The organism is Pseudomonas sp. GW821-FHT01C01 (assembly GCF_059422645.1).
In genome coordinates, this window is record NZ_JBWKXF010000007.1 from 1 (window position 1) to 114,080 (window position 114,080).

Sequence of the window (114,080 nt, forward strand, 5' to 3'; positions counted from 1 at the left end):
TGTCCCCTTCGTCTAGTGGCCTAGGACACCGCCCTTTCACGGCGGTAACAGGGGTTCGAGTCCCCTAGGGGACGCCATTTGCGGGAATAGCTCAGTTGGTAGAGCACGACCTTGCCAAGGTCGGGGTCGCGAGTTCGAGTCTCGTTTCCCGCTCCATATTTAACAAAAACGCCGCTCATTGAGCGGCGTTTTTGTTTGCGCGTAAAAAACCAGATCAACCGCTGAGGCTTTGTACCAGGCTTTCGAGCGCTTCAGAGATTTCTTCATCCGGCAGCGGTTGCGTAGCGGCAGCCGCTTTGAGTTGGCGTGCCAGGCGGTATTCGCTGGGCGTGCAGTTGGCGAACTGCTTGAAGGCACGAGCGAAGTAGGACGGATCCTTGAAGCCTGCCTCATAACCGATGCTGGTAATCGGCATCTGACTGTTGTCGAGCAGGTCTTTGGCGAAGTTCATGCGCTTGTCCAGGATGTAATCCGTGAAGCCAAGCCCATTGGCTTCCTTGAACAGGCGGCTGAAGCGAAAGGTCGTCATGCCGCAGCGCTGCGCCAATTCCCTCTGATCGATGCTGTCTCGAAAGTGCTGTTCGATGTACAGCATGACATTGCTCAGCGCCTGGTGTTTTTGGTGTCCTGAGGTCCGCCGGATGCTGTCCGGCAAGGTCGGGGAGTGGTCGATCTGCGATGACTTGCCCCGGGCGTGGGCATTTCGGCGCAGCTCGCAGAGCTGCACCACCGCCGTCAGGTAACGCTTCCTCTCGGTGGTCGAGAGCGGGAGCACCATGTATTCCCAGACGCTGGAGCGCATGGCCCATACAGCCAGTTCCTCCGAGTGCTGCACGGTGAACATGGTGATCGGGATGCTGGGGGTGGTGTGTTTGATCTCCAGCAATAGCCTCAAACCAGGCGTATCGGGGCGATCAAAATGGATGCAGATCATGTCTGCCTGTTCCGCGATGGGCAACACGGAGTTTTTCGCCAGTTTGCAGTCGCAGGTACTCTCGAACTGCGCGACGAGTTCTTTCGTGGACCGATCATGAGTCAGATCGAACCATAGGAGCGATGGCCTTTTGGTCAAGTTGGACGTCATGTCTCTACTCTGGGGTTCTTGGTGACTCTCTTAGCTAAGGAGTATTGCCAAGGTGCCATCACTTTGCAGATTTAATCCTGATAGGAAAGACGATTCTTAGTTCTATTCGCTCTATGGGTAGCCTGGAAGGCAGCCTCGGGCGAGTGTTTGTTGGTGTGTTTTCGACGAACCCGGGTTGAACCGCTTGTCGCATGTGAATCAATGACAATTGCCTTTGCGTTTCAACGCCTTGTTTACCCCTCCCGTTACTTCTGCAAAGGCCAATGCCCCGTATTTGGCTGCCCCGCAAAAAAGTCCTAACGATGCGCAAAATCTTCCTAACGCTCATGCCTTGCCCCTGACTAGTGTTGCACTCAGGCAGCGCAGAACGTACTGCCTCAGAAAAAAACAACATTCGAGTGAGGTGGGCAAAATGATCATGCAAACAATCAAGGCTTCGGTAGTGAAGTTCGCCAAAGACGAAGACGGCCTGACCATTGTGGAATACGCGGTGGCTGGTGGTTTGATTACGGTGGCTGTCGCCGCAATCTTCGTGAAGCTTGGAACCGCAGTGACTACCCAAATCACAGCGCTGTGCAAGGCTGCCAATGGCAACGTTGCATGCCCATAACCAACTTTCGGTGTGGGGACATGCGACGTCCATGGAGCAACCGGTTGTTATTGATTTGCTGATAGAGCTGCCGGATAACTCAATGGATTTCGCGCTGTCCCCGCCAGGGTAGTTCTGAGACTTATGACCGCTGAAGTGAGGTGCGAAAATGACTCTGCAAAAAATTAAAGCTTTGGGATTGGTGTTCGTCAAAGACGAGGATGGCCTGACCATTGTGGAGTACGCAGTGGCGGGCGGTTTGATTACGGTGGCAGTCGCCGCAATTTTCTTGAAAGTTGGAGGCGCGGTGACTACCACAATCACATCACTGTGTCAGGCCGCCAATAGCAACGTTGCATGCTAACGACTAATCCCAGTAGGGAGACACGCCATGTCCACGGAACTGATGGTATCGACTGTTTTATTGGTAGGACTTTTGGGCGTGGCGGTGGTGAGCGATCTGCTTCGCCACCGTATTCCCAACATGCTGGTTTTGTTGGGACTTGCCCTGGGATTGGTCGGTCAAATTTACTCTGGTGGTGTCAGCGGATTAGGTGACAGCTTGCTGGGCATCCTGATCTGTTTTGCGCTGTTTCTGCCCATGTACGCCTTGGGGGGCATGGCTGCCGGCGACGTCAAGTTGATGGCCATGGTCGGCAGTTTTCTTCCGTTCCATTACGCATTGTGGGCTGCAATGTTCAGCCTGATCGCCGGTGGCGTGTGCGGTTTTTTGATCGTGCTGTTTCGTGGTCAATTGTCTCAGACCGTGGGGCGCTATTGGTTGATTCTGAGAGCGCAGGCCTATTTTGCGCCGACTTCAGATGAAGTAGCCGGCAAACCTTTCCCTTATACGATTGCAATATTGATCGGCACTTTGAGCAGCGTCTACTGGCAACTGGTTGCCGGTGGGGTGGGAGGTTAGTCATGCACGTCATCGTAGAGAGTGATGCCTACCCCAGCGATCGGAACGCGGTGCAACGCTTGGCTCCCCAGCCCTGCACAATCCGTGAAACCGGTCTGACCGACAGTTTTCTCGGCGAGTTGGTGTGCAAACATTTGCACGACGCTGGTGTGCTGGACATGTCACGGCTGGTGGAGCGTCTGGCGCTGACCGGCGCGGTACTTGAAGAGGTCCTGGCGTTTCTGCGCAAGGATGGCCGCGTCGAAGTGCTTGGTCAGGTGAGTCAAGCGGGCGGGCAGATGTTGCGTTATGGCCTGACCGAGCGTGGTCGCAGTGCCGCCCGTGATGCCCTGTCACGCAGCGGTTATATCGGAGCGGCACCTTTCCCGGTGAGTACCTATCGGTCCCTGATCAAACTACAGACCATTCACCATGGTCGCATCAACGCCAACGATATGCGCAATGCCCTGGCTGGCGTAGTGCTTACGGAGGGGATGCTCGATCAGTTGGGTGTGGCGATGAACTCCGGGCGCGCGATCATGATTTATGGCCCCGCGGGTACCGGCAAGACCTATGTCAGCACTCGGCTGATCCGTCTGTTCGCCGAGGCCATCTGGGTCCCTCATGCCATTGTCATCAACGAGTCGGTGATCGAGATCTATGACCCGCAGGTGCATCAGCGCCTCGATGAAGATACTCAACAGAACAATCTGATGCTCAACGAAGGGATCGACCGTCGACTGCTGCGCTGCAAGCGCCCGATCGTCATCACGGGTGGTGAGTTGAGCATGGAGCAGCTGGACGTTCGCTATGACCCCTTCACCCGTCAATACCAGGCCGCCTTGCAGCTCAAGGCCAGCAATGGCCTGTTCATCATCGACGACATGGGGCGCCAGCGCATGGCACCCGCCGAGCTGTTCAATCGCTGGATCGTCCCGATGGAGGAGAAACGCGATTTCCTCAACCTGGGCGGCGGTCGGCATTGCGAACTGCCGTTCGATCTGATTCTGGTGTTTTCCACCAACCTCAATCCCCTGGAGCTGGCCGATGAGGCCTTCCTTCGCCGGATTGGCTACAAGCTGCAGTTCGGTTACCTGAAGCCCGAGCAGTACGAAAAGATCTGGCGTATGGAAAGCGAGCGTCTGGGTATTTCTTATGACCCGCTGTTGGTGCGTTATGTGCTGCAAAGGCTTTATGCAAGTGAAGGCATGCCCCTGGTGCCCTGCCACCCCCGCGATCTCCTGAACATGGCGCTCGATCGCCAGCGTTATATCGGCGGTTCCGGACCACTGTCACCGAAAGAGTTGGAATGGGCCTGGCACAACTACTTCGTCCAGCTCGACTTTCTTTGATACGGAGATACTGACATGAGCTCTCGCACGCTTACCCTGATAGGCGCTTCCCTGGTCATGGGCCTTGGGGCTGCATGGATGGCCGACTCCTGGCTGAGCGCGCGGCTCAATGCCAGCCCGGATGACCACCTTCGAAACGTGGTGGTTGCCACGGTAGAGATTCCATTCGGGCAGATGGTCGAGGCCCAGCAGGTCACGACCGTACGCATGCCCATGGATACGATCCCGGACGATGCCTTCGATGCCAGCGAAAAAGCCGTGGGCAAGATCGCAACGTTCGACATTCTGCGGGGTGACATCGTGCGTGGTGCGCGCCTGAGCGAGCATCTGGGGGGCAGCACCCTGGCCTCTTTGATAGCACCTGACAAACGCGCCATATCGGTACGTGTGGACGATGTGGTCGGCGTCGGCGGATTCCTGTTGCCGGGTAACCGGGTCGATGTACTGGCGACCAAAACCACCAATGCCGGCAGTAACAGCGCCACGTCCAGGACCATTCTCGAGAACTTGCGGGTGTTGGCCGTGGATCAGACCGCGGGTACCGATAAGACCCAACCGGTCGTGGTGCGCGCAGTGACGCTGGAGATGACGACCGCCGAGGCTGAAACCCTGGTCACGGCGCAAACGGAAGGGAAATTGCAATTGACCTTGCGCAACCCGCTGAACGCCGAGAAAAAAATCGCGACCGTTGCGCCTGCCACACCGGTCATGGCGGTGGCTACCGCCACAGAGCCAAAACGCGTAGTGCCGCGTGGTAATGGAGAGGGTGGCAGAGCCCTCACCATTATCCGCGGGACCGAAGCCAAAGAAATCAGAATTCGCTGACAGGGCGCAACAGGTGCCTGGGCACCAGGGTATTGGCGGAGCCGATCCGGACCGGTATCGGCAATCGAGGGCTTGATGATGAATCTTCGTATTCAGCGGCCGTTCACTTCGACGCCAAGGCGCCAGGAAGGATCGGTGACTGTATTGATGGTGATCGCGTTGGCGGCGATGACCATGATGGCGGCGCTGGCTTTGGACGGCGGGCATATGCTGCTGAACAAAACGCGCCTGCAGAATGCGGTGGACGCCGCCGCCCTGAGTGGCGCCAAGACCCTGAGTCAGGTGGGGGGGGGCATCAACAGTGCCAGCACGACGCGTACCTCCGCCCTCAATACGCTGACACAGAATGCCAATGCCACAGGCAACAGCGAATTGGCTACGGCGGTCGGCGGCAACGCCGGTGCATTTGCAGTCGTGGAACTGGCAAGCAGCGTCTATGGCCCATTTTCCTATCCCGGGCCAGCGGATGCCAAGTACGTTCGGGTATCGGTACCGAGCTATAACCTGACGGGTTTTTTCTGGAACGTCGCCCGGGTACTCGGCTCTGGCGGTCTGGGAGCCAAAGCGGTGGCGGCGATCGCCACCGCTGGCCCCAGCCCTACCAGCCCCTGCGATCTCGCGCCTTTGATGGTCTGTGGTAACCCGGCTCAATACAACCCGGCTGCCGGCATGTTCTGGGGCTTCCAGTTTGGTGATTTGCAGGTATTGAAAACAGCTGCCGGCAATAACTCGCCTATTGGTCCAGGCAACTTTCAGTTGCTCGATTTTGGCTCGGGCGGCAGTACAGTCAGGGAGGATATGGCCGGAGGCGGCTCCGTCTGCCGCAATGTGGGGCAAAATGTCGATACCGCCCCTGGCAACAAGGTCGGCCCTACCTCTCAAGGCCTGAATACACGCTTCGGCATCTACAACGGCCCGGTCAGTGCCTCGGACTATCCGCCGGACCTGGTGACCACGTCCAGCAACCCCGCAATCACTTACGACGACTCAGTCAATCCTCCACAAAATAAGTACAAGGGGCAAACCGTCACCTCGAACAACGGCAATCTAACGGCGGGCACCAACGCGATATTTGACTACAACGACTGGCGTGCGAGCGTTGCCGCGTGTGTGGCAGGGGCCAGTGGCTGTGAGAGCAATGGGGTGTTCGAGCGCCGGATGCTGAAAATCGTGGTGGGCGACTGCTCCGGGAAAAATAATGGTTCAACCTCGATCCCCGTCCTCGGATTTGGCTGCTATTTCGTGGTGCAGCCAATGGATGGCGGTGGCGGGGACGCGCAGATTTTTGGTCAGTTCGTGAAGGAGTGCGAAGGCGACAACGTAGCCGGCCCCTCGCCGTCAACCGATTCCGGCCCGCAGATCATTCAGCTCTACAAAACCTATCTCACCGGCAGCGGCACTCCGAGCACTGACTCATAGGAGGCGTCATGAGACTTCACGGATTTAAACATCCGCAGCGCCAGCAAGGCCTGGCCATGGTGGAGTTCACTCTCGTCCTGCCGGTGCTGCTGTTGCTGTTACTGGCCTTTGGTGAGTTCGGTCGCATGCTCTATCAGTACAACGTGCTGCTGCAGGCCAGCCGCGACGCCGACCGGTTCGTCGCCAGCAATGCCTGGAACTCGACGCTGGGTGCGGTCTCTCTGAGCAATACGCTACTGACCCAGACGAAAAACGTTGCGGTGTATGGCGTGCCGGCCAACACCGGGACCGCTGTGGTGTCAGGGTTGACGACTGGTAACGTGGTCGTTGCCGCAGTGGGCACCGACCATGTGCGGGTCACCATCACTTACACGTTCTGCCCGGTGATTGGCGCTGGCAATTGCGCCGGATCGATTCCCGGTTTTTTTGGTAATCGGATTGCACTGAGCATTCCGTTGGTTGCCACTACCGTGATGAGGGCACTGTGATGAATAGAAAACACATGCGCGGCACCTATACGGTGGAGTTCGCCGTCATTGGTCTGCTGGTGTTCACGCTGTTGTTCGGCGTAGTGGAAATCGGTCGCCTGTACTTTACGGTCAATGCGCTGGATGAAGCCGTGCGCCGTGGTACGCGCCTGGCGGCGGTGTGCAATATCAGCGATCCGGTGGTTCTGCGGCGGGCTATCTTCAATGCCGCGACCGACGCCGGTACGAGCCGGTTGATCGGCAATTTGGCCACCAGCAACCTGACATTGACCTATCTGGACGTTAATGGCGCTCAGGTGGCCAACCCCGCTGACCTAGTCAGCGCAAACGGTTTTCGTGCCATCCGCTATGTCCGGTTGAGCCTGCAGAACTTTGTTTTCAATCTATTCATTCCCGGGTTCGGCGTGCCCATTACCTTGCCCGCATTCAGGGCAACGTTGCCACGCGAAAGCCTCGGGCGTCATTCCGATTCCGGGGAGATCACGCCATGCTGAATACCAGGGACACCCCTCTCTCCAGTTCGACCGGCAAAGCCGGGCTCAGGTTGCTGATCAGCAGCCGTGATGCCACGTCGTTGCGCGACCTGCAGAGTGTCTGCCAACGCATGCCCAGCCTGGAAGTGAGCACGCGCCTGGTGAGCAATGGGCATGTCGACCCGCTCTATGGCCTGGACCGGATGCCCGATCTGCTGCTGTTGCGCGTCAGCCACCTGTGGCGTGAGGAGCTGGCGGCACTGTTGCAGCGCCCGGCCCATGAGCGTCCGCCGATGTTGGTGTGCGGACTGTTGAGCGAACAGGAAGGCATGCGCCTGGCGATGCAGGCCGGCGCCCGTGATGTGCTGCCGGAGCCCGTCGCCGAGACAGAACTGGTCGCCGCCTTGAATCGGCTGGTCATGGAGGTTCGGACCGGCAGCGGGACAGAAGGGAAATTGCTCGCCGTGATCAGCGCCAAGGGCGGATCCGGCGGCACCATGCTGGCTTGCAACCTGGCTCAGCAGCTCAGCATGAAGGGGGGCAGTACCCTGTTGCTGGACATGGACCTGCAATTTGGCAGCGTGACGCATTACCTGGATGTGGCGCAAACACACAGCCATCTTGAGGTGTTGCATCAGATCGACGGCATGGACAGTGTTGCGCTACGCGGTTTTTGCAGCCACTTCAGCCCGACCTTGCATGTGCTGGGTGGCCGGGCCGGTGAGCTGTGTCTGCCGCAGGATGCCCAACCCGAGCAACTTGATACCTTGATGCAGTTGGCCCGCGCCAGCTATGACTGGGTAGTGATCGATCTGCCGCGGCAAATCGACCACCTCACCGGTTCCGTGCTGGAACAGGTGGATAGGGTGTACGTGGTGGTGCAGCAGAGCGTCAGCCATCTGCGCGATGCCAGCTCCCTGGTGCGGATTCTTCGCGAAGACCTGGGCGTGCGTGGGGATCAATTGCAGATAGTGGTCAACCGCTATGACAAGACGGCAGCGGTCAGCCTCAAGGATATCGGCGAGGCGCTGCGCTGCACGAACCTGTCGAAATTACCCAACGACTTCAACCTGGTCAGCCAGAGTCAGAACACTGGTGTGCCATTGGGTCTGCATGCGCCGAAGGCGGCGATCACCGTTGCCCTGCGTAATGTGGCCGATGACCTGCTCGGCAACCAGATGGCTGGAAAAAAAGGCGTGTTCAAACGCGCCTTCAACCGTTTTTTCGGGGGGTGACCCATGATCAGCGACTTTCGTAACCGCTTGCGCAAACAGGCCGGTAAACCCGCCCCATCGTCGGCAGGCCAGCCGGGTGACGACCTGCTGGATCCGGCAGAGGAAATAATGGCGTGGGAGCGCGCAACGCCGGACGTTCTTTACGAAACCAAAAGTCAGGTCACCCCGGTGGAAGCCGAGTGGCGAGAAAAGATCTACCAGCAGTTGCTCAAGGTCATGGACCTGTCCTTGCTGGATTCCCTTGAACAGGCTGAGGCCGCGCGGCAGATTCGCGATATTTGCCAGCGCCTGCTCGATGAGCATTCGGCACCGGTGAGTACTTCCAGCCGCCAGTTGATCATCAAGCAGATCACCGACGAGGTGCTCGGCCTTGGTCCTCTGGAACCGTTGCTGGCTGATCACAGCGTGTCCGACATTCTGGTCAACGGTCATGCCTCAGTCTATGTCGAGCGCTTCGGCAAACTGCAACGCACCGATGTGCGCTTTCGCGATGATCAGCATTTGCTGAACATCATCGACCGCATCGTCTCCAGCCTGGGTCGGCGTATCGACGAGTCCTCGCCGTTGGTGGATGCCCGGCTCAAGGACGGTTCGCGGGTCAACGCGATTATCCCGCCGCTGGCCATCGACGGCCCGAGCATGTCGATCCGACGCTTTGCGGTGGACCTGCTCAATACCGACAGTTTGATCCAGGTGGGGACGTTGACCCCGGCCATTGCCCTGCTGCTCAAGGCGATTGTCCGTGGGCGCTTGAATGTGCTGATTTCCGGCGGTACCGGCAGCGGCAAGACCACCATGCTCAATGTCCTGTCCAGTTTCATTCCGCACAACGAGCGGATCGTCACCATCGAGGACTCGGCCGAACTGCAATTGCAACAACCCCACGTGGTGCGTCTGGAAACCCGGCCTTCGAATATCGAGGGGCGTGGCGAGGTGAGCCAGCGGGAATTGGTGCGCAACAGCCTGCGGATGCGTCCGGACCGCATCGTGATCGGTGAAGTGCGCGGCGTCGAGGCGCTGGACATGCTGACAGCGATGAACACCGGCCACGACGGCTCGTTGACCACGATCCACGCCAACACCGCGCGCGATGCGTTGGGGCGGATCGAGAACATGGTGTCGATGACCGGGGCGACCTTCCCGATCAAGGCTATGCGTCAGCAGATCGCGTCGGCCATTGATGTGGTGATCCAGCTGGAACGCCAGGAGGACGGCAAGCGCCGCCTGGTCAGCGTGCAGGAAATCAACGGCATGGAGGGCGAGATCATCACCATGACTGAAATCTTCTCCTTCGCGCGCCATAGCATGGGCGAAAGCGGCGAGGTAATCGGGGATTATCGACCCAGCGGCATGATCCCGGCCTTCCGTGATGTACTGGCCAAGCGCGGCATCGAGTTGCCGCTGACGATGTTCAGGCCTGAGTGGATGGAGGCCCGGCAGTCATGAACAATATTCCTGGTTCGTTCATTCTGATGTTCCTCGGTATGGTGTTTATCGCCGTGTTCCTCCTGTCTCAGGGCGTGGTGGTGCCGGTGTTCGGCGAGGCCGGCAAGATGCGCAAGCGCATCCGTGGCCGTTTGCATGTACTGGAGAAGGCCAACAATCTGCCCAATATGCAGACGGTGTTGCGACAGAAATACCTGACGCGTTTGTCGCCACTGGAGGCCAAGCTTGAGCAGCTGCCTTTTATGGAAACATTGACGCAAATGATTGAGCAATCCGGCCATGAATATCGTGCTTATCGGGTGCTGTTGCTCGGGCTGTTCCTGGGCGCCTGTGCAGGCATCTCGATCTGGATGATCTCGTCAGTCTGGTGGATGGCGCTGCTGGCGGGTTTCGTGGCCTTCTGGTTACCAGTAATGAAAATCTCTCGCGACCGTGGCAAGCGTTTCGCTGCGTTCGAGGAAGGCCTGCCGGATGCGCTGGATGCCATGTGTCGCGCTCTGCGTGCCGGGCACCCATTCAACGAAACTCTGCGCCTTGTGGCCGAGGAGCATAAGGGGCCGGTCGCTCAGGAGTTCGGCTTGACCTTCGCCGATATCAACTATGGCAATGATGTGCGCCGGGCCATGCTCGGCCTGCTGGAGAGGATGCCCAGCATGACGGTGATGATGTTGGTGACCTCTATCCTCATCCATCGCGAGACCGGCGGCAATCTGACAGAAGTGCTGGAGCGTCTGAGTCGGCTGATTCGCGGGCGCTTCCGCTTTCAGCGCAAAGTCAAAACCCTGTCGGCGGAAGGGCGCATGTCGGCCTGGGTACTGGTGGCCATTCCCTTCGTGTTGGCGATCGGGATCGTACTCACCAGCCCCAGTTACATGCCTGTGCTGATCAATGATCCCACCGGCCACAAGCTGATCATCGGGGCGTTCTGCGCCATGTTGATCGGAATTTTCTGGATACGCAAAATCATCCGGATTCAGGTTTAAGCGATGTTCGCTACCGGGAGGTACAGGTCATGGACTTTTTACTCGGGTTGTTCAGTCGGGTCACGGCAAACGAGGAGGTGGCGCGCCTGTTGTTCCTCTGCGCGATTGGTTTGAGTACGGTGCTTGCGGTCGCCGCCGTGATCTTGCTGATGATGGGGCTTCAGGATCCAGTGCAGCGTCGCCTGGCGCTGATCAAGCGTGGTCATTTAGGCAACACCGCCGGGCAGGAAGCCCCGGGTAATCTGCAACTGTTGCTGGAGCGGGTCGGCCAGCGCTTTGGCTCGGCCGAATCGGCTCAGGCGTCCGTCACCCAGACCCTGTTAATGCATGCGGGGTACCGTTCCTCTTCGGCGGTCCAAATGTATTGGGCCGTGCGCTTGATTTTGCCGCTGTTATTTATCGGTATTGCCTTGCTGCTGTTGCCGATTATTCCCAAGGTTTCCCTGATATTGGGGTTGTTGTTGGTGGTCTTGGTGGCCGGTATCGGATGGTTGGTGCCAGCGCTGTATGTCGCCAAGCGCAAGCAGTTGCGACAAGGTCGGCTGCGTGCTGCGTTTCCGGATGCGCTGGATCTGATGGTGGTGTGCGTGGAGTCGGGCCTGGCCTTGCCCACGACGATCGAACGGGTGGCTGAGGAGATGTCGGTCAGTCAAGTCGAACTGGCCGAAGAGCTGGCCCTGGTCAATGCGCAAATCCGCGCGGGCATTTCCAGTACCGAGGCGCTCAAACAACTGGCCGTACGCACGGGTCTGGATGACGTACAAGGGCTGGTCAGCCTGTTGGCGCAGAGTATCCGCTTTGGTACCAGCGTGGCCGAAACCCTGCGCATCTACGCCGATGAATTCCGTGACCGGCGTACGCAGGCCGCCGAAGAGATGGGGGCTAAAATCGGTACCAAGCTGATATTTCCACTGATTTTCTGTCTATGGCCGAGCTTCTTTCTGGTCGCTATCGGCCCGGCCCTGATTGGGGTACTCAGAGTATTCGGTAAGTGAACAGGAGTGGCTTGCTGTCGAACAGGATGGCTGTACTGCATAAGAACGAGGTGGAGCAGGCGAACAGAGTGCATTCACTCCAATCGCTTGCTCCACCTTGTAGTACCTGAACTGTATTTTCCTGCACTCGTGATTGAGCCTGGCTTTTTAGCCAGGCCACTCTGGACTACGCCAGAGGCTAATCACCCATCGAGAGACCTCAGTTGCCGATGGTCATTTGTCCCGCTGAATCCTGGTCAAAATATTGCGGAATCGGGTAGCTGAAGCTATTCAGCCAGCGTTGCATGGCCAGGTCACGTTCGGTGGCCGAAGCGGTTTGCGGTTTAGGGGAGGCAACCACACCGCGAATCTGCAACTGCAACCACTGTTCGGTGCCTTGTTGATACGGCGAAGAAGGACCCGGCTCAATAGCCCAGGCAGTGGTGGACAGGCAAGCCATGCACACGATCAACAGCCTTTTGGTTTTCATCTCAACTCCTCGTACGTTCTACTTGTTCGCACTGGAAGAGGCATCGGCTACCTCAGTCTTGCGATTCCCCTCGGAAGCCACCACTTTATTGGCGGAGGTCTTGAGTTTTTCCGCGCGGGTTTGAGCCTCTGCGACTTGTTTGGGGCTCAAGTCGGCGCGGGTCACGAGTTCGGCAGCCGCCTTCCAGTTATCCTGGTAGATCAGCAGCGTCACCATATTGAGTGCCGCCAGTGTGTTTGCCTGCTTGAGCTCCATGGCGGTCATGAACTCAAAGCGTGCTTCAGGGATCCGTCGCTGATTGAGGTAGACGACCCCCAGGTCATTGCGCATCCTGTCATCGGTGGGGGCCATCTTCACCGCGCGCTCAAGGTGAGTGGCGGCGTTGGCGTTATCATTTTTGGCGGCGGCCAACTGACCCAGGCCATGTTCCCCTTCAGCCGTCAGACAGGTGCCGAGCAAGCTTTCGTACAACGGTTGCGCGTCGCCGCTACGCCCCATCATGCGCAGCACCCGAGCCTTGCGCAGGCGAACCTGGACCAGGTTATCGGGCAAACCTTCCAGATTCGCCAGGCTGGCATACAAACGGCCTTCGTCGGCCATGTTGTCGGCCAGGTTCAGGGACAGTTCTTGCTCCGAACCGGGCTTGGCACAGCTGGCCGGTCGCGAAGACATGCCATTGCTGGCACAACCTGCGAGCATTAATGTCGCCGCTATTGCAATGACTGCTTTCATCGAAGGTCCCCTGGCTAAAACAGATTGAACGCCTGGCCAATGGCAATAAGGTTGGCCCGGCAAGCGTTCAAAGTCGCCGTTACGAGTGAAGGCGAGACAAGTCAGGTTCAGATTCATTGCGAGAGCCCGCTACGACTGTCGAAGTCGCCATTTTCCAGGAAGAACATGCGGTAGAAGTTCGGGTCGTAATTGCGCAGTTGCTCACCAGGCAATGACGGTAGTTGTGCATTGGCCGCCAGCGGCTGGACCAGATGGGGGGTGACGATCATCAGCAGTTCGCGCTCTTCACGGTTGATGGTGTTGTCGCGGAAAAACGCGCCCAGAACCGGGATGTCGCCCAACCCCGGAAATTTGTTCACCTGGGAATCGTTGTGGGTGCTGATCAGGCCGCTGATAACGAAGCTTTCGCCGTCGGCCAGGGAGATGCTGGTATCGGTACGGCGCACGGTCAGGGCCGGGACCACCGTGCCGGCGATGCTCACGGCGTTGGTGAAATCCAGTTCACTGACTTCCGGTGCCACCTTCAGCGCGATACGGTTTTTCCCGACGATGGTCGGCGTCAGGGTCAGGCGGATACCGAACTCCTTGTACTCGATGGACACGTTATCGCTGCCTGAACTGGGCACCGGAATCGGTATTTCACCGCCGGCCAGGAAGCTCGCACTCTGCCCGCTGAGCGCTACCAGGCTTGGCCGCGCCAGGGTGTAGGCGAAACCACTGCCTTCCAGCGCGTTGAGCGCCACCAGGGTATTGCCGGTAGCAAACGTAAGGTTGAAGTTGTTGTTGTTCACCGGTATCACCGGCGTGACGATGCCGTTGATGGTGGGCAAGGTTCTCGGCGAGCCGAACAGGAAGTTGCCGCGGATGCCGAAAATCGAAGCGGAGGCTTCCTTGAGCTTGGTCCGGCTGACTTCAACGAAGCGGATATCGGTCTGCACCTGACTCGGCAGCAACAGGTCGTCGGAAGGCACCGACGGCACGCTGGTCAGCGCCGCTGTGGCCTTACCCTTGACGAACACCATGCTTTGGCGAGGCGTTTTAGAACAGGCGGTCCAGACCATCAGGCTGGTGGTCCCCGGTGCAATGCCCGTGAGTATGAAAGCGTTGCTGCCGCTGGGTTGCACGTCGGCAATCTTCGGGTCACCCACCGCCAGTTGTGTTACCGGAACGGGGCTGCGCAATTCATTCTGCAGCCCCTGACCGACCTCGTACGTTGTCGGCCAACTGTCCAGTTGCGGGCAATTGGCCGGCGCGGCCTGAGCCGCATCCACGCTGAGGCCCATCCAGAACAGGCCATGGATAATTCGCTTGATAGCGGGCTCGGTACGAAAGCTCATTAAGGACATCCTCGCTGGATAGGCCATCTTCAGGCTGACTGAGTCGTCTCGGATCACTTCACGGGGACCGGACTATCCCCCCCAATGCGCCAGACCACTCATCCATGGCCCAGGCGTTATTCCTTGTGTGCTACACACGAGCGGGCGCAATTCGCTGACCTGGATGGACAGCGAGCGACCTTTGCTGAAACGGTTTTTAGTGATCCGGTAACCTGGACTGCCCGCCAGAGCGATATTCGCGGACATGGAGGGCACTGCCCGCCGACCTGGCTCCCCCGGAAAGTCATCGGCAATGAAGGTACAGCGCCGGAAAGTGCCTGCCAGGATCATAGTGAGGTAACTCCTTTTGCCAGTCTGCTATCTGATCACTGAAGCTAACGTGGAAAATCGAGCCGTTATGACTTCTTATGGTTTGAAGGTAGTTCAATCAAACCAAAGTGCCATGAGTTAAACGAAAACTATTGGTGCAAAGACTGGAGACAGGTGGGTGGGCAGGGTCGCAGCGTAGTGCAGTTGCCTGATGTCGATGGGGGGGCTGAGGCAAAAAAAGTTCATCACGCAATCCCGGGAAACACCGATAAAGCAATACCTGTAGGAGCCAGCTTGCTGGCGATGGACTCAAGTGCGCCGCGTTTATCCAGTTCACACGGGTTATCGTTAACGACCATCGCTGGCAAGCCAGCTCCTACAAGAGCGCGCGTCCGAGTCGAAACCAGTGAAAGAACCATAAAAAAGGCCCGCATGCTCAAGCATGCGGGCCTTTGGCATGACGGATTGAAGAATCAGTGCTTGCTGTCCTGGTTCGACAACGCCAGCAGCTGCTTTTCCTGGTTCCAGTCGAAAGGTTCGTCGTTCTGCTCGGCTTCGAAGCGACGCTCTTCCAGTGCCTGGTACAGGTCGATTTCATCATCGGGCATGTAATGCAGGCAGTCACCGGCGAAATACCACAGCAGGTCGCGTGGAACCAGATGAGCGATTTGCGGATAGCGAGCGATGACCTGGCACAGGATGTCCTGGCCCAGGTACTGGCTTTCGATCGGGTCGACCGGCAGCAGCGCCAGCAGTTCGTCGAAGCGCTCAAGGAACAAGGCATGGCTTTCGTCGGGAACCTGCTCGGCCTCACCTACGGCGACCAGGATGCTGCGCAGGTGGTCGAGTAAAACGAGATGATCGGCAACGATGTTGGACACGAGATAAGTCCTCAAGAGCAAAACGGGCGCGGGAGTATAAAGCGCCTGCGCCCGTTTTTACATGTTTGAGGGGATCAGCGGACTTTTCCCTTGGCCAGTGCCAAAGCCTTTTTGTCAAAATCATCGACATCGATCACCTTGCGCCGGGCCGCTTCGGCTTCACGCAGGGTCTGGGCTTCCACCGGCTGCAATACGCCAGCCTCGAGTGCCGTATCGATCACCGACTCGCCAGCCACCGGTTTGACCTGACCACTCTTGAGCGCGACGTGCAGTTTTTTCTGCAAAGGCTGTGCGGCGCTCAACAGATTGCAGGCGTGTTGCAATGCACCGACCGGATCGTCGCTCGCCTGTGGGCGATAGCAACCCTGGAGCAATTCCTCCAGGGCCGGATCGCCCTTGGCGCGGCCAATCAATGCAGCGACTTCGGCACCCAGTTTGTCCGATGGTCCTTTGTGCCGGCGACCGAACGGGAACACGATCACCCGCAACAGGCAGCCCACGACTTTGTTCGGGAAGTTGCTCAGCAGTTCATCCATGGCGCGCTCGGCCTGACCCAGGCTTTCCTCCATGGCCCAGGCCAGCAGCGGCGTCATGTACTGCGGTGAATCGAGATCGTTGTAGCGCTTGAGTGCGGCCGAGGCCAGGTAGAGGTTGCTCAGCACGTCACCCAGCCGTGCGGACAGACGTTCCCGGCGCTTCAGCTCACCACCCAGCAGCATCATGCTGAGGTCGGCGAGCATGGCGAAAGCCGCGGCCTGACGATTGAGTGCGCGGAAATAACCCTGGCTGAGTTTGTCGCCCGGGCTGTGTTCCAGGTGCCCGAAACCGAGATTCAACACCAGCGTACTGGCGGCGTTGCTCACAGCAAAACCGATGTGCTTGAGCAGCAGGCCATCGAACTCTGTGAGCGCCTGATCCTTGTCTTCACGAGCGGCCAGGGCCATTTCCTTGAGGACGAAAGGATGGCAGCGAATCGCGCCCTGGCCGAAGATCATCAGGTTGCGCGAGAGAATGTTCGCGCCTTCCACGGTGATGAAGATCGGCGCGCCGTTCCATTTGCGACCGAGGTAATTGTTCGGCCCCATGATGATTGCCTTGCCTCCGTGCACGTCCATCGCATCGCTGATGCAGTCGCGGCCGCGTTCGGTGAGGTGGTACTTGAGGATCGCCGACAGCACCGACGGTTTCTCGCCCAGGTCGACCGCATTGGCGGTCAGCATGCGGGCGGCGTCCATCATCCAGGTGTTGCCGCCAATGCGGGCCATGGCTTCCTGAATGCCTTCGAACGCGGCGATCGGTACGTTGAACTGCTCGCGAACCTGAGCGTATTGGCCCGTCACCAGACTGGTGAACTTGGCCATGCCGGTGCCCACCGCCGGCAGGGAAATCGAACGCCCGACCGACAGGCAATTCATCAGCATCATCCAGCCTTTGCCGAGCATTTCCTGGCCGCCAATGAGGAACTCCAGCGGGACGAACACATCCTTGCCGGCGTTCGGGCCGTTCATGAACGCGGCGCCCAAGGGCAGGTGGCGGCGACCGATCTCGACGCCGGCGATGTCGGTCGGAATCAGCGCGAGGCTGATTCCCAGGTCTTCGTTGTCACCCAGCAGATGATCCGGGTCGTAGGCCTTGAAGGCCAGGCCGAGGAGGGTGGCCACCGGGCCGAGGGTGATGTAGCGCTTTTCCCAGTTCAGGCGCAGGCCGAGGACTTCCCGGCCCTCCCATTCACCTTTGCAGATCACCCCGGAGTCCGGCATGCCGCCAGCATCGGAGCCGGCCAAGGGGCCGGTGAGGGCAAAGCACGGAATGTCGTCGCCACGCGCCAGGCGTGGCAGGTAATGATTGCGTTGTTCATCGGTGCCGTAATGCAGCAACAGTTCGGCCGGGCCGAGGGAGTTGGGGACCATCACGGTGGAGGCGAGGTCGCCGCTGTGGCTCGCCAGTTTCATCGCCACTTGCGAGTGGGCATAGGCGGAGAAACCCTTGCCGCCAAACTCCTTGGGGATGATCAGGGCAAAAAAGCCGTTGTCCTTGATGAATGTCCAGGCTTCGGGCGGCAGGTCCATGGTTTGGCCGAGCTGCCATTCGCTGACCATGCTGCAGAGTGTTTCGGTCGGCCCGTCGATGAAGGCCTGTTCCTCTTCATTCAGTTGCGCTTTGGGATAGGACAGCAGTTTGCTCCAGTCCGGACGGCCACTGAACAGTTCGCCGTCCCACCAGACCGTGCCGGCGTCGATGGCATCGCGCTCGGTCTGCGACATCGGCGGCAGGGTTTTCTGGAACCAGTTGAACATTGGTGCGCTGAACAATTTGCGGCGCAGGTCGGGCAGCAGCAAGGGGGCGGCGACGGCGGCGATCAATACCCAGTAAACCAGCAACAACCAGCCCGGCGCGCGGCTGAAAGCGCCCATTGCCACGACGTAGACAGCCACGATACCCAGGGCGGGCAGCGGGGCGATGCGGCGGTGGGCTAAATAGGCAATCCCGACCAGCAGAACCAGTATCCACAACAGCAGCATATTCATTCCTCCGTGAAACCAGGGCGAACCAGCCCACAGAGCTTAGACGGCATCCGCAAAACAGGCTGGTCAGAGCGATGTGATTGGAATCGTGGGAAACCCCGGATGATTTTCGTGCGACAGATTGGCCGCACACGTGGGAAAAACGTTCATTGAGCGAGCGGCAAAGCGCCCATGTTTGGCCGAAACGTCGTTATCTCTGTGCTGAAGCTCTCGTTAGACTCGGGGCTTCCCCAGGAGATTTTTCTCATGCACGAGTATCTGAGTCCCGGTCGCTTCATCGATAGTGACCATCCGTCCGTGGTGGAGTTCGCCGAAAAACACCGTGGCGCCAGTCGCGATCCGCTCGAGCAAGCGATCAGTCTCTATTACGCCGTGCGCGAGGCGGTGCGCTACAACCCGTACACATTCAGTCGCGATCCACAGACCCTGCGTGGCAGTCATGCGCTGGCGACCGGGGAGAGTTACTGCGTGCCCAAGGCCACGCTGCTGGCAGGTGCAGCGCGGCATTGCGGGATTCCCGCGCGGATCGGCCTGGCGGATGTACGCAATCATTTGTCGACGCCACGGCTGCTTGAATTGCTCAAGAGCGACATGTTCGCCATGCACGGCTACACCGAGTTTTATTTGCAGGATCGCTGGGTCAAGGCGACGCCAGCGTTCAACCGCAAACTCTGCGACCTGTTCAATGTGGCGCCGCTGGAATTCGACGGGATCAACGACAGCGTTTTTCATCCTTTCAACCGCGATGGCGCGAAGCTGATGGAGTACCTCGTCGATCACGGCCAGTTCGCCGACGTACCTGAAGCGTTTTTTTTCGAACACCTGGAAAAATGCTATCCACACCTGTTCGGTGCACAGCAGCAACCGCTGTCGGGTGACATGCAGAGCGATTTGAGTCGCGCCTGATCCGGCGTATGCTGCCTGCCCACTTACCGAAAAAGAGGCGGTCATGCTGAAGATCTGGGGTCGGAAAAACTCGTCGAATGTCAGAAAACCATTGTGGGCCGCCGAAGAACTGGGACTGGCCTACGAGACTATCGATGCCGGTGGCGCCTTTGGTGTCGTCGATACGCCCGAATACCGCGCGATGAACCCCAACGGTCGCGTGCCGGTGATGGAAGACGATGGCTTCGTGCTGTGGGAATCCAACGCCATCGTGCGTTACCTGATGGCCCGTCACGCCGACGGTACGGCCTGGTATCCGGCGGATCTGCAAGCCCGTGCCAGTGCCGACAAATGGATGGACTGGACTACCTCAAGCTTTGCCGGTCCGTTCCGCACCGTGTTCTGGGGCGTGCTGCGTACCCCGGCAGACCAGCAGGACTGGCCCGCAATCAAGGCTGCGATCAAGGAATGCGACACGTTGCTGGCGATGGCCGATCAGGCGTTGGCGAACAAACCCTACCTGTCCGGAGACGAGATCGGCATGGGCGATATTCCCCTGGGCAGTTTTATTTATGCCTGGTTCGAGATGCCTATCGAACGCGCGCCCCAGCCTCATCTGGAGGCCTGGTACGCACGGTTGAAACAGCGTCCGGCGTACCGGAAAGCCGTCATGACCGCGTTGACTTAATACTCACTATCGACACACTTGACTGTACTTGTGTGGCGGCGACAAGCACCATTGCGTTCTTGCGACGTGGTTGCAATGCGCGCCGCCCGCCCTTACTTGATCCTTTCTTCCCTTCTTGGTGCGTAAATCAGATATGAGTTCCGCTCTGTCCATCCGGCAGCTAACCAAAACCTACGGCAACGGTTTCCAGGCCCTGAGTGGTATCGATCTGGATGTCGCCGAAGGTGACTTTTTCGCCTTGCTCGGCCCGAACGGCGCCGGCAAATCCACGACCATCGGCATTCTCTCGACCCTGGTGAACAAGACCAGCGGCACGGTGAATATCTTCGGTCACGACCTGGACAAGAATCCTGCGCAGCTCAAACGCTCCATCGGCGTGGTACCTCAGGAATTCAACTTCAACCAGTTCGAAAAGACTTTCGATATCGTCGTGACCCAGGCCGGTTACTACGGCATCCCGGCGAAAATCGCCAAGGAACGCGCCGAACAGTACCTGACCCAACTCGGCCTGTGGGACAAGAAGGATGTGCCATCGCGTTCGCTGTCCGGCGGCATGAAGCGCCGACTGATGATCGCCCGCGCACTGGTTCATGAACCGCGCCTGCTGATCCTCGACGAACCGACTGCCGGGGTCGACATCGAGCTGCGTCGCTCGATGTGGAGCTTCCTCACCGAACTGAACCAGAAAGGCATCACCATCATCCTCACCACCCATTACCTGGAAGAGGCTGAGCAGTTGTGCCGCAACATCGGCATCATCGACCATGGCACCATCGTCGAGAACACCAGCATGCGTCAGTTGCTCAGCCAACTGCATGTCGAAACCTTTTTGCTGGACCTCAAGGGCGACCTGCCCGCCGCGCCGCAGTTGCTCGGCTACCCGTCCCGGCTGATCGACAGCCACACCCTGGAAGTCCAGGTGGACAAGTCTATGGGGATCACGGCGCTGTTCACCCAGTTGGCGCAGCAGAGCATCGAAGTGCTGAGCCTGCGTAACAAAACCAATCGCCTCGAGGAGTTGTTCGTGTCCCTGGTGGAGAAAAATCTGTCGAAGGTGGCGGTATGAGTTCCGAGCTGCGCCCCAACCTCGTAGCCCTCAACACCATCGTTTACCGTGAAGTCCGGCGTTTCACCCGGATCTGGCCGCAGACCTTGCTGCCGCCGGCCATCACCATGGTCCTGTACTTCGTGATCTTCGGTAATCTGATCGGTCGGCAAATCGGCGACATGGGTGGCTTCACTTACATGGAGTACATCGTGCCGGGGCTGATCATGATGTCGGTGATCACCAACTCCTACGGCAACGTGGTGTCGAGTTTCTTCGGCAGCAAATTCCAGCGTTCCATTGAAGAACTGATGGTCTCGCCGCTGTCGCCGCATACCATTCTGATCGGCTACACCTTGGGCGGTGTGCTGCGCGGGTTGATGGTGGGGATCATCGTGACCCTGCTTTCGCTGTTCTTCACCCACTTGCAGGTGCATCACCTGGGGGTGACGATTCTGGTGGTGGTGCTGACCGCGACGATCTTCTCGTTGCTGGGTTTCATCAACGCGGTGTTCGCGCGCAACTTCGATGACATCTCGATCATCCCGACCTTCGTGCTGACGCCACTGACCTACCTGGGCGGGGTGTTTTATTCGATCACTTTGCTGCCGCCGTTCTGGCAGACCGTATCCCTGGCCAACCCGGTGCTGCACATGGTCAACGCATTCCGTTACGGCATCCTCGGCGTATCGGATATCCGGATCAGCGTAGCGATTGCCTTCATGCTGGTTGCGACCGTGGTGCTGTATCTCGGTTGTGCACGGTTGCTGGTCAGCGGGCGCGGGATGCGCACCTGACCCGCAGCAAACCCTTGTAGGAGCTGGCTTGCCAGCGAAAGCGGCGGTTTAGTCGACAAAATTGTTGGCTGAACATACGCCTTCGCTGGCAAGCCAGCTCCTACACCAGATCCGGGTTGCAGCGAAGATCCCCTGTGGGAGCGGGCTTGCCCGCGAAAGCGTCAGCCCAGACACCACAAAAAAACGGCCTCCCACAGTGGAGGCCGTTTTGCATTTTCACATCCGGCTTTTCTTGCGCCGCTTCCATTGCCGGGTCACCCACCAGCGCCAGTACATCATCACCAGGAAGTAGGCCAGCGCCCCGAGTACCACTCCCGTCACGACTGAACCCAGCAGGAACGGTTGCCACAACGTCGAGATTTCGCCGCTGATCCATTCCCAGGTCAGCGAGTCCGGCAACTGCCGGGCGGGAACGTCCATCAGCCAGGCGCCGGCCTGGTAGGTGCAGAAGAATACGGCGGGCATGGTGATCGGGTTGGTCAGCCAGACCAGGCTCACGGCAATCGGCATGTTGCCGCGCACGATAATGGCGAGGATGGCCGCGAGCAGCATCTGCAACGGGATCGGCAGGAACGCGGCGAACAGACCCACAGCCATGGCGCGGGCAACGGAGTGGCGATTGAGGTGCCAGAGGTTCGGGTCATGCAACAGCGTGCCGAGAAAGCGTAAGGACTTGTGTTCCCTGATGCTCATCGGGTCTGGCATGTAACGTTTGAATAAGCGCCGGGGCATAAGGCTTCTCGGTCGGTCAAGGCGGCAAGTATGTCTGGATTCTATAAGCTGCCCATTCAGACTTTGTGACAATTATTGACGACGCCCATGCGACGGACGGGCTAAGCCTTGAAGGGGACTCTCAAGGACGGGCTTATGCGCACAGGGATGATGGCGCTGGCGTTGGGTCTGCTGACCTTGCGCTTTTTACCGGCATTGCCGCCGGTCTGGTTGTGGTTGGCGATGCCGCTGGCGGGTTTGATGTTGCTGCCGTTCAGGACCTATCCAGTGGCTTTTTACCTGTTCGGTTTGAGTTGGGCCTGCGCGAATGCCCAGTCGGCACTGGATGACCGACTGTCTCCGGGGCTGGACGATGAAACCCGCTGGGTCGAAGGACGGGTCACGGGGCTGCCCCAGCATGACGATGCAGTGGTGCGTTTCGAACTGGCCGACACTCAGTCCCGCCGCACTCATCTGCCGAAGCATTTGCGCCTGGCCTGGTATGACGGGCCGCCGGTGAACAGTGGCGAGCGCTGGCGTCTGGCAGTCAAATTGAAGCGCCCGGCCGGGCTCCTCAATCCGCAGGCCTTCGACTATCAAGCCTGGTTGCTGGCACAACGCATCGGGGCGACCGGGAGGGTCAAGGAGGGCGAACGCCTTGCGCAAGCCCAATGGGCCTGGCGCGATGGAATCCGTCAGCGTTTGCAAGCGGTGGATGCCCAAGGGCGAAGCGGCGCGTTGACGGCGTTGGTACTCGGGGACGGCGCCGGACTGAGTCGCGAAGACTGGCAGGTATTGCAGGACACCGGCACGGTGCATCTGCTGGTCATTTCCGGGCAGCACATCGGTTTGCTGGCCGGGGTGGTGTATCTGTTGATTGCAGGACTGGCCCGCCATGGACTGTGGCCGAGCCGTTTGCCGTGGTTGCCGTGGGCCTGTGGCCTGGCATTCGCCGCTGCACTGGGTTACGGGATGCTGGCCGGGTTCGATGTGCCTGTGCGCCGGGCCTGCCTGATGATCGGTCTGGTGTTGTTGTGGCGTCTACGGTTCCGGCATCTCGGTGCCTGGTGGCCGCTGTTGCTGGCGCTCAATGGGGTTTTGTTACTGGACCCGCTGGCGAGTCTGCAACCGGGGTTCTGGTTGTCTTTTGCGGCGGTGGCCATCTTGATATTCACCTTTGGCGGCCGGTTGGGCCCTTGGCGCTGGTGGCAGACCTGGACCCGTGCGCAATGGCTGATTGCAATCGGTTTGTGCCCGTTGTTGCTGGTGCTGGGGTTGCCTGTCAGTATCAGCGGCCCGTTGGCCAATCTGTGGGCGGTGCCGTGGATCAGCCTGCTGGTATTGCCGCCTGCTTTGCTCGGTACGCTGTTGTTGCCGGTGCCTTATGTCGGCGTGGGCCTGCTATGGCTGGCCGGTGGTTTGATCGATTGGCTGTTCCGGGGGCTGGCCCTGGTGGCAGGGCAGGTGCCGGCGTGGGTACCGATGGCGATCCCGTGGTGGGTATGGGGACTTGGCGCGCTGGGCGCATTTTTCCTGCTGTTGCCGCGGGGCGTGCCGCTGCGGCCGCTGGGCTGGCCGATGTTGTTGCTGCTGGTTTTTCCACCGCGGCCAATGGTGCCGCAGGGTATCGCTGACGTCTTGCAACTGGACGTGGGGCAAGGCCTGGCAGTCCTTGTGCGCACCCGCCATCACACGCTGCTGTACGATGCTGGCCCGCGCGTTCGTGATTTCGACCTGGGAGAGCGCGTGGTGCTGCCAACACTGCGCAAACTGGGTGTGGAGAATCTGGATCTCATGTTGATCAGCCACGCCGATGCCGATCATGCCGGTGGTGCACGCGCAATCGCCAAGGGAATGCCGATCAAGCAGGTGCTAAGCGGTGATCCCTTGGCGCTGCCGCTGGAATTGAAGGCCCAGGCCTGTGAAAGCGGTAAGCGCTGGACCTGGGATGGCGTGCAGTTCCGGTTGTGGCAATGGTCTTCCGCCAGTGACCGCAATCAGAGGTCCTGTGTCTTGCAGATAGAAGCCGCAGGTGAACGCTTGCTGCTGACCGGTGACATCGACACTGCCGCCGAACGAGCTCTGCTCGACAGCCCATTGGCGGTGCCCACCGATTGGCTGACGGCGCCGCATCATGGCAGTCGCAGTTCGTCATCCATGGCCTTGCTTGCCGGGTTGCAAGCAAGATCGGTGTTGATCTCGCGCGGCCAGGGCAATGCCTTCGGTCATCCGCATCCGACGGTCGTGGCGCGTTATCAAAAGCGCGGGATGGCGATCTACGATAGCGCTGAACACGGTGCCATTCGTCTGCAACTGGGGCGCTTCGAACCGCCGTGGACAATGCGCCAGGAGCGGCGTTTCTGGCGCGATCCGCCGCCCTTGAACCCATAACCGAGTGTTATTAAAGCCCGACCGGATGCGACATCACGGTCTTCGGTGCGCCCACCCCCTATGTTAGAGTGGCGCACTTTTTCGAGGGGACTGTCACTGTGTGGGAAATGGTCAAATCCGGCGGCTGGATGATGCTGCCGATCATTCTGAGTTCCATCGCGGCCATGGCGATCGTCGCCGAACGCCTCTGGACACTGCGAGCCAGCCGCGTGACCCCGGAACACTTGCTCGGGCAGGTCTGGGTCTGGATCAAGGACAAGCAGCTCAATAAAGAAAAGCTCAAGGAACTGCGCGCCAACTCCCCGTTGGGCGAGATCCTGGCGGCCGGCCTGGCCAACTCGAAACATGGTCGCGAGATCATGAAGGAGTGCATCGAAGAGGCCGCTGCCCGGGTGATCCACGAGCTGGAGCGCTACATCAACGCGCTGGGCACCATTGCCGCCATGGCGCCGTTGCTGGGTCTGCTGGGTACCGTGTTGGGCATGATCGAGATCTTCAGTTCGTTCATGGGCACGGGCATGACGACCAACGCCGCAGTGCTGGCCGGTGGTATTTCCAAAGCCTTGATTACCACGGCTTCGGGCCTGATCGTCGGTATCCCGTCGGTGTTCTTCCACCGGTTTCTGCAACGGCGCATTGATGAACTCGTCGTGGGCATGGAGCAGGAAGCCATCAAGCTGGTTGAAGTGGTGCAGGGCGACCGTGACGTTGATCTGGCTGAGGGCAAAGCGTGAAATTCCGCCGCAAGCAACGGGAGAACGTGGACATCAACCTCGTGTCGCTGATCGACGTGGTGTTTGTCCTGCTGCTGTTTTTCGTGGTGACCACCACCTTTACCCGTGAAACCCAGTTGCGCGTTGAGCTGCCGGAAGCGGTCAGTGGCGCATCTGCCGACGACCAGACCCGGCAGCTCGAAATCGCCATCAGTGCCGACGGTGTGTTCTCGGTGAACAACCATATATTGCCGAAAAGCGACCTGACCACGTTGATGGAAGCGCTGCAGAAAGAATCCAATGGTGATACCAACCTGCCATTGTCCATCAGCGCCGATGGCAAATCCCAGCATCAGTCGGTCATCACTGCGATGGACGCCGCCGGCAAACTCGGTTTCAGCCATTTGCGCATGACCACGATCGAGGCGGCGCCCCCCGCGCCCTGATGACCATGTCCGATCGATTGCTGGCCGCGTGGTACGCAGGTCATCCGGCCCTGAAGCTGTTGCAGCCACTGGAGTGGCTGTACCGGCGCGTGGTCATGAACAAGCGCAAGCGCTTTCTGGCGGGTGAGGGCGAGATCTATCAACCTCCGGTGCCACTGATCGTCGTTGGCAACATCACCGTTGGCGGTACTGGCAAGACGCCGCTGATTCTGTGGATGATCCAGCATTGTCAGCGCAGCGGCCTGCGGGTCGGCGTGGTCAGTCGTGGATACGGCGCCAAGCCGCCGCAGTTGCCGTGGCGGGTCGAGGCCGAGCAGAGCGCCGACATCGCCGGTGACGAGCCGTTGCTGATCGTCCAGCGCACGGGCGTGCCGTTGATGATCGACCCCAATCGCAGCAACGCTGTCAAAGCGTTGCTGGCCAGTGAGCCGCTGGACCTGATCCTGTCCGACGACGGCATGCAGCATTACCGCATGGCCCGCGACCTGGAACTGGTGTTGATCGACGCCGCCCGCGGCCTGGGCAACCGCCGTTGCCTGCCTGCCGGGCCGTTGCGCGAACCGGTCGAGCGCCTGCAAAGCGTTGACGCGGTCCTCTACAACGGTGCCGCGGCTGACCGCGAGGATGGTTTTGCCTTTCAATTGCAACCTGCCGCGCTGATCAATCTGCGCAGCGGTGAACGGCGTCCCCTTGACCACTTCCCCTCCGGCCAGGCCCTGCACGCGGTGGCTGGCATCGGCAATCCGCAACGTTTCTTCAAAACCCTCGAAACGCTACACTGGCAGCCAGTTCCGCATGCGTTTGCCGACCACGCCGAATACAGCGTGGCGGCTTTGAATTTCACGCCGTCATTGCCGTTGGTGATGACGGAAAAGGATGCGGTGAAATGCCGTGCCTTTGCCGCCGCCGATTGGTGGTATCTGGCGGTTGATGCTGTGCCGTCGCCGGCCTTCGTGGCCTGGTTCGACACACAGCTGATGCGCCTGTTGCCGGCTCGTTTGTTGCCTTAAATCCGTTTTTTCAAGGGAATGCTCATGGACACCAAATTGCTCGATATCCTCGCTTGCCCGGTCTGCAAAGGCCCACTCAAACTCAGCGCCGACAAGACCGAGCTGATCAGCAAGGGCGCCGGCCTGGCCTACCCGATTCGCGACGGCATCCCGGTGATGCTCGAATCCGAAGCACGCACCCTGACCACCGACGAGCGCCTGGACAAATGACCACAGCCTTTACCGTTGTCATTCCGTCGCGTTACGCCTCCACCCGCCTGCCGGGCAAGCCGCTGCTGCTGATCGGCGGCAAGCCGATGATCCAGCATGTCTGGGAACAGGCGAGCAAGAGCAGCGCCGAGCGGGTGGTGGTGGCCACCGACGACGCGCGCATCATCGAGGCCTGCAAAGGCTTTGGTGCCGAAGTGGTGTTGACCCGTGAAGATCACAATTCCGGCACCGATCGCCTGGCCGAAGTCGCGATGAAGCTGGGCCTGGCGCCCGATGCCATCGTAGTCAACGTCCAGGGCGACGAACCGCTGATCCCGCCGAGCGTGATCGATCAGGTTGCCGCCAACCTGGCCGCCCACGCTGAAGCGCGCATGGCCACCCTGGCCGAGCCGATCGAAGACGTGGATACCCTGTTCAATCCCAACGTGGTCAAGGTCGTCAGCGACCTCAATGGCCTGGCGCTGACGTTCAGTCGTTCCACTTTGCCCTGGGCGCGGGACGCATTCGCCGTGAACCGTGAGCAGTTGCCGGAAGGTGTGCCGTATCGCCGCCATATCGGCATCTATGCCTACCGCGCCGGTTTCCTGCAGGATTTCGTCAGCTGGGGTCCATGCTGGCTGGAAAACACCGAGTGCCTGGAACAGCTGCGAGCCCTGTGGCACGGTGTGCGCATTCACGTTGCTGACGCACTGATCGCGCTGCCAGCCGGTGTCGATACGGCTGAAGACCTTGAGCGCGTCCGTCGCCTGCTGGAGGCGTGATGCGGGTTCTGTTTGTCTGCCTGGGCAACATCTGCCGCTCTCCCACGGCCGAAGGCGTGCTGCGGCATAAGTTGCGTGAGGCGGGGCTGGCTGAGCGGGTCGAAGTCGCTTCCGCCGGCACCGGTGACTGGCATGTCGGCAAGGCGCCGGACAAGCGCAGTCAGGCCGCGGCGAAGTTGCGCGGCTATGACTTGTCCGCCCAGCGCGCCCAACAAGTCACCCGCGCCGATTTCGCCACGTACGACCTGATCCTGGCGATGGACAACAGCAACCTGCGCAACCTCAAGGCCTTGCAACCGGCCAAGGGCAAGGCTGAGTTGGACTTGTTCCTGCGCCGTTACCAGTCGGAAGTCGATGAAGTACCGGACCCGTACTACGACGGCGAACAAGGCTTCGAGCAGGTACTGGACCTGATCGAGCGCGCCAGCGATTTACTGGTGATCGAATTGAAGGGACGGTTATGAGTTTGCAGGTTCAATCGCAGGTTTCGCTCAAGCCGTTCAACAGCTTTGGCGTGGATGTCCAGGCCCGGCTGTTTGCCGAGGCCCATAGCGACGCCGATGTGCGTGAAGCCTTGGCCTATGGGCTGGAGTATAAGGTGCCGGTGCTGGTGATCGGCGGTGGCAGCAACCTGCTGCTGACGGCGGATATCGATTCACTGGTGCTGCGCATGGCCACTCGCGGGATTCGCGTGCTGAGCGATGACGGTAGCAAGGTGGTGATTGAAGCCGAGGCGGGTGAGCCTTGGCATCCGTTCGTGCAACACACCTTGGCCCAGGGGTTGTCCGGTCTGGAAAACCTCAGCCTGATTCCCGGCACCGTCGGCGCTGCGCCAATGCAAAACATCGGCGCTTATGGCGTCGAGATCAAAGACGTGTTTGCCGGTCTGACCGCGCTGGATCGCCAGAGCGGTGAACTGCGCGACTTCACACTGCAAGAGTGCAACTTCGCTTACCGTGACAGCCTGTTCAAGCAGGAACCGGGGCGTTGGTTGATCCTGCGTGTGCGTTTCGCCCTCGACCGTGCCGCGCACTTGCACCTCGAATACGGACCGGTACGTCAGCGCCTGACCGAACAAGGCATCGACCATCCGACCGCCACCGATGTCAGCCAGGCCATTTGCAGCATCCGCAATGAAAAACTCCCGGACCCCGCCGTACTCGGCAATGCCGGCAGTTTCTTCAAGAATCCCTTGGTGTCGGCGGCGTTGGCCGCACGAATCAAGGGTGAGTACCCGGACCTGGTGGCTTATGCGCAACCTGATGGCCAGATGAAATTGGCTGCCGGTTGGCTGATTGAGCGGGCAGGGTGGAAAGGTTTTCGCGATGCCGACGCGGGTGTTCATAAGCTGCAGGCGCTGGTGCTGGTCAACTATGGCAGCGCAACGGGCCTGCAATTGCTGAACCTGGCGCAGCGCATCCAGAAAGACATTTCAGAACGTTTCCATGTCGACCTGGAAATGGAGCCGAACCGGTATTGAGCTAAGCTTTCAAGACGAATCAAAAAGCCCTGCACAACTTCATTTGTGCAGGGCTTTTTTGTTAATGCTCGGTTAACTTAGTCAGCTAACGATGCACACACTTGTTCCACCAAGGGCCCGGTGCAGACGTCTGTGTCCGCATAAGAGAGCCTATTAGCCTGAGTCGATCTGCGTGCGACCCACCGAGATCCAGCGGCAGATTGCTCGACCCCATAACTCAAGAACTATGCGGGCGTGCCCATGATTACCCTGAAACTCAATGGTCAAGACCATCAACTCGACGTGACCGAGGATATGCCGCTGCTCTGGGCGATCCGCGACGTGGCCGGTTACAACGGCACCAAGTTCGGCTGCGGTATGGGCCTGTGCGGGGCCTGCACCATTCATATCGAAGGGGCTCCGGCACGTAGTTGCATCACGCCCATCGGTTCAGTCGTTGGACAGAACGTCAGCACCATCGACAACCTGCACGCCGATCCGATCGGCAAAGTCGTACAGCAAGCCTGGCTTGACACGGCAGTCGCCCAATGCGGTTTCTGCCAGGGCGGGCAAATCATGTCGGCGACGGCGCTGCTCAAGACCAATCCGAACCCGAGCGACGAGCAGATCGAAGAGGCGATGGTCGGCAACATCTGCCGCTGCGGCACCTATAACCGTATCAAAACGGCCATCCGCCAGGCTTCCACTCACTTGAAGGAGGCCAAGGCATGAGCCATTTACCGAATGATTTTGCCTTGAGCAACCTCAGTCGCCGGGGCTTCCTTAAAGGGGTTGGCGCTACCAGTGCTTTGGTGCTGGCGGCGAGCTGGGGCTGGCAAGACGCATTTGCTGAAGAGAAAGAGAAAAAGTTCGGCGCTGACGGCATGCCCCACGGCTGGGTTGATGATCCCAAGGTCTATGTGAGCATCGCCGCCGATGGCACGGTGACCGTGATCTGTAACCGCTCGGAGATGGGCCAGGGCGTGCGCACCAGTCTGACCATGGTGGTGGCCGATGAGCTGGAAGCCGATTGGGCGATGGTCAAGGTGCAGCAGGCCCCCGGTGATGAAGTGCGCTTCGGTAACCAGGACACTGACGGCTCGCGTAGCATGCGCCACTGGTATGAACCGATGCGCCGTTGCGGGGCCGCTGCACGAGCCATGTTGGAACAAGCCGCCGCTGACCAGTGGAAAGTGTCGGTCGGCGAGTGCCATGCGCAACTGCATAAAGTCATTCATAAACCGTCGGGCCGCGAACTGGGCTATGGAGCGTTGGCCGCCGCTGCCGGCGCTTTGGCCGTACCGGCGCGTGACAGCCTGAGGCTCAAGCAACCTTCCGAATTCCGCTACATCGGCAAGGAAGGCACCAAGGCCATCGACGGTGAAGACATCGTCAACGGTCGTGCGATCTACGGTGCCGACGTACATTTCGAAGGCATGCTCTATGCCACCATTGCGCGGCCTGCGGTGTATGGCGGCAAAGTCAAAAGCTTCGATGGCAGCGCGGCGATGAAAGTCCCCGGCGTGGTCAAGGTAGTGCAGATCGAAAGCCGTCCGTTGCCTTCGGAGTTCCAGCCCCTGGGTGGCATTGCCGTGGTGGCGAGCAATACCTGGGCGGCGATCAAGGGGCGCGAGGCGCTGAAAATCGAGTGGGATGACGGCCCCAACGCCAGTTACGACTCGATTGCCTATCGCAAGGAGCTCGAAGCGGCCTCGCTCAAGCCCGGCAAGGTGGTGCGTAATACCGGCAACATCGACGAGGCCATGTCCAGCGCCGATAGCACGCTGGAAGCCTCCTACTACTTGCCGCATTTGTCACAGTCGCCGATGGAACCGATGGTCGCCATTGCGCGATTCAAGGACGGAGCGTGCGAAGCCTGGGGGCCAAGCCAGGCGCCGCAGGTCACGCGGGAACGGATCGGTGAACGCCTGGGTCTGCCGTTCGACAATGTCACGTTCAACGTGACCCTGCTGGGTGGCGGGTTCGGGCGCAAGTCCAAGCCTGACTTCATCATCGAAGCCGCCGTCCTCGCCAAGGAATTCCCCGGCAAAGCGGTGCGGGTGCAATGGACCCGCGAAGACGACATCCACTGTTCCTACTTCCACACCGTGTCGGCCGAGTACCTCAAGGCCAGTCTGAACAAGGATGGCCTGCCGTCCGGCTGGTTGCACCGTACGGTGGCCCCGAGCATCACCGCGTTGTTCGCGCCGGGCATGAACCATGAGGCGGCGTTCGAGCTGGGCATGGGATTCACCAACATGGCGTATGCGATCCCCAACATTCGCCTGGAAAACCCCGAGGCAACGGTGCATACCCGGGTTGGTTGGTATCGCTCGGTGTCAAACATTCCCCATGGCTTCGCGATCCAGAGTTTTATCGATGAACTGGCGCACAAGGCCGGGGAAGATCCGCTCAAGTACCAGATCAGATTGCTCGGTCCGGACCGTCAGATCGATCCGCGAACCTTGAGTGAAGAGTGGAACTACGGCGAATCCCCCGAGCGTTATCCGATCGACACCGCACGCCTGCGCACAGTACTGGAGACCGCCGCCAAAGCCGCCGGTTGGGGGCGCGAGCTGCCCAAGGGGCGCGGCCTGGGCCTGGCGGTGCATTACAGCTTCGTGACGTATGTGGCGGCAATGATCGAGGTGGAGGTCAAAGACGACGGCACGCTGGTGGTGCACAAGGCCGACATCGCCGTCGATTGCGGGCCGCAGATCAACCCCGAGCGGATTCGTGCGCAGTTCGAGGGCGCCTGCGTCATGGGCCTGGGGAATGCGGTGCTGGGGGAAATCAGCTTCAAGGACGGCAAAGTGCAGCAGGATAACTTCCACATGTACGAAGTGGCACGCATGTCCCTGGCGCCGAAAGAAGTAGCCGTGCATCTGGTGACGCCGCCGGGCAATGTTCCTTTGGGTGGTGTCGGTGAACCGGGCGTGCCACCGATTGCGCCAGCGCTGTGCAATGCGATCTTTGCTGCCACCGGCAAACGCATCCGCAATCTGCCGGTTCGTTATCAGCTGTCGGGCTGGCAGAAGGCCGAAGCCTGATGGACAGCGCCGATCTGAACGTCCTGCGCAGTGTGCTGCAATGGCATCGCGCCGGTCAGCGGGTGGTGTTGTACAGCGTGGTCGAAACCTGGGGCACTGCGCCCCGGGCACCCGGTGCCATGCTGGCCTTGCGTGAAGACGGCATGGTGATTGGTTCGGTCTCAGGCGGGTGTGTCGAGGATGACTTGATCGCCCGGCTGCACGATGGCCGACTTGCGCTTGACGGGCCGCCGGTGCAACTGATCACGTACGGCGTGACCCGCGAGGAAGCTGCACGTTTCGGCTTGCCCTGCGGCGGCACCTTGCGCCTGACCGAGGAACGCATCGACGATGGGGATTGGGTCGAGCAATTGCTCGCCCGTTGTGAGGCCCATGAAATCGTCGCGCGTGTACTGAACCTGGCCACCGGCGAAGTGCTTTTGCAGCCGGCCAGCAAAACTGACATGTTGACGTTCGACGGACAGACCTTGTATGCAATCTATGGCCCACGCTGGCGCTTGCTGCTGATCGGTGCAGGGCAGCTGTCGCGCTATGTTGCCGAAATGGCCCGCCTGCTGGATTTCGAGGTACTGATTTGCGATCCGCGTACTGAGTTCGTTTACGGCTGGGAGGAGCAGCACGGACGATTCGTTTCGGGCATGCCGGATGAGGCGGTGTTGAATATCCAGACCGATGAACGCACGGCCATCGTTGCCTTGACCCATGATCCGCGTCTGGACGACATGGCGTTGCTCACGGCCCTGGATTCCAAAGCCTTTTACGTTGGAGCGCTGGGGTCGCGAGTCAACAGCCAGAAGCGCCGGGAAAACCTGGCTCAACTGGGTTTGGCGCAACCGGCGATTGACCGTTTGCATGGTCCGATCGGTTTGCATATTGGCAGTCATAATCCAGCGGAAATCGCCTTGTCGCTCATGGCGGAAATCGTGGCGGTGAAAAATGGCGTCGAGCTGAAACAGAAAAAAAACCTGCAGGAGAGCGTATGAGCGAGTCCATCGGCGTCATCGTGTTGGCGGCGGGGCAGGGCAGCCGGTTTCGTCAGGTGGCGGGCGCCGAAAAGGATAAATTGCTGGTTGATTGCACCGGGCGTGACGGCGCGGTGCGGTCCGTGATCGAGCACACGTTGGTCAACCTGCCGGTCGCTCTGGACAAGCGCGTACTGGTGACGACCGCTGACCGCCCACAGGCGATGCGCATGGCTAAGGCCTATGGCTGCGAGATTGTACTGATCGAGTCGACGGGAATGGGTGACAGCATTGCCGCTGGAGTCGCTGCCTGCAAGCAACTTGATGGCTGGCTGATGGTGCTGGGGGATATGCCGTTCATCCTGGCCTCCAGTATCGAGAAAGTGTTGGCGGGTATCAGCGATCACAGTATTAGCGTGCCAGTGCAGGGCGGTGAGTACGGGCATCCGGTCGGGTTCGGGCGGGACTTCGCGGCGGGGTTGATGGCGTTATCGGGGGATCGTGGCGCGAAACCGCTGTTTGCCCAAGGGCGGGTGGTTGAAGTGGCCGTGGATGATCCCGGTGTGTTGTGGGATGTGGATGTGCCTGAGGCGTTGGAGTTCAGGTAGTTCCGGAGGTGATCCCCCTGTGGGAGCGGGCTTGCTCGCGAAGGCGGCCTGGCAGTCAACTGAGATGTTGGATGATCCACCGCCTTCGCGAGCAAGCCCGCTCCCACAAAGGGTAGTGTGATGATGAGGCATAAAAAAAGCCCCGCCTGGGATCACCAGGCGGGGCTTTTTCATGGCCGATGGAATCAGACGAGAGGTTTAGGCTCGTGCTCTTTTTCCAGGGCTTGTTCGTGTTGCTCTACCGCGTCCTGAACGGAGCGCGGCGCTTCGTGGATCACCGACTCGACCGGCTCGGCAGCGACTTCTGCGGCCGGGGCAGGAGCTGCCTCAACTACTTCAGCAGCAACCGGTGCAGGCTCGGCAGCGACAACCGCTTCAGCCGGAGCAGCAGCGGCAGCCAGTTCGGCTTCCTTCTGCAGACGCTCGGCTTCACGCTTGCGACGACGCACTTCACGTGGGTCGTTAGGCGCGCGGCCGCTTGGCGTCAGGGCGCTGACAGGAGCCGCCTCGACTACCGGTGCAGGTGCAGGCGCTTCGGCAACTACCGGTGCTTCAACGACTGGCGCTTCAACCACCGGCGCTGGAGCCGGTTCTGCAGCGGCAACCACCGGCTCGGAAACCATGGCTTCAGCCACTTCGGCTTCAGCGGCTGGTGCAGCGGTTTCAGCGACGGCTGGCTCGGCCACCCAGTTGAACGCCGTTTGCTCTTCACGTACTTCGCGAACGGTTTCGGTCACGGTTTCGACGACGGCTTCTGCAACCACTGGAGCCGGCTCGGCAGCTGCTTCAACGGCAGGCTGTGCCTCGGACGCTGGCGCCACTTCGATTTCCGGCGACGCGGTGATTTCGACCGGCGTGGTCGCTTCAACGACTGGCGCTTCGACTGCAGCAGTTTCCAGGGTAGCGGCAGTGGCGCGTTCGGCTTGCACGTTGGCTTCTGCTTCAGCCGGAGCGCTGATCACGCTGCTGGCAACGGCTGCGGTAACAGCCAGGCCGGCGGCCAGATCGGCAACGCTTGGTGCTTCGGCGTTTTCGCCGGACTCGGACTCTTCCGAACCTTCGATCACGTTGCCGTTGGCATCACGCTGACGCTCGCGACGGTTGCTGCGACGACGCTGGCCACGGGAGCGGCGGCGTGGACGATCGCCTTCGGCGTTTTCCTGACCGTCTTCCTGCAGTTGCTCTTCGTTGGTGGTCAGTTCTTCTTCGGCAGCGGCTGCGACAGCTTGTTCGGCACGTGGCTGACGCTCTTCACGCGGTGGGCGTGGAGCGCGCTCTTCACGTGGCTGGCGAGCTGGACGCTCTTCAGCGGTAGCAGCGGCGGCCGGAGCGGCATCCAGAGGCTCGCGCAGTTCACGAACGCGTTCTTCGCGCTCGCCACGTGGCTTGCGATCTTCACGCGGAGCGCGCGGTGCACGTTCTTCACGAGGAGCGCGTGGTGCGCGTTCTTCGCGGGCGACTGCCGGCGTTTCTTCACGGGACTCGCGAGGCTCGCGCACTTCGCGTGGCTGACGTTCCTCACGTGGTTCACGTGGTGCGCGTTCTTCACGCGGTGCACGCTCTTCGCGAGGCTTGCGCTCTTCATCGCGGCGAACGTTGCGGTTGCGGCTCTGCTGGCGACCGTTGCGACGCTCTTCGTTGCGGGCCGGACGTTCGGCGGCAGGTTTTTCAACCACAACCGGCGCAACAGGCTCTTCCTTGGTGGCGAACAGGCTCACCAGCGATTTCACCAGGCCTTTGAACAGGCTTGGCTCTGGCACGGCAACCGGGGCAGGGGCTGGAGCGGCAACTTCGGTCGGAACCGGAGCGTTGGCGCGGGCCGGAGCGGTCTTGACCGCCGCTTCCTGGCGTACCAGGGTGCGGGTCGCAGCGGCTGGCTGGACTTCTTCGACTTCGGCAGCGGCAGCGGCGATTTCGTAGCTGGACTGGTTGGTCGCGGCTTCCGGGCTGTCGTCACGCAGGCGCTGCACTTCGAAGTGCGGCGTTTCGAGGTGATCGTTCGGCAGGATGACGATACGGGCGCGGGTGCGCAGTTCGATCTTGGTGATCGAGTTGCGTTTTTCGTTGAGCAGGAACGCGGCCACCGGGATCGGCACTTGTGCACGAACTTCGGCGGTACGGTCTTTCAGGGCTTCTTCTTCGATCAGGCGCAGGATCGCCAGGGACAGCGATTCAACGTCACGGATGATGCCGGTGCCGTTGCAACGCGGGCAGACGATGCCGCTGCTTTCGCCCAGGGACGGACGCAGGCGCTGACGGGACATTTCCAGCAGGCCGAAGCGCGAGATGCGACCGACTTGCACGCGAGCGCGGTCGGCTTCCAGGCATTCGCGGACTTTCTCTTCCACGGCGCGCTGGTTCTTGGCAGGGGTCATGTCGATGAAGTCGATGACGATCAGGCCGCCGATGTCGCGCAGGCGCAACTGACGGGCGATTTCTTCGGCGGCTTCAAGGTTGGTTTGCAGCGCGGTTTCTTCGATGTCGCTGCCTTTGGTGGCGCGCGCCGAGTTGATGTCGATGGACACCAGGGCTTCGGTCGGATCGATCACGATGGAACCGCCGGAAGGCAGTTCGACCACGCGCTGGAACGCGGTTTCGATCTGGCTTTCGATCTGGAAACGGTTGAACAGCGGAACGCTGTCTTCGTACAGCTTGATCTTGCTGGCGTACTGCGGCATCACCTGACGGATGAAGGTCAGGGCTTCGTCCTGGGCTTCAACGCTGTCGATCAGCACTTCGCCGATATCCTGGCGCAGGTAGTCGCGGATCGCGCGGATGATCACGTTGCTTTCCTGGTAGATCAGGAACGGCGCGGCGCGATCCAGCGAGGCTTCCTTGATAGCGGTCCACAGTTGCAGCAGGTAGTCGAGGTCCCACTGCATTTCTTCGCTGCTGCGACCCAGGCCGGCGGTGCGCACGATCAGACCCATGTCGGCCGGGGCAACCAGGCCGTTCAGGGCTTCACGCAGTTCATTGCGCTCTTCGCCTTCGATGCGACGGGAGATACCGCCGGCACGCGGGTTGTTCGGCATCAGCACCAGGTAACGACCGGCCAGGCTGATGAAGGTGGTCAGGGCGGCGCCCTTGTTGCCACGTTCTTCCTTTTCGACCTGAACGATGACTTCCTGGCCTTCGCTCAGGACGTCCTTGATGTTGACGCGACCTTCCGGGGCTTTCTTGAAGTATTCGCGGGAGATTTCTTTGAGGGGCAGGAAGCCGTGGCGCTCAGAGCCGAAATCGACAAAGGCAGCCTCAAGGCTTGGTTCGATGCGAGTAATCCGGCCTTTATAGATGTTGGCCTTCTTCTGCTCGCGTGCACCGGATTCGATGTCCAGGTCGTAGAGGCGCTGGCCATCTACCAGTGCAACACGCAACTCTTCGGGTTGAGTTGCGTTAATCAGCATTCTTTTCATGTAGTACCGTCGGTTTCCGGGCTGCCGGAAACGGCGTTCGGCACACACGACTTCTCACGGTCGGTGTCAGGTGCGTCGGGAGTGGTTGGCCATTTCCCGTGTCCAGCGAAGTCCGGCCAATGTGGGCCTTCATCGCGACGTACGCGTCCTGCTTGCTGTGGCTACTTAAGCACTCAGTCAGGAGGAGGAATCAACCAGCGGCTGTGGACGAGATGAAGCGTCTTGATAAAGCCTGTTGCTACACAGTCCGGCGGTTGTGCATCTCCACCCTACACGTATCCCTGATAATTCGGGTGCTGCCGCGCGCAGAATCCGCAGCGGGTTGGCATTTACCGTGAGCTCCGAAAGGGGAGGTCACGCATCATGGCTAATTTAGGCGTTGTTTCCGATGCTTTCGCTCGGGGTCATTCGCAACTGACTGCACTTTGTGAACTGGCCGTGAATATGGCTCGCAAAACGAGTAAAAACTCTGCTTTGTGGCGTGATTCAGGCCTCATGTCACCTGCGCTCGTTACACCTGCAAACTCCACCGTTACGTAGCGAAAGCCCCGTAGGACGGCCTCGCGTCCTGGTGAATTGCGTTGGTCAGGGCCGGTTTTTGACCGTTGGTCCGCTGTCCAGGCCGCTTTTGGCGACGTTCGCGACTATAGCAGCAATGATTAAGTGCTTCAATTCCATAAAAAATTGTTATCATCCGCGCCATGACGACGACTACCCCCCCGACTCCAGGCGTACAACTGCTTGAGGTCTCGCCGGAATATGCCGGCCAACGTATTGATAATTTCCTTCTCGCCCGACTCAAAGGCGTGCCCAAGACCTTGATTTACCGCATTTTGCGCAAGGGCGAAGTGCGCGTGAACAAAGGTCGGATCAAGCCCGAGTACAAGCTGCAGGCGGGCGATATCGTGCGCGTGCCGCCGGTTCGCGTGCCTGAGCGCGACGAGCCGGTGCCGCTGGCACAAGGCCTGCTGCAGCGGCTCGAAGCCTCGATTGTCTTTGAAGACAAGGCGCTGATCGTGATCAACAAGCCCGCCGGCATTGCGGTTCACGGCGGTAGCGGCCTGACTTTCGGGGTGATCGAAGCCTTTCGTCAGTTGCGCCCCGATTGCAAAGAGCTCGAACTGGTTCACCGTCTCGATCGTGATACGTCCGGCCTGTTGATGATCGCCAAGAAGCGCAGCATGTTGCGCCACTTGCACACCGCGTTGCGCGGTGATGGCGTCGACAAGCGCTACATGGCGCTGGTCCGCGGCAACTGGGCGAGTTCGATCAAGCAAGTCCGTGCGTCGCTGGGCAAGAGCAATCTGCGCTCCGGCGAGCGCATGGTCGAGGTCGACGAGGAGGAGGGGAAGGAGTCCGTGACCGTGTTCAAGGTCCTGCGCCGCTTCGGCGACTTTGCCACCCTGATCGAAGCCAAGCCGATTACCGGCCGGACTCACCAGATCCGCGTCCATACCTTGCACGCCGGGCATTGCATCGCTGGCGACACCAAGTATGGCGATGAAGGTTTCAGCAAGGAAATCCGCGATCTGGGCGGCAAGCGCCTGTTCCTGCATGCCTACATGCTGACCGTGCCGTTGCCTGATGGCGGCGAGCTGAAGTTGCAGGCGCCGGTCGACGAAATGTGGGCCAAGACTGTGGAGCGATTGAGTGCGCCCATCTGATTACAAGCTGCTGATCTTCGATTGGGACGGCACGCTGGCCGACTCCATCGGCCGGATTGTCGAGGCGATGCATGTTGCCTCGCAGCGCTCCGGATTTGAGTTGCGCGATGATTTTGCCGTGAAAGGCATCATCGGCCTGGGCTTGCCGGAAGCGATCCGCACCCTGTATCCCGAGATTGGTGACGCCGAGTTGATCGCGTTCCGCGAGCACTATGCCGAACATTACATCGCGTCGGAGGCTGTGCCTTCGCCGTTGTTCGAGGGGGTGGTCGAGTCGCTCGAGGCATTTCGTGCCGAGGGGTATCATCTGGCTGTGGCGACCGGCAAGGCCCGTCGCGGGCTGGATCGGGTGTTGAAGTCCCATGGCTGGGAGAATTACTTCGATATCACCCGCGCCGCTGACGAGACCGCCAGCAAGCCCCATCCGCTGATGCTCGAGCAAATTCTCGCGCATTGCGAGGTTCGCCCGGAGCAGGCACTGATGGTCGGTGATTCGTCCTTTGATTTGCAGATGGCGCGCAACGCCGGCATGGGTTCGGTCGCCGTCAGTTATGGCGCTCAATCGATCGATGCGTTGAAGTTGTATGAACCGCAACTGGCCATCGACCATTTTTCTGAATTGCATGCCTGGCTGAGTCAGCGGGCTTAACCGGTTGTTTTTGGGGTGGATGGCATGACCGACGAATGGAAGGCGCCCGCCAAGGTGAGCGCAGAGAGCGGTGACGACAAAAGCTGGAAGCTGCTGGAAAAAACGCTGCTGGCCGGCGTGCAGGAGCAACGTCGGTCCCGTCGCTGGGGAATATTCTTCAAGCTTCTGACTTTTGTGTATCTGCTCGGCGCAATTGTTCTGTTTTCGCCGCTGATGGATATGGAAAAAGCCGCTACCCGCAGCGACCATTACACGGCGCTGATTGATGTAACGGGCATGATTGCCGACAAGGAGCCGGCCAGCGCAGACAATATCGTTGGCAGCCTGCGCGCGGCTTTCGAGGACGAGAAGGTCAAGGGCGTCATCCTGCGCATCAACAGTCCGGGCGGCAGTCCGGTGCAGTCGGGTTATGTCTATGACGAGATCCGTCGTCTGCGCGGCTTGCATCCGGACATCAAGTTGTACGCGGTCATTTCCGATCTGGGGGCTTCCGGTGCTTACTACATCGCCAGCGCGGCGGACCAGATCTACGCCGACAAGGCGAGCCTGGTCGGCTCCATTGGTGTGACGGCGGCAGGCTATGGCTTTGTCGGCACCATGGAGAAGCTGGGCGTCGAGCGTCGCACTTACACCTCGGGCGAGCACAAGTCGTTCCTCGATCCGTTTCAGCCAGAGAAGCCGGAAGAAACCGCCTTCTGGCAGGGCGTGCTCGATACGACTCACAAGCAGTTCATCAATAGCGTCAAGCAAGGGCGTGGCGATCGCCTGAAGGACAAGGAGCATCCGGAGCTGTTTTCCGGTCTGGTCTGGTCGGGCGAGCAGGCGCTGCCACTGGGATTGATCGATGGGCTGGGTAATGCCAGTTCGGTTGCGCGGGATGTGATCGGCGAGAAAGAGTTGGTGGACTTTACCGTTCAGGAGTCGCCATTCGATCGCTTCTCGAAAAAGCTCGGTGCCAGCGTGGCTGAGCATTTGGCGATGTGGATGGGTTTTAACGGTCCGTCGTTGCGCTGATTTTCATCGTGTAGAGAAACCGGCCCAAGTGGCCGGTTTTTTTCGTTTGAGCGCAGTCTCTGTAGCAGCTGGCGAAGCCTGCGTTCGAGTGCGCAGCGCTCGCCAAGACATCCACCGCGACCTTACAGGCGAATCGCGCACCGGAATTGCGAGCGCTGCGCACTCGAACGCAGGCTTCGCCAGCTGCTACATGCTTGTCGTGATCAGGGGATTCGTACGCCTTCGGCGAGCAGCATGTCCACGAGGCGAATCAAGGGCAGGCCGACGAGGCTGGTAGCGTCCGGGCCTTCGGTGCTTTGAAACAGGCTTACCCCCAGGCCCTCGGCCTTGAAGCTGCCAGCGCAATCGTAGGGTTGCTCGGCGTGCAGGTAGCGTTCGATGCGGGTCACGTCGAGTGTGCGCATGTGTACGGTGAAAGGCACGCAATCGACCTGGCAGTGCCCGGTCTGGCTGTTGAACAGGGCCAGGCCGGTCAGGAAGGTCACGCTGGCACCGCTGGAGGCCAGCAGTTGCTCGCGGGCTTTTTCGAGCGTGTGGGGCTTGCCGATAATCCGGTCTCCCAGCACGGCGACCTGATCGGAGCCGATTATCAGATGAGCGGTATGGCTATCGGCCAGGGCGCGTGCTTTCTCTTCGGCGAGGCGCTTGACCAGTTCGATGGCGGATTCGCCCGGGCGATGGCTTTCGTCGATATCCGGCGAGCTGCAAGTGAAAGGCAGCTGCAAGCGGGTCAGTAATTCCCGGCGATAGACCGAGCCAGAAGCAAGTAATAAAGGCAGCATGCGCATCTCCAGAAGGCAGGTGCGAATTCTAGCGAGGCTTCCAAGTGACGGACAGGGCTGAATTTCCTTTGACATGGGCGGGTGCATCCCTATAATGCTGCGCCTATGTTGAATGACCCGATTCCACCTCACGTTGACCCGCGCAAATTGGCTGATCGTGGCACCACCCTTCAAGGTGAAATGCTGCTGGCCGATTTGGAGAGACTCTGCGACCCGCTTTCCGACAATGTCGGTACGGTGCAGGCTAAATTCGTTTTTGAACGAGATGAACGTAAATCTGTGGTCATCCACAGCTTTATCGACACTGAAGTCAAAATGGTTTGCCAGCGTTGTCTTGAGCTGGTCACCCTGCCGATCCACAGCGAATGCAGTTACGCTGTGGTGAAGGAGGGTGCGAATACCCAGTCGTTGCCGAAAGGTTATGACGTGCTGGAACTGGGCGAAGATCCTTTGGATCTGCAGTCACTGATCGAGGAGGAGCTTCTGCTCGCCTTGCCCATTGTGCCTGCTCATCATCCGGAAGAATGCCAGCAGCCGGCGGGAGCAGATGAGCCCGAACCGAGCGAGGACGAGGTAACGCGGTCCAACCCGTTCAGTGTATTGGCGCAGTTAAAGCGTGACCCAAACGTTTAGGAGTTAATCAATTATGGCTGTTCAGCAGAACAAAAAATCCCGCTCTGCCCGTGACATGCGCCGTTCGCACGACGCTCTCGAGGCTAGCACCCTGTCTGTAGAAAAAACCACCGGTGAAGTTCACCTGCGTCACCACGTATCGCCAGAAGGCGTATACCGTGGCCGTAAAGTGATCGACAAGGGCGCTGACGAGTAATCACTTGTCCGCTCAAGTCATCGCGATTGACGCAATGGGCGGGGACTTCGGTCCCCGCAGCATTGTCCAGGCCAGCCTTGCTTGTCTGTCTGCTACGCCCTCGTTGCACCTGATCCTCGTTGGTCACCCCTCCCTTCTTGAAGAATTGATCGCTGGCCATTCGGCTGTGGATCGCGCGCGCCTGTCGATTGCCGCGGCGAGCGAAGTCATTACCATGGACGAAAAGCCCGCCCAGGCCTTGCGTGGCAAGCCTGACTCGTCGATGCGCGTGGCTCTTGAGCTGCTGCGCGACGGTAAAGTCCAGGCCTGTGTCAGTGCCGGCAATACCGGGGCGCTGATGGCGTTGTCGCGGTTCGTGCTCAAGACCCTGCCGGGCATTGATCGTCCGGCCATGGTGGCGGCGATCCCGACGCAAAAGGGTTACTGCCAATTACTCGACCTGGGTGCCAACGTCGATTGCAGTGCCGAGCATCTGTTGCAGTTTGCGCTCATGGGCTCGGTTGCGGCGGAGACCCTGGGCATAACGCGTCCGCGGGTGGCGTTGCTGAATATCGGCACCGAAGACATCAAGGGCAATCAACAGGTCAAGCTGGCAGCGACGTTGTTGCAAAGCGCCCGTGGCATCAATTATATCGGCTTTATCGAAGGCGACGGTTTGTACCGTGGTGAAGCGGATGTGGTGGTGTGTGACGGTTTTGTCGGCAACATCCTGCTCAAATCCAGCGAAGGCCTGGCGACCATGATTGCCGGGCGCATTGAGGCATTGTTCAGAAAGAACGTGGCCTCTCGCGTGATTGGCGCGCTGGCACTGCCCTTGATGAAGCGTCTGCAGGCTGACCTGGCGCCTGCCCGGCACAATGGCGCGAGCTTTCTCGGACTGCAGGGAATTGTGGTGAAAAGCCACGGTTCTGCCGGGGTTCAGGGTTTTCAAAGTGCCATTCAGCGAGCCTTGATCGAGATTCAGGAAAATCTTCCCGAACGCCTGCACGGTCGTCTGGAGGATTTGTTGCCTTAGGCGTTTTCGTCGGACAATGCTTAAATGTGACCGCTTGGTTCGATGGGCCATCCAACTGTCAGTTTCTTGCGTCCCCGAAGCGGGGCGCCAACTCTCCGACGACAAGATCATTAGGGGCTTGTTACATGTCTGCTTCCCTCGCATTCGTCTTCCCGGGACAGGGTTCGCAGTCCCTCGGCATGCTGGCCGAGTTGGGCGCACAACATCCGGTTGTCCTTGAAACATTCAAAGAAGCTTCCGATGCACTGGGTTACGACCTGTGGGCACTGACCCAGCAAGGGCCGGAAGAGCAACTCAATCAAACCGATAAAACCCAACCGGCCATTCTGACCGCCTCGATCGCCCTGTGGCGTCTGTGGCTGGCGGAAGGTGGTGCGCGTCCGGCTTATGTCGCCGGTCACAGCCTGGGCGAATACAGCGCACTGGTCGCAGCGGGCAGTTTGAGCCTGGGCGACGCGGTGAAACTGGTCGAGCGTCGCGGCCAACTGATGCAGGAAGCCGTTCCGGCCGGGCAGGGCGGCATGGCCGCCATCCTGGGCCTGGACGATGCTGACGTGCTGGCAGCCTGTGCCGAAGCGGCGCAAGGCGAAGTGGTCAGCGCGGTCAATTTCAACTCGCCGGGCCAAGTGGTCATTGCGGGTGCCAAGGCTGCCGTCGAACGCGCCATCGAAGGCTGTAAGGCGCGTGGTGCCAAGCGCGCCATGCCGTTGCCGGTCAGCGTACCATCCCACTGCGAGTTGATGCGTCCGGCTGCCGAGCGTTTCGCTGAATCGATCGCCGCGATCGACTGGCAGGCACCGCAGATTCCTGTGGTCCAGAACGTCAGTGCCGAAGTGCCGGCCGATCTGGAAACCCTCAAACGCGATCTGCTCGAGCAACTGTACAAGCCAGTACGCTGGGTCGAGTCCGTACAGGCGCTGGCCGCCAAGGGCGCGACCAACCTGGTCGAGTGTGGCCCGGGCAAAGTGCTGGCCGGTCTGAACAAGCGTTGCGCCGAAGGCGTGTCGACATCCAACCTCAATACCCCAGACGCTTTCGCTGCCGCCCGTGCAGCGTTGGCCTGAATCAGGAGAAGCTTGCATGAGTCTGCAAGGTAAAGTTGCACTGGTCACCGGTGCCAGCCGTGGTATCGGCCAGGCTATCGCCCTGGAACTGGGTCGTCAGGGCGCCATCGTTGTGGGTACCGCGACCTCTGCGTCGGGTGCCGAACGTATTGCCGCGACCCTGAAGGAAAACGGTATTCAAGGCACCGGCCTGGAACTCAATGTCACCAGCGACGAGTCCGTGGCAAGTGTTCTGGCAAGCATTCAGGAACAGTTCGGTGCGCCGGCGATCCTGGTCAACAATGCCGGCATCACCCGCGATAACCTGATGATGCGCATGAAAGACGACGAGTGGCACGACGTTGTCGATACCAACCTGAACAGTCTGTTCCGCCTGTCCAAGGGCGTTTTGCGCGGCATGACCAAAGCCCGTTGGGGCCGAATTATCAGTATTGGTTCGGTTGTGGGTGCCATGGGCAACGCAGGCCAAGTAAACTACGCTGCCGCCAAGGCCGGCCTGGAAGGTTTCAGTCGTGCTCTGGCGCGTGAAGTCGGTTCGCGTTCGATTACGGTAAACTCGGTGGCCCCAGGGTTCATCGATACCGATATGACCCGTGAACTGCCCGAGGCGCAGCGTGAAGCCTTGCAGACGCAGATTCCGCTGGGTCGTCTGGGGCAAGCTCAAGAGATCGCGTCCGTGGTCGCTTTTCTTGCGTCGGACGGTGCGGCTTACGTTACCGGAGCTACAATCCCGGTGAACGGCGGGATGTACATGTAATTCAAATGTGACGGATTGCTTCAAAAAAATGTCATACGAGCTGTCTAAAATCCGTTATAAAGCTGCAATCTATTTTATAGGCATAGGGTCACCGGGTTTGAGGAGTGAAGCTTTCAGTTGAAAAGCTGAAAAGCCTTTCTATACACTTACCCACTGGCCAGCTGCCTGAATTTGTCCATTAGGAGTGAAAACAAGGTATGAGCACCATCGAAGAGCGCGTCAAGAAAATCGTTGCTGAGCAACTGGGCGTTAAAGAAGAAGAAGTGGTCAACACTGCTTCCTTCGTAGAAGACCTGGGTGCCGACTCCCTTGACACCGTTGAGCTGGTGATGGCTCTGGAAGAGGAATTCGAGACCGAAATCCCTGACGAAGAAGCTGAGAAGATCACTACTGTACAAGCTGCAATCGACTACGTTACTAGCCACCAGGCGTAATAGTTTGTAATCGTTGCTCGCTGTCATGGAAAAACCGCACTGCCATCATGGCGTGCGGTTTTTTCTTTAGGCCTGATGCAAAGTCGTCATTTGAAAAAGGAGAGTGCTGTGTCGCGTAGACGCGTCGTAGTCACCGGTATGGGTATGTTGTCGCCACTGGGCACGGATGTGCCGAGCAGCTGGCAGGGCATTCTGGCTGGCCGCAGTGGCATTGGTCTGATCGAACACACCGACCTTTCTGCCTATTCCACCCGTTTTGGCGGCTCGGTAAAGGGCTTCAATGTCGAGGAATATCTGTCGGTCAAGGAAGCCCGCAAGCTCGACCTGTTCATTCAATACGGTTTGGCCGCAGGTTTTCAGGCGGTACGCAACGCCGGTCTGGAAGTCACCGATGCCAACCGTGAACGCATCGGCGTGGCCATGGGCTCGGGTATTGGCGGACTGACCAATATCGAAGAAACCAGCCGCACCCTGCACGAGACCGGCCCACGACGGATTTCTCCGTTCTTCGTGCCAGGCTCGATCATCAATATGATTTCCGGTTTCCTGTCGATCCATCTGGGGGCACAGGGACCTAACTACGCCATCGCCACGGCCTGTACCACCGGTACGCACTGCATTGGCATGGCAGCCCGCAACATCATGTACGACGAAGCCGACGTGATGATTGCCGGCGGCGCCGAAATGGCGGCCTGCGGTCTGGGCATGGGCGGCTTCGGTGCCTCCCGCGCGCTGTCGACCCGCAACGACGAGCCGACCCGCGCCAGCCGTCCATGGGACAAGGGCCGCGATGGCTTTGTGCTGTCCGATGGCGCCGGTGCGCTGGTCCTCGAAGAACTGGAACACGCCAAGGCTCGCGGCGCGACTATCTATGCCGAGCTGATCGGCTTCGGCACCAGTGGCGATGCTTACCACATGACGTCGCCGCCGGCCGATGGCGCCGGTGCCGCCCGTTGCATCACCAATGCCTTGCGCGATGCGAAGATCAACAGCGATCAAGTCCAGTACATCAACGCCCATGGCACCTCGACGCCAGCCGGTGACCTGGCCGAAGCCTGTGCGATCAAGTCGGTGTTCGGCGATCACGCCTACAAGCTGGCCGTCAGTTCGACCAAGTCCATGACCGGTCACCTGCTGGGTGCGGCGGGTGCGGTCGAGGCGATCTTCAGCGTGCTGGCCATCAACAGCCAGGTAGCGCCACCGACCATCAACCTCGATGAGCCGGACGAAGGCTGCGACCTCGATTTCGTGCCGCACACCGCGCGCAACATGGATATCGATGTGGTTGTTTCCAACTCCTTCGGTTTTGGTGGCACCAACGGCTCGCTGGTGTTCCGCCGGTTTGCAGGCTGATGGACAGCTGGGTCGACGGTCAGCCGGCTGACGCTTTGCCGCTGAAGGATCGCGGCCTGGCTTATGGCGATGGTCTGTTCGAGACCATCGCCGTGCGCAACGGGCAGCCAGTGTTGCTGGACCGACATCTGTCGCGTCTGGCGGATGGCTGTTCGCGTCTGGCGCTTGCCGCCGATCAGACGTTGATCCGCAGCGAATTGCAGGCCTATGCCGCGGCATTGGGTGACGGGGTGCTCAAGCTCATTCTCACTCGCGGCGACGGCCTGCGCGGTTACGCCCCCGATCCTTCGGCTCAGGCCCGACGCATTCTGCAAGGCAATCCTCCTGCGGCTTACCCTGCCGCGCATGGCGAGCAGGGTGTTCGTCTGTTTCCTTGCGCCACGCGATTGTCCAGACAGCCATTACTTGCCGGCCTCAAGCACCTGAACCGTCTTGAACAAGTCCTCGCCCGTGGCGAATGGCAGGACACCGAACATGCCGAAGGCTTGATGCTCGATCAGGCCGGGCGCGTGATTGAAGGCGTGTTCAGCAATTTGTTCCTGGTGCGTGATGGTGTGCTCATCACCGCTGACCTCAAGCGCTGCGGCGTGGCCGGCGTGATGCGTGCCGAAATATTGTTTCAGGCCAAGTCGCTTGGAATCCCCACGCAAATCGCCGACATTCCCCTCGAACAGCTGCAATGGGCTGACGAAGTCTTTGTCTGCAACAGCGTGTATGGTATCTGGCCGGTGCGCGCCTGTGCTGCTCTTCACTGGCCGGTTGGGCCGCTCACCCGTAAACTCCAAACCATTGCCCGTGTGCTACTGGATGCTTGATACGTGAGACGTAAATTCTTGCTGCTGCTGGAAACCGGAGTGGTTCTGGCGGGGCTGCTGTTGGGTGCTTCAGCCTGGAAAATTCATTCGGCGCTGGTTCAGCCGCTGAACATTGCCCAGGAACAATTGCTGGATGTGCCCAAGGGCACGACACCGACCCGCACCCTTTATCGACTCGAAGCCAATGGCATCATCAAGGACGCGTTCTGGCTGCGTGTGTATTGGCGCTTCAATCTCCCCAAGCAGCCGCTGCACAGCGGTGAGTACCGCATGCAACCGGGGATGACCGTCGAAGGCCTGATTGATTTGTGGAAGCGTGGGGAAATGGTTCAGTACAGCCTGACGCTGGTCGAAGGCTGGAATTTCCGTCAGGTCCGCGCAGCGCTGGCCAAGGAAGAGAAGCTCGATCATAGCCTCAACGGTTTGAGCGATAGCCAGGTCATGGACAAGCTCGGCCACACCGGAGTTTTTCCGGAAGGGCGGTTCTTCCCTGACACCTATCGTTACGTGCGCGGCATGTCCGATATCGAGCTGCTGAAAACCGCTTACGACCGCCTCGACGAAGTACTCGCCAAGGAGTGGGATCAGCGCGCTACGGATACGCCATATACCGAACCCTACCAGGCGCTGATCATGGCCTCGCTGGTCGAAAAGGAAACCGGTGTACCGCAGGAACGCGGGCAAATTGCCGGTGTGTTTGTGCGGCGCATGGCGATGGGCATGTTGTTGCAGACCGACCCGACGGTGATCTACGGCCTCGGCGACCGCTACAGCGGCAAGCTGACCCGGGCTCATCTCAAGGAAGCGACGCCCTATAACACCTACATGAATGCGGGCCTGCCGCCGACCCCGATTTCGATGGTCGGTCGCGAGGCCATCCATGCGGCACTCAACCCGGTGGAGGGCAACAGCCTTTACTTCGTGGCACGCGGTGATGGTACTCACGTGTTCTCCGACGATCTGGATGCACACAATAATGCGGTGCGTGAGTTCCAGCTCAAGCGTCGCGCCGATTACCGCTCCAGCCCGGCACCAGCTACCGCTCCCGAGACGCCGCAGACCCAAGGTGAGCAGACCGATACGCAGGAGGCCAAGGCTTCGCAGGAGCTGGCGCCGATCCCGGCCGCTTCACCGAACACGGCTCCGGAGGCTCTGCCGCAGGTGCCACCGCAAGATCCTGCGCCGGCCCCTGAAACGCCGGAACCTGATGCAAGCGCACCGAAAGGTGCGCAATGACTCTGACTAAGGACTGCCTGTGACTGGCTTGTTTATTACTCTGGAAGGCCCGGAAGGCGCCGGCAAGAGCACCAATCGCGAATACCTGGCCGAGCGCTTGAGCGCCGCCGGCATCGAGGTGGTGTTGACCCGCGAGCCAGGTGGCACGCCGTTGGCCGAGCGCATCCGTGAAGTGCTGTTGGCCCCGGTCGACGAAGTCATGAACCCGGACACCGAATTGTTGCTGGTGTTCGCGGCGCGTGCCCAGCACCTGGCTGAAGTGATTCGTCCGGCGCTGGCCCGTGGTGCCGTGGTCCTGTGTGATCGTTTTACCGATTCGACGTACGCCTATCAGGGCGGCGGTCGCGGTTTGTCGCTGGAGCGTATCGCGGCCCTGGAAACTTTCGTTCAGGGCGATCTGCGCCCGGACCTGACGCTGATTTTCGATCTGCCTGTGGAGGTTGGTCTGGCCCGCGCCAGCGCTCGCGGTCGTCTGGATCGCTTCGAGCTCGAAGGCCGGACCTTTTTCGATGCCGTACGCAATGCCTTCCTCAAGCGGGCCAAGGCGGATCCGGCGCGTTATGTGCTGGTCGATGCGGCCCAACCGTTGGCGCAGGTTCAGCAATCGCTGGATGCCTTGCTCCCGCGCCTGCTGGAGTTGAGCCGTGGCTGAGGCCTATCCGTGGCAGGAAAGCCTGTGGCAGCAACTGGCCGGTCGCGCCCAGCATGCTCACGCCTATCTGCTGCATGGCCCGGCCGGGATCGGCAAGCGGGCACTGGCCGAGCGTTTGATGGCCAGCTTGCTGTGCCAGCGCCCGAACGCGCTGGACGCCTGCGGAGAATGCAAATCCTGTCTGCTGCTCAAGGCTGGCAGTCACCCGGATAACTACATCCTGGAACCGGAAGAGGCCGACAAGGCGATCAAGGTCGATCAGGTTCGCGATCTGGTCGGTTTCGTGGTGCAGACCGCGCAGTTGGGCGGGCGCAAAGTGGTGCTGATCGAGCCGGCCGAGTCGATGAACATCAACGCCGCCAACGCCTTGCTCAAAAGCCTTGAAGAGCCGTCCGGCGATACTGTTTTGTTGCTGGTCAGCCATCAGCCGAGCCGCTTGTTGCCAACTATCAAGAGTCGCTGCGTACAGCAGGCCTGTCCGCTGCCGGGCGAGGCCATGAGCTTGAAATGGCTGGCTCAGGCGTTGCCGGAGTGCTCTGAAGAAGAGCGTGTCGAACTGCTGACGCTGGCTGCCGGTTCGCCACTGGCGGCGGTCAACCTTCAGGGCCAGGGTGTGCGTGAACAGCGCACGCAAGTGGTGGAAGGGGTGAAAAAACTTCTCAAGCAACAGCAGTCGCCAACGCAACTGGCCGAAGAATGGAAAAACATTCCGATGTTGCGCCTGTTCGATTGGTTCTGCGATTGGTCGAGCCTGATCCTGCGCTATCAGTTGACCCAGGACGAAGCCGGCCTCGGCCTGACCGACATGCGCAAGGTCGTGCAATACCTGGCGCAGAAAAGTGCCCAAGGCAAAGTCCTCGATATCCAGGACTGGATCCTCGCCCAGCGACAGAAAGTCTTGAGCAAGGCCAACCTCAATCCGGCGTTGCTACTGGAGGCATTGCTGGTGCAATGGGCGTCGTTGCCTGCCCAAAGATGACTGTCTGCGCCTAGACTCTGAGTATCGGAACATCCGACCGTCCCACCCATTCGATGTAAGTTGCAGCCCTTTATGCTCGTAGATTCCCATTGTCACCTTGATCGTCTCGACCTGGCCGCCCACGACGGCTCCCTGGATGCCGCCCTTGATGCGGCCCGACAGCGCGGGGTAGGGCACTTTCTGTGTATCGGTGTCAGCGCGGACAACGCGGCCGACGTCAAAGCCCTGGCCGAACGTTATGACGACGTCGACTGCTCGGTGGGCGTGCACCCTCTGGATGTGCAGCCGGGCGCCGCGCCAGCGCTGGACTGGCTGTTGCAAGAGCTCAACCACCCGCGTGTGGTCGCCATCGGCGAAACCGGCCTGGATTACCACTACGAACCGGAAGCGGCGCAATTGCAGCAGGAGTCGTTTCGCCTGCACCTGCAAGCGGCACAGCAGACCGGCAAGCCGGTGATCATCCACACACGTGGCGCCCGCACCGATACCCTGGACTTGTTGCGTGAAGCGGCGCTGCCCCAGGCGGGCGTATTGCATTGCTTTACCGAAGACTGGGAAATGGCGAAGGCCGCGCTGGACATGGGCTATTACATTTCCCTGTCCGGGATTGTCACTTTCCGCAATGCCGACGCGTTGCGTGATGTGGCGAGCAAGGTGCCGGCCGACCGATTGCTGGTGGAAACCGACTCGCCGTACCTGGCGCCGATTCCCTATCGCGGCAAACCAAACCTGCCCCAGTACGTGCGTGAGGTAGCGGAATTTCTGGCAATGTTGCGCGGTGAGCCCTATGAGCGATTTGCCGAGCAGACGACGGCGAATTTCAAGCGGCTGTTCCCGCTGGCACACGTAAAAGGTTAAATCGCAGGCAAAAAAAACCCGGGTTCTGGGGGGTGAATCCGGGTTAAGACCATTAGGAGTAAAACAATGGTACGCGGTCCGTTGGTACCAATATCGGCGTGACACTTGGGGGAGATGCCCCGCCGACAGTTCAAGTATTGATCAGGATTGCGCCTAGTCCAGTTTGCTGGTCAGGGTTTTTAAACAAATTTGGAATACGTGCGCTTCGGAAGAGTTCTCATCAACCTGTAAACGTACGCGGAATGACCAGAAAGCGCAGATATGGTCGGATGATCCGTGCATTTTTGCGCAAGTTAGGCATAATACGCGGCTTCGAATTTTGACCCCGACAGACCTTTTCTTATGCATAAAGAACCTCGTAAGGTCCGTGAGTTTCGTCGCCGCGAGCAGGAAATTCTCGATACCGCGCTCAAGCTGTTCCTCGAACAAGGTGAAGACAGTGTCACCGTCGAGATGATTGCTGATGCCGTCGGTATCGGCAAAGGCACGATCTACAAGCACTTCAAATCCAAGGCGGAAATCTATCTGCGCCTGATGCTCGACTACGAGCGCGATTTGAACGCACTGCTGCATTCGGCCGATGTCGACAAGGACAAGGAAGCCCTGTCCCGGGCTTACTTCGAATTCCGCATGCGCGATCCACAACGCTATCGCCTGTTCGACCGCCTCGAAGAGAAAGTGGTCAAGGGCAACCAGGTGCCGGAGATGATCGAGGAGCTGCACAAGATCCGTGCCTCGAACTTCGAGCGTCTGACCCTGTTGATCAAGGGCCGGATCAGCGAAGGCAAGCTGGAAGACGTGCCACCTTACTTCCATTACTGCGCGTCCTGGGCGCTGGTGCACGGTGCCGTCGCGCTGTATCACTCGCCGTTCTGGAGCAATGTGCTGGAAGATCAGGAAGGTTTCTTCCAGTTCCTCATGGACATCGGCGTGCGCATGGGTAACAAGCGCAAGCGCGACACCGACACTTCGAGCAGCTGAGCCATTCAGTTGCCTTATTGCGCCATGATTTCGCTACTTGGCGCAGTATCGCAGGAATATACTCAGGTAGAGGACTTGCTAAAACTTGATTTCTGAGTCAAGTTTTAGCGGCCCGAATATTCTTCCGCCGGAGTGACCATGATCGTTGACCGACAAGGCAGGCGTTTTCGCAATTTGCGAATCAGTCTGACCTCAGCCTGCAATTACGCCTGTACCTACTGCGTGCCCAATGGCAAGCGGCTGGTGGCTGCGCAGGATGAGTTGTCGGCCGAAGCCATGGCGCGCGGTGTGGCTTATCTGATTGAAGCGGCGGGGATCGAGCGTCTGCGCATTACCGGCGGTGAGCCGCTGGTCAGCCCGAAACTCGAAGCGTTCATGACAGCGGTCGGGCAGATGGGCCTGGAAGATATCAGCCTGACCACCAATGGCCAGTTACTGGCGAAGAAACTGCCGCTGCTGGTGAACGCCGGCATTCGGCGCCTCAACGTTTCCCTCGATACCCTCGACGCCAGTGCGTTCCGCGGCATTGCCCGGGGCGGCGACCTGGCCACCGTGCTCAACGGCATGAGCGAGGCCAGTGCAGCCGGCATGAAGATCAAGGTCAACATGGTGCCGTTACGCGGGCAGAACCTTGACCAAGTGATGCCGCTGCTCGACTACTGCCTGGAGCGCGGTTATGAACTGCGCTTCATCGAGCTGATGCGCATGGGCCACCTGGCCAACGATTCCAACGCCTTTCTGCAACAGTTCGTCAGTCTCCAGCAGTTGCTGAGCCTGATCGGCGAGCGCTACGAATACCTGCAGGCCGATGCCCCGGTCGATGCGACGGCCGTTCGCTATGAAATTCCCGGCCAGGGTTATTTCGGCGTGATCGCCAATGAAAGCGTGCCTTTCTGCCGGACCTGTTCACGCTTGCGTTTATCTTCCACCGGGTGGCTGCATGGCTGCCTGTCATCGAGCAATCGCCATTACATCGGCGATTTACTGGACAAACCGCGCCATCAGGCCTTGCCGGCGCTACAGAGACTCTTGGTGAAAGCCTTGGGGGACAAGCAGGAAGTGGCGTTCTCTGGTGGCGCGACTGTCATGAAGATTATCGGCGGTTGATCCGGACTTTGTGCTTGGGTGCTTTTGTGGCGAGGGAGCTTGCTCCCGCTGGGTTGCGAAGCAACCCAAAACCATTCCCAAGTTAAAACAGACATATCGCATTCAGCAGTTTTACGACTGCTGCGCAGCCGAGCGGGAGCAAGCTCCCTCGCCACACATCACTATTCGCAATCCTGATATCTAAACGGGTCTAAGGACTGGCGCAAAAGCTGCATCCTACGGCCATTCGCCGGTTTTCCGACACTGGCCTCTGGAGGATAGGATGCGTAGCCTGGTTTTGCTGCTGGCCGTTTTGGCACTTGGTGGCTGCATGAACGTCAGCGATATGGCCGAAGGAACTCGTTACCATATGAGCGATGCGGGGTTGCTCGATCACAGCGACAGTCGTCGTGTAAATAATCTGCGCATCCAGCCGGACTCGTTCGTCTACATCGCCCAGGGCGCTTTCATGCCGCCGGGCAGCGCCGTTTACCCACGGCCCAACGTGATTGCCGAAGTCGCGTTCGATGGCTTCGTCGATTACTTCCCGATGGTCCGCCGTGCCCGTACGCCGGAAGGCCTCGACCAGGCCATGGGCGAAGCCCGTGCCGCCGGTGCGCACTATCTGCTCTACACCCGATTTGCCAAGTCTGACGACCGTATCGGCAACTCGGACGAGTGGCTGGATCAGGAAGCCCTGGATCGTCTCGGCATCGACAGCGGTATGATTCAGATCAGTTTGATCGAGACCAGCACCCAGTATTTGATTGATACTGCGACCATCAAGAGTCGTGGCGGTTTACTGACGTTCCACGATGAAAAACCGGAAGACCTGATGGGCCCGCCGCTGGAACAATACGCGCGCAGCCTGCTGGGGCTCAGCGACCAGTAATTCTAAGGAGAACGCCATGAGTGGCCCGCAAAAAGCCAACGACTTGCTGGGGCAAATCCCCAAGACCAAAGGCTTGCCGCCGGTGCACCTGTGGAATCCCGATTTCTGCGGCGACATCGACATGCGCATCGCCCGGGACGGCACCTGGTATTACCTGGGCACCCCGATCGGGCGCAAGCCGATGGTCAAACTGTTCTCCACCATCATCCGCCGCGATGGCGATGATTACTTCCTGATCACGCCCGTCGAAAAGGTCGGCATCAAGGTCGACGATGCGCCGTTCGTGGCGATTGCCGTCGACGTGGAAGGCGAGGGCGAGGCGCAGGTGTTGCGCTTTACCACCAACGTCGAGGAAACCACCGAGGCCGGTGCCGGGCATCCGCTGCGAGTGGTCATCGACCCGGTAACGCAGGAGCCAGCCCCTTACGTGCATGTGCGCAGCAATCTTGAAGCGTTGATTCATCGCAATGTGTTCTATCAATTGGTGGAGCTGGCGGTGAGTCGCGAGATCGACGGCCAGCGTTGGCTCGGTGTATGGAGTGGCGGTGAGTTTTTCCCTATCGGTCTTGAGCCCTGACCCATAACTCTGTGGGAGATTTCGGCAGCTATTGGCTGCCATCATCGTCGTCACCCGAGCTACCGCTGGTGGTCGAGCCGAGTCCGCCGCTGCTGGAGGGTTTGCTGTCCGGCAAGTTCATCCCGCCCTGACGTCCAGGGTCATTGCCTTGAGTTCGTAGGTCAGTGCCGGTGGAGGGCGGCAGGCTGTTTTTGATGCCCGCGCCGTCGGTGTTCATTCCGGGGGCACTCTGTATGGCCGGGGCTCTGGGTTTTTCTACCGGATTGGTCGGACCGGTGCTGGAACCGATGGTCCCGGCGAAGGTTGCAGAGGACAGTAGGGTAGTGAGAACGAGGGCGGTCAACCTGGACGAGGTCATGGTGTTGTCTCCAGCGAGTAGAGTTCTTATCTGATTAGTCTGCTCTCGATCTGAATGTGTGCACTATTAGTGACGAATGGCTCAGGCTCGCTCCAATGCCCTGACTACCGTGGCTCTACGCCAGATCAACCGGCCCACCGTGATCGACCAGTTGAGCGCAGCAACCACCAACACCGTGAGCAACAGCGTGGCCATGCCTTGTTCGACGATGATTTTCCCGGCCAGCAGCGGAAATCCGAATACGCCGATGAAGTACGACAGGCTGAACAGCAGCAAGGACTGCGCGGTCGTGCCGTTCGGCGCCTCATTGGCGGCCAGGCCATTGATCACCGAGTAGGTCAGCCCGTAACCGACCCCGAGCATCACCGCCGCGAGCACGTAGGTGAAGCTGCTATCAATGACAAAACTGAACATCACGATCGATACCAGCATCAGCCCCGATAGCAGGCAGGATGCGCGAAACGGGTCTCGCTTGACCACGAAGCCGGCGATCAGCATGCGGCTGCTGATCGCAGCGCTCATGAAGCCGAGGAAGAACAGCGAATAGTCGAGTGAGCGTGCCGCCGCGTAACTGGTTTGAAAGCTCGACAGGCCGCCGAACACACAACCACCAAGACCGACCATGATGATCGGGAAGACGGCCCTGGACGACAGCACCCGACCCACAGCACGCCAGGAAATCCGCGATACGCTGCTCGATTGCGCGGGCGCCAGTTTCAGTTGTCGATCCAGGCGCCAGAACAGCAATACGCCGATCAGGCTGGCCAGCGCCGCCAGATAAAACGCAGCCGTCACGGGATAGCCGAGAGCACTCGCGGTGCGACCAAGCAACGGCCCACTGCCGATACCGGTCATCATGCTGCCCGACAGCAACGCGAAGTATTTGGCGCGCTGCGCAGGCGACACCAGGCTTGCCACGATGATTGGCCCCAAGGTGTAGAACACGCCCCAGCCCAGGCCCAGCAACAACCCGAAAAACAACAGCAAATGACCAAAGCCCGGGGTCAGGGCGAAGCCCAGGCTGGCCGCCACCAGCAATACACCGAACAGCGCCACTGATCGGGCGGCACCAAGCAAGTCGGACAAATGGCCGGAAACAATCACCGCCGCAAAGGTACTGAGCATCGCCGCTGAAATCACACTCCCGGCGTCGTGTTCGTTACCGCCGCGAGAACCAATCAGTAACGACAGCAAAAACGTTGAGCCGTAGGACAGTGACAGCAGGTAACTGGCGAGGCAGAAAAGGCCGAACAACTTGCTTGAAACAGGGGGTGTTGCGGTAGACATGACGCGGTTCCTTGGCCGGATAAATGGGCAGCGCATCTATCTAACCACGCAGTGCCAAAATGTTAGGTCCGAGGTTATCGATTCCAGGGTTAGTACGGGCCGGAGTAAAATCTCTGCACGGTGGTGGCGATCCAGCTTTTGTGGCGAGGGAGCTTGCTCCCGCTGGCCTGCGAAGCAGGCCCTATCGCGACCTGATCTGTTTTCCAGATAGTTCGCATTGCCTGCTTTTGGGGCTGCTGCGCACCCCGGCGGGAGCAAGCTCCCTCGCCACAGGCAAGCCCACTCGCCACAAGTACCGCGCCGACTTAGTATGGCGTTTTCCTCTTTTGACAAGGCACGTCCATGACGATCGAAATCCGCCCGGCGACCCCCAGTGACGCACCGCAAATCCTTGCGTTCATCACGGAACTGGCCGACTACGAACGTGCCCGCCATGAGGTCATCGCCAGCGTTGCCGATATCGAGCGCAGCCTGTTCAGCGAAGGCGCCACCGCCCATGGCCTGATCTGCCTGCGCGACGGCCTACCCATCGGTTTCGCGGTGTTCTTCTTCAGCTATTCCACCTGGCTGGGCAGCAATTGCCTGTACCTCGAAGACCTTTACATCACTCCGCAACAGCGCGGCGGTGGTGCGGGCAAGACCCTGCTGCGGCATCTGGCGAAAATCGCCTGCGCCAACGACTGCGGCCGTTTCGAGTGGAGCGTGCTGGAATGGAATACGCCGGCTATCGATTTCTACAAATCCCTGGGCGCGCAGCCGCAGGAGGAATGGGTTCGGTATCGGATGGATGGAAAAGTATTGCGCGAGTTCGCCGAGGGCAGTTGAGCGGTACCCCCTGTAGGAGCGAGCCTGCTCGCGAAGAAATCGAAAGTACCATGGGGTGTCAGGCTTTCCGCTTTATCGTTGACGACCATCGCTAGCAAGCTAGCTCCTGCAGGGGGAATGCATTCCAGGGAGCTACCGTAGGCGGTGGTCTTTTTTTGCCTTTGTCTCAATATATGGGATAGACAATTATATATTGAGATTATCCGGCGCCTGGGTTTATAGTCCCGCTCACTCACTGCCAAAAACCAAAACAGGTGAAGCGATGCAGGCGCAATTGATCGCGCTCGACTGGGGGACGACCTCACTCCGTGCTTACAAATTGGCTGACGGTGGCCAGGTGCTCGAACAGCGTTCGCTGTCCTCGGGAATCATGCAGTTGCCCCAGGCGCCGAGAATCATTGGCGGCCGGGAATGCACCGATGGTTTTGAGCTGGCCTTCGATGAGGCTTGCGGCGACTGGCTCGATGCGCAGCCGCATTTGCCGGTGATTGCCTGTGGCATGGTCGGCAGCGCCCAGGGCTGGCGCGAAGCGGCCTACCGCGACACGCCGGCGAACGTTGCGACTCTCGGAACTTCCTTACAAACCGTACGCAGTTTTCGCGGGATCGATGTGCACATTGTGCCCGGCGTCATCCAGCGTTCGCGTCTGCCGAACGTGATGCGCGGCGAAGAAACCCAGGTGCTCGGTGTGTTGCAAAACCTGGCGGGCGAAGTGGGTACTGCTCCGCTGATTGGCCTGCCGGGCAGTCATTCGAAATGGGTGGAAGTGGCCGACGGCTGCATCGTGCATTTCGATACGTTCATGACCGGCGAAATTTTCGCCGTGCTCAGTAAACACAGCATTCTCGGACGCACCCAACAACGTGGCGCGTCTTTCGATAGCGATGCGTTTGATCGCGGTGTGCAGGTTGCGTTGTCGGCGGACGGCGAAATCGGTCCGCTGTCGACGATGTTCAGCGCCCGCAGCCTGGGCCTGACTGGCGAATTGAGCGCCACCGCCCAAGCGGATTATCTGTCCGGCCTGCTGATCGGCCACGAATTGTCAGCCCTGGCCGGCGTGCAACGGCGCCGGCGCAACAGCGCGCACCTGCCTTCGATCATTCTCATCGGCAATACCCAACTCTGTGCCCGCTACAGCCGTGCGCTCGTCGCCTGCGGTTTTGCCCGGGTGACCCAGGCCGAACAGGCCACTGAACGCGGATTGTGGCAACTGGCGCTCGCCGCCGGCCTGGTCACGTCCACCGCATCCCGTTAAACCTGCCTGGAGGCCTGACATGCTCAAACAAGCGCTGGCACAAAACGGCCTGATCGCGATCCTGCGCGGCCTGCGTCCGCAAGAAGCGGCTGCCATCGGCGAAGTCCTGTACACCGCCGGATTTCGCGTCATCGAAGTGCCGCTCAATTCCCCGGAACCGTACGAAAGTATCCGCATCCTGCGCAGTACCTTGCCCGCTGATTGCCTGATCGGTGCCGGCACGGTGTTGACGCCGGAGCAGGTTGAACAAGTGAAGGCAGCGGGCGGCCAGGTGATCGTCATGCCCCATAGCGATCCGAAGGTGTTGCGCGCAGCGAAAGCGGCGGGGCTGTACCTGTCGCCGGGTGTCGCCACGCCGACCGAAGCCTTCGCGGCACTGGCCGAAGGCGCGGATGTGCTGAAGATGTTCCCGGCCGAGCAGATGGGCCCGGCGGTCGTCAAAGCCTGGCTCGCGGTGCTGCCGGCCGGAACGATTCTGGCGCCGGTCGGTGGCATCACCCCGGACAACATGCAGGTGTTTATCGACGCGGGCGTCAAAGGTTTCGGCCTCGGCTCCGGTCTGTTCAAACCAGGCATGACCCCGGAGCAAGTGGCGGCTAATGCCAAGGCCTATGTCGCTGCCTGGAAAGCCCATCGCTAAGACTTTTTGGCGCTGCGAGCGCTGCATCCAATAAGAGAGCCAAAGATGAAAATCACCAAACTGACCACCTTCATCGTTCCGCCGCGCTGGTGCTTCCTGAAAGTCGAAACCGACGAGGGCGTAACCGGTTGGGGCGAGCCCGTGGTCGAAGGTCGCGCCCACACCGTTGCCGCTGCCGTTGAAGAGTTGTCCGATTACCTGATCGGCAAGGACCCACGCAACATCGAAGACATCTGGACCGTGCTCTATCGCGGCGGCTTCTACCGTGGCGGCGCGATCCACATGAGCGCGCTGGCCGGGATCGACCAAGCCTTGTGGGACATCAAGGGCAAGGCGCTGGGTGTGTCGGTCAGCGATCTGCTGGGTGGTCAGGTGCGGGACAAGATTCGCGTGTATTCGTGGATCGGCGGCGACCGCCCGGCGGATACCGCACGGGCGGCGAAAGAAGCGGTCGAGCGCGGTTTCACCGCGGTAAAAATGAACGGCACCGAAGAGCTGCAATTCCTCGACACCTTCGACAAGGTCGATCAGGCCCTGGCCAACGTCGCCGCCGTGCGCGATGCCGTCGGCCCGAACGTCGGCATCGGTGTGGACTTCCATGGCCGGGTGCACAAGCCCATGGCCAAAGTACTGATGAAGGAACTCGATCCGTACAAACTGATGTTCATCGAAGAGCCGGTGCTCAGCGAAAACTACGAAGCGCTGAAAGAGCTGGCGCCGCTGACCAGTACGCCGATTGCCTTGGGGGAGCGGCTGTTCTCGCGCTGGGATTTCAAACGCGTGCTCAGCGAAGGCTACGTCGACATCATCCAGCCGGATGCCTCCCATGCCGGCGGCATCACCGAAACCCGCAAGATCGCCAACATGGCCGAAGCCTACGACGTGGCGCTGGCGCTGCATTGCCCGCTGGGTCCGATTGCCCTGGCGGCCTGCCTGCAACTGGATGCGGCTTGCTACAACGCGTTCATCCAGGAACAGAGCCTGGGCATCCATTACAACGAGAGCAATGACCTGCTCGACTACGTGAAAGACCCACGGGTGTTCGACTACGACAAAGGCTTCGTGAAGATCCCGAACGGCCCGGGCCTGGGCATCGAGATCAACGAGGAATACGTGATCGAACGCGCCGCCATCGGCCACCGCTGGCGCAACCCGATCTGGCGCCATGCCGATGGCAGTTTTGCCGAGTGGTGAGTGATCTCTGACCCACACAACCCCCCTGTAGGAGCTGGCTTGCCAGCGAAGAGGCCGTCACATCCGACAACGATGTTGCCTGGCACGCCGCCTTCGCTGGCAAGCCAGCTCCTACGGAGTCAGCGCAAGTTTTCAAATCGACCTCAATAACCATAAGAAGAGGCACTCCCCCATGCAACCGCAAACCCTCACCGGGCAGGCGTCGTTGGTGACGCCCAGTCGCAAGCGTTTTTTCATCATGGTCCTGTTGTTCATCACCGTGGTGATCAACTACCTGGATCGCAGCAACCTGTCGATTGCCGCTCCGGCGCTGACCAGCGATCTGGGCATCGACCCCATACATGTCGGCCTGATCTTCTCCGCCTTCGGCTGGACTTACGCCGCCATGCAAATCCCCGGCGGCTGGCTGGTGGACCGGGTACCGCCACGGATTCTGTACAGCGTCGCATTGCTGCTGTGGTCGGTGGCCACGGTGATGCTCGGTTTCGCCGGCAGTTTCATCGCACTGTTCGTGCTGCGCATGGCCGTCGGTGCGCTGGAAGCGCCGGCGTATCCGATCAACAGCCGCGTGGTCACCACCTGGTTTCCCGAGCGCGAGCGCGCCACCGCCATCGGTTTCTACACCTCCGGGCAATTCGTCGGCCTGGCCTTCCTGACGCCGGTGCTGGCCTGGCTTCAGCACGAATTCGGTTGGCACATGGTGTTCGTCACCACCGGTGCAGTGGGCATTTTGTGGGCGGTGATCTGGTACGCGGTGTATCGCGAGCCACGGGATTTCAAAGGTGCCAATGACGCAGAAATTGATTTGATCCGCGAGGGCGGCGGGTTGGTGGACATCCAGGCCGAGCAGGCCAGGGTCAAAGCCAAATTCAGCTGGACCGATCTGGGGATTGTCCTGGCCAAGCGCAAACTCTGGGGCATTTACCTCGGTCAGTTCTGCCTCAACTCGACGCTGTGGTTCTTCCTGACCTGGTTCCCGACCTACCTGGTGAAATACCGCGGCATGGACTTCATCAAATCCGGCCTGTTGGCGTCGCTGCCGTTTCTTGCGGCCTTTATCGGAGTGCTGTGTTCCGGTTTCTTCTCGGACTTTTTGATCCGTCGCGGTTACACGGTGGGTTTCGCCCGCAAGTTGCCAATCATCAGCGGACTGCTGATTTCGACCTCGATCATCGGCGCCAACTTTGTCGAGTCGACGCCGCTGGTGATTGCCTTTCTGGCACTGGCGTTCTTCGGCAATGGCCTGGCTTCCATCACCTGGTCACTGGTGTCGACACTCGCCCCGGCGCGATTGCTCGGGCTGACCGGCGGGGTATTCAACTTCATCGGCAATCTGTCGGCCATCGCTACGCCTATCGTGATCGGCTTCCTCGCGACGGGTGATTCTTTCGCCCCGGCGATCACCTACATCTCGGTGCTGGCGTTGATTGGTGCACTTTCCTACATCTTGCTGGTGGGCAAGGTCGAGCGTATCAAGTTGTAGTCGTGGCATTCGGGCGACCATAATGCCGCCCGTTCACACGCTCAACGGTAAAGGCTGGATATGCAGGAAGACGCCCCAAAAATCGCCAAGGACGCCGCACCCACCGGCACCCAGACCCTGCTTCGCGGTCTGGGTGTGGTTCAGGCCGTGGCCAGCGGCGCCCGCGATCTCAAGGAAATCGCCCGGCTGATCGGCACCACGCGCAGCACCACCCATCGCCTGGCCAGTTGCCTGGTGGACGAGCGTTATCTGCGGGTGGTGCCGCAAGTCGGTTATCTGCTGGGACCGAAACTGATCGAGCTGGGATTTCAGGCCCGCGAAGAGCTGCCGTTGGTGACCCTGGCCGGGCCGTATCTGGATGAGTTGTCGGCATTGACCGGCGACACCATTCACCTGGCGATTCGTGAAGGTGACGAAGTGCTGTACCTGCACAAGAATCCGGGGCGCAATGGCCCGGAAATGCGTTCGCGGGTCGGCCATCGCATGCCGTTGGCGCGTACCGGGATCGGCAAGGCGCTGATGCTGGATGATTCGCCGCAAGAGTGGCAACGCTTGTACGAAGTCAGCCTGCCGGTGGGTGGGAAAAATCAATTCTGGCCGCAGCACCCGGAGCAATCCTGGGAGCAGTTCGAGCAGCGTATGGTCGAGTACGTGGCCGGCGGCTACGCCTTCGACCTGGAAGATAACGAGCCGTCGATCCGTTGCGTGGCGGCGCCGGTCCGCGATGCCAGCAAGCGCATCGTCGCCGGCATCAGCATCGCCAGCACCGTGCCGTACATGCCGCTGGAAAAAATGGCCGAGCTGATTCCCCTGATCAAAGGGGTCACGGCCCGGCTGTCGGCGGAGCTGGGTTTGAAGGTTTAAGCCTTGAAGGTTTAGAGCTTCAATGTCGCCATGTCGATGACGAAGCGGTACTTCACGTCACCGGCAATCATGCGGGCGTAAGCCTCGTTAATCTGGCGGATATCGAGCATTTCGATGTCGCAGGTGATGTTGTGCTCGGCGCAGAAATCCAGCACTTCCTGGGTTTCGGCGATGCCGCCAATCAGGGAGCCGGCCAGCACCCGGCGACCCAATACCAGTTTGGCCGCATGCACCGGTGGCTCCACCGGTTCGATCAGACCCACCAGAATATGCACGCCATCGAAACGCAGCGTATCGAGGTAAGGGTTGAGGTCGTGCTGCACCGGAATGGTGTCGAGCAGGAAATCGAAGTAACCGGCGGCCGCCTGCATCTGGGTGTCATCGGTGGACACGATCACATGGTCCGCGCCCTGGCGGCGAGCCTCTTCGGCTTTGCTCGCCGAGCGGGTGAACAGCGTCACTTCGGCACCCATGGCCTTGGCGAATTTGATGCCCATATGACCGAGGCCGCCCATGCCGAGAATCCCGACTTTGTCGCCAGCCTTCACGCCGTAGTGCTTGAGCGGCGAGTAGGTGGTGATGCCGGCACACAGGATCGGCGCGGCACTGGCCAGGGCCAGTTTTTCCGGGATGCGCACCACGAAGTGCTCGCTGACCACGATGCTGTCGGAATAGCCGCCCATGGTGTTGCTGCCGTCGACCCGGTCCGGGGTGGCGTAGGTCATGGTCGGACCTTCGAGGCAGTATTGCTCGAGGTTGGCCTGGCAAGCCTCACAGCTGCGGCACGAGTCGACCATGCAGCCGACGCCGACCAGATCGCCGACTTTGTGCTTGGTGACATTCGCACCGACAGCGGTAACTTTGCCTACGATTTCGTGGCCAGGCATCAGCGGGTAAACAGCAATGCCCCACTCGTTACGGGCCTGATGGATGTCGGAATGGCAGACGCCGCAGTAGAGAATCTCGATGGCAACGTCGTCGGCCCGTGGACTGCGGCGTTCGAATTTCACGGGGGCGAGGGGAGTGGTGGCCGACTGGGCGGCGTATCCGATGGCGGTGTACATGGTGAACCTCGCAAAAGCGCTGACGGGTGAGGTGGCGCATTCTGGGCGCCGGATCCTGTACCGGCCATGGCGATTCCTCCGGGTGTCATGCCTATTTCTCCGGCATGCGGGTGTGGACCGTCGCATTGGTCAGTGGATCTGCGATGATGTTTTCGTCCCTTTTTCCGTGATTTTTTTTGTGAAGAGCTCCGATGCTGTTGACCCGTCACCTTGATGCCAATGCCACCCTGGTTTCACTGATCGAACCACTGTCCACTCGCGACGGTTTCGTCCCGACCGCGTTGCCGGGTGTGCAGGTTCTGCGTGCCAGTTGCGATGTGGCCCGTGGGCCGCAGATCTATGAACCGAGCCTGGTGATCATCGCCCAGGGCAGCAAACTGGCGTATCTGGGACCGCGCACCCTGGAATATGGCGCAGGGCACTATTTGATTCAGGCGCTGCCGGTGCCGTTCGAGTGTGAAACCTTTGCCGCGCCGGACGGGCCGATGCTCGGAGTGTCGGTCGCGATCGACCGGGTGATGCTGGGCGAGTTGGTATTGGCGATGGGCTTGGCACCAGGGCGGCATATTCCGGCGCAAACACCGGGGTCGATGACCTCGGCAGTGCTCGATGACGCCATGCGCGGTTGTGTCGAGCGGCTGCTGCGGTGCCTGCACGATCCGCTGGAGAGCCGGATCATGGGCCAGGCGCGCTTGCGCGAGTTGTTGTTCGTTGCGCTGCGCGGACCTCAGGCGGATGTGCTGCGGGCGCTGGTCGAGCAACAGGGGCAGTTCGCGCGGATCGCGGCCTCGCTCAACCATCTGCACGCGCATTTCACCGAACCGTTGAATGTGGAAACGCTGGCCAGTTGCGCGAACATGAGTCTTTCGACGTTCCATGAGCATTTCAAGCGCAGTACGTTGTTGTCGCCGGTGCAGTATCTGAAGCGATTGCGTCTGCTCAAGGCGCAGGCGTTGCTGATGGCCGAGGGGCTGGGCGTGGCGCAGGTGGCGCATCGGGTGGGGTACCAGAGCACGTCGCAGTTCAGTCGCGAGTACAAACGGTATTTTGAGCGCAGTCCCGGCGACGAACGCGCAGCCTGAGTTGCCGAAAATCCCCTGTGGGAGCGGGCTTGCTCGCGAAAGCGGTGTGTCAGTCAATGTAAGTGGTGAAGGATCAACCGCATTCGCGAGCAAGCCCGCTCCCACACTGGTTTTGTGGTGTGGCTCAAATTGCAGGCAACAAAAAGGCCCCCATTTCGGGAGCCTTGATGTTCACGGTTCGGCTTACATGTTCGGGTAAGTCGGGCCGCCTGAGCCTTCCGGCGTCACCCAGGTGATGTTCTGTGCAGGGTCCTTGATGTCGCAGGTCTTGCAGTGAACGCAGTTCTGGGCGTTGATCTGGAAGCGCTTCTCGCCGTCTTCTTTGGTGATCACTTCGTACACGCCAGCCGGGCAGTAACGCTGGGCAGGCTCATCGTACAGCGGCAGGTTCTTGCTGATCGGGATGCTTGGATCGGCCAGCTTCAGGTGGCACGGCTGCTCTTCTTCATGGTTGGTACCGGAGATGAACACCGAGCTGAGTTTGTCGAAACTGATCTTGCCGTCCGGTTTCGGGTAGTCGATCTTCTTGCAGTCGGCCGCCAGTTTCAGGCAAGCGTAATCCGGCTTGGTGTCGTGCAAGGTGAACGGCAGTTTGCCGCCGAAGATGTTCTGGTCCAGCCAGTTGAAACCGCCACCAACGATGGCGCCGAACTTGTGGATCGCCGGGCCGAAGTTGCGGCTGGCGAACAGTTCGTCGTAGAGCCAGCTCTTCTTGAATGCGTCGACGTAAGTGGTCAGCTCTTCGGTGCCATCCTTGTCGGCGAACAGTGCATCAGCCACGGAATCGGCGGCAAGCATGCCGGACTTCATCGCGGTGTGGCTGCCCTTGATCTTGGCGAAGTTCAGAGTGCCGAGGTCGCAACCGATCAGCGCGCCACCCTTGAAGACCATTTTCGGCAGCGAGTTCAGGCCGCCCTTGCAGATGGCGCGGGCACCGTAGCTGATGCGCTTGCCGCCTTCCAGGTACTGCTTGAGTACCGGGTGATGCTTGAGGCGCTGGAACTCGTCGAACGGCGACAGGTAGGTGTTGCTGTAGGAAAGGTCGACGATCAGACCAACCACTACCTGGTTGTTTTCCAGGTGATAGAGGAACGAGCCACCGGTGTTCTCGGTGCCCATGATGTCCATCGGCCAACCGGCGGTGTGGACCACCAGGCCCGGCTGGTGCTTGGCCGGGTCGACTTCCCAGATTTCCTTCAGGCCGATGCCGTAGTGCTGGGCATCAGCGTCAGTGTCCAGGTTGAAGCGCTTGATCAACTGCTTGCCGATGTGGCCACGGCAGCCTTCGGCGAACAGCGTGTACTTGCCGCGCAGCTCCATGCCCGGAGTGTACAGGCCTTCCTTCGGATGGCCTTCGCGGTCGACGCCCAGATCACCGGTGATGATCCCGCGCACCACGCCGTTCTCGTCGATCAGCGCTTCCTGAGCGGCGAAGCCCGGGTAGATCTCCACACCCAGGTTCTCGGCCTGCTGGGCCAGCCAGCGGCACAGGTTGCCCAGGGAGATGATGTAGTTGCCTTCGTTGTGCATGGTCTTGGGCACAAAGAAGTCTGGAACTTTCTGCGCGCTTTCAGCGTTCTTCAGAACGAAGATGTCGTCACGGGTGACGGGGGTGTTCAGCGGCGCGCCGAGTTCTTTCCAATCCGGGAACAGTTCGTTCAGGGCACGTGGTTCGAACACGGCACCGGACAGAATGTGAGCACCGACCTCGGAGCCTTTTTCGACCACGCAGACGCTGATTTCCTTACCGGCTTCGGCGGCCTTCTGCTTCAAGCGGCAGGCGGCGGAAAGACCAGCGGGGCCGGCACCGACGATGACAACGTCGAATTCCATGTATTCGCGTTCCACAGGTTATCTCCTACTCAAGGCTCAACAGTTTTTTTTCTAATTTGGAGGTTGGGTGTCGCATCCATGAATCCCGGCGCAACGCCGGAAGCGGACAATCGATTGACCACCTTTCTCTTTGGGTGGCGCATTATATCTACACCACTCTCAGCGTCCAATACAAACGTTTGTTTGAAATGGCTCAAAGCCAGAGAAATCAAAGTCACGCGCCTTATGAACGGCTATTTTGGCGTATTGACCGGAATAGGCGTTCCGGTCAAGATACGGGCGGTTTTGCGCTCGCCGTAGGCTGGCTGTTGGTTTCAAGAGCACCTCTAAAGACAGGGCGATGGCAGTAGAGAGTGATGCGCAGCGCGGGTTTGGTGTGCAGTTTACACGCCGCGATGTTGAATGACTCGTCAGTCACCACTGACGAACGGTCATCCACATGATGAGCGATGGTCACTTGACACGTTTGCCGGCGTTTTTAGAGGTGCCCTTGCGCCCGATGAGCATCAACCGCCAGGTTCGCCTAGGCGACTTTCTTTTCACCGGAGAGTAACGAGGAATCCATGAAGGTTCTTGTAGCTGTCAAACGCGTTGTGGATTACAACGTCAAGGTTCGCGTCAAGGCGGACAATTCCGGCGTCGATCTTGCCAACGTCAAGATGTCGATGAACCCGTTCTGCGAGATCGCCGTTGAAGAAGCCGTACGCCTGAAAGAGAAAGGTGTTGCGACTGAAATCGTCGTCGTCTCCGTCGGCCCGTCCACCGCTCAAGAGCAACTGCGCACCGCGCTGGCTCTGGGTGCTGACCGCGCCATCCTCGTCGAGTCCGCCGAAGACCTGACTTCCCTGGCCGTTGCCAAACTGTTGAAGGCCGTTGTCGACAAGGAACAGCCTCAGCTGGTGATCCTTGGCAAACAAGCCATCGACAGCGACAACAACCAGACTGGCCAGATGCTCGCTGCATTGAGCGGCTACGGTCAGGGCACGTTCGCTTCGAAAGTCGAAATCAGCGGTGACAGCGTAGCTGTGACTCGTGAAATCGACGGCGGCGCGCAGACCGTTTCCCTGAAGCTGCCGGCCATCGTCACCACCGACCTGCGTTTGAACGAGCCGCGCTACGCGTCTCTGCCAAACATCATGAAAGCCAAGAAGAAGCCTCTCGAAGTGCTGACTCCGGACGCTTTGGGCGTTTCCACCGCCTCCACCAACAAGACCGTGAAAGTCGAAGCGCCGGCTGCACGCAGCGCGGGTATCAAGGTCAAGTCGGTGGCTGAACTGGTCGAGAAACTGAAAAACGAAGCGAAGGTAATCTAAATGACTATCTTGGTTATTGCTGAACACGACAACAAAGTGCTGGCCCCGGCCACGCTGAACACCGTTGCTGCTGCTGCCAAAATCGGTGGCGACATCCACGTTCTGGTTGCAGGCCAGGGCGCTGGCGCCGTGGCTGAAGCCGCTGCGAAAGTCGCTGGCGTGGCTAAAGTACTGGTGGCCGACAACGCCGCCTACGCTCACCAGTTGCCGGAAAACGTTGCTCCGCTGGTTACCGAGCTGGGCAAGGGCTACAGCCACATCCTGGCTGCCGCCACTTCCAACGGCAAAAACATCCTGCCGCGCGTTGCCGCTGCACTGGACGTCGACCAGATCTCCGAGATCATCTCGGTAGAAAGCGCTGACACCTTCAAGCGTCCGATCTACGCCGGTAACGCCATCGCGACCGTTCAATCGAACGCTGCGGTCAAAGTGATCACCGTGCGTGCCACCGGTTTCGACCCGGTTGCAGCTGTTGGTGGTTCCGCTGCCGTTGAAGCCGTTGCCGCTGCTCACGATGCTGGTATCTCCAGCTTCGTTGGCGAAGAACTGGCCAAGTCCGATCGTCCGGAACTGACCGCTGCCAAGATCGTCGTTTCCGGCGGCCGCGGTATGCAGAACGGCGACAACTTCAAACACCTGTACGCCCTGGCCGACAAGCTGGGCGCTGCCGTCGGTGCTTCCCGCGCCGCAGTCGACGCAGGTTTCGTACCCAACGACATGCAGGTCGGTCAGACCGGCAAGATCGTTGCTCCTCAGCTGTACATCGCCGTCGGTATCTCCGGCGCGATCCAGCACCTGGCCGGCATGAAAGACTCCAAAGTGATCGTAGCGATCAACAAGGACGAAGAAGCGCCGATCTTCCAGGTGGCCGATTACGGCCTGGTGGCAGACCTGTTCGAAGCCATCCCTGAGTTCGAGAAGCTGGTCTAACCCGGCGGCTTGACTTATAAAGAGCCCGGCCTTTTGGTCGGGCTTTTTTTTTGCTCTCTGTAGGAGCGAGCTTGCTCGCGATGGGCGTTAACGATGACGCGTTCATTCTGGAAAAACGCGGCACCTTTGAGTCCATCGCGAGCAAGCTCGCTCCTACAGGGGGGGCATAACCGGGTATGAGTGGAGTGTGAAGCCATGGATCTGCGCTGTGTGTGGAGCTTGCTGGGATTGACGCTATTGCCAGCGCTGTCTTTCGCCGCAGGCAAATGTGAGCGCCTGGTGGTGACCGGCAGCCCGGACGCGCCACCGTACCTGTGGCAAGACCCGCAGAATCCCAAACACCTGATTGGCGCCAGTGCCGATTTGTTGCAGCAAGTGGCGGGGGAGTTGGGGCTCAAGGTCGAACTGCTTTATGCCGGCAAACGCGCCCAGGCCCTGGACGAAGTGCGCAGCGGGCGTATGGACATGCTGGCGGACGCGACGTTGACCGTCAGTGAGCTGGAAACCCTGGATTACATCCATCCACCGTTGCTGGAAAACGACTATCTGGTCTGGACGCGCAAGGACTCGACGCTGATCTACAACGAAGCCCAAGACCTGCACGGCCATCCCGGTGCCGTGTCGGAAAAGGCCCGATTGACCCCACAATTCAGCGCATTTGCCGGACAGCAATTAACCCTCACGCGCACATCCAACCTGACCCTGGCCTTTCAGAAACTGCTGTTGGGCGAGGTCGAGTTTGTACTGGCGGGACGTTACTCGGGCATGGCGACCGCACAGACACTGGGCATGGCCGGTGATCTGATCGCTCGCCCGCAACCGGTCGACAAGCCGGGCCTGTACCTGGCGATTTCCCATGACTCGGCCTGCAACGATCCGTGGTTGCGCGGACAGTTGGCCAAAAAGATGACAGAATTGCCCGCGTCCGGACTGACGGAAGCCGTGCTGATGCGCAATATCGAGCGTTGGAAGGCACAACGCTCACAACCGCAGCAACCCTCGCAACAACCCGTCAGTACCCCAAAACAGTAGGGATATTTAGTGAGTATTCGACCTCTTTTCGCTGCCGTGGCCTTTGCAGTCCTGGCGGGTTGTGCAACCGATCCTGCGCCGAGTGAACAAATGCGCCTGACCGAACAGGCACTCGAACAGGCCAAGGCCGTGGGCGCCACGGCAGACGATGTGCCGGAAATGAAACTGGCCGAAGACAAGTTCAACCGCGCCAAGGGCAACATGACTGATCAATCCTTCAAAAACGCACGCATGCGGGCCGAACAGGCCGAACTCGATGCGCGTCTGGCTGAAGCCAAGGTATTGACAGCCAAGAGCGAGGAACAGTTGAACGTGCTTAATACCCGCATCACCCGCCTGCGCAAGCAACTGGGAGATGCCGAATGAGCCTCAAGACTAAAGCCCTCGGCGGTTTGATCCTGGCAGGCTGTGCGAGTCTCTTTGGCTGCGCCAGCCAGCACAGCGAGTCCGCGTTGCAGCAGGCCGGTGCCGACTTTCAGAAGGTCAAGGAAGACTCCAATGTGCTGCGAATCGCCCCCAAGGATGTGATTCGCGCCGGAGAGTCCCTGGCCCGTGCCGATCGCCTGTCCAGTTATTGGGGCAGCGGTTCGGACGTGGTGCATTACGCCTACCTGAGCCAGCGCTATAGCGCGATTGCCCGGGAACATACCAATCAGGCGCTCAACGAAGAGCAAGCGGCGAAGCTCGAACTGGAGCGGCAGCGCCTGCAACTGGAACTGCGTGAATCCAAACTGTTCAGCGTGCAGCAGCAAGGCAAATGGCTCGAAGAGCAGATCCTGGCATTGACGACCACCCAGACCGACCGCGGCCTGGTGATGACGTTGGGCGACATGTTGTTCGACACGGGCGAAGCGGAGTTGAAACCTTCGGCCAACCGTGTGGTGTTGAAGATCGTGCAGTTCCTGCAACTCAACCCCAAGCGTGTGGTGCGGATCGAAGGTTATACGGACAGTACCGGGGGCAAGCAGGAAAACCTCAAGCTGTCCCGCGACCGTGCGCAATCGGTGGCTGACGTGCTGATGGACCTGGGCATCGACGACAAGCGCATCCAGGTCGAGGGTTATGGCGACGAGTATCCGGTGGACGCTAATGCGTCGGAGCGGGGCCGGGCGCAGAACCGTCGGGTGGAAATTGTGTTTTCCGACGAAAAAGGCCAGCTCGGCGCTGCCCGCTAACGCTGCTCCAGGGTGATGCTATGCACCCCGTAGGAGCTGTCGAGTGAAACGAGGCTGCGATCTTTCCAGGTTCACTTAAGTCCCAAGCGAAAGATCAAAAGATCGCAGCCTCGTTTCACTCGACAGCTCCTACAACAACCCGGCCTGCCATGCAGTGCCGGGTTTTTTTATGTCCGCCGATGACCGCACAAAACAGTACAGATTTTGCTGACACTGCACTGTATGGTCGACTATTGTGGCAACTGTCCCAGTACACTTCTAAACTGTTCCGGTATTGTTTCACACAAGAATAAAATGCCCGTGAAATCGAGTGCTGCGTCATGACCAATCTTTTGCTCTATCAACGTATTGCTCAACAACTGGCCGAAGACATCCGCCGCGGGGTCTATCAGCCGGGAGAGCGCGTACCTTCGGTACGCAAGATGAGCTCGCAGCTCAATGTCAGCCATGCGACGGTGTTGCAGGCGTATGCCAATCTCGAGGATCAGGGGCTGATCCGCGCCCGGCCGCAGTCGGGCTACTACGTGCACCAGACACCGGCACTCACCGCACCGACGCCGGATATCGCCCGGGTCGAGCGCCCTGGGCTGGTCACCCGCAGCAGCATCATTCAACAAGTCCTGGTCGAATCCCGTCGTGAAGGTGTTTTCCCGCTGGGCGCTGCGGTGCCGAGTGTCGACTATTTGCCGGTGCGGGCACTGCATCAGCAATTGGCCAAAGTCACCCGCTTCCATAGTCCGCGGGCCTTCAGCTACATGTTCAGCCCCGGTTTCGAACCGTTGCGCCGGCAAGTGGCGATCCGCATGCGCGATGCCGGCGTAGTGGTCGATCCGTCGGAGGTGGTGATCACTCACGGCTGCGTCGATGCGCTGCAGATGTCCTTGCGCGTCTTGACCCGTCCCGGTGATCTGATCGCGGCCGAGTCGCCGACCTATTACGGGTTGCTGCAACTGGCCGATCTGTTGGGCCTCAAGGTCATCGAAATCCCCAGCGATCCGGCCACGGGCATGAGCCTTGAAGCCCTGCAACTGGCGGCCAACCAATGGTCGATCAAGGCGTTGGTGCTGACCACCCGACTGAGTAATCCATTGGGCGGCACCATGCCGGAAGAGCGGCAGAAACAATTGCTGCGCCTGGCGTCGGACTTCGATATCCAGATTGTCGAAGACGATATCTATGGTGAGTTGATGTTCGAGCAGGGGCGCACCAAGTCCCTCAAGGCCTACGATCGCCTGGACCGGGTAATCTATTGCTCAAGCTTCTCTAAAACCCTGTCGCCTGGCGTGCGGATCGGCTGGATGATTGCCGGCAAGTATCAGCAGGAAATCCAGCGCTTGCAGACCTTCAGCACGCATTCTGCGTGTAGCGTTACCCAGATGGGCATTGCCGCTTACCTGGAAAATGGCGGGTACGACCGGCATTTGCGCTTCATCCGTCAGGAGTACCGTAAAAACCTCAGTGCCTTCCAACTGGCCGTGCAGCAGTATTTCCCGGAAGGCACGCAGATGACCCGGCCTACCGGTGGCTTCATTCTGTGGGTCAGCCTGCCGGGGCGGGTCAACACGCAAGAGTTGCACGTGCGGGCATTGCAGCAGGGCATCAGCATTGCGCCGGGTCTGATCTTCAGTAACACCGAGCAGTTCAATCACTGCATTCGTCTCAATTGCGGCACGCCATGGAACCGTGAAGCCGAGCGCGCATTGATGACCTTGGGCATGCTGGCCACCCAACTCTGCCAGGAAATGGCCGGAGGTTTGTAACAGGCTGCTACTGCGCTTGTCTTGTGGGCGGCAACAGGCGAGCATATGTACCCCTGCCGTTTGCGCCCACCGTTGGATCCATGAAACCGATTTTTCCTGCCACCTGGCTTTTGCTCTGCCTGTTTACGAGTATTCAGCCGGCATCCGTCGTGGCGGCCACCGAGCAGGATCAGCAAACCACTGGCAGTTTCCACGTAGCACCGATAAAAACCGAACCTGTGAAAAAAGCCTCGTCGGCCAAGAAGCCGGCGACGCCTGTGAAAAAGCGTCCACCCGTTGCCTCCAAATCGAAACCGGCCAGCGAGGTGGTAAAGACTGAGCTTCCGTCTGCCAAGCTCGATCTTAGCTTGCCTCGGGACATGGTTCAGGAGCTGAAACCGCTGGGAACCGTGACATTGCCCAAGCGCGAACCGTTATTGCCACAGATGTTCGGCGAAAAGAGCGGCAGCAGTCCATTCCAGCTCAACGGACGCTTGCTCAGCAATGAAATGCAGCTGCAACTGCGCAATGAAGAGCGCCGCGAGGTCGAAGGCGCGGCACTGGATTTCGAGTTCAAACAGTAACCTCATCCCGATCCGCGAGCCGCAGACCAGACGCTTTGTCGGAGACTGGCCGGTCATGTTCGTTTGCACTGAAAAACCCGCTCGCAGGTAATTTAAAACAACTGTTTTAGCGGGTACTCTGTGCCCCGTCCTTTAACACATTGCTCGTCGCGAGGAGCTTGTCGTCATGAAATGCCGTGAGGGCTGTGGCGCTTGTTGCATTGCCCCTTCCATCAGTTCACCGATTCCCGGTATGCCCAACGGCAAAGCCGCGGGGGAGCGTTGCCTGCAACTTTCCTCGAACAACCTGTGCAATATTTTCGGCCAGCCGGAGCGGCCGGCGGTGTGTTCTGCCTTCCAGGCCGACCCCGAGGTGTGCGGAAGCAGCAGCGAAGAAGCCATTCGGCTGATTGGCTGGTGGGAGCAAATGACGGCGGCGTGATGTGTTCGACGAACGGAACTTCAACAATAAGGAATAAGACTATGGGTTCGCTGCATCGTATTGCTGTGCTGTGTGGTTTGACGGTTGTACTGGCTACCTCGGCGGCCCAGGCCGAAGACTGGAAAGTCAAAAAAGACGAAGACGGCATCAAGATCTCCCTGAGTGAAGTGGCCGGGTCCGACTACAAGGCCTACCAGGGTGTCACGCTGATGAAAACCACCATGGCCAAGCTGCGTGCGTTGCAGGAAGACGTGTCCGGAGCCTGCGCCTGGATCCACGAATGCAAAACCCAGAAGCTGCTCAAGCACGAAGGTGACCAGAGCTGGACCTACACCCAGTTCAACACCCCTTGGCCGGTTACCCCGCGTGATTCGGTGCTGCACGTCACCACCATTGAAGGCGCCGATGGCAGCGTAACCCGCAAGCTCGAAGGCGTACCGAAGTACCTCCCTGAAGAAAAAGGCTTTGTCCGGGTCGCCAAGGTCGACGGTTTCTGGAAGTTCGTGCCCAAGGGCGACCAGATCGAGGTGACCTATCAGGTGCACACCGAACCGGGCGGCAGCGTGCCTTCGATGGTGGCCAACAAGTTCGTGGTGGATGCCCCGTTCAATACCTTGAAAGCCCTGAAAGAACGCGCCGAGAAGTAACCGCGCCGCTCTTTCGATAACGCCCCGACTTGTTCGGGGCGTTTTTCTTTGCGCAATAGGGAAAATGCCGCTCAGTTAAGCCGTCACGCGACCTGTAGCAGCTGGCGAAGATTGCGTTCGGCTTGTAGCAGCTGCCGAGCCTGCGAGGCTGCGTTCGGCTGCGCAGCAGTCGTAAAACCCTGAGTCCCCGGTCTTCCTGAAGAACCACGCCGGCTGATCTTACGACTGCTTCGCAGCCGAACGCAGGTTTCGCCAGCTGCTACAAAGAGCGTGTTTTGCCTGGGGTTTATTGTGTTTCCGGATATGCGTTGCACGAAATTTTCACAAAGCGTCCAAGACAATTCGCCTGCGCCAACATTGCGGACAGTAATCAATGGCAATGCCGCGAGTGATCGTGCAACATTTGCGCACCGCGCAATCCCCGGGGCCAGGTACTGGCCAAAAAGAGGGCAAGGCGCAGCAGTATTTTTGAAACTTCAACTTCCAATGGGTCCTAAAACGACATGGCAATCCCGGACGCCCTGAATCAGCAGCGAGCTTCTAGTCGCCTGCTGCAACCGACCGTCAAATCGCATCTGGCCTACACGCTGTTGTGTGCCCTGGTCATGATGGTCATGTTCAGCCTGCTGCGCGTCGCGCTGCTGGTTTACAACCGCTCGATGATCCTCGACACGCCAGCCTCGACCTTCCTCGAGGCATTCGCCAACGGTCTGCGTTTCGACCTGCGTCTGGTGGTCTATCTCAGTATTCCGTTGCTGCTGGCATTGTTCAGCGCCCGGGCCATGGCGGCACGCGGGCTGTTCCGTCTGTGGCTGACGGTTGTCTCCAGCATTGCGCTGTTCCTGGGCCTGATGGAGATGGACTTCTATCGTGAGTTCCACCAGCGCCTCAACGGCCTGGTCTTCCAGTACGTCAAGGAAGATCCGAAAACCGTGATGAGCATGCTCTGGTACGGTTTCCCGGTGGTCCGTTACCTGCTGGCATGGGCCGTGGGTACCTGGATCCTGAGCCTGGCATTCAAAGGCGCCGACCGTGCGACCCGTCCCCGTGGCCCGTTCAGTGGTGGCAGCATCGGCACGCGCCAGGTTGCGCCGTGGTATGCGCGAATTGCGGTATTCGTGGTTTGTTTGCTGGTTTGCGTGGTCGCCGCGCGTGGCACTCTGCGCCAAGGCCCGCCGCTTCGCTGGGGTGACGTCTATACCACCAACTCGAACTTCGCCAACCAGTTGGGCCTCAATGGCACCCTGCAATTGGTGGCTGCCGCCAAGAGCCGGATGTCCGAAGAACGCGACAACATCTGGAAGGCCACCCTGCCTCAAGAACAAGCCCAGCAGATCGTGCGTGACATGCTGGTGCTGCCGGACGAAAAACTGGTCGAGGCCGATATGGCCGCCGTACGTCGTGACTACACGCCGCCGGCCGACAAGACCCTGCCGATCAAGAACGTCGTTGTAATCCTGATGGAAAGCATGGCCGGTCACTCGGTGGGTGCTTTGGGCGGGCCGGGCAATATCACGCCGTACCTCGACAAACTGTCGAAGGAAGGCCTGCTGTTCGACCGTTTCTTCTCCAACGGAACCCATACCCACCAGGGCATGTTCGCCACCATGGGGTGCTTTCCGAACCTGCCGGGTTTCGAATACCTGATGCAGACTCCTGAAGGCAGCCACAAGCTGTCCGGCCTGCCGCAGTTGCTCAGCGCCCGTCACTATGACGACGTGTACGTCTACAACGGTGATTTCGCCTGGGACAACCAGTCGGGTTTCTTCAGCAACCAGGGCATGACCAACTTCATCGGCCGTAACGATTTCGTGAATCCGGTGTTCTCCGACCCGACATGGGGCGTGTCCGACCAGGATATGTTCGATCGCAGCCTGCAAGAGCTCAAGGCCCGTGAAAACGGCAAACCGTTCTATGCCTTGCTGCAAACCCTGTCCAACCACACGCCCTACGCCTTGCCGACGCCATTGCCGGTCGAGCCCGTGACCAATCGCGGAAGCCTGAACGAACACTTGACCGCCATGCGTTACGCGGACTGGGCGCTGGGCCAGTTCTTTGAAAAGGCCCGCAAGGAGCCTTACTTCAAGGAAACCCTGTTTGTCATCGTGGGTGACCACGGTTTCGGCAATGAACAGCAGATCACCGAAATGGACCTGGGCCGCTTCAACGTGCCGATGTTGATGATCGCACCGGGTATCCAGGAGAAGTTCGGCCAGCGCGACCACACAGTGGGCACCCAGATCGACATCGTGCCAACCATCATGGGCCGCCTGGGCGGCGAAACTCGCCAGCAATGCTGGGGCCGCGACCTGCTCAACCTGCCTGAAGGCGATAAGGGTTTTGGTGTGATCAAACCTTCGGGTAACGAGCAGACCACCGCCATCCTCAGCGATGACCGGATCCTTGTGTTGCCGAAGGAAAAGGACATGGCGCCGAAGTTGTACCAGTACGAAATGGGCGCTACGCCACATGCCGAGATCATTGCGGATGCACCGCGTTCCGCTGAGTTGAAACTCAAGCTCGAAGCGTTCCTGCAAACCGCGACCAAGAGCCTGCTGGACAACACCGCCGGTGTAGTTCACGGCACGCCGCAATAAGTTGTGACGCAATAGAAAAGAGGCCCTTCAAGGGCCTCTTTTTTTTGCCTGGCGGATTTTTATATTCGGCCGAGCAAGAGCAGGATCAACAACACCACCAACACCACGCCGATAATTCCGGACGGGCCATAACCCCAACTTCTGGAGTGCGGGAAGACCGGCAAACCACCGATCAGTAACAGGATCAGAATGACGAGAAGTATTGTGCCCATGTCTATTTCCTTGTCGAAAATGCAGTGGATTGACCATGCCAATCAAGGTCAGCGGGAATAAAGGAAATTCGAGCTGCTTAAAAATTCCGACTCTTGCGCTTACAGGAAAATTCCAAGTTTTTTAGAAGTATTTCGAACAGGTTCTTATTTCATTTGTGTTTGTCTTAGTTACTTCAGGCACTCCCGCGGTTTGCTCGGGCCATTCAGCAATCTGATGGAGCGTGGGTCGGACAATTTCCTTCGCTACACTCGATGCATCTTCCGAGAACAACAAGGCTGTTTGCTATGCAAAATCGCATGATGATCACTGGTGCAGGCTCTGGCCTGGGTCGCGAAATCGCGCTGCGCTGGGCGCGTGAAGGCTGGCAACTGGCCTTGTCGGACGTCAGCGAGCCCGGTTTGCAGGAAACCCTGAAGCTGGTTCGTGAAGCCGGCGGTGATGGTTTTATCCAGCGCTGCGACGTGCGCGATTACAGCCAATTGACGGCGTTCGCCCAGGCCTGTGAAGTCAAGCTCGGCGGTATCGATGTCATCGTCAACAACGCCGGTGTGGCGTCTGGCGGGTTCTTCAGTGAGTTGTCCCTGGAGGATTGGGACTGGCAGATCGCGATCAACCTGATGGGCGTGGTCAAGGGCTGCAAGGCGTTCCTGCCACTGCTGGAAAAAAGCAAAGGCAAGATCATCAACATCGCGTCCATGGCCGCGCTGATGCAAGGCCCGGCGATGAGCAACTACAACGTGGCCAAGGCGGGCGTGGTGGCGTTGTCCGAAAGCCTGCTGATCGAGCTGGCACATCAGGAAGTCGGCGTGCATGTGGTGTGTCCGTCGTTCTTCCAGACCAACCTGCTGGACTCCTTCCGCGGCCCGACCCCGGCCATGAAGGCCCAGGTCGGCAAGTTGCTGGAAAGTTCGCCGATCAGCGCCGCCGACATCGCCGATTACATCTACCGGCAGGTCGCCGCTGGCGAGTTCATGATCCTGCCCCACGAACAGGGCCGCATGGCCTGGGCGATCAAACAGAAGAACCCGCAGCTGCTCTACAACGAAATGACCGTCATGGCCGATAAAATGCGCGCCAAGGCCAGGCAATCCGCAAGCTGATCTTGCCCGCAGGCAACGCGGTGGTTAGGGTGGCCGCCATCGGCCATCCTCGCGAGACATTTGCATGCTCAATTACCTGTGGTTTTTCCTTGCCGCATTGTTCGAAATTGCCGGTTGCTTTGCCTTTTGGATGTGGTTGCGCCAGGGTAAAAGCATGTGGTGGGTGGTGCCGGCGCTCCTCAGCCTCACTCTGTTCGCCCTGCTGCTGACCCGAATCGAAGCAACCTACGCCGGCCGCGCCTATGCCGCTTACGGTGGCATCTACATCATTGCGTCAATCGGATGGTTGGCCGTGGTCGAGCGGATTCGTCCGCTGGGTTCGGACTGGCTTGGCGTGGCGCTGTGTGTCATCGGCGCGAGCATCATCCTGTTCGGGCCGCGATTCTCCGCGTCCTGACAGATCGGCCCTACAATCAACCAGCCTGTCAGACCTTTCCGTAAGCGCGGTGTGTCATGGCTGTCAGTCCGGTCTGGTTTGCTGTCGGAGCATTGTAGGCGTACGACGGGCCGGGCATCTTCAAGGGCCAGTAACCCCTGAAGGACACTCCTCATGCTCGTACTCAGTCGCGTTGTGGGCGAAACGATTTCCATCGGTGAAAACATTTCCGTGCGCGTTCTCGCGATCAACGGAAACAACATTCGCTTTGGCGTCGAAGCGCCTCAGGACGTCAATGTCCACCGCTCCGAAATCTACGAACGCATTCAGAACAAACTGGCGAAGACCAAGGGGCGCTGAAGGCTTCAGTCAAACAGGTGCTTGGGCACGTCGTGCTTGAGCATCAGTTGGCATTGTTCGCTTTCCGGGTCGAAGACAATCAGTGCCTGGCCCTTGGTCAAGGCCTGGCGCACGCGCAATACGCGGGTTTCCAGCGGCGTGTCATCGCCATTGTCCGTGCCGTCGCGGGTCACGAAATCCTCGATCAGGCGGGTGAGGGTATCGACTTCAAGTTGGTCGTGGGGAATCAGCATAGGCACCTCGGTTGGATCAATGGCGCGATGCTACGGCGATTGGGCTGTTGCGGCTAGTCTTGGGCTGAAGTGTCGTCTGGTCCGGCGTCTTCGCGAGCAAGCCCGCTCCCACATGTGATCGCATTCCCCTGTGGGAGCGGGCTTGCTCGCGAAGGCAATCTGTCAGACACCGGAAATCTCAGCGTTTCAACTCAGTTCCCCGACCGCTGCCCCACCAGGCTGTCCACCGACGGCACCCGCGTATCGCTTTCCATCTGGGTGTCGTGTTCGAGCTGATGGCTGAAGCGGTCCAGTGACCCTTGGGCCGGTTGCGCATCGCTGGCAAACACTGGCGGGCTGAGGATGTATGCACCAAGCAGGCGGCTCAGGGCGGCGAGACTGTCGATGTGGGTGCGCTCGTAACCGTGGGTGGCGTCGCAGCCGAAGGCGAGCAGGGCGGTGCGAATGTCGTGGCCGGCGGTGACCGCCGAATGGGCGTCACTGAAGTAGTAGCGAAACAGGTCGCGGCGGGCCGGCAACTCGTTGTCGCTGGCCAGGCGCAGGAGATGGCGCGACAGGTGATAGTCATACGGCCCGCCGGAATCCTGCATCGCGATGCTCACGGCATGCTCGCTGGAGTGTTGGCCAGGCGCGACCGGTGCGATGTCGATGCCGACGAACTCACTGACGTCCCAGGGCAACGCCGCCGCCGCGCCGCTGCCGGTTTCCTCGGTGATGGTGAACAGCGGATGGCAGTCGATCATCAGGTCTTCGCCACTGTCGACGATGGCTTTGAGCGCTGCCAGCAGTGCGGCTACCCCGGCCTTGTCGTCGAGGTGGCGGGCGCTGATGTGGCCGCTTTCGGTGAACTCCGGCAACGGGTCGAAGGCGACGAAATCGCCGATGCTGATCCCCACCGACTCGCAGTCGGCACGAGTAGCGCAGTAGGCATCCAGACGCAATTCGATGTGATCCCAACTGATCGGCATCTCATCCACGGCGGTATTGAAAGCGTGCCCGGAAGCCATCAGCGGCAAGACACTGCCGCGGATCACGCCGTTGTCGGTAAACAGGCTGACCCGACTGCCTTCGGCAAAACGACTGGACCAGCAGCCGACTGGCGCGAGGGTCAGGCGGCCATTGTCCTTTACCGCACGCACCGCCGCGCCGATGGTGTCCAGGTGGGCGGATACGGCGCGGTCGGGGCTGTTTTTCTTGCCTTTGAGCGTGGCGCGGATGGTGCCGCGACGGGTCATTTCGAAGGGAATGCCGAGCTCTTCAAGGCGCTCGGCGACATAGCGCACGATGGTATCGGTGAACCCGGTGGGGCTGGGAATGGCGAGCATTTCCAGCAGGACTTTTTGCAGGTAACCGAGGTCCGGTTCGGGGATTTTACTGGTCATGGAAACTCCTGATGAGTTGAGCGCATCGATGGTTTCGATGAGGGATTTGTGGTGTCTGTCAGGCCGCCTTCGCGAGCAAGCCCGCTCCCACATGTAATCGCATTCCCCTGTGGGAGCGGGCTTGCTCGCGAAGGGGCCAGTCCAGACAACGCATAGCTAAGAGACCACCGGCTGACTGTGCGGAAACAGCAAATCCACAAACCGCTCCGCCGTGGGTTGCGGTTCATGATTGGCCAGCCCGGCCCGCTCGTTGGCTTCGATAATCACGTAGTCCGCCCGGTCAGCGGCGGACACCATCAGGTCAAGGCCGACCATGGGAATGTCTAGCGCCCGCGCTGCCCGCACGGCGGCGTCCACCAGCGTCGGATGCAGGATCGCCGTCACGTCCTCAAGAACGCCACCTGTATGAAGGTTCGCCGTACGCCGTACGAATAGATGCTCGCCGGCCGGCAGAATGCTGCTGTAGTCGTATCCGGCGGCATGCAAGGTGCGCAGGGTTTCCTGGTCCAGCGGGATCTTGCTTTCGCCGCCCGTGGCCGCTTGTCGCCGCCGGCTCTGGGCTTCGATCAAGGCGCCGATGGAGTGCTGGCCGTCGCCGACTACTTCGGCCGGCCGGCGAATGGCGGCCGCGACCACTTCAAAACCGATCACCACGATTCGCAGGTCGAGGCCTTCGTGGAAGCTTTCCAGCAGCACGCGGCTGTCAAAGTGGCGTGCCGCCTCGATGGCTTGCTGCACCTCGTCGAGGGTCCGCAAGTCGACCGCTACGCCTTGGCCCTGTTCACCGTCCAGCGGTTTGACCACCACGCGCAGGTGCTCATCGAGAAACGCCAGATTGTCATCGGCATTGCCCGCCAGTTGCTGCGCCGGCAGGTTCAAACCGGCAGCCTTGAGCACTTTGTGGGTCAGGCTTTTGTCCTGGCACAGACTCATGCTGATGGCGCTGGTCAGGTCGCTCAGGGACTCACGGCAGCGTACCCGGCGCCCGCCATGGCTGAGGGTGAACATCCCGGCGTCAGCGTCATCGACTTGCACATCGATGCCACGACGGTGAGCTTCCTCGACAATGATCCGCGCGTACGGGTTGAACGCCGCTTCCGGACCTGGCCCGAGAAACAGCGGCTGATTGATGCCGTTCTTGCGCTTGATGGCGAAGGTCGAGAGGTTGCGAAAACCGAGTTTGGCGTAAAGGCTTTTCGCCTGGCGGTTGTCGTGCAGTACGGACAGGTCGAGGTAAGCGAGACCGCGACTCATGAAGTGTTCGATCAAGTGCCGCACCAGCACTTCACCGACACCTGGCCGCGCACAATGCGGGTCGACCGCCAGGCACCACAGGCTGCTGCCGTTTTCCGGATCGTTGAAGGCCTGGTGGTGGTTGAGGCCCATGACGCTGCCGATGACCGCGTCGCTATCCTCGTCTTCGGCCAGCCAGTACACCGGGCCGCCCAGGTGGCGCGCAGTGAGTCGGGTGGCGTCGATCGGCAGCATGCCGCGCGCCTGGTACAGCTGGTTGATGGCTTGCCAGTCGGCGTCACTTTGCGCGCGTCGGATGCGAAAACCGCGAAACACCCGGGTCGCTTGACGGTAATCGCTGAACCACAGGCGCAAGGTATCGGACGGGTCGAGGAACAACTGTGTCGGCTCCAGGCCCAGCACTTGCTGGGGCGCGGCGACGTACAGGGCAATGTCCCGTTCGCCGGGATGTTCGTTGAGCAACTCCCCGGCGAGGCTCGCGGCATCGGCAAACGTGTGGCCGATCAGCAAGCGGCCCCAGCCACAATGCACGGCGATCGGTGCTCCGCCGAGTTCACTGCCATCCTCGGCCAGACGTGCCTGCAAGCGTTCGTAGGAAGGCGACTGGCCGCGCAACAGGCGTTGGCTGAAAGCCGTGGCGTGAGGTTTCATCGGTCAGATTCCTTGTTCGCTGAGCCACAGGTTGAGAGCCGCCAGTTGCCACAGCTTCGAGCCGCGCAAGGGCGTCAATTGTCCCTGCGGATCGGTCAGCAGACGGTCGAGCATCGCAGGCTTGAACAGGCCGCGATCCTGGCTTGGATCGAGCAGCAACTCGCGCACCCAGCCCAGCGTATCGCCCTGCAAATGCTTGAGGCCCGGCACCGGGAAGTAACCTTTCTTGCGGTCGATCACTTCACTTGGAATCACTTGGCGCGCGGCTTCTTTCAACACTTGCTTGCCGCCGTCCGGCAGTTTGAAACGCCCGGGAATCCGTGCCGACAACTCCACCAGGCGGTAGTCGAGAAACGGCGTGCGCGCTTCCAGGCCCCAGGCCATGGTCATGTTGTCGACGCGCTTGACCGGGTCGTCCACCAGCATCACCGTGCTGTCCAGGCGCAAGGCCTTGTCCACCGCCGCATCGGCACCGGGCCTTGCGAAATGGGCTTTGACGAAGTCACCGGCGGCGTCATTCGCAGTCAGCCATTTCGCTTGCACGGTGGCGGCGTAGTCGTCGTAACTGCGGTCGAAAAATGCTTCGCGGTAGGCGGCATACGGATCGCTCGCACCGTCCACTTGCGGATACCAGTGGTAACCGGCGAACAATTCGTCGGCGCCCTGGCCGCTCTGTACCACTTTGCAGTGTTTGGCCACTTCCCGGGACAGCAGGTAGAAGGCGATGCAGTCATGGCTGACCATCGGCTCGCTCATGGCCCGGAACGCGGCAGGCAGTTGTTCGATGACCTCTTTTTCATCGATGCGCAACTGGTGATGCTGCGTGCCGTAGTGTTGGGCGATCAGGTCGGAATACTGGAACTCGTCGCCGCGTTCGCCACCGGTATCCTGAAACCCGATGGAGAAGGTCGACAGATTTTCTACGCCGACTTCTCGCAACAAGCCCACCAGCAAACTTGAGTCGACGCCACCGGACAACAGCACACCGACATCCACTGCCGCACGCTGGCGGATGGCGACTGCTTCGCGGGTGCTGTCGAGCACACGGTCGCGCCAGTCTTCGAGGGTCAGATTCATTTCATCGGCGTGAGGGCCGTAGGGCAGCGTCCACCAGGTTTTCTGCTCGGTGCGGCCATCGGCTTCGATGCGCATCCAGGTGGCGGGTGGCAGTTTTTCAATACCCGCCAGCAAGGTGCGCGGTGCCGGGACCACGGCGTGGAAATTCAGATAGTGATTGAGCGCCACGGGATCGAGGAGCGGATTGATGTCGCCGCCCTTGAGCAATGCCGGCAGCGCCGAGGCAAAGCGCAAACGCTGGCCGGTGCGCGACAGGTACAGCGGTTTTACGCCGAGACGGTCGCGGGCGATGAACAGACGTTGGGCATCGCGCTCCCAAATGGCAAAGGCAAACATGCCATTGAGTTTCGGCAGCAAGGCTTCGCCCCAGGCGTGATAGCCCTTGAGCAGCACTTCGGTGTCGCCAGCGGAATAGAAGGTGTAACCCAGGCTTTCAAGTTCCGCGCGCAGTTCCGGAAAGTTGTAGATCGCCCCGTTGAACGCCAGGGACAAGCCCAATTGCGGGTCGATCATCGGCTGCGCCGAGCCGTCCGACAGGTCCATGATTTTCAGGCGCCGGTGGCCCAGGGCAATCGGTCCCTGGCTATGAAAACCCCAGGCATCGGGGCCGCGAGGGGCCAGGTGATGGGTGATTCGTTCAATGGCTGCAAGGTCTGCAGGTTGATGATCAAAACGTAACTCGCCAGCTAATCCGCACATAAATTCCTTACCGGTTATTCCGTTGGGGAGGGTCATTCGATACCACGCCAAAACGGCAGGTACTCAGAAAGTGACCCTCCTCGGTAAGGGGAGTTTTAGATCGATGGGTTATATGCCGACAGACCACAGCCGAATCCCCCCCGTGAGGGAGACTTCGTCTGCTGTATCGACTACTTGCCCCGGATCAAGCGCCGCAGGGCAAAACGGTTGGGGTGGCAGGCTTCGGCCACGCTTCTGGGCAAGGGCAGGGGTTCGTTATCCAGCCAGGCGGCGAGTAATTCACCAGACAACGGCGCGGTGATCAGACCCCGCGAGCCGTGGCCACTGTTGACGTATAAACCATCGAACCATGGGCATGGGATATCCGGCACTTGCCGGGCGTCCTTGCCCAGCGCGGCATAGGCTTGGGCGAAGGCCTGGCTGTCGGCCAGCGGACCGACGATCGGCAAATAGTCAGGGCTGGTGCAACGGAAGGCAGCGCGACCTTGAAGGCTTTCAGGGTCGAGCCGATCGATCTCCAGCCGCGTGACCAGATCGTGGGAAATTTCTTCGAGCATGGCCAGATTGCCCAGGTGCTCTGCCGTGGTGGGTGTCAGGTCTTCGCTCTTGAAATCGAAACTGGCCCCCAGGGTGTGTTCGCCGAACCGCGCGGGGGCGACATAGCCTTCGGCACACACCACCGTGCCGAGGGACTGGCTTTGCGGGGTTTGCGCCAGGCGCGTGATTTGTCCGCGAATGCGTTTGAGCGGCAATCCGGCGCTCTCGGGGAAACGCTGGATTTCAGCAGCACCGGCGAGCACCACCACCGGCGCGCTGGCAAGCAATCGTTCGCCGTCCCAGGCCTGCCACTGGCCCTCAACTTTGCGCAGTTCGAGCACATCGTGATGCGCAAGCACATTAACCAGCGGGTGCGATGCCTGCCATTGGCACAACGCCGGTGGGTGAACCCAGCCGCCTTCGGGATAGAACAGGCCCCCGTGTGCCAGCCCGATGCCGGCCAGGGCCTGTGCCTCGGGTTGATCCATCAAGTGCAACAGATCCGCAGGAAACGCTTGCGCCAACTGCATCTGGCGTTCGGCCTCCTTGGCGTTGAACGCCAGTTGCAGCACACCGCAATCGTCCCAGTCGCGGCCCCGTTGCAAGTGTTCGAGCAGTCGTCGGGTGTAGCCGAAACCGCTGACGATCATTTGCGACAGCGCCGTGCCATGGGCCGATAACTTCAGGTAGAGCACGCCCTGTGGGTTGCCCGAGGCTTCCTGGGCGATGTCGGCGTGGCGCTCCAGCAATGTCACTTGCCAGCCCCGCGCGGCGAGGCTGGCGGCGCTGGCACAACCGGCCAGCCCGGCACCGATCACCAGTGCCTGGCGTTCGCCGGTCAGCGGAGCCGGGCGGGCAAACCAGGGTTTATCCAGGGCAGGGGCAGGCGTTTCCTGCGGCCAGCCGAGAAACTCGCCGCGCAGGATTTCCCATTTGTGGCCGATGCCGGGGATGCGTTTCATCTTGAAGCCGGCGGCATTGAGCAGGCGCCGCACCCAACCGGTGCTGGTGAAGGTGCTGATGGACGCGCCGGGGGCGGCCAGGCGTGCGAGTTCGGCAAACAGTTCGGCGGTCCACATGTCGGGATTTTTCGCCGGAGCGAAACCGTCGAGGAACCAGGCGTCGATCCGGGCATCGAGTTGGGGCAGTTGTTCCAGCGCGTCGCCGATCAGCAGGGTCAGGGTGACACGGCCGTTATCCAGCGTCAGACGCTGAAAACCCTGGTGGATCGCCACGTACTGCGCCAGCAACTGATCGGCAAACACCTTGAGTTCCGGCCACAGCGCCAGGGCACGTTGTAAGTCAGCCGGGCTCAGCGGGTACTTTTCGACGCTGACAAAATGCAGCCGCGCACCGGCCGCCGCGTGTTGCTCGAACACCTGCCAGGCACACAGAAAATTCAGCCCCGTGCCAAACCCCGTCTCACCGATGACCAAGCGCCCGCCCTGCGGCAAGGCGGCAAAACGTTCGGCCAAACGGTTCTGTTCGATGAACACATAGCGGGTTTCATCCAGCCCCGACTGATCGGAGAAGTACACATCGTCGAACACTCGCGAATACGGACGACCTTGGTCGTCCCAGTCGAGTTGGGCGTGGGGCAGTACAGGTTTCATGGCAGGCTCGGCAACGGCAAGGCCGCCATTCTAGCCGATCGACGGGGCGTTGCTTGGTCCGTGGCAAAGCATGCATTGGCTGAGTCATCGAAAATCGATGGCCTGCACAAAAACCTGTGGCGAGGGAGCTTGCTCCCGCTCGGTTGCGAAGCAGCCGCACTGGTCCCAGTCCCCTTGAGAAAGGGTTTGGGATAGCTTCGCCGTCCAGCGGGAACAAACTCCCTCGCCACGAGTTTCGTATCTGCCCCATCAATGGATTTCTTCCACGCAGGAGAGGTGCATCCGCTAGTCTTGCTCACATCTGGAAGGGAGCCGCTCATGTTTGAATCTGCCGAAATCGATCACGCCATCGACAAAGACACCTATGACGCCGAAGTCCCGGCCCTGCGCGAAGCGTTGCTCGAAGCGCAATTCGAATTGCAGCAGCAACGCCGCTTTCCGGTGATCATTTTGATCAACGGCATCGAAGGTGCCGGCAAGGGCGAGACGATCAAGGTGCTCAACGAGTGGATGGACCCGCGCTTGATCGAGGTCCGCACGTTCGACCAGCAAACCGACGAAGAGCTGGCGCGGCCACCGGCCTGGCGGTACTGGCGGATGCTTCCGGCCAAGGGCCGCATGGGGATTTTCTTCGGCAACTGGTACAGCCAGATGCTGCAGGGACGGGTCCATGGCGAGTTCAAGGATCCGCGTCTCGACCAGGCGATCAACGGGGCCGAGCGTCTGGAAAAAATGCTCTGTGACGAAGGTGCGCTGATCTTCAAGTTCTGGTTTCACCTCTCCAAAAAGCAAATGAAGGCACGCCTCAAGGCACTGGCCGACGACCCGCTGCACAGCTGGCGCATCAGCCCGCTGGACTGGCAGCAGTCGCAAACCTACGACCGCTTCGTGAAGTACGGCGAACGGGTGTTGCGCCGCACCAGTCGCGACTATGCACCCTGGCATGTGATCGCCGGGGCGGATGCACATTATCGGAACCTGGCCGTGGGGCGGATTCTGCTGGCGGGCCTGCACGGCGCATTGACGCGGCCGACGATCCATCCGGAAAAGGTCAGCGCGGCGCCAGTGTTCCCCAGTGTCGATCAAGTGAATTTGCTCGACAGCCTGGACCTCACCCTGCACCTGGACAAGGAAGATTACGAGGAACAGCTGATCACCGAGCAGGCACGGTTTTCCGGGTTGATGCGTGACAAACGCATGCGCCGGCACGCACTGGTGGCGGTATTCGAGGGCAACGACGCGGCCGGCAAGGGCGGGGCGATCCGCCGGGTGGCGGCGGCACTGGACCCACGTCAGTACAGCATCGTACCGATTGCCGCGCCCACCGAAGAAGAACGGGCGCAACCGTATCTGTGGCGCTTCTGGCGTCATCTTCCGGCCCGGGGCAAGTTCACCGTGTTCGACCGCTCCTGGTATGGCCGGGTATTGGTGGAGCGTGTCGAAGGCTTTTGCAGCCCGGCGGACTGGCTGCGTGCCTACGGTGAAATCAACGATTTCGAAGAACAGGTCACCGACGCCGGGGTGATCGTGGTCAAGTTCTGGCTGTCCATCGACAAACAGACGCAACTGGAGCGCTTCCAGGAGCGCGAAAAAATTTCGTTCAAGCGCTTCAAGATCACCGAGGACGATTGGCGCAACCGTGAAAAATGGGATGACTATCGCGCGGCGGTCGGCGACATGGTCGACCGTACCAGCACCGAAATTGCGCCATGGACCCTGGTGGAAGCCAACGACAAGCGCTGGGCGCGAGTCAAGGTACTGCGCACCATCAACCGGGCACTGGAGGAGGCGTTCGAAAGATCCGACCGCCACGAGCGCAAGAAGCATAAGGACAAGGATTGAGGCGATGGTTACGCATACGCGAGGTGAATGATTGTCGCGGTCGGTGAAGGGGTGGACTTATGCTCGGTCCACTCTCAACCGACAACAACAATGAGGTATGCCATGCGTGAAGTGGTGATCGTCGACAGCGTGCGGACCGGCCTGGCCAAATCCTTTCGCGGTAAATTCAACATGACCCGCCCGGACGACATGGCGGCACACTGTGTCGATGCACTGTTGGCACGCACCGGTATCGATCCGGCGAGCGTCGAGGACTGCATCGTCGGTGCCGGCTCCAACGAAGGCGCACAGGGTTTCAATATCGGTCGCAACGTCGCGGTGTTGTCTCGCCTGGGTGTCGGCACGGCCGGCATGACCCTCAACCGGTTCTGTTCCTCGGGCTTGCAGGCAATCGCTATCGCTGCCAACCAGATCGCTTCGGGTTGCAGCGACATCATCGTCGCCGGCGGCGTCGAATCCATCAGCCTGACCATGAAAAGCGTCAATACCGACAACCTGATCAACCCGCTGCTCAAGGAACAGGTGCCGGGCATCTACTTTCCGATGGGCCAGACCGCTGAAATCGTCGCACGTCGGTACAGCGTCAGCCGTGAAGAGCAGGATTTGTACGCCCTGCAAAGTCAGCAGCGTACCGCCCAGGCTCAAGCCGCCGGGCTGTTCACTGATGAAATCGTGCCAATGGCGGTGAAATACCGCGTCGAGGACAAGACCACCGGTCAGGCACAGATCCTCGACGGCATCGTCGACCGCGATGACTGCAACCGCCCGGACACCACCCTGGAAAGTCTTGCGGGGTTGAAACCGGTGTTTGCCGAAGACGGCTCGGTCACGGCGGGCAACTCGTCGCAACTGTCTGACGGCGCGTCCATGACCCTGGTGATGAGCCTGGAAAAAGCGCTGGAACTGGGGCTCAAGCCGAAAGCGTTCTTCCGCGGGTTTACCGTGGCCGGTTGCGCACCGGACGAGATGGGCATCGGCCCGGTGTTTTCGGTACCGAAACTGCTCAAGGCCAAAGGCTTGCGGATTGACGACATCGACCTCTGGGAGCTCAACGAAGCGTTTGCCTCGCAGTGCCTGTACAGCCGCAACCGGCTGGAAATCGACAACGCCCGGTACAACGTCAACGGTGGTTCGATTTCCATCGGCCACCCGTTCGGCATGACCGGTTCGCGCCAGGTCGGGCATCTCGTTCGTGAGTTGCAGCGACGCAATCTGCGTTACGGCATCGTCACCATGTGCGTGGGTGGCGGGATGGGGGCTACGGGGTTGTTTGAGGCGGTGCGCTAGGTCTCCGCACTTTGTGTTGACTGCCAGATAGCTTTCGCGAGCAAGCCCGCTCCCACATTGAACGGTGTACACGGTCAAATGTGGGAGCGGGCTTGCTCGCGAATGCAGGCGCCGCAGTCTTTCACATTGCGACCCGCACAGTTTCATTCGCGGCCAGACCGTAACTGTCCCTGTGTGCGTCACCGCTCTGCGCCTAGAATGACGGCTCCTGTTATTTGGCTTCGGGGTTCACATGCACATTTCATCGGGTCGCTGGGTTTACGGTCTGTTCCTGGCCTTGCTGACCGCGTTGTTGTGGGGAATCCTGCCGATCAAGCTCAAGCAGGTGTTGCTGGTGATGGACCCGGTGACGGTGACCTGGTTTCGCCTGATAGTGTCCGGCGGCTGCCTGTTCATTTACCTGGCAGCCACCAGGCGCTTGCCCAGCCGCAAAGTGCTCGGTCCGCGCGGTGGCTGGCTGGTGCTGATGGCGGTGCTCGGCCTGGTCGGTAACTATGTGTTGTATCTGATGGGCCTGAACCTGCTCAGCCCCGGCACGGCGCAACTGGTGGTGCAAATGGGGCCGATCATGCTGCTGATCGCCAGCCTGTTCGTGTTCAAGGAGCGTTTCAGCCTGGGGCAGGGGATCGGGCTGCTGGTGCTGCTGATCGGTTTTGCGCTGTTTTTCAACCAGCGCCTGAGTGAATTGCTCACGTCGCTGACCGACTACACCGCCGGCGTGCTGCTGGTGCTGCTGGCGTCCACGGTCTGGACCTTCTATGCCCTGGGGCAGAAGCAATTGCTGACGGTGTGGAATTCGCTGCAGGTGATGATGGTGATCTACCTGTTTTGCGCGCTGCTGTTGACGCCGTGGGTACATCCGCTTGAAGCACTGCAATTGAACCCGTTGCAGGGATGGTTGCTGCTGGCATGCTGCCTCAACACCCTGATTGCCTATGGCGCGTTTGCCGAGGCCCTGGCCCATTGGGAAGCCTCCCGGGTCAGCGCGACGCTGGCCATCACGCCGCTGGTGACTTTCGTTGCCGTTGCCTTGGCCGCGTGGCTGTGGCCCGACTATGTACATGCCGAGACGATCAATGGTCTGGGTTATGGCGGCGCGGTGCTGGTGGTGCTGGGGTCGGCGCTGGTGGCGTTGGGGCCTTCGTTGATTGCCGGGTTGAAGGCGCGGCGGATGCGGATGGCGGTCGGTCGGTAGACCGTATTATCGTTCTTCGCGAGCAAGCCCGCTCCCACATTGAACTGCGAACGCGGTCAAATGTGGGAGCGGGCTTGCCCGCGAAGACGGACTTTCAGGCGCTACAGAGTTCAGCCCTTGGCCCCAGCCTCCAGCATGTTCTCCGGCCGTACCCAGGCATCGAACTCTTCATCAGTCAGGTACCCGAGTTGCAACGCCGCCTCGCGCAAGGTCAGTCCTTCGCTGTAGGCCTTCTTGGCGATCTCCGCCGATTTGTCATAGCCAATGTGCGGGTTGAGCGCCGTCACCAGCATCAGGCCTCGTTCCAGGTGTTCAGCCATTTTTTCCGCATCCGGCTCCAGACCTGCCACGCAGTGCTGCTGGAAGTTGCTGCAGCCATCGCCCAGCAAGCGGATCGATTGCAGCAGGTTATGGATGATCACCGGTTTGAACACGTTCAACTGCAAATGGCCCTGACTGGCTGCAAAGCCGATGGCGACGTCATTGCCCAAGACCTGGCAGGCCAGCATCGACAACGCTTCGCACTGGGTCGGGTTGACCTTGCCCGGCATGATCGAACTGCCTGGTTCATTGGCCGGCAGCTTGACTTCGGCGAAGCCGGCGCGCGGACCGGAACCCAGCAGGCGCAGATCGTTGGCGATTTTCATCAGCGTCACGGCGAGGGTTTTCAGCGCACCGGACAGCGTGGTCAGCGGCTCATGGCCGGCCAGTGCGGCGAATTTGTTCGGCGCGGTGATAAACGGCAAGCCTGAGAGGGCGGCCAACTCTGCGGCGATGGCCTCGCCGAACCCGTGAGGTGAGTTCAGCCCGGTGCCGACGGCCGTTCCGCCCTGGGCCAGCTCGCAGACCGCGGGCAGCGCGCTGCGGATCGCCCGCTCGGCGTAATCGAGTTGCGCGATGAAAGCCGAGATTTCCTGGCCGAAGCTGATCGGTGTCGCATCCATCATGTGGGTGCGGCCGGTTTTGACCAGTTTCATATGGCGAGCAGCCAGCTCGGCCAGCCCGCCGGACAGCTCGCTGATCGCCGGCAGCAAGTGATGTTGCACAGCCTGGGCGGCCGCGATGTGCATGGCAGTGGGGAAGCAGTCGTTGGAACTCTGGGAGCGATTGACGTGATCGTTGGGATGCACTGGGGACTTGCCGCCGCGCGGGTTGCCGGCCAGTTCGTTGGCGCGGCCGGCGATCACTTCGTTGACGTTCATATTGCTCTGGGTGCCACTGCCGGTTTGCCAGACCACCAGCGGAAACTGGTCGTCGTGGTTGCCGGCGAGCACTTCGTCGGCCGCCTGCTCGATCAGGCGGGCGATATCGGCGGGCACGTCGCCATTGCGATCATTGACCCGTGCCGCGGCTTTCTTGATCAGCGCCAGGGCATGCAACACGGCCAGCGGCATGCGCTCGTTGCCGATGGCGAAGTTGATCAGCGAGCGTTGCGTCTGAGCGCCCCAATAGGCTTCATCCGGGACTTCAACCTGGCCGAGGCTGTCGGTTTCGATACGGCTCATCTTGCTCACTCCTGTAGGTCCGATTGCGCAGTTTAGGCCGTGATCGACGGCCGCGGTTCCATCAGTCTGTAATTGACCATTCAACCCCTCTAAATCAGGCGCGACAAGGCTTGGGGTTGAGCGACACACTTTTTTAGGCGCAGAATGGACGCCCTTGGGGTCTTACCTCGCCAGCTAGAAAAGGAAACCCGATGACTCGTCTTCGTGCCATCTGTACCGCTGTTGCATTGGTCTGCGCCAGCGGCCAGGTTCTTGCCGACACCGCCAGCCATAACGCCAGTGCCGAGGCTTTCCTGACCATGGCGCACGCTGACAAACTGGGCACCCCGGTGTACATGCAAGTACAGCAGATGTTTGCCCAGCGTTTCGAACAGACTAAAGCCCCTGAGTCGAAAAAGGCCGTGCTGGAAACCTACCAGGCCAAGGCCAACGCCGCTCTGGACCAGGCCATTGGCTGGAACAAGCTGAAGCCGGACATGGTCAAGCTCTACACCACCAACTTCACCGAATCCGAGCTCAAGGACCTGGTTGCGTTCTACCAGTCGCCACTGGGCAAGAAAGTCCTGGAAAAAATGCCCCAGCTGACCCAGCAATCGGCCCAGATGACCCAGGCCAAGCTGGAAAGCGCGGTACCGGTGGTCAACAAGCTGCTGGCTGACATGACAGCTGAGCTGACCCCGCAAGACGCGGCTGCTCCAGCCAAGAAAAAGCCTTAAGCGGAGTTCGGTATGACCATGCAACAACGCATCGAATCGACGCTCGCCCTGCTTCAGCCCGAGCATCTGCAAGTGCTGGATGAGAGCCACATGCACAGCCGCGGATTGCAGACCCATTTCAAGGCGGTGGTGGTCAGCGAGCAGTTTGCCGGGCTCAACCGTGTCAAGCGTCATCAGAAAGTCTATGCCACGCTGGGCGAGCTGATGGGCGAGTTCCATGCGTTGGCGCTGCATACCTACACGCCAGAGGAATGGGCACAGATCGACGCAGCCCCGGCCTCGCCGACCTGTGCCGGCGGCAGCAAGCATTAAGCAGCTGCACGCTTCCGGTAGGAGCTGGCTTGCCAGCGATGGCAATCTCACGGGCGCCATCGCTGGCAAGCCAGCTCCTACAGGGAAGGTTTTATTTTTGTTAGACTATGCAACGCGCCGCTAACCCGGCGCGTTTTTTTTCGCATCCGGTTCACCCCTTACGAGGGTAGCCACCTGGAGATTTACCCATGACACAACAGATTGTCGTGGCGGCACTGTATAAGTTCGTCACCCTGGAAGATTACGTCGCCCTGCGCGAGCCGCTGCTGCAAGCGATGGTCGACAACGGCATCAAAGGCACACTGCTGATTGCCGAAGAAGGCATCAACGGCACTGTGTCCGGCAGCCGCGAAGGCATCGACGGGCTGATGGCCTGGCTCAAGAATGACCCGCGCATGGACGACATCGACCATAAAGAGTCGTACTGCGACGAGCAGCCGTTCTACCGCACCAAAGTCAAACTCAAGAAAGAAATCGTCACCCTCGGCGTGGACGGGGTGGACCCGAACAAAAAGGTCGGCACCTACGTCGATCCGCAGGACTGGAACGCGCTGATCAGCGACCCGGAAGTGCTGTTGATCGACACCCGTAACGATTACGAAGTCTCGATCGGTACTTTCGAAGGCGCCATCGACCCGAAAACCACCAGTTTTCGCGAATTTCCCGACTACATCAAAGCCAACTTCGACCCGTCCGTGCACAAGAAGGTCGCGATGTTCTGCACCGGCGGCATCCGCTGCGAGAAGGCGTCGAGCTACATGCTCAGCGAAGGTTTCGATGAGGTCTACCACCTCAAGGGCGGCATCCTGAAGTACCTCGAAGAGGTGCCGCAGGAAGAAACCAAGTGGCAGGGCGACTGCTTTGTGTTCGACAACCGCGTGACCGTGCGCCACGACCTGAGCGAAGGCGACTACGATCAATGTCATGCCTGCCGCACGCCAGTCAGCGTTGAAGACCGTGCGTCCGAGCATTACGTGGCCGGCATCAGTTGCCCGCATTGCTGGGATAAGCTGAGCGAGAAGACTCGTCGTAGTGCCATCGACCGACAGAAGCAGATCGAACTGGCCAAGGCCCGCAACATGCCTCACCCGATCGGCTACAACTACAAGCAAGCATCCTCCGAGGCCTGAACCATGTCTGCGCGCCTGCTCTATGTGATGGACCCAATGTGTTCCTGGTGCTGGGGGTTTGCCCCGGTGGCCAACGCACTGGTCGAGCAGGCGCAAGCCGCAGGCGTGGAAGTGCACTTGATTGTGGGCGGCTTGCGCACCGGTAGCGGTGCGGCGCTTGAACCGACCACCCGACGCTATATCTTTGAGCATTGGCAAGCGGTCACTGAGGCCACCGGCCAGCCGTTCAAGATCGAAGGCGCGCTGCCCGACGGTTTTGTCTACGACACCGAACCTGCCTGCCGGGCCTTGGTGACGGCGCGCAGCCTGGCGCCGGATTGCGCGTTGAAACTGCTCGGGCTGATTCAGCACGCATTTTATGCCGAAGGCCGTGATGTCACCCAGGCCAGCGTGCTGGTCGAGTTGGCGGAACAGGCCGGTCTGCCGCGCATCGAGTTCGCAGGCGCTTTCGACCGGGCTGATATGCACGCAGCCACCGCCGCCGATTTCACCTGGGTCCAGGACCTGGGCATCGCCGGTTTTCCTACATTGCTCGCTGAACGCAAGGGTCAATTGGCATTGCTGACCAACGGCTATCAGCCTCTGAGCGTGCTGTCCCCGCTGCTCGGCCGCTGGCTGGAGCGTGCTGCCTGTGCCTGACCTGTCCGATGATGTCTCTACCGCTAAACGTGTCGACCGTCTGAGCTGGGCGGAAATCCGTCGCCTGGCCCTGCATCACAAGAAATCCCTGTGGATCGCCAACGGCGTGGCCGTGTTGGCGACCTTGTGCAGCGTGCCGATTCCCTTGCTCCTGCCGTTGCTGGTGGATGAAGTGTTGCTGGGTCACGGTGATGCTGCGCTGAAGATCATGAACCACGCGCTGCCCGAAGAGTGGCAGAAGGCCGCGGGTTATATCGGCCTGATGCTGCTGGTGACCTTGACCCTGCGTTGCACGGCATTGCTGTTCAACGTGGTGCAGGCAAAACTGTTCGCCGGGCTGGCCAAGGACATCGTCTATCGGATTCGTGTGCGGCTGATCGAACGGCTCAAGCGTATTTCCCTGGGTGAATATGAAAGCCTGGGTAGCGGCACGGTGACCACGCACCTGGTGACTGACCTGGACACGCTGGACAAATTCGTCGGCGAAACCCTCAGCCGTTTCCTCGTGGCCATGCTGACCCTGGTCGGCACTGCCGGCATTCTGATGTGGATGCACTGGAAACTGGCATTGCTGATCCTGCTGTTCAACCCGCTGGTGATCTACGCCACGGTGCAGTTGGGCAAGCGTGTCAAGCACCTGAAGAAACTCGAGAACGACAGCACTTCGCGCTTCACCCAGGCGCTGACTGAAACGCTGGATGCGATCCAGGAAGTTCGTGCCGGCAACCGCCAGGGTTTTTTCCTCGGTCGCCTGGGGCAACGCGCCCGGGACGTGCGTGACTATGCGGTGAATTCGCAATGGAAAACCGATGCGTCGAACCGCGCCAGCGGTTTGCTGTTCCAGTTCGGCATCGATATTTTCCGGGCCGCGGCGATGCTCACCGTGCTGTTTTCCGACCTTTCAATCGGCCAGATGCTCGCGGTGTTCAGCTACCTGTGGTTCATGATCGGTCCGGTGGAACAACTGCTGAACCTGCAATATGCCTACTACGCTGCCGGCGGTGCGCTGTCGCGGATCAACGAACTGCTGTCCCGTGACGATGAGCCCGAGTACCCGGGCGGAGTCGATCCGTTCAACGCTCGCGAGACGGTCGGGCTGGAAGTGCAAGGGTTGAGTTTCGGTTACGGTGATGAACTGGTCTTGAACCAGATGAACCTGTCCATCGCCCCCGGCGAAAAGGTCGCGATCGTCGGTGCCAGTGGCGGCGGCAAGAGCACGCTGGTGCAGTTGCTGCTTGGTCTGTACACGCCGCAGGCCGGGACCATCCGTTTCGGCGGTTCGACCCAGCAGGAAATAGGCCTGGAAACCGTGCGGGAAAATGTAGCCGTGGTCCTGCAACACCCGGCGCTGTTCAACGACACCATACGGGCCAACCTGACCATGGGCCGTTTACGCAGTGACGAGGCCTGCTGGCAGGCGCTGGAAATTGCCCAATTGCACGGTACGGTCCGGGATTTGCCCAATGGCCTGGACAGCATCGTCGGGCGCTCCGGTGTGCGTTTGTCCGGCGGTCAGCGCCAACGCCTGGCCATCGCCCGGATGGTGCTGGCCGAACCCAAAGTGGTGATTCTGGACGAGGCCACCTCGGCGCTGGACGCCGCCACCGAATACAACCTGCACCAGGCACTGGCGCGGTTCCTGAGCAATCGCACTACATTGATCATTGCCCACCGACTGTCGGCGGTGAAACAAGCCGACCGGGTGCTGGTGTTCGATGGCGGGCAGATTGCCGAGGATGGCGACCACCAGCGGCTGATCGCCGATGGTGGTTTGTACGCCAAGCTGTATGGGCATTTGCAGCAGCATTGAGCGGGTTGAACTTGGTTTGGATTGCTCAAAGAGCTGCCGATGCTGCTGGATTCGTCGCCGAGGTTGTCAGGATTGTGCTTTGCGTCCATTAGGGCGCTTGCCCCATATCACGTTGAGCGCATCGACCCCATGGTCATAATTGAACCCTTTCAGAATGATTGAGCACGAGTCGCACGGCGGCAGGGTAGTGACAACGTTGATCGATTTGATGTCACCCGTGTTTGGGTATTTATCACTGATGAAACCGATCAATTTACTTTCGCTATCTACTGATGTTGCCCAATTGATAACGTCGGGTCGGGCTGGGTCGTTAATTGGGTGAGGGATCGATAGCAATACCTCGCTACTCGATAGTTTTAAGGATTCAGGATTTATCGGCTCCCTCAACTTGTCGATGTTGAAATAGACCGAGTCATCGAACTCAACTACTCCCGTCTTTCCCTTGGACTTGAACAGGGGGAGGTGTTTGGTGTTGTCTCCAGCTCCAGAAACGCTGACGTAAATTTCATTTTTTCCTGCAGCGGTTTTGACTTCGGCAAAAGCGATATTACGCAGCCTCTGCTGATTGAATGGAAGGAGCTTTTGTAGATCCTCCATTGCTTTGTCAATCTTTGTGCTGTTGGATACCTCACTTGTGGCCCTTAAAAAAAGGGCGTCGAATCTATTCGCAACACTTTGCTGTAATTCGGGGGGCGTCATAGTGCTTCTGGTCCATAGATCGGCGCCATCTGAAAGTGTCGCGGCAGTGGCCCTTGTTGGGCCATCAAGCAGTAGTGATGATGCCGAATAAGCTGTCACCTTCACCCACTTCAATTCATCGAGAGGGTTCGCCGGTGCTCCAATATTTACCGCGAATTCATCGAGTTTATCCAGCGCCTGATGGACCTTATCTCTTCCATGAATGCGCACCATGTTGTTCGCATTCAAAGACCCTGTGTATATGCGTCGTAGCTCTTTTTCGACCGTATCTTCCAAAAAACGTTGTTCGGGCACCTTGTTCATTTGCAACGTCCCCTGGACGCTCTCGCTGGCTGAAAATTTGACCATGTAGTAATCATCCATATGCAGCCTGGCGAAAACATACCGATGGCTTTCGTCCTTGGAATAAACGACGAGCGCGCCGACTTCATGCACATCATCGATTTTTTCGGCGCTACCGGTCACTTTCAAGCCTCCATAGATTCCGTCCTGAAATTCGAGGTGGGCGTTGATGGTGTTCTTGGGAATAGGCGTTTTTTGCTGAAGGCCGATCCATTGAGGCCTGCCCTTGTAAGGAATGAGTTTGCCACCTGTGAGTTCGTAAATTTTTCCTTCAAACGCCAGTAGTTGACGGGATTGAGTTGATGTCGGTTGAGAGGGTGTGAATCTGCCGTCCCCGAACCACGGAGCCCAACTATCCTCAAAATCCATAAAAGTGCCTTCGGCGGGGCGTTCAGCAGGAAAGTTGGTAATGACGTACTTGGTTTTGCAGATTTCTCCAGGGGCTCTGCGAGAACGACAAGGTACAGTTTTGAGACTCTTGCTTGCATCGAGGCTGTCGACGCGCCACAAAGCATTTTCATGATTTCGGTATGGCACCTTGTCGATGAACACAGTTGTTCTACCATCAACCTCTAATGTCTTTCTCACATGAACTGTTCCGGCAATTACATACAACTCCTCGTTATCCGCGATGCCTATGCGCTGATATGTCGAAGGGCCCATTGATATGTCATGCGCGGACAAACGCGGTCCGAAAGGTTTGCCTGAAACGGGATCTACTGCATGGAAGGCCGGCGATGCAATGGAGCCGGTATTGCGTACAGGCACATCTTCAAGGCCTTTGACTGAAGCCAGTCGATCACCGGTCGACAACGGCTTCCAGCGCCGCGTATCGTCGATTTGTGGCAGGCTCTGAGCAAATTCGTAGTGGCCGGCCTTGCCCGCCATGGCTTTGATCCTGAAAATACCGGATCTGCCCAGTTTTACCCCTCGGGATCCCAGCGTCTTGAGCAGCGAGCCGACTCCATCAACCGGATTCAATGCCTGCAGGGCCAAGATCGACACCTCTTTAGTCAGTGAAGCAAATACCGTGAGTCTGGCGATTACCGTCAGGCGGCTTGCATTGCTAAGCAGTTTTAACGAACCGGAGGCCAGTTTGCCGATGGGCAAAGCAAATGAAGCCAGGTCCAGCGACAGGCCAAATGCACCGTTCACCTTACGCTCTGTATCATCGGAGTTAATGTCTTCGATAGACTTCCAGAACGGTACGAGACTCTTGGCGAAATTTGCGAAGCTTTCCTGAGAGGCCCTGTCGCGGTCAAACAGTGTCTGGCCATAAGCGGCCTCGTGAAGTGCTTTCGGATCAACGAACAACAGTTCGGTTGCGATGAAGTGACTGATTTCCTGGCCGCGTTTTGAGTTTATCGTCAGGGCTACATCGTCGGCATTCTCCAAAGTGCTGACAGGAGGCATGAACGTGTGGCCCAATTGTTCGATGATGGCCTCGCACTGCGCTGCGCTCAGAGGTTTACTGCCTGTTGAGTGAGCTTTCCAGTCAAAGGGTAGTGTCTTATGGCACAAGACTTCGACGTGGTAGGGATTCATACCTATGTGCCAGGTCTCTGTCTTGAGCAGACCGCCAAATAACTTCGTGTCCAGATTGTTGATGCGACGTATAATTCCGGCTCTTGGCAGCAGTTCGAATGTGCTGGTAACACCATTGTATATAGTCACCAACAGCAGGCCGTTACGGGCGCGGAGCAGTAATGTTTTTTCAGGTGTTTCGTGCTTGGCTTCTACTTTATACGTTTCCTTTCTCAAGGTGTATATCTTGAGCGTTCCCAATTCCAGCGCCTGACGGTCAGGGAGCGTCAGTGACGACAGCAAGCTTTTTATCAGGGTTTCATAAGCGCCAGTCAGCGCCGTTTTGTAGTCGTTGAATTCGTTTTTAAAAAGTTCTTTGGCATTGCAAACGGTATTGTATTTTTTGCCAGATGAATCGTCTCCAATATGCAGTTTTCTGTCTTCGTCCAGCCAAATATAAAAATTAACGGTTGTACTGTTTTTTTTGATAACTGCCCACGGCTTTTTGCTGTCAAAGTTATCGTCGGCAACGACATCAACGACTGAATATCTTTTCGCCAAGTTGATGTATCGAGCAGGCTCCACCAGTTCATGGTCACTCCAGTAGGAATCGATTATGGAACCGTCTTCAGCCATCTTGGGGAAATCATTGCCGACAACGGATTTTGCTATGGACAGGCGTTTGGGTGCCTCCTTGTCGAGTTTGTTGATCGCGTCGTTCAATGCGTTGGTGTACGTATCCAATTCTGATATTGCTAGCTCAATTTCGGTCTGTGTGTATTCCTCATGTTGTTTTTGAGGAATTACCCTCTGGGTTACTGCCCATTCCATTGTCGGCAGCAGTCTTGCGAGAGCTATAGCGGGCAGTTGCTCTTCTTTCGCGTCCTTGCTTATTTTTAAAGGCATATTGACCAACTGCTGGAAGGTTTTTCTGTACAGCGCCTTGGAGTCGGTAAGGTTTATAAAATTTACGCCGTTCACAAAATTCACCCAGACGACGGAGCTCCTGTATGGCAGCTCTGGCGGAATGTCGCTGATGCGGAACTCGGTTGGGAACTCGCAGAGGTACAGCCTCGCCATGACAATGGCTTCTTCTTTTGAGAAGGCCCGTTTCGATGTGAGTAAATGATCTATGAAATCCATCCATATATCGCTGTAACTTTTTCCCCAGTTTAAGTTTGATTCCAGGTCATAACCGGCGATCCTGTCGGGGTATACAATAAATTTCGATTTGAACCAGATTCGCAGGGCTTGGGCTACCACTTTGGTGCGTATATAAGACGAGGTTTCTTCACCCGTTTTTCCTCCGTACCAATCTATCGTCGTCAGTAAGACGGTTCCCAGTTTTTCGGCTTCCGGACTTTGCAGGATTTTTTGAAGAAAAACGGTTGGCTGGGCACCCACCTTTTCAGGTATGGCTGATGTCAGAATGTCGTTGGCCAAATGGGTCAGCGGGGATGTAATCCCATCAGGTAGAAACGATTGGATGACTCTTTGGATTTCGCCTGTAATGAACTGCCCATGCAATTCATCACTGGAATCGGTTGTCAGGACACCTTGAAACGAAACCTGTCGATCTTCATTCGTAAGAATGGGTTTGAGGTCCAATATGTTGAAATCGTCCTCGAGTCCCAATTGAAAACTAGCGACCTTTTCTTCAAGGGTGTCGATGGCAGCTTGATGTTTAGCGGAGTTGGCCAGATCCCATGGGTGCAACCCGTAAAACGTGGCAAATCTGGGTGCCGGGATCAAGCGGTCATAGCGAATTTGTCCACCCAGCAAAGTGGCAGCCTGTTCGATCCGGGTTCGAAGTGCTTTCCAGTTGTCGTTTCCTGTCAGATTCAGTTCGGTCTTGTTTGCACCTTCACGATCTGATGTCTCATAAACAAAGGCGCCTTCATTCAAGGTGACGATCAGATGATGCGGGGAGACGTTGTTTTTTTGGCACAATTCAACGTAGTCGGGATCCACAAGCAGCTGCTGTAACGCTTCCTGGCCAGTTTCGTTTTCATGATCCATGGGTGAAAAAAATCGTGGCCTGAGTAGCATTTGGGAAAAACGAGATACTGAACCCTCCACATCCCGTAAAACCGTTAGCAACAGTTTATAGTCTTGGAGTTGACCCTGATGGACCTGAGCGGTGGTCGGGGATGAAGTGCCTGAGGCGTCTGAAGTGCTAATTGAAATGCCTGGGGCGTCTGAAGTGAGTGTTTGCATGATGCGGCTTCTCTTGTCTTGTTTCGGTTGGTTCCCTGCGGTTCAGCAGGGCGATCACTACCGATTACAACGACCTGGAAGGGGGTTCGTGCGGTATATAGATATTGCGAGGGGGGCTACGGGTGTTTTTTGCTCATCACTTGCCGGGACTTGGAACGCACCCTAGTCTAGCTGTAGCGATCACGTTGGATGATGATCAAGTAGTGCTAAAGCAAGGGATCTCATGAATCAAACGCGGACTCTCGGAACGCCACGGTTGTTAGGCATTGTCTGGCCTTTCATCGCCGTCGTGTTATTTCAGGCCCTGTTGGGGGGCGTCAGTCTTTACGTGCTGTCAGCGGTCCGTGGCTATGTCGCCGGTGAAAGCCTGTGGTCCAAGGGCCAGAAAGACGCCATCTATTACCTCAACCTTTACGCCGACAGCGGCGACGAAGCGATTTTTCATAAATACCAGAACGCCATTTCCGTGCCTCAGGGCGGGCATGAGTTGCGTGTGGCGCTGGATCATCAGCCGCCGAATATCGAGGCCGCACGCGTGGCGATCCTCAAGGGCGGCAACCATCCTGACGACGTGTCCAGCCTGATCTGGCTGTATCTCAATTTCCGTCATTTCAGCTACCTCGAAAAAGCCATCGATCGCTGGACAGTGGGTGATGCCTACCTGGTCCAACTCGATGCCGTTGCGCGGGACATGCATCAGCACATCGCCGCCGGCCCGGCCTCCGGTGCGGATGTACAGCGCTGGAAGGAGCAGATTTTCGCCATCAATGACGGCGTGACGCCGGCGGCGAAGGCGTTCAGCGATGCCTTGGGTGAAGGTTCGCGGGTGATTCTGCGTTTGTTGCTGATGACGAATCTGGCCACCGCCCTGGGCTTGATTGCATTGGCCTTGATGCGCACCCATAAACTGCTCAAGCAGCGTCATGCCTTCGCCGATGCGCTGCAACTGGAGAAAGAACGGGCGCAGATCACCCTGCAATCGATTGGCGATGGAGTGATCACCACGGATGTTTCAGGTGCGATTGCCTACATGAATCCGGCGGCCGAGGCGTTGACCCACTGGAAGGCCGAGCAGGCAACGGGGTTGCCGCTGGCGGCGCTGTTCAACCTGCTGGACGAAAATGCCCAGACCGATGGTTTCACCCTGATCGAACATATTCTGAGCGGCCAGCTCAGTGGCGGCAGTGAGCATTCCAAGCTGATTCAACGCCTGGACGGCAGCACTGTATCGGTCACGCTGGTGGGAGCGCCGATCCGCAATGCCGGCAAAGTCAGCGGGACGGTGCTGGTGCTGCATGACATGACCCAGGAGCGGCAATACATCGCCAATCTGTCGTGGCAGGCGACCCACGACGCCTTGACCGGGCTTGCCAACCGCCGCGAGTTCGAATATCGCCTGGAACAGGCGCTGCACAACCTGACCCGCTACTCGGGTCGCCATGCCCTGATGTTCCTCGATCTGGATCAGTTCAAACTGGTCAACGATACCTGCGGCCACGCGGCGGGCGATGAACTGTTGCGGCATATCTGTGCGCTGTTGCAATCCGGGCTGCGCGAAGGCGATACCCTGGCGCGCCTTGGTGGCGACGAGTTCGGCATCCTGCTGGAAAACTGCGCACCGGAAGCGGCGGAGAAAATTGCCGAGGGCCTGCGCCAGACCGTGCAGAATCTGCATTTTGTCTGGAAGGGTCGGCCTTTCGTGACCACTGTCAGTATCGGGCTGGTGCATGTTGCGCAGAATCCGACGACGCTCGAAACCTCTCTGCGTGCTGCCGACATGGCCTGCTATATGGCCAAGGAAAAGGGCCGCAATCGGGTTCAGGTCTATCACCCCGATGATTCGGAGTTGTCCCTGCGGTTCGGCGAAATGGCGTGGGTGCAGCGCTTGCACATGGCACTGGAAGAAGACCGCTTCTGCCTGTACGCCCAGGAAATTGTGCCCCTCGGTCAGACCGAAGACGATGGCGGGCATATCGAAATCCTGTTGCGCCTGCATGATGAAGCCGGACGCATGATCCTGCCTGACAGTTTCATTCCCGCCGCCGAGCGTTATGGCCTGATGAGTTCGCTCGACCGCTGGGTCGTGCAGAACGTGTTCAAGGTCATTGCACAGTGCCGCACAGAGCGGCGACCCGGGCCGCTGGCCATGTGTGCGATAAATCTGTCAGGCACAACGATCGGAGATGAGGCGTTCCTGGACTTTCTGCGTGAACAATTTGTGACGTACGCGATTCCGCCTGAAATGATTTGTTTTGAAATTACTGAAACCAGTGCCATTTCAAATCTTGGCAGTGCTATCCGATTCATCAATGAACTCAAAGGCTTAGGTTGTCATTTTTCGCTCGACGACTTTTGCGCCGGAATGTCCTCATTCGCGTATCTGAAACATTTGCCTGTAGACTTCCTGAAGATCGACGGGAGTTTCGTAAAGGATATGCTGGACGACCCGATTAACCGCGCCATGGTCGAAGTGATCAATCACATCGGTCATGTCATGGGTAAGCGTACGATTGCCGAGTTTGTCGAGACACCCCAGATCGAGCAGGCATTGCTGGAAATCGGGGTGGATTACGCTCAAGGGTATGTCATAGAACGCCCGCATCTGTTTACCTGCGACAGCCTGCAAAGTCGTCCTGCCAGGCCACAGCCTTTGTTGTTCAAGGCCCCTGGCACATTCCGTTGAAGTCTCTTGCCGATCCGGAAAATCACAATCAAAAGGAGCTCGACAGTGATCGACACATTCAACAGAACCGGACCCCTCATGGAAGCTGCAAGTTATCCCGCCTGGGCACAGCGCCTGATCCAGGATTGCAGCGAGAGCAAGCGCCGGGTTGTCGAACACGAACTGTACCAGCGCATGAGAGACAACAAGCTCAGTGCGAAAACCATGCGCCAGTACCTGATCGGTGGCTGGCCAGTGGTCGAACAGTTCGCGTTGTACATGGCACAAAACCTGACCAAGACCCGCTTTGCCCGCCACCCCGGCGAAGACATGGCGCGGCGCTGGCTGATGCGCAATATTCGCGTCGAACTGAATCACGCCGATTACTGGGTGCACTGGAGCCGTGCTCACGGTGTCAGCCTGGAAGATCTGCAGGCGCAACAGGTTGCCCCTGAACTTCATGCCTTGAGCCATTGGTGCTGGCAAACCAGTTCGGCAGACTCGCTGATCATTGCAATCGCCGCCACCAACTACGCCATTGAGGGCGCCACCGGTGAATGGTCGGCGCTGGTTTGTTCCAATGGTATCTACGCGGCATCCTTCCCCGAAGAAGACCGCAAGCGCGCGATGAAGTGGCTGAAGATGCATGCCCAATACGACGATGCCCATCCATGGGAAGCCCTGGAAATCATCTGCGCATTGGCGGGCACCAATCCGGGCAAATCCCTGCAGGTGGAGCTGCGTCAGGCCGTTTGCAAGAGCTACGACTACATGTACCTGTTTCTCGAACGGTGCATGCAACTGGAGCACGCAGAGAGAGCACCGGTCGCTCGTGAGCGGCTGGCACTGGCCGAAGGCTGATACAGCCATCACGCAATAAAAAAACTGTGGGAGCGGGCTTGCTCGCGAAAGCGGAGTGTCATTCAGCTCAGATGTCAGCTGATACGCCGCCTTCGCGAGCAAGCCCGCTCCCACATTGGTTTGTGTTGTGGCTGAAAAATCAGCCCGCCATCTTCAGCCGGTTACGTCCTTCGCGCTTGGCCACATACAAAGCGCTGTCTGCCCGTCGCAACAGGCTTTCGGCAGACTCGCCGGGCAACAGGGTCGAACAACCGAGGCTGACCGTCAGCGCGATTGTATGATCATCGGCCAGGTACTCTTCAGACTGCGCTGCAAACCGCAGCCGCTCACCGACCATGGCCGCGGCCTCGCGGCTGGTGTTCGACAGCAGGATCAGGAATTCTTCTCCGCCATAGCGGAACACCATGTCCACATTGCGCAGCTGGTTTTTGATCGAAGCAGCGACCGCCTTGAGCACGTCATCGCCAGTGCTGTGGCCATGGGTATCATTGACTTGCTTGAAGTGATCGATGTCCAGCATCAGCACTGATAACGGTTGCAGATGGCGCCGGGACAGCTCGATTTCCCTTTGCAGTGTTTGGTCCATGGCGATGCGGTTACCGGCGCCCGTCAGGGGGTCGCGCAGTGCGCTTTGGGTGGCGGTACGGTAAAGCAGCGCGTTGCGCATCGGGAAAAGCAGCGCGGCCAGCAGTGATTCGAGATGGCCTTGTTCCTGTTCGCTGAAACGCTGATTGCGACGGAAAACCAGCTCACCCAGGTGTTCGCCTTCATGGCTGAGGCTGTAACTGATTGAATGGTGGCCGCGCTGGCCGAACTCCAGGCGCAGGTCACTGCTCTTGTGCTGGTAGCTCAGGGCATCCAACGGCACCAACCGCTGAATTTCGCGATAGAACGTCCCGAGAATGCGTTGTGGCTCAAGACTGGTTTGCAGCTGCAGGCTCAGTTGCTGGCGCAATTGCGCAAGGCTGACGGGTCTTTCCAGAAGGGGCGGCTGCTGACCAAAGCCCAGGCGCTGCAATTTGGCGCTATCGAAGTCAATTGCGTTGGTCTGGGAAGGTGGTTTCATAAGGCGTGCGCCCCTAAGCAGTAAGGCTGTCTTACAAGCAGGGTGAGAGCGGCTTAGGGCTGCGCGTCGTACTGGTCCGTCAGTCCCGTAGGACATTTCGTACAAGTTTAATCTGCTTTGTAGAAGATGAGTAACTTCCGCACTCATGCTTCACCCCGTCTGCTTTCACGTTGCGTGTTTGAGCAAACTTAGAGCGAAAGTCGTGCCATTCGGTTCATCCGAATAAAATCCAAGCTAAATCAATTGGTTGAGATTCATTTGCTACACGTGTAGCGCTGCATGTGACGTTTGTTTGACAGGTGTCTGGCTCGAATGCGAGAGCCTTCGAGTGCCGCGTCGGGAAGCCGGCGCGGCACAAAAAAGCGACGCACGGTCGTTACTGGGCGTTGAACGCCTGGCCGTTGATACCGGTGCTGTCCGGGCCCATCAGGTAAAGGTAGACCGGCATGATCTCCTCGGGCGTCGGGTTGTTCAGCGGATTTTCACCCGGGTAAGCCTGGGCGCGCATGCTGGTGCGAGTTGCGCCCGGGTTGATGCTGTTGGAGCGTACCGGGGCCACGGTATCGACTTCGTCAGCCAGGGTTTGCATCAGGCCTTCGGTGGCGAATTTGGAGACACCGTAAGCCCCCCAATACGCACGTCCCTTGCGGCCGACGCTGCTGGAGGTGAACACCACCGAGGCATCCTGCGACAGCTTGAGCAGCGGCAGCAGTGTGCTGGTGAGCATGAACATGGCATTGACGTTGACTTGCATGACCCGCATGAAGTTTTCGCCGGAGAGCTGCTCGATCGGCGTGCGCGGGCCGATGATCGATGCATTGTGCAGCAGGCCGTCGAGATGCCCGAATTCGCTCTCGATCATTGCGGCCAGCTCATCGTACTGATGGGGCAGGGCGGTTTCGAGGTTGAACGGGATGACCGCCGGTTGTGGATGGCCGGCGGCTTCGATTTCATCGTAAACCTGGGTCAGGTTGGCTTCGGTCTTGCCCAGCAATAGTACGGTTGCGCCGTGGGCCGCGTAGGTTTTGGCCGCGGCGGCGCCGATGCCGCGTCCTGCGCCGGTGACCAGAATGACCCGATCCTTGAGCAGTTCGGGGCGGGCGGAATAATCAAACATAAAAAACCTCAACAAATCAGAACGAGCGAACCTTGTGGGAGCGAGCTTGCTCGCGATGGTCGTCAACGATTACGCGACGAGCCTGGCACCCCGCGGCGCTCTCAGGTTTTTCGCGAGCAAGCTCGCTCCTACAGTGGTCGAGCTCAGTAAAGAGATTCAGCAGCTGCAAAGCGCGCTATCGAGCACTTTGCGCAACTCCAGCGGATGATCGACCACCACGTCCGCACCCCAGTGACGCGGGTTGTCGTCCGGGTGGATATAGCCGAAGGTCACCGCAGCCGTCTTGGTGCCGGCATCACGGCCCGACTCGATGTCGCGCAAGTCGTCACCTACGAACAGAACGCTGGCCGGGTCCAGGTCGAGCATCTTGCAGGCCAGGATCAATGGCTCCGGATCCGGTTTGCTGTTCTTCACGTGATCCGGGCAGATCAGCAGCGCCGAACGTTCGGCCAGCCCCAGCTGTTGCATGATCGGTTCGGCGAAACGCAATGGTTTGTTGGTGACCACACCCCAGATCAGGTTGGCTTTTTCGATGTCGGCGAGCAATTCAGCCATGCCGTCGAACAGCTTGCTGTGAACGGCGCAACCCACGAGGTAGCGCTCCAGGAACTCCAGGCGCAACGCTTCGAAACCCGGCGATTCCGGGTCCATGGCGAAGGTCACTGCGACCATAGCCCTGGCGCCACCGGAAATCTCGTCGCGAATGTGCTTGTCGTTCATCGGTGGCAAGCCGCGGTCGGCACGCATCGCCTGACAGATCGCAATGAAGTCCGGCGCGGTGTCGAGCAGGGTGCCGTCCATGTCGAAAAGAACTGCTCTGATTGGCATCGGCTTACTCCTCGCGCAGGGTCTGGATCATGTAGTTGACGTCCACGTCGGCGGCCAGCTTGTAGTGCTTGGTCAGCGGGTTGTAGGTCAGGCCGATGATGTCCTTGACGGTCAGGCCGGCCATGCGGCTCCATGCGCCGAGCTCGGAAGGGCGGATGAATTTCTTGAAGTCGTGGGTGCCGCGCGGCAGCAACTTCATGATGTATTCGGCGCCGACGATGGCGAACAGGTACGCCTTCGGGTTGCGGTTGATGGTCGAGAAGAACACCTGGCCGCCGGGTTTGACCATGCGGAAGCAGGCGCGGATCACCGAAGACGGGTCCGGCACGTGCTCAAGCATTTCCAGGCAGGTGACCACGTCGAACTGCTCGGGCATTTCCTCGGCCAGGGCTTCGGCGGTGATCTGCCGGTATTCGACGTTGACGCCCGACTCCAGCTGATGCAACTGGGCAACCGCCAGCGGCGCTTCGCCCATGTCGATACCCATTACGGTCGCGCCGCGCTGGGCCATGGCTTCGCTGAGGATGCCGCCGCCGCAACCAACGTCGAGGACCTTTTTGCCGGCCAGGTTGACCCGTTCGTCAATCCAGTTGACTCGCAGCGGGTTGATGTCGTGCAGCGGTTTGAATTCGCTTTCGCGGTCCCACCAGCGATGGGCCAGGGCCTCGAATTTGGCGATTTCGGCGTAGTCGACGTTGCTCATGGTTTAAGTCCTCTAAAACTTGAAAAATCCTGTTGCCCCGGATTGCGTTCCGGGGTGCTTACGATTCGGTACGGCCGCTGATGCGCTGGCCCCAGGCCCTCGCGACAGTGCCAAGCTGTTGTTCATCCAGGCGTGTCAGGCGACGGTCGTCGAGCAGTTGCTTGCCGGCAACCCAAAGGTGTTTCACGCAGTCCCGGCCGGTGGCGTATATAAGCTGCGAAACCGGGTCATAGACCGGTTGCTGGGCCAGGCCGGAGAGGTCGAAAGCCACCATGTCCGCCGCTTTGCCGATTTCCAGCGAGCCGGTTTCGGCTTCGATACCCAAGGCCCGGGCGCCGTTGAGGGTGGCCATGCGCAAGGCGCGATGGGCATCCAGCGCGGTGGCCGAGCCGGCGACAGCCTTGGCCAGCAAGGCCGCAGTGCGGGTTTCTCCGAGCAGGTCCAGGTCATTGTTGCTCGCGGCGCCATCGGTGCCGACCGCGACATTGACCCCGGCCTCCCACAAGCGCTCGACCGGGCAGAACCCGCTGGCCAGCTTCAGGTTTGACTCCGGGCAATGAATCACATTGCTGTTACTTTCTACCAGCAGTGCCAGGTCTTCATCGCTGATCTGGGTCATGTGAACCGCCTGGAAGCGCGGCCCCAGCAAGCCCAGGCGAGCCAGTCGGGCCAGCGGTCGTTCGCCACGCTGCTCGACCGATTGCTGCACCTCGAACGCCGTTTCATGCACGTGCATGTGGATCGATGCGTCCAGTTCTTCGGCAATCACCCGGATTTTTTCCAGGTTTTCGTCGCCTACGGTGTAGGGTGCATGGGGGCCGAAGGTGATTTTGATGCGCTCGTGGTGCTTGAGATCGCCAAACAGCTCGACGCCCTGACGAATGGCTTCGTCCGCCGTAGCGGCGCCCGGAATCGGGAAATCGAGGATTGGAATCGCGATTTGCGCGCGAATGCCGCTGTTGTGCACGCGCTCACTGGCAACCTTCGGGAAGAAGTACATGTCAGAGAAACAGGTGATGCCGCCTTTGATTTGCTCGGCGATCGCAAGGTCGGTGCCGTCGCGCACGAAGTTCTCGTCGACCCACTTGGCTTCGGCGGGCCAGATGTGGTTTTCCAGCCAGGTCATCAATGGCAGGTCATCGGCCAGGCCACGGAACAGCGTCATCGCCGCGTGCCCGTGGGCATTGATCAGGCCCGGGCTGAGCAACGTGTCGGGCAATTCGCGGATTTCGGTTGCGTTAAGCTTCAGTGCGGCAGAACGTGGGCCGATAAACACGATGCGTCCATCACGGATGCCCACGCCATGTTCTTTGAGGACAACACCAGCGGGTTCGACGGGTACCAGCCAGGTCGGCAGCAACAACAGGTCGAGCGCAGCGGCAGTGTTCGGCATCGAGGGTCGGTTCCAGTGCTTTTGTAAAGGATGGCGAAGTATACCCGAGCGTCTTCGCGGGGGGATCGCTATAATCGGCGGCTTTTGTTCATGAGTGCGGGGTTTGGGATGCGCGATCGACTGTTGGCTGCGGAAAAGGTAAAGGCCATCGATTGGCGTGATGGCGCTCTCCATCTGCTGGATCAGCGTATTTTGCCGTTCGAGGAAAACTGGATCGCCTACACCAGCGCCGCTGGCGTGGCCGAGGCCATTCGTTCGATGGTGGTGCGCGGAGCCCCGGCGATTGGTATCAGTGCCGCCTATGGCATTGTGTTGGCGGCGCGCGCCCGGATTGCCGAAGGTGGCGACTGGTACGCAGCGCTGGAAGAGGATTTTGCGCTGCTGGCCGATTCCCGTCCTACCGCCGTTAACCTGTTCTGGGCACTGGGCCGCATGCACGACCGGCTTGATCGTCTGAAAGACAATGCCGATCCGCTGGCGTTGCTGGAGGCCGAGGCCATCGCCATTCATGAAAGTGATCGCGAAGCCAACCTGACCATGGCGCAGCTGGGTGTCGACCTGATCCGCAAGCATCAGGGCAACGCCCAGGCGATCCTGACCCACTGCAACACCGGCGCGCTGGCGACGGGCGGCTTCGGCACGGCGCTGGGGGTGATTCGTGCTGCGTTCATCGAGGGCATGGTCGAGCGGGTGTATGTCGACGAAACCCGTCCATGGCTGCAGGGTTCGCGGCTGACCGCCTGGGAACTGGCCAATGAAGGTATTCCCGTAACCCTCAATGTCGATTCCGCCGCGGCGCATATCATGAAGACCAAAGGTCCTACCTGGGTCATCGTCGGCGCTGACCGGATCACTGCCAATGGCGACGTGGCCAACAAAATCGGTACCTATCAACTGGCCGTCAACGCCATGCACCACGGCGTGCGCTTCATGGTGGTGGCGCCCAGTTCGACCATCGACATGCATCTGGCCAGCGGTGATGACATTCCGATTGAAGAGCGTGACGGCCGGGAGTTGCTGGATGTCGGCGGCAAGCGCGTCGGGGCCGATGTCGATGCCTTTAACCCGGTGTTCGACGTGACCCCGGCGGACCTGATCGATGTGATCGTTACCGAAAAAGGCATCGTCGAACGCCCGGATACGGCAAAAATGGCGCAGTTGATGTGCCGTAAACGTCTGCATTGATTACTCTGGCGTCTGTGAAGTCTCCTTCGCGGGCAAGCCCGCTCCCACAGTGTTTTAGGGTGTACACAAAATCTGTGGGAGAGGGCTTGCTCGCGAAGAGGCCCTTAAAGCCAGCAAATCAACCCGAATCAGCCACAAATTCTCCATTCAACACAGCTCTAAGCCCCTCTCGTCCCCTTCAAGCCTGTCACCGGTCAACTAACTACTCTCCATGCGCATCTAGGGGATAGGTGCGTGGCGGCTCTTGTGATAACATCCGGCGGTTTCCAGAGTTGCCCTACGGGGTGACCTTTACTGCGCAGATCCATGGCATAACTCGTTGATTTGTCGTAAGTCGGTGCATGGCACTCAGCCTGTATCGGCGAGCTTCGTTGGTCCCATATGGATGTGACGAAGTTTCACCAGAAAAAGGAATCAGGCTTCTCATGGGCGAACTGGCCAAAGAAATCCTCCCGGTCAATATCGAAGACGAGCTGAAGCAGTCCTACCTCGACTACGCGATGAGCGTAATTGTCGGGCGGGCACTGCCGGATGCGCGCGATGGCTTGAAGCCCGTGCACCGGCGTGTGCTGTTCGCGATGAGCGAGCTGGGCAACGACTTCAACAAGCCGTACAAGAAATCTGCCCGTGTTGTCGGTGACGTGATCGGTAAGTACCACCCGCACGGTGATACCGCGGTGTACGACACCATCGTTCGGATGGCGCAGCCATTCTCCCTGCGCTACCTGCTGGTAGACGGTCAGGGTAACTTCGGTTCGGTGGACGGCGACAACGCCGCGGCCATGCGATACACCGAAGTGCGCATGACCAAGCTGGCGCACGAGCTGCTGGCTGACCTGCACAAAGAAACCGTGGACTGGGTGCCGAACTACGACGGCACCGAAATGATCCCGGCGGTCATGCCGACCCGTATTCCCAACCTGTTGGTCAACGGCTCCAGCGGTATCGCCGTGGGCATGGCGACCAACATTCCGCCGCACAACCTCGGTGAAGTCATCGACGGTTGCCTGGCGCTCATCGACAATCCCGAGCTGACCGTCGATGAACTGATGCAATACATCCCTGGTCCGGACTTCCCGACCGCCGCGATCATCAACGGTCGCGCCGGCATCATCGAAGCCTACCGCACCGGTCGTGGCCGCATTTACATGCGCGCCCGCTCGATGATCGAAGACATCGACAAGGTCGGTGGCCGTCAGCAGATCGTCATCACCGAACTCCCATACCAGCTGAACAAGGCGCGACTGATCGAGAAGATCGCCGAGCTGGTCAAAGAGAAGAAGCTTGAAGGCATCACCGAGCTGCGTGACGAGTCTGACAAGGACGGTATGCGCGTCGTGATCGAACTGCGTCGCGGCGAAGTGCCTGAGGTGATCCTCAACAACCTCTACGCCCAGACCCAGCTGCAAGCGGTGTTCGGTATCAACATCGTCGCGCTGATCGACGGCCGTCCACGGATCCTGAACCTCAAGGACCTGCTGGAAGCCTTCGTCCGTCACCGTCGCGAAGTGGTTACCCGTCGTACCGTTTTCGAACTGCGCAAGGCGCGCGAGCGTGGCCACATCCTTGAGGGTCAAGCGGTTGCCCTGTCGAACATCGACCCGGTCATCGCCCTGATCAAGGCGTCGCCAACGCCGTCGGAAGCCAAGGAAGCGCTGGTCAGCACCCCTTGGGAATCCTCGGCTGTGGTGGCGATGGTTGAACGTGCCGGCGCCGATTCGTGCCGTCCGGAAAACCTCGATCCGCAATACGGTCTGCGCGACGGCAAGTACTTCCTGTCGCCAGAACAGGCGCAAGCCATTCTGGAACTGCGTCTGCACCGCCTGACCGGTCTGGAACACGAAAAACTGCTGGCCGAGTATCAAGAGATCCTCAACCAGATCGGCGAGCTGATCCGCATCCTCAACAGCGCCACGCGCCTGATGGAAGTGATCCGCGAAGAGCTGGAAGTGATTCGCGCGGAATACGGCGACGTACGTCGCACCGAGATTCTCGATGCCCGTCTCGACCTGACCCTGGGTGACATGATCCCGGAAGAAGAGCGCGTCGTGACCATTTCCCACGGTGGCTATGCCAAGACCCAGCCGCTGGCTGCGTACCAGGCCCAGCGTCGTGGCGGTAAAGGCAAGTCGGCAACCGGCGTCAAGGATGAGGACTACATCGCTCACCTGCTGGTTGCCAACAGCCACACCACGCTGCTGCTGTTCTCCAGCAAGGGCAAGGTGTACTGGCTGAAAACCTACGAAATCCCTGAAGCGTCCCGCGCGGCCCGTGGTCGTCCGCTGGTCAACCTGCTGCCGCTGGATGATGGTGAATACATCACCACCATGCTGCCGGTCGAGGAATACACCGAAGGTCACTACATCTTCATGGCTACCGCCAACGGCACCGTGAAAAAGA

At 59.4% G+C, this 114,080-nt stretch carries 105 protein-coding genes, 2 tRNA genes and 1 pseudogene (1 of these 108 running past the window's edge); 82 read left to right on the forward strand and 26 right to left on the reverse strand.

What is annotated here, in order from left to right; genetic code table 11:
- The first annotated feature begins 1 nt into the window (after position 1).
- Together AC07XF_RS06715 and AC07XF_RS06720 are read left to right on the forward strand one after the other, a co-directional pair.
- A tRNA-Glu gene (locus tag AC07XF_RS06715) sits at positions 2-77 on the forward strand.
- 3 nt (positions 78-80) lie between these two features.
- Positions 81-156 (forward strand) — tRNA-Gly (locus AC07XF_RS06720).
- Positions 157-214: 58 nt separating this feature from the next.
- On the opposite strand, the gene AC07XF_RS06725 is transcribed toward AC07XF_RS06720, so the two are convergent.
- On the reverse strand, positions 215-1,084 hold the full coding sequence (locus tag AC07XF_RS06725) for a response regulator transcription factor (RefSeq protein ID WP_495025892.1): 870 nt from the start codon (positions 1,082-1,084) through the stop codon (positions 215-217).
- Between the two features lie 412 nt (positions 1,085-1,496).
- On the opposite strand from AC07XF_RS06725, the gene AC07XF_RS06730 reads away from it, so the two are divergent.
- The 12 genes from AC07XF_RS06730 to AC07XF_RS06785 all read left to right on the forward strand — a co-directional run bounded on the left by AC07XF_RS06730 (position 1,497) and on the right by AC07XF_RS06785 (position 11,790).
- Positions 1,497-1,694: a Flp family type IVb pilin gene (locus tag AC07XF_RS06730; protein WP_223459671.1), complete on the forward strand. Its 198-nt coding sequence runs from the start codon at positions 1,497-1,499 to the stop codon at positions 1,692-1,694.
- Between the two features lie 148 nt (positions 1,695-1,842).
- Positions 1,843-2,037 carry a Flp family type IVb pilin gene (locus AC07XF_RS06735; protein WP_495025893.1) on the forward strand — a complete coding sequence of 65 codons (195 nt, stop codon included), beginning with the start codon at positions 1,843-1,845 and terminating at the stop codon, positions 2,035-2,037.
- A 27-nt stretch (positions 2,038-2,064) separates the two neighbouring features.
- Positions 2,065-2,595: an A24 family peptidase gene (locus AC07XF_RS06740; RefSeq protein ID WP_495025894.1), complete on the forward strand. Its 531-nt coding sequence runs from the start codon at positions 2,065-2,067 to the stop codon at positions 2,593-2,595.
- A gap of 2 nt (positions 2,596-2,597) precedes the next feature.
- The gene (locus AC07XF_RS06745) at positions 2,598-3,926 is read left to right on the forward strand and encodes a DUF8689 domain-containing protein (RefSeq protein WP_495025895.1); all 1,329 of its coding nucleotides are present in this window, start codon (positions 2,598-2,600) and stop codon (positions 3,924-3,926) included.
- A 15-nt stretch (positions 3,927-3,941) separates the two neighbouring features.
- The gene (gene cpaB, locus AC07XF_RS06750) at positions 3,942-4,751 is read left to right on the forward strand and encodes a Flp pilus assembly protein CpaB (protein WP_495025896.1); all 810 of its coding nucleotides are present in this window, start codon (positions 3,942-3,944) and stop codon (positions 4,749-4,751) included.
- Between the two features lie 75 nt (positions 4,752-4,826).
- Entirely contained in the window at positions 4,827-6,170 is a 1,344-nt protein-coding gene (locus AC07XF_RS06755; protein WP_495025897.1) for a TadE/TadG family type IV pilus assembly protein, read from the forward strand.
- An 8-nt stretch (positions 6,171-6,178) separates the two neighbouring features.
- Positions 6,179-6,658: a TadE/TadG family type IV pilus assembly protein gene (locus AC07XF_RS06760; RefSeq protein ID WP_495025898.1), complete on the forward strand. Its 480-nt coding sequence runs from the start codon at positions 6,179-6,181 to the stop codon at positions 6,656-6,658.
- The gene (locus AC07XF_RS06765) at positions 6,658-7,152 is read left to right on the forward strand and encodes a TadE/TadG family type IV pilus assembly protein (RefSeq protein ID WP_495025899.1); all 495 of its coding nucleotides are present in this window, start codon (positions 6,658-6,660) and stop codon (positions 7,150-7,152) included. Before AC07XF_RS06760 ends, AC07XF_RS06765 begins: the two co-directional genes overlap by 1 nt.
- The gene (locus AC07XF_RS06770) at positions 7,146-8,366 is read left to right on the forward strand and encodes an AAA family ATPase (protein WP_495025900.1); all 1,221 of its coding nucleotides are present in this window, start codon (positions 7,146-7,148) and stop codon (positions 8,364-8,366) included. Before AC07XF_RS06765 ends, AC07XF_RS06770 begins: the two co-directional genes overlap by 7 nt.
- 3 nt (positions 8,367-8,369) lie before the next feature.
- Complete coding sequence (locus tag AC07XF_RS06775) at positions 8,370-9,812, forward strand: TadA family conjugal transfer-associated ATPase (protein ID WP_495025901.1); 1,443 nt, start codon at positions 8,370-8,372, stop codon at positions 9,810-9,812.
- Entirely contained in the window at positions 9,809-10,795 is a 987-nt protein-coding gene (locus AC07XF_RS06780) for a type II secretion system F family protein (protein WP_495025902.1), read from the forward strand. Before AC07XF_RS06775 ends, AC07XF_RS06780 begins: the two co-directional genes overlap by 4 nt.
- Positions 10,796-10,824: 29 nt before the next feature.
- Positions 10,825-11,790 (forward strand): type II secretion system F family protein, encoded by a 966-nt coding sequence (locus AC07XF_RS06785; RefSeq protein WP_495025903.1) that lies wholly within the window; start codon positions 10,825-10,827, stop codon positions 11,788-11,790.
- 199 nt (positions 11,791-11,989) lie between these two features.
- On the opposite strand, the gene AC07XF_RS06790 is transcribed toward AC07XF_RS06785, so the two are convergent.
- The 5 genes from AC07XF_RS06790 to AC07XF_RS06810 all read right to left on the reverse strand — a co-directional run bounded on the left by AC07XF_RS06790 (position 11,990) and on the right by AC07XF_RS06810 (position 18,040).
- The gene (locus AC07XF_RS06790) at positions 11,990-12,259 is read right to left on the reverse strand and encodes a DUF3613 domain-containing protein (protein ID WP_495025904.1); all 270 of its coding nucleotides are present in this window, start codon (positions 12,257-12,259) and stop codon (positions 11,990-11,992) included.
- A gap of 18 nt (positions 12,260-12,277) precedes the next feature.
- Complete coding sequence (locus tag AC07XF_RS06795; protein ID WP_495025905.1) at positions 12,278-12,991, reverse strand: tetratricopeptide repeat protein; 714 nt, start codon at positions 12,989-12,991, stop codon at positions 12,278-12,280.
- 113 nt (positions 12,992-13,104) lie between these two features.
- On the reverse strand, positions 13,105-14,328 hold the full coding sequence (locus tag AC07XF_RS06800; RefSeq protein ID WP_495025906.1) for a type II and III secretion system protein family protein: 1,224 nt from the start codon (positions 14,326-14,328) through the stop codon (positions 13,105-13,107).
- Positions 14,329-15,110: 782 nt separating this feature from the next.
- Positions 15,111-15,518 (reverse strand): PA2817 family protein, encoded by a 408-nt coding sequence (locus tag AC07XF_RS06805; RefSeq protein WP_495025907.1) that lies wholly within the window; start codon positions 15,516-15,518, stop codon positions 15,111-15,113.
- Positions 15,519-15,592: 74 nt separating this feature from the next.
- On the reverse strand, positions 15,593-18,040 hold the full coding sequence (locus AC07XF_RS06810; protein WP_495025908.1) for an acyl-CoA dehydrogenase: 2,448 nt from the start codon (positions 18,038-18,040) through the stop codon (positions 15,593-15,595).
- Positions 18,041-18,289: 249 nt separating this feature from the next.
- Between AC07XF_RS06810 and AC07XF_RS06815 the strand changes: the two genes are divergently transcribed.
- The 4 genes from AC07XF_RS06815 to AC07XF_RS06830 all read left to right on the forward strand — a co-directional run bounded on the left by AC07XF_RS06815 (position 18,290) and on the right by AC07XF_RS06830 (position 21,458).
- Positions 18,290-18,949 (forward strand): transglutaminase-like domain-containing protein, encoded by a 660-nt coding sequence (locus AC07XF_RS06815; RefSeq protein WP_495025909.1) that lies wholly within the window; start codon positions 18,290-18,292, stop codon positions 18,947-18,949.
- 43 nt (positions 18,950-18,992) lie between these two features.
- Complete coding sequence (locus AC07XF_RS06820) at positions 18,993-19,616, forward strand: glutathione S-transferase family protein (protein WP_495025910.1); 624 nt, start codon at positions 18,993-18,995, stop codon at positions 19,614-19,616.
- A gap of 133 nt (positions 19,617-19,749) precedes the next feature.
- Positions 19,750-20,682 carry an ABC transporter ATP-binding protein gene (locus tag AC07XF_RS06825; protein ID WP_495025911.1) on the forward strand — a complete coding sequence of 311 codons (933 nt, stop codon included), beginning with the start codon at positions 19,750-19,752 and terminating at the stop codon, positions 20,680-20,682.
- Positions 20,679-21,458 (forward strand): ABC transporter permease, encoded by a 780-nt coding sequence (locus AC07XF_RS06830; protein WP_007996641.1) that lies wholly within the window; start codon positions 20,679-20,681, stop codon positions 21,456-21,458. The genes AC07XF_RS06825 and AC07XF_RS06830 overlap by 4 nt, the downstream gene beginning before the upstream one ends.
- 216 nt (positions 21,459-21,674) lie before the next feature.
- Here the strand turns inward: AC07XF_RS06830 and AC07XF_RS06835 are convergent, their stop codons facing one another.
- Entirely contained in the window at positions 21,675-22,190 is a 516-nt protein-coding gene (locus AC07XF_RS06835; protein ID WP_495025912.1) for a DUF2062 domain-containing protein, read from the reverse strand.
- Positions 22,191-22,325: 135 nt separating this feature from the next.
- Here AC07XF_RS06835 and AC07XF_RS06840 point away from each other — a divergent pair, with 135 nt between their 5' ends.
- The 12 genes from AC07XF_RS06840 to AC07XF_RS06895 all read left to right on the forward strand — a co-directional run bounded on the left by AC07XF_RS06840 (position 22,326) and on the right by AC07XF_RS06895 (position 33,779).
- The gene (locus tag AC07XF_RS06840; RefSeq protein ID WP_495025913.1) at positions 22,326-24,560 is read left to right on the forward strand and encodes a DNA internalization-related competence protein ComEC/Rec2; all 2,235 of its coding nucleotides are present in this window, start codon (positions 22,326-22,328) and stop codon (positions 24,558-24,560) included.
- A 98-nt stretch (positions 24,561-24,658) separates the two neighbouring features.
- Positions 24,659-25,294, forward strand: a complete 636-nt coding sequence (locus AC07XF_RS06845; RefSeq protein WP_495025914.1) for a MotA/TolQ/ExbB proton channel family protein — start codon at positions 24,659-24,661, stop codon at positions 25,292-25,294.
- A complete protein-coding gene (locus tag AC07XF_RS06850) occupies positions 25,291-25,719 on the forward strand; it encodes an ExbD/TolR family protein (protein WP_495025915.1) in 429 nt (142 codons plus the stop codon). Before AC07XF_RS06845 ends, AC07XF_RS06850 begins: the two co-directional genes overlap by 4 nt.
- Positions 25,719-26,729 (forward strand): tetraacyldisaccharide 4'-kinase, encoded by a 1,011-nt coding sequence (gene lpxK / locus AC07XF_RS06855; protein ID WP_495025916.1) that lies wholly within the window; start codon positions 25,719-25,721, stop codon positions 26,727-26,729. The genes AC07XF_RS06850 and lpxK overlap by 1 nt, the downstream gene beginning before the upstream one ends.
- Before the next feature lie 24 nt (positions 26,730-26,753).
- Positions 26,754-26,939: a Trm112 family protein gene (locus AC07XF_RS06860; protein ID WP_003179363.1), complete on the forward strand. Its 186-nt coding sequence runs from the start codon at positions 26,754-26,756 to the stop codon at positions 26,937-26,939.
- Entirely contained in the window at positions 26,936-27,700 is a 765-nt protein-coding gene (gene kdsB, locus AC07XF_RS06865) for a 3-deoxy-manno-octulosonate cytidylyltransferase (protein ID WP_495025917.1), read from the forward strand. The genes AC07XF_RS06860 and kdsB overlap by 4 nt, the downstream gene beginning before the upstream one ends.
- Positions 27,700-28,164: a low molecular weight protein-tyrosine-phosphatase gene (locus tag AC07XF_RS06870; protein ID WP_495025918.1), complete on the forward strand. Its 465-nt coding sequence runs from the start codon at positions 27,700-27,702 to the stop codon at positions 28,162-28,164. Before kdsB ends, AC07XF_RS06870 begins: the two co-directional genes overlap by 1 nt.
- Positions 28,161-29,180: a UDP-N-acetylmuramate dehydrogenase gene (gene murB / locus AC07XF_RS06875; RefSeq protein WP_495025919.1), complete on the forward strand. Its 1,020-nt coding sequence runs from the start codon at positions 28,161-28,163 to the stop codon at positions 29,178-29,180. Before AC07XF_RS06870 ends, murB begins: the two co-directional genes overlap by 4 nt.
- A gap of 240 nt (positions 29,181-29,420) precedes the next feature.
- On the forward strand, positions 29,421-29,891 hold the full coding sequence (locus tag AC07XF_RS06880; protein WP_008046998.1) for a (2Fe-2S)-binding protein: 471 nt from the start codon (positions 29,421-29,423) through the stop codon (positions 29,889-29,891).
- Positions 29,888-32,209, forward strand: coding sequence for a xanthine dehydrogenase family protein molybdopterin-binding subunit (locus AC07XF_RS06885; RefSeq protein WP_495025920.1), 2,322 nt, complete (start codon positions 29,888-29,890; stop codon positions 32,207-32,209). Before AC07XF_RS06880 ends, AC07XF_RS06885 begins: the two co-directional genes overlap by 4 nt.
- Positions 32,209-33,192 (forward strand): XdhC family protein, encoded by a 984-nt coding sequence (locus AC07XF_RS06890; protein ID WP_495025921.1) that lies wholly within the window; start codon positions 32,209-32,211, stop codon positions 33,190-33,192. Before AC07XF_RS06885 ends, AC07XF_RS06890 begins: the two co-directional genes overlap by 1 nt.
- Positions 33,189-33,779 (forward strand): nucleotidyltransferase family protein, encoded by a 591-nt coding sequence (locus tag AC07XF_RS06895; protein ID WP_495025922.1) that lies wholly within the window; start codon positions 33,189-33,191, stop codon positions 33,777-33,779. Before AC07XF_RS06890 ends, AC07XF_RS06895 begins: the two co-directional genes overlap by 4 nt.
- Before the next feature lie 185 nt (positions 33,780-33,964).
- Here the strand turns inward: AC07XF_RS06895 and rne are convergent, their stop codons facing one another.
- A complete protein-coding gene (rne, locus tag AC07XF_RS06900; RefSeq protein ID WP_495025923.1) occupies positions 33,965-37,192 on the reverse strand; it encodes a ribonuclease E in 3,228 nt (1,075 codons plus the stop codon).
- 701 nt (positions 37,193-37,893) lie between these two features.
- Here rne and rluC point away from each other — a divergent pair.
- The 3 genes from rluC to AC07XF_RS06915 are packed head-to-tail and all read left to right on the forward strand — an operon-like array spanning position 37,894 to position 40,519.
- Positions 37,894-38,856, forward strand: a complete 963-nt coding sequence (rluC, locus tag AC07XF_RS06905) for a 23S rRNA pseudouridine(955/2504/2580) synthase RluC (RefSeq protein WP_007977058.1) — start codon at positions 37,894-37,896, stop codon at positions 38,854-38,856.
- A complete protein-coding gene (locus AC07XF_RS06910; RefSeq protein ID WP_495025924.1) occupies positions 38,843-39,505 on the forward strand; it encodes an HAD-IA family hydrolase in 663 nt (220 codons plus the stop codon). The genes rluC and AC07XF_RS06910 overlap by 14 nt, the downstream gene beginning before the upstream one ends.
- 24 nt (positions 39,506-39,529) lie before the next feature.
- Complete coding sequence (locus AC07XF_RS06915; protein ID WP_495025925.1) at positions 39,530-40,519, forward strand: S49 family peptidase; 990 nt, start codon at positions 39,530-39,532, stop codon at positions 40,517-40,519.
- Positions 40,520-40,722: 203 nt separating this feature from the next.
- Here the strand turns inward: AC07XF_RS06915 and AC07XF_RS06920 are convergent, their stop codons facing one another.
- Positions 40,723-41,301, reverse strand: a complete 579-nt coding sequence (locus AC07XF_RS06920; protein ID WP_495025926.1) for a Maf family protein — start codon at positions 41,299-41,301, stop codon at positions 40,723-40,725.
- Between the two features lie 105 nt (positions 41,302-41,406).
- On the opposite strand from AC07XF_RS06920, the gene AC07XF_RS06925 reads away from it, so the two are divergent.
- From AC07XF_RS06925 to AC07XF_RS07000, 16 genes are all read left to right on the forward strand, one after another.
- Positions 41,407-41,934 (forward strand): YceD family protein, encoded by a 528-nt coding sequence (locus AC07XF_RS06925; RefSeq protein ID WP_007942001.1) that lies wholly within the window; start codon positions 41,407-41,409, stop codon positions 41,932-41,934.
- A gap of 13 nt (positions 41,935-41,947) precedes the next feature.
- Complete coding sequence (gene rpmF, locus AC07XF_RS06930; protein WP_003179396.1) at positions 41,948-42,130, forward strand: 50S ribosomal protein L32; 183 nt, start codon at positions 41,948-41,950, stop codon at positions 42,128-42,130.
- Positions 42,131-42,134: 4 nt separating this feature from the next.
- Entirely contained in the window at positions 42,135-43,145 is a 1,011-nt protein-coding gene (gene plsX, locus AC07XF_RS06935; protein ID WP_495025927.1) for a phosphate acyltransferase PlsX, read from the forward strand.
- Positions 43,146-43,270: 125 nt separating this feature from the next.
- Complete coding sequence (fabD, locus tag AC07XF_RS06940) at positions 43,271-44,209, forward strand: ACP S-malonyltransferase (protein WP_495025928.1); 939 nt, start codon at positions 43,271-43,273, stop codon at positions 44,207-44,209.
- Between the two features lie 16 nt (positions 44,210-44,225).
- Positions 44,226-44,966 (forward strand): 3-oxoacyl-ACP reductase FabG, encoded by a 741-nt coding sequence (gene fabG, locus AC07XF_RS06945; protein WP_007987168.1) that lies wholly within the window; start codon positions 44,226-44,228, stop codon positions 44,964-44,966.
- A gap of 197 nt (positions 44,967-45,163) precedes the next feature.
- Complete coding sequence (gene acpP, locus AC07XF_RS06950) at positions 45,164-45,400, forward strand: acyl carrier protein (RefSeq protein WP_003175607.1); 237 nt, start codon at positions 45,164-45,166, stop codon at positions 45,398-45,400.
- 108 nt (positions 45,401-45,508) lie between these two features.
- The gene (fabF, locus tag AC07XF_RS06955) at positions 45,509-46,753 is read left to right on the forward strand and encodes a beta-ketoacyl-ACP synthase II (protein WP_007987172.1); all 1,245 of its coding nucleotides are present in this window, start codon (positions 45,509-45,511) and stop codon (positions 46,751-46,753) included.
- Positions 46,753-47,568, forward strand: coding sequence for an aminodeoxychorismate lyase (gene pabC / locus AC07XF_RS06960; RefSeq protein WP_495025929.1), 816 nt, complete (start codon positions 46,753-46,755; stop codon positions 47,566-47,568). Before fabF ends, pabC begins: the two co-directional genes overlap by 1 nt.
- 3 nt (positions 47,569-47,571) lie before the next feature.
- On the forward strand, positions 47,572-48,804 hold the full coding sequence (gene mltG / locus AC07XF_RS06965) for an endolytic transglycosylase MltG (protein ID WP_495025930.1): 1,233 nt from the start codon (positions 47,572-47,574) through the stop codon (positions 48,802-48,804).
- A gap of 19 nt (positions 48,805-48,823) precedes the next feature.
- Positions 48,824-49,456: a dTMP kinase gene (tmk, locus tag AC07XF_RS06970; protein WP_495025931.1), complete on the forward strand. Its 633-nt coding sequence runs from the start codon at positions 48,824-48,826 to the stop codon at positions 49,454-49,456.
- Positions 49,449-50,435, forward strand: coding sequence for a DNA polymerase III subunit delta' (locus tag AC07XF_RS06975; RefSeq protein ID WP_495025932.1), 987 nt, complete (start codon positions 49,449-49,451; stop codon positions 50,433-50,435). The genes tmk and AC07XF_RS06975 overlap by 8 nt, the downstream gene beginning before the upstream one ends.
- 72 nt (positions 50,436-50,507) lie before the next feature.
- On the forward strand, positions 50,508-51,293 hold the full coding sequence (locus tag AC07XF_RS06980) for a TatD family hydrolase (RefSeq protein ID WP_495025933.1): 786 nt from the start codon (positions 50,508-50,510) through the stop codon (positions 51,291-51,293).
- A 342-nt stretch (positions 51,294-51,635) separates the two neighbouring features.
- A complete protein-coding gene (locus tag AC07XF_RS06985) occupies positions 51,636-52,274 on the forward strand; it encodes a TetR/AcrR family transcriptional regulator (RefSeq protein ID WP_204934341.1) in 639 nt (212 codons plus the stop codon).
- Positions 52,275-52,412: 138 nt separating this feature from the next.
- The gene (locus tag AC07XF_RS06990; RefSeq protein ID WP_458370221.1) at positions 52,413-53,381 is read left to right on the forward strand and encodes a GTP 3',8-cyclase MoaA; all 969 of its coding nucleotides are present in this window, start codon (positions 52,413-52,415) and stop codon (positions 53,379-53,381) included.
- Positions 53,382-53,643: 262 nt separating this feature from the next.
- Positions 53,644-54,252 carry a DUF4823 domain-containing protein gene (locus AC07XF_RS06995; protein WP_495025934.1) on the forward strand — a complete coding sequence of 203 codons (609 nt, stop codon included), beginning with the start codon at positions 53,644-53,646 and terminating at the stop codon, positions 54,250-54,252.
- A 16-nt stretch (positions 54,253-54,268) separates the two neighbouring features.
- Positions 54,269-54,829 (forward strand): DUF1285 domain-containing protein, encoded by a 561-nt coding sequence (locus AC07XF_RS07000; protein ID WP_007987190.1) that lies wholly within the window; start codon positions 54,269-54,271, stop codon positions 54,827-54,829.
- 28 nt (positions 54,830-54,857) lie between these two features.
- Here AC07XF_RS07000 and AC07XF_RS07005 read toward each other — a convergent pair whose 3' ends face one another.
- Together AC07XF_RS07005 and AC07XF_RS07010 are read right to left on the reverse strand one after the other, a co-directional pair.
- Positions 54,858-55,187 (reverse strand): hypothetical protein, encoded by a 330-nt coding sequence (locus AC07XF_RS07005; RefSeq protein ID WP_495025935.1) that lies wholly within the window; start codon positions 55,185-55,187, stop codon positions 54,858-54,860.
- An 81-nt stretch (positions 55,188-55,268) separates the two neighbouring features.
- Entirely contained in the window at positions 55,269-56,474 is a 1,206-nt protein-coding gene (locus tag AC07XF_RS07010) for an MFS transporter (RefSeq protein ID WP_495025936.1), read from the reverse strand.
- 342 nt (positions 56,475-56,816) lie between these two features.
- Between AC07XF_RS07010 and AC07XF_RS07015 the strand changes: the two genes are divergently transcribed.
- The 6 genes from AC07XF_RS07015 to AC07XF_RS07040 all read left to right on the forward strand — a co-directional run bounded on the left by AC07XF_RS07015 (position 56,817) and on the right by AC07XF_RS07040 (position 62,735).
- Entirely contained in the window at positions 56,817-57,299 is a 483-nt protein-coding gene (locus AC07XF_RS07015) for a GNAT family N-acetyltransferase (protein ID WP_429491375.1), read from the forward strand.
- A 262-nt stretch (positions 57,300-57,561) separates the two neighbouring features.
- The gene (locus AC07XF_RS07020) at positions 57,562-58,554 is read left to right on the forward strand and encodes a 2-dehydro-3-deoxygalactonokinase (RefSeq protein WP_495025937.1); all 993 of its coding nucleotides are present in this window, start codon (positions 57,562-57,564) and stop codon (positions 58,552-58,554) included.
- Between the two features lie 19 nt (positions 58,555-58,573).
- The gene (locus tag AC07XF_RS07025; RefSeq protein WP_495025938.1) at positions 58,574-59,194 is read left to right on the forward strand and encodes a 2-dehydro-3-deoxy-6-phosphogalactonate aldolase; all 621 of its coding nucleotides are present in this window, start codon (positions 58,574-58,576) and stop codon (positions 59,192-59,194) included.
- Between the two features lie 45 nt (positions 59,195-59,239).
- Positions 59,240-60,388 (forward strand): galactonate dehydratase, encoded by a 1,149-nt coding sequence (gene dgoD / locus AC07XF_RS07030; RefSeq protein WP_008047041.1) that lies wholly within the window; start codon positions 59,240-59,242, stop codon positions 60,386-60,388.
- A 172-nt stretch (positions 60,389-60,560) separates the two neighbouring features.
- Complete coding sequence (locus AC07XF_RS07035; RefSeq protein ID WP_495025939.1) at positions 60,561-61,871, forward strand: MFS transporter; 1,311 nt, start codon at positions 60,561-60,563, stop codon at positions 61,869-61,871.
- A gap of 60 nt (positions 61,872-61,931) precedes the next feature.
- Entirely contained in the window at positions 61,932-62,735 is an 804-nt protein-coding gene (locus AC07XF_RS07040) for an IclR family transcriptional regulator (RefSeq protein ID WP_116263302.1), read from the forward strand.
- Positions 62,736-62,746: 11 nt separating this feature from the next.
- Here AC07XF_RS07040 and AC07XF_RS07045 read toward each other — a convergent pair whose 3' ends face one another.
- Entirely contained in the window at positions 62,747-63,799 is a 1,053-nt protein-coding gene (locus AC07XF_RS07045; protein WP_495025940.1) for an NAD(P)-dependent alcohol dehydrogenase, read from the reverse strand.
- 191 nt (positions 63,800-63,990) lie between these two features.
- Here AC07XF_RS07045 and AC07XF_RS07050 point away from each other — a divergent pair, with 191 nt between their 5' ends.
- Complete coding sequence (locus AC07XF_RS07050) at positions 63,991-64,881, forward strand: AraC family transcriptional regulator (RefSeq protein ID WP_495025941.1); 891 nt, start codon at positions 63,991-63,993, stop codon at positions 64,879-64,881.
- Positions 64,882-65,064: 183 nt separating this feature from the next.
- Here the strand turns inward: AC07XF_RS07050 and AC07XF_RS07055 are convergent, their stop codons facing one another.
- Positions 65,065-66,729, reverse strand: coding sequence for an electron transfer flavoprotein-ubiquinone oxidoreductase (locus tag AC07XF_RS07055; protein WP_495025942.1), 1,665 nt, complete (start codon positions 66,727-66,729; stop codon positions 65,065-65,067).
- Positions 66,730-67,277: 548 nt separating this feature from the next.
- Between AC07XF_RS07055 and AC07XF_RS07060 the strand changes: the two genes are divergently transcribed.
- The 10 genes from AC07XF_RS07060 to AC07XF_RS07105 all read left to right on the forward strand — a co-directional run bounded on the left by AC07XF_RS07060 (position 67,278) and on the right by AC07XF_RS07105 (position 77,152).
- Positions 67,278-68,027, forward strand: a complete 750-nt coding sequence (locus tag AC07XF_RS07060) for an electron transfer flavoprotein subunit beta/FixA family protein (protein WP_007987229.1) — start codon at positions 67,278-67,280, stop codon at positions 68,025-68,027.
- Entirely contained in the window at positions 68,028-68,957 is a 930-nt protein-coding gene (locus AC07XF_RS07065; protein ID WP_116263299.1) for an FAD-binding protein, read from the forward strand.
- Positions 68,958-69,152: 195 nt separating this feature from the next.
- On the forward strand, positions 69,153-69,989 hold the full coding sequence (locus AC07XF_RS07070) for a substrate-binding periplasmic protein (RefSeq protein ID WP_495025943.1): 837 nt from the start codon (positions 69,153-69,155) through the stop codon (positions 69,987-69,989).
- 9 nt (positions 69,990-69,998) lie between these two features.
- Entirely contained in the window at positions 69,999-70,355 is a 357-nt protein-coding gene (locus tag AC07XF_RS07075; RefSeq protein ID WP_495025944.1) for a DUF4398 domain-containing protein, read from the forward strand.
- Complete coding sequence (locus tag AC07XF_RS07080) at positions 70,352-71,164, forward strand: OmpA family protein (RefSeq protein WP_495025945.1); 813 nt, start codon at positions 70,352-70,354, stop codon at positions 71,162-71,164. The genes AC07XF_RS07075 and AC07XF_RS07080 overlap by 4 nt, the downstream gene beginning before the upstream one ends.
- Before the next feature lie 320 nt (positions 71,165-71,484).
- Complete coding sequence (locus AC07XF_RS07085) at positions 71,485-72,924, forward strand: aminotransferase-like domain-containing protein (protein WP_007973699.1); 1,440 nt, start codon at positions 71,485-71,487, stop codon at positions 72,922-72,924.
- Between the two features lie 80 nt (positions 72,925-73,004).
- Positions 73,005-73,487, forward strand: coding sequence for a translation initiation factor 2 (locus AC07XF_RS07090; RefSeq protein WP_495025946.1), 483 nt, complete (start codon positions 73,005-73,007; stop codon positions 73,485-73,487).
- Between the two features lie 166 nt (positions 73,488-73,653).
- Positions 73,654-73,908 (forward strand): YkgJ family cysteine cluster protein, encoded by a 255-nt coding sequence (locus AC07XF_RS07095; RefSeq protein ID WP_495025947.1) that lies wholly within the window; start codon positions 73,654-73,656, stop codon positions 73,906-73,908.
- Positions 73,909-73,949: 41 nt separating this feature from the next.
- Entirely contained in the window at positions 73,950-74,555 is a 606-nt protein-coding gene (locus tag AC07XF_RS07100) for an START domain-containing protein (RefSeq protein ID WP_495025948.1), read from the forward strand.
- A gap of 503 nt (positions 74,556-75,058) precedes the next feature.
- Positions 75,059-77,152 (forward strand): LTA synthase family protein, encoded by a 2,094-nt coding sequence (locus AC07XF_RS07105; RefSeq protein WP_495025949.1) that lies wholly within the window; start codon positions 75,059-75,061, stop codon positions 77,150-77,152.
- Positions 77,153-77,211: 59 nt separating this feature from the next.
- Here AC07XF_RS07105 and AC07XF_RS07110 read toward each other — a convergent pair whose 3' ends face one another.
- Positions 77,212-77,370, reverse strand: a complete 159-nt coding sequence (locus AC07XF_RS07110; protein ID WP_442099317.1) for a DUF3309 family protein — start codon at positions 77,368-77,370, stop codon at positions 77,212-77,214.
- 279 nt (positions 77,371-77,649) lie between these two features.
- Between AC07XF_RS07110 and AC07XF_RS07115 the strand changes: the two genes are divergently transcribed.
- The 3 genes from AC07XF_RS07115 to csrA all read left to right on the forward strand — a co-directional run bounded on the left by AC07XF_RS07115 (position 77,650) and on the right by csrA (position 79,201).
- Complete coding sequence (locus AC07XF_RS07115; protein WP_495025950.1) at positions 77,650-78,465, forward strand: SDR family oxidoreductase; 816 nt, start codon at positions 77,650-77,652, stop codon at positions 78,463-78,465.
- A 64-nt stretch (positions 78,466-78,529) separates the two neighbouring features.
- Positions 78,530-78,862, forward strand: a complete 333-nt coding sequence (locus AC07XF_RS07120) for a YnfA family protein (RefSeq protein WP_008004345.1) — start codon at positions 78,530-78,532, stop codon at positions 78,860-78,862.
- A 153-nt stretch (positions 78,863-79,015) separates the two neighbouring features.
- Positions 79,016-79,201 carry a carbon storage regulator CsrA gene (csrA, locus tag AC07XF_RS07125; RefSeq protein ID WP_495025951.1) on the forward strand — a complete coding sequence of 62 codons (186 nt, stop codon included), beginning with the start codon at positions 79,016-79,018 and terminating at the stop codon, positions 79,199-79,201.
- Positions 79,202-79,206: 5 nt separating this feature from the next.
- Here csrA and AC07XF_RS07130 read toward each other — a convergent pair whose 3' ends face one another.
- The 5 genes from AC07XF_RS07130 to mnmC form a co-directional block, all read right to left on the reverse strand.
- The gene (locus AC07XF_RS07130) at positions 79,207-79,434 is read right to left on the reverse strand and encodes a YheU family protein (RefSeq protein WP_003199186.1); all 228 of its coding nucleotides are present in this window, start codon (positions 79,432-79,434) and stop codon (positions 79,207-79,209) included.
- A gap of 191 nt (positions 79,435-79,625) precedes the next feature.
- The gene (locus tag AC07XF_RS07135; protein WP_495025952.1) at positions 79,626-80,816 is read right to left on the reverse strand and encodes an osmoprotectant NAGGN system M42 family peptidase; all 1,191 of its coding nucleotides are present in this window, start codon (positions 80,814-80,816) and stop codon (positions 79,626-79,628) included.
- Positions 80,817-80,972: 156 nt separating this feature from the next.
- The gene (gene ngg / locus AC07XF_RS07140; RefSeq protein WP_495025953.1) at positions 80,973-82,721 is read right to left on the reverse strand and encodes an N-acetylglutaminylglutamine synthetase; all 1,749 of its coding nucleotides are present in this window, start codon (positions 82,719-82,721) and stop codon (positions 80,973-80,975) included.
- 3 nt (positions 82,722-82,724) lie between these two features.
- On the reverse strand, positions 82,725-84,497 hold the full coding sequence (locus AC07XF_RS07145; RefSeq protein ID WP_495025954.1) for an N-acetylglutaminylglutamine amidotransferase: 1,773 nt from the start codon (positions 84,495-84,497) through the stop codon (positions 82,725-82,727).
- Between the two features lie 170 nt (positions 84,498-84,667).
- Positions 84,668-86,647, reverse strand: coding sequence for a bifunctional tRNA (5-methylaminomethyl-2-thiouridine)(34)-methyltransferase MnmC2/FAD-dependent 5-carboxymethylaminomethyl-2-thiouridine(34) oxidoreductase MnmC1 (gene mnmC, locus AC07XF_RS07150; RefSeq protein WP_495025955.1), 1,980 nt, complete (start codon positions 86,645-86,647; stop codon positions 84,668-84,670).
- Between the two features lie 318 nt (positions 86,648-86,965).
- Here mnmC and pap point away from each other — a divergent pair, with 318 nt between their 5' ends.
- The 3 genes from pap to AC07XF_RS07165 all read left to right on the forward strand — a co-directional run bounded on the left by pap (position 86,966) and on the right by AC07XF_RS07165 (position 90,971).
- On the forward strand, positions 86,966-88,489 hold the full coding sequence (gene pap / locus AC07XF_RS07155) for a polyphosphate:AMP phosphotransferase (RefSeq protein ID WP_495025956.1): 1,524 nt from the start codon (positions 86,966-86,968) through the stop codon (positions 88,487-88,489).
- 102 nt (positions 88,490-88,591) lie between these two features.
- Positions 88,592-89,776: a thiolase family protein gene (locus AC07XF_RS07160; protein WP_495025957.1), complete on the forward strand. Its 1,185-nt coding sequence runs from the start codon at positions 88,592-88,594 to the stop codon at positions 89,774-89,776.
- A 232-nt stretch (positions 89,777-90,008) separates the two neighbouring features.
- Complete coding sequence (locus tag AC07XF_RS07165; protein ID WP_495025958.1) at positions 90,009-90,971, forward strand: DMT family transporter; 963 nt, start codon at positions 90,009-90,011, stop codon at positions 90,969-90,971.
- A 110-nt stretch (positions 90,972-91,081) separates the two neighbouring features.
- Here the strand turns inward: AC07XF_RS07165 and AC07XF_RS07170 are convergent, their stop codons facing one another.
- The gene (locus AC07XF_RS07170) at positions 91,082-92,476 is read right to left on the reverse strand and encodes a class II fumarate hydratase (RefSeq protein ID WP_495025959.1); all 1,395 of its coding nucleotides are present in this window, start codon (positions 92,474-92,476) and stop codon (positions 91,082-91,084) included.
- A gap of 191 nt (positions 92,477-92,667) precedes the next feature.
- On the opposite strand from AC07XF_RS07170, the gene AC07XF_RS07175 reads away from it, so the two are divergent.
- From AC07XF_RS07175 to AC07XF_RS07195, 5 genes are all read left to right on the forward strand, one after another.
- Positions 92,668-93,192, forward strand: a complete 525-nt coding sequence (locus AC07XF_RS07175) for a DUF2059 domain-containing protein (RefSeq protein ID WP_495025960.1) — start codon at positions 92,668-92,670, stop codon at positions 93,190-93,192.
- A gap of 12 nt (positions 93,193-93,204) precedes the next feature.
- A complete protein-coding gene (locus tag AC07XF_RS07180) occupies positions 93,205-93,504 on the forward strand; it encodes a BolA family protein (protein WP_495025961.1) in 300 nt (99 codons plus the stop codon).
- Positions 93,505-93,692: 188 nt separating this feature from the next.
- The gene (gene trhO, locus AC07XF_RS07185) at positions 93,693-94,634 is read left to right on the forward strand and encodes an oxygen-dependent tRNA uridine(34) hydroxylase TrhO (RefSeq protein ID WP_495025962.1); all 942 of its coding nucleotides are present in this window, start codon (positions 93,693-93,695) and stop codon (positions 94,632-94,634) included.
- A gap of 3 nt (positions 94,635-94,637) precedes the next feature.
- On the forward strand, positions 94,638-95,273 hold the full coding sequence (locus AC07XF_RS07190; RefSeq protein WP_495025963.1) for a DsbA family protein: 636 nt from the start codon (positions 94,638-94,640) through the stop codon (positions 95,271-95,273).
- Entirely contained in the window at positions 95,266-97,083 is a 1,818-nt protein-coding gene (locus AC07XF_RS07195) for an ABC transporter ATP-binding protein (RefSeq protein ID WP_495025964.1), read from the forward strand. The genes AC07XF_RS07190 and AC07XF_RS07195 overlap by 8 nt, the downstream gene beginning before the upstream one ends.
- A 66-nt stretch (positions 97,084-97,149) precedes the next feature.
- On the opposite strand, the gene AC07XF_RS07200 is transcribed toward AC07XF_RS07195, so the two are convergent.
- Positions 97,150-101,865 (reverse strand): deaminase domain-containing protein, encoded by a 4,716-nt coding sequence (locus AC07XF_RS07200; RefSeq protein ID WP_495025965.1) that lies wholly within the window; start codon positions 101,863-101,865, stop codon positions 97,150-97,152.
- A 223-nt stretch (positions 101,866-102,088) separates the two neighbouring features.
- Between AC07XF_RS07200 and AC07XF_RS07205 the strand changes: the two genes are divergently transcribed.
- Together AC07XF_RS07205 and AC07XF_RS07210 are read left to right on the forward strand one after the other, a co-directional pair.
- Positions 102,089-104,548: an EAL domain-containing protein gene (locus AC07XF_RS07205; RefSeq protein ID WP_495025966.1), complete on the forward strand. Its 2,460-nt coding sequence runs from the start codon at positions 102,089-102,091 to the stop codon at positions 104,546-104,548.
- Between the two features lie 78 nt (positions 104,549-104,626).
- On the forward strand, positions 104,627-105,388 hold the full coding sequence (locus tag AC07XF_RS07210) for an iron-containing redox enzyme family protein (RefSeq protein WP_495025967.1): 762 nt from the start codon (positions 104,627-104,629) through the stop codon (positions 105,386-105,388).
- A 139-nt stretch (positions 105,389-105,527) separates the two neighbouring features.
- Here the strand turns inward: AC07XF_RS07210 and AC07XF_RS07215 are convergent, their stop codons facing one another.
- Both AC07XF_RS07215 and AC07XF_RS07220 read right to left on the reverse strand, forming a co-directional pair.
- Positions 105,528-106,454 carry a GGDEF domain-containing protein gene (locus AC07XF_RS07215; protein ID WP_495025968.1) on the reverse strand — a complete coding sequence of 309 codons (927 nt, stop codon included), beginning with the start codon at positions 106,452-106,454 and terminating at the stop codon, positions 105,528-105,530.
- 376 nt (positions 106,455-106,830) lie between these two features.
- The gene (locus AC07XF_RS07220; RefSeq protein WP_007999919.1) at positions 106,831-107,571 is read right to left on the reverse strand and encodes a YciK family oxidoreductase; all 741 of its coding nucleotides are present in this window, start codon (positions 107,569-107,571) and stop codon (positions 106,831-106,833) included.
- Positions 107,572-107,626: 55 nt separating this feature from the next.
- Between AC07XF_RS07220 and AC07XF_RS07225 the strand changes: the two are divergent.
- Positions 107,627-107,707: pseudogene (locus tag AC07XF_RS07225) on the forward strand (outer membrane lipoprotein carrier protein LolA); the annotation flags it as partial.
- 20 nt (positions 107,708-107,727) lie between these two features.
- On the opposite strand, the gene mupP reads toward AC07XF_RS07225, so the two are convergent.
- From mupP to AC07XF_RS07240, 3 genes are read right to left on the reverse strand one after another with little or no spacing between them, the layout of a single operon-like run.
- Positions 107,728-108,399: an N-acetylmuramic acid 6-phosphate phosphatase MupP gene (gene mupP / locus AC07XF_RS07230; RefSeq protein ID WP_108229830.1), complete on the reverse strand. Its 672-nt coding sequence runs from the start codon at positions 108,397-108,399 to the stop codon at positions 107,728-107,730.
- 4 nt (positions 108,400-108,403) lie between these two features.
- Complete coding sequence (ubiG, locus tag AC07XF_RS07235; RefSeq protein ID WP_007985381.1) at positions 108,404-109,102, reverse strand: bifunctional 2-polyprenyl-6-hydroxyphenol methylase/3-demethylubiquinol 3-O-methyltransferase UbiG; 699 nt, start codon at positions 109,100-109,102, stop codon at positions 108,404-108,406.
- A gap of 58 nt (positions 109,103-109,160) precedes the next feature.
- The gene (locus tag AC07XF_RS07240; RefSeq protein ID WP_495025969.1) at positions 109,161-110,495 is read right to left on the reverse strand and encodes a TRZ/ATZ family hydrolase; all 1,335 of its coding nucleotides are present in this window, start codon (positions 110,493-110,495) and stop codon (positions 109,161-109,163) included.
- A 108-nt stretch (positions 110,496-110,603) separates the two neighbouring features.
- On the opposite strand from AC07XF_RS07240, the gene mtnA reads away from it, so the two are divergent.
- Together mtnA and gyrA are read left to right on the forward strand one after the other, a co-directional pair.
- Positions 110,604-111,680, forward strand: a complete 1,077-nt coding sequence (gene mtnA / locus AC07XF_RS07245) for an S-methyl-5-thioribose-1-phosphate isomerase (RefSeq protein ID WP_495025970.1) — start codon at positions 110,604-110,606, stop codon at positions 111,678-111,680.
- A 425-nt stretch (positions 111,681-112,105) separates the two neighbouring features.
- A protein-coding gene (gyrA, locus tag AC07XF_RS07250) for a DNA gyrase subunit A (RefSeq protein WP_007999927.1) crosses the window boundary here: on the forward strand, positions 112,106-114,080 show its 5' portion. The gene runs 680 nt beyond the window's last position; 1,975 of the gene's 2,655 nt are visible here — the first part of the coding sequence; it begins with the start codon at positions 112,106-112,108; its stop codon lies off the right edge, out of view.

Coding starts and splice junctions, on each gene's coding strand:
- AC07XF_RS07130 (WP_003199186.1), bottom strand. CDS start 79,434: ATGCTGATTCCCCACGACCAACTTGAAGTCGATACCCTCACCCGCCTG.
- AC07XF_RS06840 (WP_495025913.1), top strand. CDS start 22,326: ATGCGCACAGGGATGATGGCGCTGGCGTTGGGTCTGCTGACCTTGCGC.
- AC07XF_RS06780 (WP_495025902.1), top strand. CDS start 9,809: ATGAACAATATTCCTGGTTCGTTCATTCTGATGTTCCTCGGTATGGTG.
- rpmF (WP_003179396.1), top strand. CDS start 41,948: ATGGCTGTTCAGCAGAACAAAAAATCCCGCTCTGCCCGTGACATGCGC.
- AC07XF_RS06775 (WP_495025901.1), top strand. CDS start 8,370: ATGATCAGCGACTTTCGTAACCGCTTGCGCAAACAGGCCGGTAAACCC.
- AC07XF_RS06810 (WP_495025908.1), bottom strand. CDS start 18,040: ATGCTGCTGTTGTGGATACTGGTTCTGCTGGTCGGGATTGCCTATTTA.
- AC07XF_RS07120 (WP_008004345.1), top strand. CDS start 78,530: ATGCTCAATTACCTGTGGTTTTTCCTTGCCGCATTGTTCGAAATTGCC.
- AC07XF_RS06725 (WP_495025892.1), bottom strand. CDS start 1,084: ATGACGTCCAACTTGACCAAAAGGCCATCGCTCCTATGGTTCGATCTG.
- murB (WP_495025919.1), top strand. CDS start 28,161: ATGAGTTTGCAGGTTCAATCGCAGGTTTCGCTCAAGCCGTTCAACAGC.
- AC07XF_RS06985 (WP_204934341.1), top strand. CDS start 51,636: ATGCATAAAGAACCTCGTAAGGTCCGTGAGTTTCGTCGCCGCGAGCAG.
- AC07XF_RS06915 (WP_495025925.1), top strand. CDS start 39,530: ATGACCGACGAATGGAAGGCGCCCGCCAAGGTGAGCGCAGAGAGCGGT.
- mupP (WP_108229830.1), bottom strand. CDS start 108,399: ATGCCAATCAGAGCAGTTCTTTTCGACATGGACGGCACCCTGCTCGAC.
- csrA (WP_495025951.1), top strand. CDS start 79,016: ATGCTCGTACTCAGTCGCGTTGTGGGCGAAACGATTTCCATCGGTGAA.
- AC07XF_RS06925 (WP_007942001.1), top strand. CDS start 41,407: ATGTTGAATGACCCGATTCCACCTCACGTTGACCCGCGCAAATTGGCT.
- AC07XF_RS07135 (WP_495025952.1), bottom strand. CDS start 80,816: ATGACCAGTAAAATCCCCGAACCGGACCTCGGTTACCTGCAAAAAGTC.
- AC07XF_RS07215 (WP_495025968.1), bottom strand. CDS start 106,454: ATGAAACCACCTTCCCAGACCAACGCAATTGACTTCGATAGCGCCAAA.
- AC07XF_RS07175 (WP_495025960.1), top strand. CDS start 92,668: ATGACTCGTCTTCGTGCCATCTGTACCGCTGTTGCATTGGTCTGCGCC.
- AC07XF_RS07100 (WP_495025948.1), top strand. CDS start 73,950: ATGGGTTCGCTGCATCGTATTGCTGTGCTGTGTGGTTTGACGGTTGTA.
- rne (WP_495025923.1), bottom strand. CDS start 37,192: ATGAAAAGAATGCTGATTAACGCAACTCAACCCGAAGAGTTGCGTGTT.
- AC07XF_RS06735 (WP_495025893.1), top strand. CDS start 1,843: ATGACTCTGCAAAAAATTAAAGCTTTGGGATTGGTGTTCGTCAAAGAC.
- AC07XF_RS07005 (WP_495025935.1), bottom strand. CDS start 55,187: ATGACCTCGTCCAGGTTGACCGCCCTCGTTCTCACTACCCTACTGTCC.
- AC07XF_RS06825 (WP_495025911.1), top strand. CDS start 19,750: ATGAGTTCCGCTCTGTCCATCCGGCAGCTAACCAAAACCTACGGCAAC.
- ubiG (WP_007985381.1), bottom strand. CDS start 109,102: ATGAGCAACGTCGACTACGCCGAAATCGCCAAATTCGAGGCCCTGGCC.
- ngg (WP_495025953.1), bottom strand. CDS start 82,721: ATGAAACCTCACGCCACGGCTTTCAGCCAACGCCTGTTGCGCGGCCAG.
- rluC (WP_007977058.1), top strand. CDS start 37,894: ATGACGACGACTACCCCCCCGACTCCAGGCGTACAACTGCTTGAGGTC.
- AC07XF_RS07070 (WP_495025943.1), top strand. CDS start 69,153: ATGGATCTGCGCTGTGTGTGGAGCTTGCTGGGATTGACGCTATTGCCA.
- AC07XF_RS06980 (WP_495025933.1), top strand. CDS start 50,508: ATGCTCGTAGATTCCCATTGTCACCTTGATCGTCTCGACCTGGCCGCC.
- AC07XF_RS07065 (WP_116263299.1), top strand. CDS start 68,028: ATGACTATCTTGGTTATTGCTGAACACGACAACAAAGTGCTGGCCCCG.
- AC07XF_RS07190 (WP_495025963.1), top strand. CDS start 94,638: ATGTCTGCGCGCCTGCTCTATGTGATGGACCCAATGTGTTCCTGGTGC.
- lpxK (WP_495025916.1), top strand. CDS start 25,719: ATGACCATGTCCGATCGATTGCTGGCCGCGTGGTACGCAGGTCATCCG.
- AC07XF_RS07160 (WP_495025957.1), top strand. CDS start 88,592: ATGCGTGAAGTGGTGATCGTCGACAGCGTGCGGACCGGCCTGGCCAAA.
- AC07XF_RS06770 (WP_495025900.1), top strand. CDS start 7,146: ATGCTGAATACCAGGGACACCCCTCTCTCCAGTTCGACCGGCAAAGCC.
- AC07XF_RS06990 (WP_458370221.1), top strand. CDS start 52,413: ATGATCGTTGACCGACAAGGCAGGCGTTTTCGCAATTTGCGAATCAGT.
- AC07XF_RS07240 (WP_495025969.1), bottom strand. CDS start 110,495: ATGCCGAACACTGCCGCTGCGCTCGACCTGTTGTTGCTGCCGACCTGG.
- AC07XF_RS06765 (WP_495025899.1), top strand. CDS start 6,658: ATGAATAGAAAACACATGCGCGGCACCTATACGGTGGAGTTCGCCGTC.
- AC07XF_RS07045 (WP_495025940.1), bottom strand. CDS start 63,799: ATGTACACCGCCATCGGATACGCCGCCCAGTCGGCCACCACTCCCCTC.
- AC07XF_RS07025 (WP_495025938.1), top strand. CDS start 58,574: ATGCTCAAACAAGCGCTGGCACAAAACGGCCTGATCGCGATCCTGCGC.
- AC07XF_RS06835 (WP_495025912.1), bottom strand. CDS start 22,190: ATGCCCCGGCGCTTATTCAAACGTTACATGCCAGACCCGATGAGCATC.
- AC07XF_RS06895 (WP_495025922.1), top strand. CDS start 33,189: ATGAGCGAGTCCATCGGCGTCATCGTGTTGGCGGCGGGGCAGGGCAGC.
- AC07XF_RS06790 (WP_495025904.1), bottom strand. CDS start 12,259: ATGAAAACCAAAAGGCTGTTGATCGTGTGCATGGCTTGCCTGTCCACC.
- AC07XF_RS06795 (WP_495025905.1), bottom strand. CDS start 12,991: ATGAAAGCAGTCATTGCAATAGCGGCGACATTAATGCTCGCAGGTTGT.
- AC07XF_RS06920 (WP_495025926.1), bottom strand. CDS start 41,301: ATGCTGCCTTTATTACTTGCTTCTGGCTCGGTCTATCGCCGGGAATTA.
- AC07XF_RS06995 (WP_495025934.1), top strand. CDS start 53,644: ATGCGTAGCCTGGTTTTGCTGCTGGCCGTTTTGGCACTTGGTGGCTGC.
- AC07XF_RS07015 (WP_429491375.1), top strand. CDS start 56,817: ATGACGATCGAAATCCGCCCGGCGACCCCCAGTGACGCACCGCAAATC.
- AC07XF_RS07060 (WP_007987229.1), top strand. CDS start 67,278: ATGAAGGTTCTTGTAGCTGTCAAACGCGTTGTGGATTACAACGTCAAG.
- AC07XF_RS06815 (WP_495025909.1), top strand. CDS start 18,290: ATGCACGAGTATCTGAGTCCCGGTCGCTTCATCGATAGTGACCATCCG.
- AC07XF_RS07035 (WP_495025939.1), top strand. CDS start 60,561: ATGCAACCGCAAACCCTCACCGGGCAGGCGTCGTTGGTGACGCCCAGT.
- AC07XF_RS06820 (WP_495025910.1), top strand. CDS start 18,993: ATGCTGAAGATCTGGGGTCGGAAAAACTCGTCGAATGTCAGAAAACCA.
- cpaB (WP_495025896.1), top strand. CDS start 3,942: ATGAGCTCTCGCACGCTTACCCTGATAGGCGCTTCCCTGGTCATGGGC.
- pap (WP_495025956.1), top strand. CDS start 86,966: ATGTTTGAATCTGCCGAAATCGATCACGCCATCGACAAAGACACCTAT.
- AC07XF_RS06880 (WP_008046998.1), top strand. CDS start 29,421: ATGATTACCCTGAAACTCAATGGTCAAGACCATCAACTCGACGTGACC.
- AC07XF_RS06830 (WP_007996641.1), top strand. CDS start 20,679: ATGAGTTCCGAGCTGCGCCCCAACCTCGTAGCCCTCAACACCATCGTT.
- AC07XF_RS06730 (WP_223459671.1), top strand. CDS start 1,497: ATGATCATGCAAACAATCAAGGCTTCGGTAGTGAAGTTCGCCAAAGAC.
- AC07XF_RS07170 (WP_495025959.1), bottom strand. CDS start 92,476: ATGAGCCGTATCGAAACCGACAGCCTCGGCCAGGTTGAAGTCCCGGAT.
- AC07XF_RS07200 (WP_495025965.1), bottom strand. CDS start 101,865: ATGCAAACACTCACTTCAGACGCCCCAGGCATTTCAATTAGCACTTCA.
- acpP (WP_003175607.1), top strand. CDS start 45,164: ATGAGCACCATCGAAGAGCGCGTCAAGAAAATCGTTGCTGAGCAACTG.
- AC07XF_RS06870 (WP_495025918.1), top strand. CDS start 27,700: ATGCGGGTTCTGTTTGTCTGCCTGGGCAACATCTGCCGCTCTCCCACG.
- AC07XF_RS07115 (WP_495025950.1), top strand. CDS start 77,650: ATGCAAAATCGCATGATGATCACTGGTGCAGGCTCTGGCCTGGGTCGC.
- AC07XF_RS06890 (WP_495025921.1), top strand. CDS start 32,209: ATGGACAGCGCCGATCTGAACGTCCTGCGCAGTGTGCTGCAATGGCAT.
- AC07XF_RS07210 (WP_495025967.1), top strand. CDS start 104,627: ATGGAAGCTGCAAGTTATCCCGCCTGGGCACAGCGCCTGATCCAGGAT.
- AC07XF_RS07180 (WP_495025961.1), top strand. CDS start 93,205: ATGACCATGCAACAACGCATCGAATCGACGCTCGCCCTGCTTCAGCCC.
- AC07XF_RS06740 (WP_495025894.1), top strand. CDS start 2,065: ATGTCCACGGAACTGATGGTATCGACTGTTTTATTGGTAGGACTTTTG.
- AC07XF_RS07050 (WP_495025941.1), top strand. CDS start 63,991: ATGCTGTTGACCCGTCACCTTGATGCCAATGCCACCCTGGTTTCACTG.
- AC07XF_RS07080 (WP_495025945.1), top strand. CDS start 70,352: ATGAGCCTCAAGACTAAAGCCCTCGGCGGTTTGATCCTGGCAGGCTGT.
- AC07XF_RS07220 (WP_007999919.1), bottom strand. CDS start 107,571: ATGTTTGATTATTCCGCCCGCCCCGAACTGCTCAAGGATCGGGTCATT.
- trhO (WP_495025962.1), top strand. CDS start 93,693: ATGACACAACAGATTGTCGTGGCGGCACTGTATAAGTTCGTCACCCTG.
- AC07XF_RS07000 (WP_007987190.1), top strand. CDS start 54,269: ATGAGTGGCCCGCAAAAAGCCAACGACTTGCTGGGGCAAATCCCCAAG.
- mnmC (WP_495025955.1), bottom strand. CDS start 86,647: ATGAAACCTGTACTGCCCCACGCCCAACTCGACTGGGACGACCAAGGT.
- AC07XF_RS07040 (WP_116263302.1), top strand. CDS start 61,932: ATGCAGGAAGACGCCCCAAAAATCGCCAAGGACGCCGCACCCACCGGC.
- AC07XF_RS06755 (WP_495025897.1), top strand. CDS start 4,827: ATGATGAATCTTCGTATTCAGCGGCCGTTCACTTCGACGCCAAGGCGC.
- AC07XF_RS07085 (WP_007973699.1), top strand. CDS start 71,485: ATGACCAATCTTTTGCTCTATCAACGTATTGCTCAACAACTGGCCGAA.
- AC07XF_RS07020 (WP_495025937.1), top strand. CDS start 57,562: ATGCAGGCGCAATTGATCGCGCTCGACTGGGGGACGACCTCACTCCGT.
- AC07XF_RS06760 (WP_495025898.1), top strand. CDS start 6,179: ATGAGACTTCACGGATTTAAACATCCGCAGCGCCAGCAAGGCCTGGCC.
- fabG (WP_007987168.1), top strand. CDS start 44,226: ATGAGTCTGCAAGGTAAAGTTGCACTGGTCACCGGTGCCAGCCGTGGT.
- pabC (WP_495025929.1), top strand. CDS start 46,753: ATGGACAGCTGGGTCGACGGTCAGCCGGCTGACGCTTTGCCGCTGAAG.
- AC07XF_RS07145 (WP_495025954.1), bottom strand. CDS start 84,497: ATGTGCGGATTAGCTGGCGAGTTACGTTTTGATCATCAACCTGCAGAC.
- AC07XF_RS06800 (WP_495025906.1), bottom strand. CDS start 14,328: ATGAGCTTTCGTACCGAGCCCGCTATCAAGCGAATTATCCATGGCCTG.
- AC07XF_RS06885 (WP_495025920.1), top strand. CDS start 29,888: ATGAGCCATTTACCGAATGATTTTGCCTTGAGCAACCTCAGTCGCCGG.
- AC07XF_RS06745 (WP_495025895.1), top strand. CDS start 2,598: ATGCACGTCATCGTAGAGAGTGATGCCTACCCCAGCGATCGGAACGCG.
- kdsB (WP_495025917.1), top strand. CDS start 26,936: ATGACCACAGCCTTTACCGTTGTCATTCCGTCGCGTTACGCCTCCACC.
- fabD (WP_495025928.1), top strand. CDS start 43,271: ATGTCTGCTTCCCTCGCATTCGTCTTCCCGGGACAGGGTTCGCAGTCC.
- dgoD (WP_008047041.1), top strand. CDS start 59,240: ATGAAAATCACCAAACTGACCACCTTCATCGTTCCGCCGCGCTGGTGC.
- mtnA (WP_495025970.1), top strand. CDS start 110,604: ATGCGCGATCGACTGTTGGCTGCGGAAAAGGTAAAGGCCATCGATTGG.
- AC07XF_RS07010 (WP_495025936.1), bottom strand. CDS start 56,474: ATGTCTACCGCAACACCCCCTGTTTCAAGCAAGTTGTTCGGCCTTTTC.
- AC07XF_RS07090 (WP_495025946.1), top strand. CDS start 73,005: ATGAAACCGATTTTTCCTGCCACCTGGCTTTTGCTCTGCCTGTTTACG.
- AC07XF_RS07165 (WP_495025958.1), top strand. CDS start 90,009: ATGCACATTTCATCGGGTCGCTGGGTTTACGGTCTGTTCCTGGCCTTG.
- AC07XF_RS07205 (WP_495025966.1), top strand. CDS start 102,089: ATGAATCAAACGCGGACTCTCGGAACGCCACGGTTGTTAGGCATTGTC.
- AC07XF_RS07095 (WP_495025947.1), top strand. CDS start 73,654: ATGAAATGCCGTGAGGGCTGTGGCGCTTGTTGCATTGCCCCTTCCATC.
- AC07XF_RS06785 (WP_495025903.1), top strand. CDS start 10,825: ATGGACTTTTTACTCGGGTTGTTCAGTCGGGTCACGGCAAACGAGGAG.
- AC07XF_RS07105 (WP_495025949.1), top strand. CDS start 75,059: ATGGCAATCCCGGACGCCCTGAATCAGCAGCGAGCTTCTAGTCGCCTG.
- AC07XF_RS06860 (WP_003179363.1), top strand. CDS start 26,754: ATGGACACCAAATTGCTCGATATCCTCGCTTGCCCGGTCTGCAAAGGC.